The sequence below is a fragment of the Aurantibacter sp. UH7 genome (assembly GCF_056839165.1).
This window is the reverse complement of the sequence record NZ_CM166388.1, coordinates 1,268,773-1,384,115: the sequence shown is the minus strand read 5'-3', so window position 1 is coordinate 1,384,115 and position 115,343 is coordinate 1,268,773. Positions and strand designations below refer to the sequence as shown.

87 protein-coding genes (1 of these 87 running past the window's edge) are annotated in these 115,343 nt (G+C 34.6%); 56 read left to right on the top strand and 31 right to left on the bottom strand.

Annotated elements, in window-relative coordinates:
- From gdhA to UH7x_RS05950, 3 genes are all read left to right on the top strand, one after another.
- Positions 1–1,144: the 3' portion of an NADP-specific glutamate dehydrogenase gene (gene gdhA, locus UH7x_RS05960; RefSeq protein ID WP_482363584.1), read on the top strand. The gene continues 200 nt to the left of window position 1, outside the view; 1,144 of the gene's 1,344 nt are visible here — the last part of the coding sequence; its start codon lies beyond the left edge, outside the window; the stop codon is at positions 1,142–1,144.
- A 135-nt stretch (positions 1,145–1,279) separates the two neighbouring features.
- The gene (gene recO, locus UH7x_RS05955) at positions 1,280–1,999 is read left to right on the top strand and encodes a DNA repair protein RecO (RefSeq protein WP_482362805.1); all 720 of its coding nucleotides are present in this window, start codon (positions 1,280–1,282) and stop codon (positions 1,997–1,999) included.
- The gene (locus UH7x_RS05950) at positions 1,999–4,410 is read left to right on the top strand and encodes a TonB-dependent receptor (RefSeq protein WP_482362804.1); all 2,412 of its coding nucleotides are present in this window, start codon (positions 1,999–2,001) and stop codon (positions 4,408–4,410) included. The genes recO and UH7x_RS05950 overlap by 1 nt, the downstream gene beginning before the upstream one ends.
- 74 nt (positions 4,411–4,484) lie before the next feature.
- On the opposite strand, the gene UH7x_RS05945 is transcribed toward UH7x_RS05950, so the two are convergent.
- Positions 4,485–4,934 carry a hypothetical protein gene (locus UH7x_RS05945; protein ID WP_482362803.1) on the bottom strand — a complete coding sequence of 150 codons (450 nt, stop codon included), beginning with the start codon at positions 4,932–4,934 and terminating at the stop codon, positions 4,485–4,487.
- Positions 4,935–5,235: 301 nt separating this feature from the next.
- Here UH7x_RS05945 and ileS point away from each other — a divergent pair, with 301 nt between their 5' ends.
- The 4 genes from ileS to UH7x_RS05925 all read left to right on the top strand — a co-directional run bounded on the left by ileS (position 5,236) and on the right by UH7x_RS05925 (position 10,422).
- Positions 5,236–8,634 carry an isoleucine--tRNA ligase gene (gene ileS, locus UH7x_RS05940; RefSeq protein ID WP_482362802.1) on the top strand — a complete coding sequence of 1,133 codons (3,399 nt, stop codon included), beginning with the start codon at positions 5,236–5,238 and terminating at the stop codon, positions 8,632–8,634.
- Between the two features lie 4 nt (positions 8,635–8,638).
- Entirely contained in the window at positions 8,639–9,022 is a 384-nt protein-coding gene (locus UH7x_RS05935; protein ID WP_482362801.1) for a TraR/DksA family transcriptional regulator, read from the top strand.
- Between the two features lie 61 nt (positions 9,023–9,083).
- Positions 9,084–9,701, top strand: coding sequence for a hypothetical protein (locus UH7x_RS05930; RefSeq protein WP_482362800.1), 618 nt, complete (start codon positions 9,084–9,086; stop codon positions 9,699–9,701).
- A 46-nt stretch (positions 9,702–9,747) separates the two neighbouring features.
- Positions 9,748–10,422 carry a lipoprotein signal peptidase gene (locus tag UH7x_RS05925; RefSeq protein ID WP_482362799.1) on the top strand — a complete coding sequence of 225 codons (675 nt, stop codon included), beginning with the start codon at positions 9,748–9,750 and terminating at the stop codon, positions 10,420–10,422.
- On the opposite strand, the gene UH7x_RS05920 is transcribed toward UH7x_RS05925, so the two are convergent.
- On the bottom strand, positions 10,401–10,967 hold the full coding sequence (locus UH7x_RS05920; RefSeq protein ID WP_482362798.1) for a 5-formyltetrahydrofolate cyclo-ligase: 567 nt from the start codon (positions 10,965–10,967) through the stop codon (positions 10,401–10,403). The genes UH7x_RS05925 and UH7x_RS05920 overlap by 22 nt on opposite strands.
- Positions 10,968–11,445: 478 nt before the next feature.
- On the opposite strand from UH7x_RS05920, the gene uvrC reads away from it, so the two are divergent.
- The 9 genes from uvrC (at position 11,446) to UH7x_RS05875 (ending at position 24,965) form a co-directional block, all read left to right on the top strand.
- The gene (gene uvrC / locus UH7x_RS05915; RefSeq protein ID WP_482362797.1) at positions 11,446–13,236 is read left to right on the top strand and encodes an excinuclease ABC subunit UvrC; all 1,791 of its coding nucleotides are present in this window, start codon (positions 11,446–11,448) and stop codon (positions 13,234–13,236) included.
- 20 nt (positions 13,237–13,256) lie between these two features.
- Positions 13,257–15,521, top strand: a complete 2,265-nt coding sequence (locus UH7x_RS05910) for a patatin-like phospholipase family protein (RefSeq protein ID WP_482362796.1) — start codon at positions 13,257–13,259, stop codon at positions 15,519–15,521.
- Positions 15,522–16,061: 540 nt separating this feature from the next.
- Complete coding sequence (locus tag UH7x_RS05905) at positions 16,062–16,913, top strand: DUF3108 domain-containing protein (RefSeq protein WP_482362795.1); 852 nt, start codon at positions 16,062–16,064, stop codon at positions 16,911–16,913.
- Between the two features lie 54 nt (positions 16,914–16,967).
- Positions 16,968–17,936 (top strand): tryptophan 2,3-dioxygenase family protein, encoded by a 969-nt coding sequence (locus UH7x_RS05900; protein ID WP_482362794.1) that lies wholly within the window; start codon positions 16,968–16,970, stop codon positions 17,934–17,936.
- Position 17,937: 1 nt separating this feature from the next.
- Positions 17,938–19,230, top strand: a complete 1,293-nt coding sequence (locus UH7x_RS05895; RefSeq protein WP_482362793.1) for a peptidoglycan DD-metalloendopeptidase family protein — start codon at positions 17,938–17,940, stop codon at positions 19,228–19,230.
- A complete protein-coding gene (gene pgi / locus UH7x_RS05890) occupies positions 19,231–20,868 on the top strand; it encodes a glucose-6-phosphate isomerase (RefSeq protein ID WP_482362792.1) in 1,638 nt (545 codons plus the stop codon). It abuts the gene before it with no gap.
- A 173-nt stretch (positions 20,869–21,041) separates the two neighbouring features.
- Positions 21,042–23,723, top strand: coding sequence for a TonB-dependent receptor (locus UH7x_RS05885; RefSeq protein WP_482362791.1), 2,682 nt, complete (start codon positions 21,042–21,044; stop codon positions 23,721–23,723).
- Positions 23,724–23,815: 92 nt separating this feature from the next.
- Entirely contained in the window at positions 23,816–24,274 is a 459-nt protein-coding gene (locus UH7x_RS05880) for a hypothetical protein (RefSeq protein WP_482362790.1), read from the top strand.
- 70 nt (positions 24,275–24,344) lie between these two features.
- Complete coding sequence (locus tag UH7x_RS05875) at positions 24,345–24,965, top strand: 3-keto-disaccharide hydrolase (protein ID WP_482362789.1); 621 nt, start codon at positions 24,345–24,347, stop codon at positions 24,963–24,965.
- Between the two features lie 40 nt (positions 24,966–25,005).
- Here the strand turns inward: UH7x_RS05875 and UH7x_RS05870 are convergent, their stop codons facing one another.
- Entirely contained in the window at positions 25,006–25,461 is a 456-nt protein-coding gene (locus UH7x_RS05870; RefSeq protein WP_482362788.1) for a DUF4440 domain-containing protein, read from the bottom strand.
- A 69-nt stretch (positions 25,462–25,530) separates the two neighbouring features.
- Complete coding sequence (locus tag UH7x_RS05865) at positions 25,531–25,791, bottom strand: hypothetical protein (protein WP_482362787.1); 261 nt, start codon at positions 25,789–25,791, stop codon at positions 25,531–25,533.
- Positions 25,792–26,155: 364 nt separating this feature from the next.
- Between UH7x_RS05865 and UH7x_RS05860 the strand changes: the two genes are divergently transcribed.
- Positions 26,156–27,055 (top strand): hypothetical protein, encoded by a 900-nt coding sequence (locus UH7x_RS05860; RefSeq protein ID WP_482362786.1) that lies wholly within the window; start codon positions 26,156–26,158, stop codon positions 27,053–27,055.
- A gap of 415 nt (positions 27,056–27,470) precedes the next feature.
- On the opposite strand, the gene UH7x_RS05855 is transcribed toward UH7x_RS05860, so the two are convergent.
- Positions 27,471–28,508 carry an endonuclease/exonuclease/phosphatase family protein gene (locus UH7x_RS05855; protein WP_482362785.1) on the bottom strand — a complete coding sequence of 346 codons (1,038 nt, stop codon included), beginning with the start codon at positions 28,506–28,508 and terminating at the stop codon, positions 27,471–27,473.
- Between the two features lie 118 nt (positions 28,509–28,626).
- Here UH7x_RS05855 and UH7x_RS05850 point away from each other — a divergent pair, with 118 nt between their 5' ends.
- The gene (locus UH7x_RS05850) at positions 28,627–31,356 is read left to right on the top strand and encodes a TonB-dependent receptor (RefSeq protein ID WP_482362784.1); all 2,730 of its coding nucleotides are present in this window, start codon (positions 28,627–28,629) and stop codon (positions 31,354–31,356) included.
- A gap of 9 nt (positions 31,357–31,365) precedes the next feature.
- Positions 31,366–32,736, top strand: coding sequence for a DUF5689 domain-containing protein (locus UH7x_RS05845; protein WP_482362783.1), 1,371 nt, complete (start codon positions 31,366–31,368; stop codon positions 32,734–32,736).
- A gap of 53 nt (positions 32,737–32,789) precedes the next feature.
- Here the strand turns inward: UH7x_RS05845 and katG are convergent, their stop codons facing one another.
- The gene (gene katG, locus UH7x_RS05840; protein WP_482362782.1) at positions 32,790–35,036 is read right to left on the bottom strand and encodes a catalase/peroxidase HPI; all 2,247 of its coding nucleotides are present in this window, start codon (positions 35,034–35,036) and stop codon (positions 32,790–32,792) included.
- Positions 35,037–35,237: 201 nt separating this feature from the next.
- Between katG and UH7x_RS05835 the strand changes: the two genes are divergently transcribed.
- Positions 35,238–35,708: an ankyrin repeat domain-containing protein gene (locus UH7x_RS05835; protein WP_482362781.1), complete on the top strand. Its 471-nt coding sequence runs from the start codon at positions 35,238–35,240 to the stop codon at positions 35,706–35,708.
- Between the two features lies 1 nt (position 35,709).
- A complete protein-coding gene (locus tag UH7x_RS05830; RefSeq protein WP_482362780.1) occupies positions 35,710–36,483 on the top strand; it encodes an amidohydrolase in 774 nt (257 codons plus the stop codon).
- 117 nt (positions 36,484–36,600) lie between these two features.
- On the opposite strand, the gene UH7x_RS05825 is transcribed toward UH7x_RS05830, so the two are convergent.
- From UH7x_RS05825 to UH7x_RS05805, 5 genes are all read right to left on the bottom strand, one after another.
- Positions 36,601–37,005, bottom strand: a complete 405-nt coding sequence (locus tag UH7x_RS05825) for a response regulator (RefSeq protein WP_482362779.1) — start codon at positions 37,003–37,005, stop codon at positions 36,601–36,603.
- Positions 37,006–37,019: 14 nt separating this feature from the next.
- Positions 37,020–39,143, bottom strand: coding sequence for a PAS domain-containing protein (locus UH7x_RS05820; protein WP_482362778.1), 2,124 nt, complete (start codon positions 39,141–39,143; stop codon positions 37,020–37,022).
- 285 nt (positions 39,144–39,428) lie between these two features.
- Entirely contained in the window at positions 39,429–40,484 is a 1,056-nt protein-coding gene (locus UH7x_RS05815; protein ID WP_482361459.1) for an IS110 family RNA-guided transposase, read from the bottom strand.
- Positions 40,485–40,756: 272 nt separating this feature from the next.
- Entirely contained in the window at positions 40,757–42,373 is a 1,617-nt protein-coding gene (locus UH7x_RS05810) for an Ig-like domain-containing domain (protein ID WP_482362777.1), read from the bottom strand.
- Between the two features lie 72 nt (positions 42,374–42,445).
- Positions 42,446–43,159 carry a ComF family protein gene (locus tag UH7x_RS05805; RefSeq protein WP_482362776.1) on the bottom strand — a complete coding sequence of 238 codons (714 nt, stop codon included), beginning with the start codon at positions 43,157–43,159 and terminating at the stop codon, positions 42,446–42,448.
- Positions 43,160–43,205: 46 nt separating this feature from the next.
- Here UH7x_RS05805 and UH7x_RS05800 point away from each other — a divergent pair, with 46 nt between their 5' ends.
- Both UH7x_RS05800 and UH7x_RS05795 read left to right on the top strand, forming a co-directional pair.
- Positions 43,206–44,108 (top strand): hypothetical protein, encoded by a 903-nt coding sequence (locus UH7x_RS05800; RefSeq protein ID WP_482362775.1) that lies wholly within the window; start codon positions 43,206–43,208, stop codon positions 44,106–44,108.
- Between the two features lie 37 nt (positions 44,109–44,145).
- Entirely contained in the window at positions 44,146–45,690 is a 1,545-nt protein-coding gene (locus UH7x_RS05795) for a glycine--tRNA ligase (RefSeq protein WP_482362774.1), read from the top strand.
- An 8-nt stretch (positions 45,691–45,698) separates the two neighbouring features.
- Here UH7x_RS05795 and UH7x_RS05790 read toward each other — a convergent pair whose 3' ends face one another.
- Both UH7x_RS05790 and UH7x_RS05785 read right to left on the bottom strand, forming a co-directional pair.
- Positions 45,699–47,774, bottom strand: coding sequence for a TonB-dependent receptor family protein (locus UH7x_RS05790; RefSeq protein ID WP_482362773.1), 2,076 nt, complete (start codon positions 47,772–47,774; stop codon positions 45,699–45,701).
- A 29-nt stretch (positions 47,775–47,803) separates the two neighbouring features.
- Complete coding sequence (locus UH7x_RS05785; protein WP_482362772.1) at positions 47,804–48,319, bottom strand: hypothetical protein; 516 nt, start codon at positions 48,317–48,319, stop codon at positions 47,804–47,806.
- 95 nt (positions 48,320–48,414) lie between these two features.
- Here UH7x_RS05785 and UH7x_RS05780 point away from each other — a divergent pair, with 95 nt between their 5' ends.
- On the top strand, positions 48,415–49,179 hold the full coding sequence (locus tag UH7x_RS05780; RefSeq protein ID WP_482362771.1) for an exodeoxyribonuclease III: 765 nt from the start codon (positions 48,415–48,417) through the stop codon (positions 49,177–49,179).
- 70 nt (positions 49,180–49,249) lie between these two features.
- On the opposite strand, the gene UH7x_RS05775 is transcribed toward UH7x_RS05780, so the two are convergent.
- The 3 genes from UH7x_RS05775 to UH7x_RS05765 form a co-directional block, all read right to left on the bottom strand.
- Positions 49,250–49,969, bottom strand: coding sequence for a hypothetical protein (locus tag UH7x_RS05775; RefSeq protein WP_482362770.1), 720 nt, complete (start codon positions 49,967–49,969; stop codon positions 49,250–49,252).
- 163 nt (positions 49,970–50,132) lie between these two features.
- On the bottom strand, positions 50,133–58,490 hold the full coding sequence (locus UH7x_RS05770) for a T9SS type B sorting domain-containing protein (protein ID WP_482362769.1): 8,358 nt from the start codon (positions 58,488–58,490) through the stop codon (positions 50,133–50,135).
- A 128-nt stretch (positions 58,491–58,618) separates the two neighbouring features.
- Entirely contained in the window at positions 58,619–66,907 is an 8,289-nt protein-coding gene (locus UH7x_RS05765) for a T9SS type B sorting domain-containing protein (RefSeq protein ID WP_482362768.1), read from the bottom strand.
- Between the two features lie 288 nt (positions 66,908–67,195).
- Between UH7x_RS05765 and UH7x_RS05760 the strand changes: the two genes are divergently transcribed.
- Complete coding sequence (locus UH7x_RS05760; RefSeq protein WP_482362767.1) at positions 67,196–68,236, top strand: NADP(H)-dependent aldo-keto reductase; 1,041 nt, start codon at positions 67,196–67,198, stop codon at positions 68,234–68,236.
- A gap of 104 nt (positions 68,237–68,340) precedes the next feature.
- On the opposite strand, the gene radA is transcribed toward UH7x_RS05760, so the two are convergent.
- The 6 genes from radA to panC all read right to left on the bottom strand — a co-directional run bounded on the left by radA (position 68,341) and on the right by panC (position 74,420).
- The gene (gene radA, locus UH7x_RS05755) at positions 68,341–69,702 is read right to left on the bottom strand and encodes a DNA repair protein RadA (protein WP_482362766.1); all 1,362 of its coding nucleotides are present in this window, start codon (positions 69,700–69,702) and stop codon (positions 68,341–68,343) included.
- A gap of 118 nt (positions 69,703–69,820) precedes the next feature.
- On the bottom strand, positions 69,821–70,924 hold the full coding sequence (locus UH7x_RS05750; protein WP_482362765.1) for a glycoside hydrolase family 5 protein: 1,104 nt from the start codon (positions 70,922–70,924) through the stop codon (positions 69,821–69,823).
- 135 nt (positions 70,925–71,059) lie between these two features.
- Positions 71,060–72,202, bottom strand: coding sequence for an alpha/beta hydrolase (locus UH7x_RS05745; RefSeq protein ID WP_482362764.1), 1,143 nt, complete (start codon positions 72,200–72,202; stop codon positions 71,060–71,062).
- A gap of 28 nt (positions 72,203–72,230) precedes the next feature.
- Complete coding sequence (locus UH7x_RS05740; RefSeq protein ID WP_482362763.1) at positions 72,231–73,196, bottom strand: lysylphosphatidylglycerol synthase transmembrane domain-containing protein; 966 nt, start codon at positions 73,194–73,196, stop codon at positions 72,231–72,233.
- A 1-nt stretch (position 73,197) separates the two neighbouring features.
- Positions 73,198–73,548, bottom strand: coding sequence for an aspartate 1-decarboxylase (gene panD / locus UH7x_RS05735; protein ID WP_482362762.1), 351 nt, complete (start codon positions 73,546–73,548; stop codon positions 73,198–73,200).
- Between the two features lie 26 nt (positions 73,549–73,574).
- Positions 73,575–74,420, bottom strand: a complete 846-nt coding sequence (gene panC, locus UH7x_RS05730) for a pantoate--beta-alanine ligase (RefSeq protein ID WP_482362761.1) — start codon at positions 74,418–74,420, stop codon at positions 73,575–73,577.
- Between the two features lie 103 nt (positions 74,421–74,523).
- On the opposite strand from panC, the gene UH7x_RS05725 reads away from it, so the two are divergent.
- From UH7x_RS05725 to UH7x_RS05645, 17 genes are all read left to right on the top strand, one after another.
- Positions 74,524–75,333, top strand: a complete 810-nt coding sequence (locus tag UH7x_RS05725) for a glycogen/starch synthase (RefSeq protein WP_482362760.1) — start codon at positions 74,524–74,526, stop codon at positions 75,331–75,333.
- Positions 75,334–75,338: 5 nt separating this feature from the next.
- Complete coding sequence (locus UH7x_RS05720) at positions 75,339–77,123, top strand: DUF4270 domain-containing protein (protein ID WP_482362759.1); 1,785 nt, start codon at positions 75,339–75,341, stop codon at positions 77,121–77,123.
- Between the two features lie 172 nt (positions 77,124–77,295).
- Positions 77,296–79,143 (top strand): glutamine--fructose-6-phosphate transaminase (isomerizing), encoded by a 1,848-nt coding sequence (gene glmS / locus UH7x_RS05715; protein WP_482362758.1) that lies wholly within the window; start codon positions 77,296–77,298, stop codon positions 79,141–79,143.
- A 203-nt stretch (positions 79,144–79,346) separates the two neighbouring features.
- Positions 79,347–82,097: a TonB-dependent receptor gene (locus tag UH7x_RS05710; RefSeq protein WP_482362757.1), complete on the top strand. Its 2,751-nt coding sequence runs from the start codon at positions 79,347–79,349 to the stop codon at positions 82,095–82,097.
- A 42-nt stretch (positions 82,098–82,139) separates the two neighbouring features.
- A complete protein-coding gene (locus UH7x_RS05705; protein ID WP_482362756.1) occupies positions 82,140–83,759 on the top strand; it encodes an SGNH/GDSL hydrolase family protein in 1,620 nt (539 codons plus the stop codon).
- Between the two features lie 190 nt (positions 83,760–83,949).
- On the top strand, positions 83,950–85,458 hold the full coding sequence (gene atpD, locus UH7x_RS05700; protein WP_348146177.1) for a F0F1 ATP synthase subunit beta: 1,509 nt from the start codon (positions 83,950–83,952) through the stop codon (positions 85,456–85,458).
- 28 nt (positions 85,459–85,486) lie between these two features.
- Complete coding sequence (locus UH7x_RS05695; RefSeq protein WP_482362755.1) at positions 85,487–85,765, top strand: F0F1 ATP synthase subunit delta/epsilon; 279 nt, start codon at positions 85,487–85,489, stop codon at positions 85,763–85,765.
- 103 nt (positions 85,766–85,868) lie between these two features.
- On the top strand, positions 85,869–87,038 hold the full coding sequence (locus UH7x_RS05690) for an aminotransferase class I/II-fold pyridoxal phosphate-dependent enzyme (RefSeq protein WP_482362754.1): 1,170 nt from the start codon (positions 85,869–85,871) through the stop codon (positions 87,036–87,038).
- Positions 87,039–87,053: 15 nt separating this feature from the next.
- Complete coding sequence (locus UH7x_RS05685) at positions 87,054–87,434, top strand: putative signal transducing protein (protein WP_482362753.1); 381 nt, start codon at positions 87,054–87,056, stop codon at positions 87,432–87,434.
- Between the two features lie 2 nt (positions 87,435–87,436).
- Entirely contained in the window at positions 87,437–88,054 is a 618-nt protein-coding gene (gene bioD, locus UH7x_RS05680; protein ID WP_482362752.1) for a dethiobiotin synthase, read from the top strand.
- 94 nt (positions 88,055–88,148) lie between these two features.
- On the top strand, positions 88,149–89,417 hold the full coding sequence (gene bioA / locus UH7x_RS05675; protein WP_482362751.1) for an adenosylmethionine--8-amino-7-oxononanoate transaminase: 1,269 nt from the start codon (positions 88,149–88,151) through the stop codon (positions 89,415–89,417).
- A gap of 1 nt (position 89,418) precedes the next feature.
- On the top strand, positions 89,419–90,573 hold the full coding sequence (locus UH7x_RS05670; protein WP_482362750.1) for a beta-ketoacyl synthase N-terminal-like domain-containing protein: 1,155 nt from the start codon (positions 89,419–89,421) through the stop codon (positions 90,571–90,573).
- Positions 90,574–90,665: 92 nt separating this feature from the next.
- Positions 90,666–91,247, top strand: a complete 582-nt coding sequence (locus tag UH7x_RS05665; RefSeq protein ID WP_482362749.1) for a hypothetical protein — start codon at positions 90,666–90,668, stop codon at positions 91,245–91,247.
- Positions 91,248–91,251: 4 nt separating this feature from the next.
- Positions 91,252–92,691, top strand: a complete 1,440-nt coding sequence (locus UH7x_RS05660) for a flotillin family protein (RefSeq protein WP_482362748.1) — start codon at positions 91,252–91,254, stop codon at positions 92,689–92,691.
- Positions 92,692–92,824: 133 nt separating this feature from the next.
- On the top strand, positions 92,825–93,919 hold the full coding sequence (gene bioB, locus UH7x_RS05655; protein WP_482362747.1) for a biotin synthase BioB: 1,095 nt from the start codon (positions 92,825–92,827) through the stop codon (positions 93,917–93,919).
- A gap of 77 nt (positions 93,920–93,996) precedes the next feature.
- On the top strand, positions 93,997–94,863 hold the full coding sequence (locus tag UH7x_RS05650; RefSeq protein ID WP_482363583.1) for a cupin-like domain-containing protein: 867 nt from the start codon (positions 93,997–93,999) through the stop codon (positions 94,861–94,863).
- A 49-nt stretch (positions 94,864–94,912) separates the two neighbouring features.
- On the top strand, positions 94,913–95,404 hold the full coding sequence (locus tag UH7x_RS05645; protein WP_482362746.1) for a DUF6646 family protein: 492 nt from the start codon (positions 94,913–94,915) through the stop codon (positions 95,402–95,404).
- Here UH7x_RS05645 and UH7x_RS05640 read toward each other — a convergent pair.
- From UH7x_RS05640 to UH7x_RS05630, 3 genes are all read right to left on the bottom strand, one after another.
- A complete protein-coding gene (locus UH7x_RS05640; RefSeq protein WP_482362745.1) occupies positions 95,394–95,876 on the bottom strand; it encodes a regulatory protein RecX in 483 nt (160 codons plus the stop codon). The genes UH7x_RS05645 and UH7x_RS05640 overlap by 11 nt on opposite strands.
- A gap of 92 nt (positions 95,877–95,968) precedes the next feature.
- Positions 95,969–97,516 (bottom strand): Rne/Rng family ribonuclease, encoded by a 1,548-nt coding sequence (locus UH7x_RS05635; RefSeq protein ID WP_482362744.1) that lies wholly within the window; start codon positions 97,514–97,516, stop codon positions 95,969–95,971.
- Positions 97,517–97,769: 253 nt separating this feature from the next.
- Entirely contained in the window at positions 97,770–98,060 is a 291-nt protein-coding gene (locus UH7x_RS05630) for an HU family DNA-binding protein (RefSeq protein WP_153757041.1), read from the bottom strand.
- 122 nt (positions 98,061–98,182) lie between these two features.
- On the opposite strand from UH7x_RS05630, the gene mutY reads away from it, so the two are divergent.
- Genes mutY through gldD form a run of 4 tightly spaced genes read left to right on the top strand, consistent with a single transcriptional unit; the run spans position 98,183 to position 101,629 of the window.
- A complete protein-coding gene (gene mutY / locus UH7x_RS05625; protein ID WP_482362743.1) occupies positions 98,183–99,220 on the top strand; it encodes an A/G-specific adenine glycosylase in 1,038 nt (345 codons plus the stop codon).
- A 48-nt stretch (positions 99,221–99,268) separates the two neighbouring features.
- Complete coding sequence (locus UH7x_RS05620) at positions 99,269–99,718, top strand: single-stranded DNA-binding protein (protein WP_482362742.1); 450 nt, start codon at positions 99,269–99,271, stop codon at positions 99,716–99,718.
- A 23-nt stretch (positions 99,719–99,741) separates the two neighbouring features.
- Positions 99,742–101,070 (top strand): gliding motility-associated protein GldE, encoded by a 1,329-nt coding sequence (locus UH7x_RS05615; protein ID WP_482362741.1) that lies wholly within the window; start codon positions 99,742–99,744, stop codon positions 101,068–101,070.
- The gene (gene gldD, locus UH7x_RS05610; protein WP_482362740.1) at positions 101,063–101,629 is read left to right on the top strand and encodes a gliding motility lipoprotein GldD; all 567 of its coding nucleotides are present in this window, start codon (positions 101,063–101,065) and stop codon (positions 101,627–101,629) included. Before UH7x_RS05615 ends, gldD begins: the two co-directional genes overlap by 8 nt.
- 5 nt (positions 101,630–101,634) lie before the next feature.
- On the opposite strand, the gene UH7x_RS05605 is transcribed toward gldD, so the two are convergent.
- Both UH7x_RS05605 and UH7x_RS05600 read right to left on the bottom strand, forming a co-directional pair.
- Complete coding sequence (locus UH7x_RS05605) at positions 101,635–102,036, bottom strand: hypothetical protein (protein ID WP_482362739.1); 402 nt, start codon at positions 102,034–102,036, stop codon at positions 101,635–101,637.
- 128 nt (positions 102,037–102,164) lie between these two features.
- Positions 102,165–102,587, bottom strand: coding sequence for a hypothetical protein (locus tag UH7x_RS05600; RefSeq protein WP_482362738.1), 423 nt, complete (start codon positions 102,585–102,587; stop codon positions 102,165–102,167).
- 212 nt (positions 102,588–102,799) lie between these two features.
- Here UH7x_RS05600 and UH7x_RS05595 point away from each other — a divergent pair, with 212 nt between their 5' ends.
- Positions 102,800–103,552, top strand: a complete 753-nt coding sequence (locus tag UH7x_RS05595; protein WP_482362737.1) for a head GIN domain-containing protein — start codon at positions 102,800–102,802, stop codon at positions 103,550–103,552.
- 80 nt (positions 103,553–103,632) lie between these two features.
- Here the strand turns inward: UH7x_RS05595 and UH7x_RS05590 are convergent, their stop codons facing one another.
- Together UH7x_RS05590 and UH7x_RS05585 are read right to left on the bottom strand one after the other, a co-directional pair.
- Complete coding sequence (locus UH7x_RS05590; RefSeq protein WP_482362736.1) at positions 103,633–105,708, bottom strand: M16 family metallopeptidase; 2,076 nt, start codon at positions 105,706–105,708, stop codon at positions 103,633–103,635.
- A 35-nt stretch (positions 105,709–105,743) separates the two neighbouring features.
- Positions 105,744–107,066 carry a M16 family metallopeptidase gene (locus tag UH7x_RS05585; RefSeq protein ID WP_482362735.1) on the bottom strand — a complete coding sequence of 441 codons (1,323 nt, stop codon included), beginning with the start codon at positions 107,064–107,066 and terminating at the stop codon, positions 105,744–105,746.
- A 350-nt stretch (positions 107,067–107,416) separates the two neighbouring features.
- Between UH7x_RS05585 and rplU the strand changes: the two genes are divergently transcribed.
- From rplU to UH7x_RS05570, 3 genes are all read left to right on the top strand, one after another.
- Positions 107,417–108,079, top strand: coding sequence for a 50S ribosomal protein L21 (gene rplU / locus UH7x_RS05580; RefSeq protein ID WP_482362734.1), 663 nt, complete (start codon positions 107,417–107,419; stop codon positions 108,077–108,079).
- 58 nt (positions 108,080–108,137) lie between these two features.
- On the top strand, positions 108,138–108,398 hold the full coding sequence (rpmA, locus tag UH7x_RS05575; protein WP_482362733.1) for a 50S ribosomal protein L27: 261 nt from the start codon (positions 108,138–108,140) through the stop codon (positions 108,396–108,398).
- Between the two features lie 142 nt (positions 108,399–108,540).
- On the top strand, positions 108,541–108,753 hold the full coding sequence (locus UH7x_RS05570; RefSeq protein ID WP_482362732.1) for a DUF6500 family protein: 213 nt from the start codon (positions 108,541–108,543) through the stop codon (positions 108,751–108,753).
- Between the two features lie 18 nt (positions 108,754–108,771).
- Here UH7x_RS05570 and UH7x_RS05565 read toward each other — a convergent pair whose 3' ends face one another.
- Together UH7x_RS05565 and ahcY are read right to left on the bottom strand one after the other, a co-directional pair.
- Positions 108,772–109,293, bottom strand: a complete 522-nt coding sequence (locus tag UH7x_RS05565) for a 5' nucleotidase, NT5C type (protein ID WP_482362731.1) — start codon at positions 109,291–109,293, stop codon at positions 108,772–108,774.
- A gap of 73 nt (positions 109,294–109,366) precedes the next feature.
- Positions 109,367–110,683, bottom strand: coding sequence for an adenosylhomocysteinase (gene ahcY, locus UH7x_RS05560; RefSeq protein WP_482362730.1), 1,317 nt, complete (start codon positions 110,681–110,683; stop codon positions 109,367–109,369).
- Positions 110,684–110,766: 83 nt separating this feature from the next.
- Between ahcY and UH7x_RS05555 the strand changes: the two genes are divergently transcribed.
- The 6 genes from UH7x_RS05555 (at position 110,767) to UH7x_RS05530 (ending at position 115,083) form a co-directional block, all read left to right on the top strand.
- Positions 110,767–111,402 (top strand): 4'-phosphopantetheinyl transferase family protein, encoded by a 636-nt coding sequence (locus tag UH7x_RS05555; RefSeq protein ID WP_482362729.1) that lies wholly within the window; start codon positions 110,767–110,769, stop codon positions 111,400–111,402.
- A gap of 118 nt (positions 111,403–111,520) precedes the next feature.
- Positions 111,521–111,781 (top strand): hypothetical protein, encoded by a 261-nt coding sequence (locus UH7x_RS05550; protein ID WP_482362728.1) that lies wholly within the window; start codon positions 111,521–111,523, stop codon positions 111,779–111,781.
- Entirely contained in the window at positions 111,765–112,394 is a 630-nt protein-coding gene (pnuC, locus tag UH7x_RS05545) for a nicotinamide riboside transporter PnuC (protein WP_482362727.1), read from the top strand. The genes UH7x_RS05550 and pnuC overlap by 17 nt, the downstream gene beginning before the upstream one ends.
- Entirely contained in the window at positions 112,358–112,915 is a 558-nt protein-coding gene (locus UH7x_RS05540; protein WP_482362726.1) for an AAA family ATPase, read from the top strand. Before pnuC ends, UH7x_RS05540 begins: the two co-directional genes overlap by 37 nt.
- 5 nt (positions 112,916–112,920) lie before the next feature.
- The gene (locus UH7x_RS05535; protein WP_482362725.1) at positions 112,921–114,459 is read left to right on the top strand and encodes a DUF4301 family protein; all 1,539 of its coding nucleotides are present in this window, start codon (positions 112,921–112,923) and stop codon (positions 114,457–114,459) included.
- Positions 114,460–114,678: 219 nt separating this feature from the next.
- Positions 114,679–115,083: a hypothetical protein gene (locus UH7x_RS05530; RefSeq protein ID WP_482362724.1), complete on the top strand. Its 405-nt coding sequence runs from the start codon at positions 114,679–114,681 to the stop codon at positions 115,081–115,083.
- The last annotated feature ends 260 nt before the right edge of the window (positions 115,084–115,343 follow it).

The window sequence follows — 115,343 nt, the reverse complement described above, 5'->3', positions numbered from 1 at the left end:
TGATAAGGGCGAAATTCATGTAAATCGCGGATACCGTATTCAAATGAACTCGGCTATTGGTCCCTATAAAGGTGGACTTCGCTTTCATGCTTCTGTTAACGCTAGTATTCTAAAGTTTTTAGCCTTTGAGCAAGTATTTAAAAATAGTTTAACTACCCTGCCTATGGGTGGTGGTAAAGGAGGATCTGATTTTGACCCTAAAGGTAAGTCAGATGATGAGGTTATGCGGTTTTGCCATGCTTTTATGAGTGAGTTGTGCCGACATATTGGACCTAATACAGACGTGCCAGCAGGCGATATTGGTGTAGGTGCACGTGAAATAGGCTTTCTTTTTGGCATGTACAAAAAAATGAGAAATGAGTTTACCGGCGTTTTAACTGGTAAAGGTCTTTCTTGGGGTGGTTCTAAAATTAGACCGGAAGCAACTGGTTATGGCACTGTTTATTTTGCTCAAAGTATGTTGGAAACTGTAAATGATAGCTTTGATAAAAAAACAGTCGTTATTTCGGGTTCTGGTAATGTAGCACAGTATGCAGCTGAAAAAGTGCTTTATTTAGGAGGTAAAGTGGTTACGCTTTCCGATTCTGGAGGATATATTTTCGATAGTGAAGGTATCGATAAGAAAAAACTGGCTTTTGTTATGGATTTAAAAAATAACAAAAGAGGTCGTATTTCAGATTATACAAAGAAATATAAGTCAGCTAAGTTTGTTAGTGGGAAAACCCCATGGGAGGTAGACTGTGATATAGCTTTGCCATGTGCAACACAAAATGAATTGGATGGTAAAAGTGCAAAAATTTTAATTAAAAATAATTGTATTTGTGTTGCCGAAGGTGCTAACATGCCTTCTACGCCCGATGCTATTCATGAATTTCAAAAAGCACAAATATTATTTGCTCCTGGTAAAGCTTCCAATGCAGGTGGAGTAGCAACTTCTGGTCTAGAGATGTCTCAAAACTCTTTAAGAATAAGTTGGACACGTGAAGAGGTTGATGATCGACTAAAAGATATAATGGAAGAAATTCACTCCTCATGCCTTAAATATGGTAAAGATAAAGATGGTTATTGTAATTATGTAAAAGGTGCTAATATTGCTGGTTTCGTTAAAGTAGCTGATGCTATGTTGGCGCAGGGTGTTATTTAAAATGTAAATAGTTAGTATTTTTTTATAAAAATTGAACCCATAGTTGTTTTCAAACTATGGGTTTTTTTAACTTCGGTATATTAAACCAGTACTTCGTACTTTCAGGTTATCTTTGCATAGAACTCTAATAAACTCATGCAAGTAACTACAAAGGGTATTGTGCTTTCCGCTCTAAAATTTGGAGACACAAGCCTTATTTCTAGAATTTATACGGCTTCAGACGGGTTAAAATCATATTTGTTAAAAGGAGTGTTGACTGCGAAGAAAGGAAAGCTTAAAGCGGCGTATTTTCAACCCCTAATGCAATTGGAAATTAATGCTAACCATAAAAATAAAGGTACTCTAGAAAGTATAAGAGATGTAAAAGTTGAATATCATTATCAGTCGTTACATACTGAAATGAATAAGAATTCTGTGGTTTTGTTTCTAGCAGAAATGTTGAGTAATTCTATACATGAAGAAGAATCTAATAGTGAACTTTTTCAATTCTTGGAAGCTTCATTGCAATGGCTTGATAATCATGATAGAATCGCAAATTTTCATTTGTTTTTTCTTTTAAACCTTACTAAATATTTAGGTTTTTATCCAGATACAGAAAACTTTGCTTCAAATTGTTTTGATCTAGTTGATGGTGTCTTTGTTGATTTCCCTTCTGGTAGTTCTTTTATTACCGATGAAAATTTAGTGTTGTTCAAAAGGCTGTTAGGCACAAATTTTGATGCAATACATGAGATAACCATGAAGAAAACCAACAGGCAAGAATTATTGAAATCTATTGTGCTTTATTATGAATTGCATTTACAAGGATTTCGAAAACCTAAATCACTTGCTGTTTTAAATGAAGTATTTAGTTGATGCAAAAGACCTTATTCTTTTTTGTTTTCTTGTGCTTTAAAATTTCAATAGCCCAAGAGATTACTATTTTAGATAGTGATACCAATGAGCCTGTGGCCAATGTTGCTGTCTATAATCTGGACCATTCAAAAACTTCTATATCCGACATCGATGGTAAATGCAATCTCTCTCTATTTAGTAATAATGAGCGAATTACCTTTAAGCATTTAAGTTATCAGGTAAGGCGAATTACAAAAAACTCAATAATCCGCAAACGAAGTATTGTTTATTTGGTTATGAAAGCGGAACAGTTAGAGGAAGTGATAATGTCTGTTTCTAAATGGGAACAACAGAAAAAAGATATTCCGCATAAAACAACATCTATTAATTCAAGACAAATTGCATTTACCAATCCGCAAACAGCTGCAGATTTATTACAAAGTAGTGGAAAAGTATTTGTTCAGAAAAGTCAAATGGGAGGTGGAAGTCCTATGATTAGAGGTTTTGCGACTAATCGACTTTTGCTTTCTGTAGATGGAGTACGTATGAATAATGCGATATTCAGGGGTGGTAATATTCAGAATATTATTTCTATAGATCCCTTTTCTGTAAAAAATACAGAAGTTATTTTTGGCCCAGGATCTGTGATTTATGGTAGTGATGCTATTGGTGGTGTTATGAATTTTTATACAAAAAAACCACAATTTTCTACTAACGATAGTCTTTTAATACTAGGTAATGGTAATTACCGCTTCGCATCTGCAAATAGTGAAAATACGGTACATGCAGATTTTAATATCGGTAAAAAGAAATGGGCTTTTTTAACTAGTTTAACTTACAATAATTATGGAGATATGATTATGGGAGAACATGGCCCAGATTCTTATTTGAGAAATAGTTATGTAGAACGTATTGAAGGAGAGGATGTTGAAATCGCTAATGATAATCCTAAAAAACAGTTACCCACAGGTTATTCTCAGATTAACTTGATGCAGAATATTGAATATAAACCAAATAATAATTGGGATTTTAAACTCGGTACTCATTATTCCGAAACAACAAATTATTCTAGGTATGATAGATTAATTCGACCTTCCTCAGATGGAACTGGTCTTCGTTCTTCAGAATGGTATTACGGCCCGCAAAAATGGTTTATGAGTAATCTACAGGTGAAACAGATTGGAAAAGGAAAATTTTACGATGGCTTAAAAATGACAGCTGCCTACCAACACTTTGAAGAAAGTAGAAATGATAGAAATTTTCAAGAACTAGACTTGTTCAGTACACAAGAGAAAGTAGATGCTTTTTCTTTGAATATAGATTTTGAAAATAAGAAAGTTGGAAATTCTAGAATTTACTATGGCGGTGAGTATGTTTACAATAAAGTAGGGTCAACGGGTCAACAGCGGAATATTGAAACAAGTATTATTATGGATGCAGCATCGCGGTATCCAGACGGAGCAAGTTGGCAAACCTTGGCGGGGTATGTTAACGGTGAATATAAAGCAAAACCCAATTTTTCATTACTTACTGGTTTGCGATATAGCCATGTATGGTTAAATGCAGTTTTCGATAAAACTTTCTATCCTTTTCCATTCGACGATGCAAATTTGAATAATGGAGCACTAACAGGGAGTATTGGTTTTAGCTGGTTTCCGAAAGCAGATTTACAACTGACGCTAAATGGTTCTACAGGTTTTAGATCACCAAATGTTGATGATATTGGTAAAGTTTTTGATTCTGAACCTGGTTCTGTAGTTGTACCTAATTTAGATTTGGAGCCAGAATACGCCTATAATGCAGAATTTGGAGTACGAAAGAATTTTAAAGATAAGGTTGTTTTTAAAGCAGCTGCTTATTACACGTATTTAGTTGATGCTCTTGTTCGTCGGGATTTTGAATTTAACGGACAGACTGAAATTATGTATAACGGTGAGCTAAGCAACGTGCAGGCAATTCAAAATGCAGCTAAAGCTTTTGTGTATGGCGTAGAATTGGGTTTCGAAGCTTTTCTTACGGACAACCTTTCATTGTCTTCTAATTTAACTTTCACTGATGGTATTGAAGAAGAACCAGACGGTACAGAGACACCTGCAAGGCATGTTTCGCCTACTTTTGGAGATTTTCATATACTATGGAATAACCAAAAACTACGAACCGATTTATTCTTAAACTACAATGGAGAAATTTCAAATGAAGATTTAGCTTCTTCTGAGAAAAGTAAAACATATATCTATGCGCTGAATAAAGAAGGAAATCCATATTCTCCATCATGGTATACGCTAAATACCAGAGCTCAGTATAGTTTCAATAATAACTGGAAAGTATCATTGAACTTTGATAATATTACAGATCAACGCTATCGCACCTATTCTTCGGGTATTGCGGCACCTGGTAGAAGTTTGATTATAGGGCTTGGTTATAGCTTTTAATAGGTGACCCATAACCAAAAAAAACCCCGACTTATGCAATAAGTCGGGGTCTTTAAAAATTTTAGCTGTTCTAATTAGTTAACAGCATCTTTAGCGTCCTGTTTTAAATCGCTAGCAGCTCCTTTAGCTTTATCAACTGCATTTCCAGCAGCATCTTTAGCATCAGCACCTGCAGCCTTAGCTTTATCAACTACATTTCCAGCAGCATCTTTAGCAGAGTCAACAGCATTACCAGCAGCGTCTTTAGCAGAATCGACAGCATTTCCAGCAGCATCTGTAGCAGAGTCAACTGCATTTCCAGCAGCATCTACGGCGTCAGAACCAGCTTCTTTAGCAGCATCTACTGCATCTCCAGCTTTATCCATAGCGCCTTCAGCAGCATCGCCTACAGCTTCACCAGCTTCTTCTGCAGCGTCAGCAGCAGCTTCAGTTGCTTCACTAGCTTTGTCAGCAGCTTCTCTACATGATACGAATGATACGCTCATAGCTATCATTAAAATCGAACTTAAAATTACTTTTTTCATTTGTTTTGTTATTAGTGTTTTACTGTTAATGATCATAGGATATACGCAAGAGAATAAGATTTAGATGCTTTAACATGAATTTATGTTCAATTGTTAAAATTTAAAGTGAAAATTCATCAATATTTTAACTCATTAAAAGGGTGCTATTATTTTTTAGTTGTTGCTTGCTTATTGTATCAAATAATTGCAAGACTATATAATTTGTTGAAACCCATTAGAAAAGGGATGTGGATTTTAATTTGAGCAACTAACTTCCTTAAAAAATCACTAATTTTGCAGCCTTAATTTTAGTAGTAAAAACATGAAGTTCGCGGAATACAAAGGATTAGATTTACCCAATATAGCTGATGAAATATTAAGCTATTGGAAAACGAATGACATTTTTGAAAAAAGTGTTACTACTCGAGAGGGTAAAGAAAGTTATGTTTTTTATGAAGGTCCTCCTTCTGCTAATGGAATGCCAGGTATTCATCATGTAATGGCACGGACTATAAAAGATATATTCCCACGATATAAAACCATGAAAGGTTTTCAGGTTAAACGAAAAGCCGGATGGGATACACATGGTTTGCCAATAGAATTAGGTGTTGAAAAAGAACTTGGAATTACAAAAGAAGATATAGGCAAGAAAATTTCTGTTGAAGAGTATAATGCAGCATGTAAAAAGGCTGTGATGCGTTATACTGATGTTTGGAACGAGATGACAGAAAAAGTTGGGTATTGGGTAGACATGGAAGACCCATATATTACCTACAAGTCTAAATATATGGAAACTGTTTGGTGGCTGCTTAAACAGATTTATAATAAAAACCTAATTTATAAAGGGTATACCATTCAACCGTATTCACCTAAAGCAGGTACCGGTTTAAGCTCACATGAATTAAATCAACCCGGAACGTATCAAGATGTTACAGACACCACTGTTGTTGCTCAATTTAAGGCTGTGGAAGAGTCTTTACCTGATTTTCTAAAAAATGAAGGAACAATTTTCTTTTTAGCATGGACTACTACTCCATGGACACTTCCTTCGAACACAGCTTTGACGGTAGGGCCAAAAATTGATTATGTTTTAGTTGAAACTTACAATCAATATACTTTTCAACCAATGAATGTTGTATTGGCAAAAAGTCTGGTTTCAAAACAATTTGCTGGAAAATTTGTTCAGGTTGAAGAAAAATCTGATTTATTGGAATACAATTCTGGGGATAAAAAAATACCATTTTATATAGTTAAAGAATTTGTTGGTAAAGACTTAGTAGGTGCTAGATATGAACAACTACTTGATTATGCTTTGCCCTACGATGATGCAGAAAATGCATTTAGAATAATTGAAGGTGATTTTGTGACTACTGAAGATGGTACTGGTATTGTACATACTGCGCCAACCTTTGGTGCTGATGATATGTTTGTAGCTCAGAAGGCTGTACCACCTATACCACCACTTTTAGTTTTAGATGAAAACTCAAATCCTGTGCCACTTGTTGACCTAAAGGGTAAGTTTAGGCCAGAAATGGATGAATTAGCAGGAAAATATGTAAAAAATGAATATTATGAGGATGGTGAGGCTCCAGACCGTTCTGTTGATGTGGAGATAGCAATTCGACTTAAAGAAGAGAATAAGGCATTTAAAGTTGAAAAATATGTACATAGCTATCCTAACTGCTGGCGTACAGATAAGCCAATATTATATTACCCATTAGACTCTTGGTTTATTAAGATATCGGATGTGAAAGACAAAATGTTCGATTTAAATAAAACCATTAATTGGAAACCTAAAGCAACAGGTGAAGGTAGGTTTGGTAACTGGTTAGCAAATGCTAACGATTGGAATTTATCGCGATCGCGGTATTGGGGAATTCCTTTGCCTATTTGGCGTACTGAAGATGGCACTGAAGAAATGATGATTGGTTCTGTAGCGGAGCTTAAAGCTGAAATGACTAAAGCTGTTAAAGCAGGTGTTTTAGAGAAAGATATTTTTGAAGATTTTGTTGTCGGTGATATGTCTGAAGCTAATTATGATAAAATAGATTTGCATAAAAATATTGTTGACCAAATAACTTTAGTTTCTGAGTCTGGAAAGCCAATGAAACGTGAAAGTGATCTTATAGATGTTTGGTTTGATAGTGGCTCAATGCCGTATGCACAATGGCATTATCCATTCGAAAATGCCGATTTAATAAATAAAAGAGAGACTTTTCCTGCTAATTTTATTGCCGAAGGTGTTGATCAGACAAGAGGTTGGTTTTACACCCTACATGCCATTGCTACTATGGTTTTTGATTCTGTAGCCTATGAAAATGTGGTTTCGAACGGGTTAGTTTTGGATAAGGAAGGAAAGAAGATGTCTAAACGCCTTGGTAATGCTGCAGACCCTTTTGAAACAATGAATGCACATGGGCCAGATGCTACGCGTTGGTACATGATTTCTAATGCCAACCCTTGGGATAACTTAAAGTTTGATATAGATGGTATTGTTGAGGTCAAAAGAAAATTCTTTGGTACCCTTTATAATACTTATTCTTTCTTCGCGCTTTACGCTAATATTGATGAATTTAAATATGCCGAGGCCGATGTGCCATTAGAAAAACGGCCTGAAATAGATCGTTGGATCTTATCAGAACTTCATACATTAATAAAAAATGTGGATGAAGCTTACGGTGATTACGAGCCAACAAGAGCAACAAGAGCTATATCAAATTTTGTACAAGAAAATTTAAGTAATTGGTATGTGCGCCTATGTAGAAGACGTTTTTGGAAAGGTGACTATCAAGAAGATAAAATATCAGCTTATCAAACTTTATATACATGTTTGCTTACCGTTGCTAAATTATCAGCGCCTGTAGCTCCGTTTTTTATGGACCGATTGTATAAAGATTTGATTGCTACAACTGAGCAAGAAGAATTTGAAAGTGTTCACTTATCAAACTTTCCAGTATGTGACGAATCATTTATAGATGTTGCTTTGGAACGTAAAATGGAAAAAGCGCAAACTATTTCTTCATTAGTACTGTCTATCCGTCAGAAAGAACGTATAAAGGTTCGTCAACCGCTAAAAAGAATTATGATTCCTATTCTTAATCAACAACAAAAGGAAGATATAGAAGCGGTTTCTGAGTTAATTAAGTCTGAGGTGAATGTTAAAGAAATAGAGCTTTTAGACGATGCTTCTAATATTCTGGTGAAACAAATTAAGCCGAATTTTAAGGTTTTAGGCCCTAAATATGGCAAAGAAATGAAGCAAATAGCACAAAGTGTTAGTGCATTTGGTCCGGAGGATATCCAAAAAATAGAACAAGAAGGCGAAATTTCGCTCAATATTGGAAATAAAGTTATTAATTTACAGTTACAAGATGTAGAGATAACCTCTCAAGATATTGAAGGATGGTTAGTTGCTAGCTCAGGTGCGTTAACTGTTGCACTTGATGTTTCAATAGATGAAGACCTAAGAAAAGAAGGTATTGCTAGAGAATTAGTAAATAGAATTCAAAATATTAGAAAAGAGTCGGGTTATGAGGTTACTGATAAAATTGATATAAAAATATTAAAAGATGGGTTTGTAGAAAAGGCCGTTGAAAGTAATATTAACTATATCAAAACAGAAACATTAACTGCAGACCTTATTTTTGAGGAGAAATTGAAGGAAGGCACAGAAATAGCCTTCGATGAAGTAAAAACGAAATTATTTATCGAAAAACACTAAAAAAATGGCAGACGACTTAAAAGTCAGATATTCTGACAAAAACTTGGAGGAGTTCAGAGTTGTAATCGAGGAGAAGATTGAGAAAGCTAAAAGCCACCTAGAACTTTTAAAAAGTTCATATATGAATGATGGAAATAATGGCACTGACGATACTTCGCCTACGTTTAAAGCTTTTGAAGAAGGATCACAAACAATGAGTAAAGAAGCGAATACACAATTAGCTATTCGACAAGAAAAATTTATTCGAGACCTAAAAAACGCTTTGTTGCGCATAGAAAATAAAACCTATGGTGTATGTCGCGTAACGGGTAAATTAATTAATAAAGATCGCCTTTTACTTGTGCCGCATGCAACGCTGAGTATTGAAGCTAAAAATATGCAGAAGTAAAATTGTCTTTAATAATACTTAAACCTGCAAAGATGTAATCTTGCAGGTTTTTTTTTGATTTATGCGTAAATTCATCTTACTTATTTTTTTCTCTATCAATCTCTTGAGTGCTCAGAAGATTGTAAAAAAAACTATTATAAATAATGATATTGATGCCATTGAAATTGATGCGCGTAATTGTTTTAGAATTAATTTAAAGACTTCAGCCACAGATGAATTATTGCTGCAAGCTACTATAGATGGAGAATATAGTAAAGATTTAATCCTTAATGTAAAGGAAGATGGTTCTAATGTTATTGTAAGTGCGGGTTTTACCCCAAACTTTATAAACCCCAACGATAAATTAAGTGCGCATAAAGTTGTTTCTATTTCGTTAGACATTAGCGTACCAGAGAATCATAATTTACAGGTGAATGGTACGAGTTGTAATATTTTTGCTGCTGGAATTTATAAACATTTAAAAGTTACTTTAAATGATGGGGTGTGTAATCTGAACAAAGTGTCGCATAACGCTATGGTTACAACACAAAGTGGTGATATTAATGTCACAGCTGATAATGGAGAAATAATTGCAAGTAGTAAGTATGGTAATGTTCAAAAAAATGATATTCCGGTTGGAGTGAATTCTTTTATTTTGAAAACAACTACTGGGGATATTCATTTAGTGAAAAGTGAATAATTTAAAATTGTAATTAAAGGGTTATTTTTGCCGATAATATTTGAATATGGGACTAAAAAAGTCAATTTTGCTAATTATCTTGATTTTAATTATTGACCAAGTCAGTAAGTTTTATATCAAAACTAATTTTGTTTTAGGGGAGTCTGTAGATGTATTCAATTGGTTTAAAATTCTTTTTATTGAGAATGAAGGAGCAGCATGGGGTGCTAAATTAAGTGACATCTTACCTATTTCAGATAATGCAGGTAAACTTGTGCTTACTATATTTAGATTGTTTGCAATTGTCGGAATAGGATATTGGCTGTTTGATATCATTAAAAAGCAAACTTCAAAGACTTATATATTAGCAGTTTGTTTGATTTTTGCTGGTGCCTTAGGTAATATTTTGGATTCTGTCTTTTATGGAGTTTTATTCGATGCCAGTAATGGTAATGTAGCCACTCTTTTTTCAGACGAACCTTATGGGAGTATATTTTATGGCAAAGTGGTAGATATGCTTTATTTTCCTATGGTTGATACTACATGGCCAGAATGGATTCCTTATTTTGGCGGTAGTCGATTTAGATTTTTTGAACCTGTTTTTAATATTGCTGATACCGCAATTAGTACAGGTGTGGGTATCTTAATAGTGTTTAATAAAAGAGTTTTCGGAGAGCCTGAAGAAGAAATTGACAATGCCATTGCCAAAACGGAAGACGATTACTTAGCTACGAATGAATAGTTCTTTTCAGGCGTAATGCAATAATCTAGTGGAATATCCTTCTCATAAACATCACTAATAATAGTAACTGGTTCAAAGAATGAAAGACCCACCTTAATTGTATCTGGTCTACAGTTAGCTAAGAAACTATCATAATAACCTTTGCCATACCCAACACGGTTACCGAAGCTGTCAAATGCTAATAGCGGTACGAAAACCACATCAATTTTTTTTATTGCAATTTCAATTCCGTTTATGGGTTCGGGAATATTAAGTTCACTATTCTTTAATCTTGTGTTATCTGTAAGTAAAAAGTGCTTTAACTTTTGGTTATATACTTTTGGAAGTACAATATTCTTGTCTTTACCTTGTAAAACAGAAAGTAAAAATGAGGTGTCGGGTTCTTTGTGATTGGAAATAGGTAGAAAAATGTGATAGAAATCAGATTCCCAAATCGGAATTTTTAGAGCGTTATTGGCAATGCTTAGACTAGCGTTCGCCAAAAATTGTGGTGAGCTATTTTTTCTGCGTTTTTTAAAGTCTAATCTTAAATCTTCTTTATTCATGATTTTAGATTGAACTAACTTATTTCGGGGAATAAAAAATTTGCTATTCTATTTCTTTAACTGACGAAGAGAAATAAAGTTTGAAGCAAACCATTAAGACTAAATAAAGTCCTAATATAATAAAGTATTTGTCCATGCTATTTGTTATTGATATGGCTAAATGTAAATAAAATAAATCGTTAAAACCCCATTAACTGCAACTTTTTATCGATGAAATGCACACTTTTAGTTTTTTGTTAACTTTTGTGCTATTTCTATGCCAAATTTTATAGAATTTTTAACTGATATTTTTTAATTATTTCATCTTTGTTTATATGTTGGTGCATTGATTAATTGCTTGTGAAAACTGAATTATTGATAATTTTGTATTGTACAATTAGTTTGCGACAACGTTAAAAACTCGTAAACACCCTGCAGAGATTAAAAAAACGTAGTAATTTAACATTCTAGACTGTTAAAGAGATTTTGTTTATTACACATGCCTCAAAAAGACTCCCTTAAAATACAGATAAGTGTCCTGCCAAATGATCCTGGAGTTTATCAATTCTATAATAAAGATGATAAAATTTTATACGTTGGTAAAGCTAAAAATTTAAAAAAACGTGTCTCTTCATATTTTAATAAAAACCATGAGAATGGTAAGACAAGAATTTTAGTTAAACACATTAATTCAATAAAACATATTGTTGTTAATACCGAGACTGATGCATTATTGCTTGAAAACAATCTTATTAAGAAGTATCAGCCAAAATACAATGTACTTTTAAAGGATGATAAAAGCTATCCATGGATATGTATAAAAAAAGAACGCTTTCCTAGAATATTTCCTACTCGAAGATATATTAAAGATGGTTCTGAGTATTTCGGTCCGTTTACTAATATGCATACTGTTCGGGTTTTATTAGATTTGATAAAAGGGGTTTATCCCTTACGAACATGTAATTACGATCTTTCAGAGAAAAAGATTGCTGATGGTAAATATAAAGTATGCTTAGAATATCACCTAGGTAACTGTAAAGGTCCATGTGAAGGGTTGCAAACAGAAGAGGAATATCAGCAGCAGGTTAACGATATACGTGATATAATTAAAGGAAATTTTAAATCTTCTTTGCATTATTTTAAAAAGCAAATGATTTCCTTGGCCGATAGAAGACTTTATGAAGAAGCACAGCAAATAAAAGAAAAAATTGAAGTACTTGAAAACTATCAAGTTAAGTCTACAATTGTCAATCCAAAAATTAATAATGTTGATGTTTTTACCATTATTTCTGATGCAGAATTTGCTTATGTAAACTTTTTGCAAATTTCACATGGAGCGGTCATTCGATCGCATACCTTGGAAATGAAAAAGAAATTAGATGAAGCAGACAAAGAGTTATTACAAATGGCAATTATAGAAATTAGACAACGTTTTAATTCGCATTCTAAAATCTTGTATTTGCCTTTTGAAGTATCTGTAGACCCAGAATTGAAAATTCGAATCCCAAAGACGGGGGATAAAAAACGAATTTTAGAATTATCGGAACGAAATGCTAAATTTTACAGACAAGATAGATTTAAACAAATTAAAATAATTGATCCAGACCGACATACCAATCGTATAATGGCACAAATGAAAAAAGACCTTCGTCTTTCTGAAGAACCACGCCATATTGAGTGTTTTGATAATAGTAATATTCAAGGAACAAACCCTGTTGCTGCATGTGTTGTTTTTCTTAACGGGAAACCGGCTAAGAAAGAGTATCGAAAGTATAATATAAAGACTGTAGTTGGGCCAGATGATTTTGCCTCCATGGAAGAAGTAGTCTACAGGAGATATAAACGGCTAATTAATGAAGAGGCAGATTTGCCTCAATTAATAGTTATAGATGGTGGTAAAGGGCAATTATCTTCTGCCGTTAAAAGTTTAGATATACTTGGTTTGCGTGGTAAAATTGCAATAGTAGGAATAGCAAAAAGACTTGAAGAAATTTATTTTCCAGAAGATCCAATACCTCTTTATCTTGACAAAAAATCTGAAAGTTTAAAAATAATTCAGCAATTGCGGAATGAAGCCCACCGTTTTGGTATTACCTTTCACCGACAATTGAGAAGTAAAGCAGCAATAAATTCTGCTTTAGAAGCGATTGATGGTGTTGGTGAAAAAACAGCGCAGGACCTTTTGAAACAATTCAAATCTGTAAAGCGAATTAAAGAGGCTTCTTTAGAAGATTTGGCGAGTACAGTAGGTATGGCAAAAGCGAAAAATATTTATAAAACTTTTCATTAGTTTATACGTTCACTATTTATATGGCTAGATTACTATTTCTTAGTTTGCTTTTTATAATTGTTAGCCAAAGTTATGCTCAATCTGTAATTGAGAAAAAAGACCTGAAGGTTGGTGTTGTTTTAAGTGGAGGTGGTGCCAAAGGTTTGGCACATATTGGAGCTTTAAAGGTGATTGAAGCCGCGGGCATTAAAGTTGATTATATTGGTGGTACTAGTATGGGTGCAATTGTCGGTGGTTTATATGCTTCTGGTTACAATGCAAAACAATTAGATTCGTTGTTTAGGAGTTTAGATTTTCCAGATTTAATAGAAGATAATATCCCTCGTGGTGCTAAATCATTCTATGAGAAATCGGCATCGGAAAAATATGCATTAACCTTACCATTTAATAATTTCAAACTTTCTTTTCCAACGGCCTATTCTGGAGGGCAAAATATTTATAGCGAATTAGTACGCGTATTATACCATGTTAAGGATGTTGGAGATTTTAGCAAATTACCTATTCCATTTTTATGTATTGCTACTAATGTAGAAACTGGTGAAGAGGTTTTGTTAGATCGTGGTTATTTGCCTGAAGCTATTATGGCCAGTGGTACTTTTCCTTCGCTTTTTGAACCCGCGCCAATAGGGGATCAAATTTTAATTGACGGTGGAGTCGTGAATAATTACCCAATTGAAGAGGTTCGTAAAATGGGTGCTGATATTATTATTGGTGTAGATGTGCAACAAGGGCTTTTAGATCGTGATGGACTTTTATCTGCAACAGAAATCTTGCTTCAAATCAATAATTATAGGTCTGCAGTTGATATGATTGATAAGGTAGAAAAAACAGATGTTTACATTAAACCGGAAATAACGAATTATACAGTTGTAGATTTTGATTCTAGCACTAAAATTATTGATAGTGGGGTGCAAGCAGCTCAAGACCGACTAACTGAATTAGAAAAAATAGCTAATGAACAAGACTGGATTAGAAAAAGGGTGGAGTCCAAAAGCGCAACAGATAGCTTAATTATTAAGCAAGTTGTACTTAAGGGAAATGAGAGTTATACCAGTGGTTATGTGAAAGGAAAATTGCGTTTTGAGAATAATGAAAAAATTACATTTGAAAAACTCCAACAGGGTATTAATAATTTGTCTGCAACAGATAACTTTAAAACTATTAGGTATGAATTGTTAACTAATGGTGATGGTGTTGACCTTGTTATTGATTTAAGAGAAAATACAACCAAAACTTATTTGAGATTAAGTGGGCATTATGACGATTTGTATAAGACGTCTGCCTTAGTAAATATTTCGCATAAAAATTTGTTCATGAAAGATGATGTTGGGTCTTTCGATTTTATTTTTGGTGATAACATCCGTTATAATCTTCAATACTTTGTAGACAAAGGACCATATTGGAGTTTTGGCTTTAATTCGCGCTTCAACGATTTTAAACATGAAGTTAATTACGATTTGGTTCAATCTAATTTTAATGTTGGGTCAGGTCTAATTATCAATAATATAAACTTAGATTTTACTGATTTTACTAATCAAATTTATGTGCAAACAGTATTAAAAGAAGAATTTGCATTTCGATTGGGAGCGGAACATAAATATTTAAAATATAGTACAAAAACATTAGGAGAAGGAAGCGCCGATCAGTTACCGGAAGATTTAAGAATTGAAGACGGCAAAACTATTTTTGAAAAAAGTAGTTTTTATAGCATGTATGGTCAGCTAACATTAGACACTTATGATGATAAATATTTTCCTTCAAAAGGATTGTTTTTTGATGGTGATTTTCATGTGTATCTTTTTTCATCAGATTTCAATAATAATTTCAGAGAGTTTTCAGTGGCAAAAGCGAGGTTAGGTTCAGCATTTTCGCTGTTAGATAATCTCTCATTAAATATTGAAACTGAAGGCGGTTTTAAATTAGGTACTTCGCCAGTTACAGCTATGGACTTTGTTTTAGGAGGTTATGGCAATGATTTAATTAATAATCTTAGACCATTTTTTGGATATGATTTTATTGCTTTACCTGGTAATAGTTTTGTTAAAGCTTATGCTCGTTTCGATTTAGAAATAGCGCCTAAGAATCACGTAATGTTTGCTGCAAATTTTGCGAATGTTGATGATGATTTGTTTCGAACAGGCGATTGGTTTACAGCGCCAAATTACTCAGGTTATGCACTTGGTTACGGTATAGAATCTTTAATTGGGCCAATGCAAGTGTTTTATTCTTGGACCCCGGAGCAAAATGAGGGTAATTTCTTTTTTAGTATAGGGTACTGGTTTTAATTGCTTTATAAATATGCCACGCTATAGTTTTTATTGGTGTTTCTGCAAAATTGAAAGTCGTTTTGCTTGCAGATGCTTTTTTAAGTAAATATTAGTGATTCTTTCTTTTGGTCTTTAATGATTTAAAATCATTTTGAAGGCTAAAAATCCGTTAGTTATTTCGGCCCTTATACCCCTGTTTTTCTTAATTAATTCTAAAATTTGATGCTTTTGCGCCAAATTATGTTAAGGCTTTAGTTAAAGTAAGTTAAAAGCCTTTTTTGAATTAAACTTTGCTGTAAATTTGTAGGAGTAAGGGGTGGTTCCCTTACAACTTTAAGTATTGGTTTTTCATAATTTAAAGTTTGGTTGGTTATTTAGGAAAAGCCCAGTTTTAAAGACTGGGCTTTTTTTATATAAATCATTTTTTCTAATAGTAAATACCCCCGGAATCAATTTTAAATGAATAGAACAATACTTTGGAATAAATTTTGTTTTAATAACAGTGACAATACTAGAATTTAATGCACATTGTTTAATTTTAGTCTAATTTCTAAAGCTATGAAGAAGTTTATTTTACTTTTTTTATTATCTATTGGCTTAGCGGTCAATGCACAAGATAGTTATTCTGGTGGTGATTTGGCTATGAACACAACGCAGCTGAAGCCTGAAAATAAAAAGAAATTTGAAAAAAAGGACTCGGCTTTTAAACCTGGTGAATGGTTGAAATTTAGATTGCATTATGGTTTCTTAAATGCAAGTTATGCTACACTTCAAGTAAAAAATGCCGAAATTGATGGTAAATCAGTTTATCATGTAGTAGGTAAAGGACGTACTTCTGGTTTTGCCAGTATCTTTTTTAACGTAGACGATCGTTATGAAAGCTATTTTGACAAAGAAGAAGGTAAGCCTTATAAGTTTGTTCGAAAAATTGACGAAGGTGGTTATACAAAAGATGTCGAAATTGATTTTGACCATAGTAATGAAAAAGCTGTTTTAAACGATAAAAAGAATAAGTTTAAGAAAGAATTTGAGCTTCAAGACAGTATTCAAGACCTTATTTCTGCATTTTATTATCTTAGAAATTTTTACGAGCCAAAAGACTTAGTTCAAGGAGAATCGATTACATTAAAAATGCTTTATGATGATGATGGCATCTTCAATTTTAAATTAAAGTACCTTGGTGATGAGATTGTAAAAACAAAGTTTGGGAAGGTTAAATGCTTCAAATTTAGACCTTATGTTCAATCTGGTAGAGTGTTTAAAGAACAAGAAAGCCTTTCTTTATGGGTTTCTGCAGACAAGAATAAGCTGCCAATACGTATTAAAGCTGATTTAGCTGTCGGGTCTATTAAAGCTGATTTAGATCAATATAATGGACTAAAGCATCAGTTTAAAATTATAATGGATTAAACTTAAATTACTAATTGCTAAATTTGGTTTCTTATAGCAATTATAAAATTTAAGATGAAAGACAAGAATCGTATTGATTCCCAGATTTCGAAACTTGAAGAGAAGTATAAAGACTCAGGTCAAGATGTTAATTCTTATCTAGACGGCTTACTACATCAGCGCTACCTTACTTATTGGGATTATATACACTTAGACACCCTTCTTAGCCTACAGGTTCCACGAACGTATTTCCCTGATGAAGAAATTTTTATAATGTACCATCAGATTACTGAGCTTTTCTTTAAGCTTATTCTGCATGAACAAAAGCAGCTGGTAGACGATAAATCACAAAATATTGATTTTATTATCGAGAAAGCGCGTAGAATAAATAGTTATTTTGAATCATTGATTTCTTCTTTTTATATTATGATAAAAGGAATGGAGCGCGAACAGTTTTTGAAATTTAGAATGGCGCTTTTGCCTGCAAGCGGATTTCAATCTGTGCAATACCGAATGATTGAGATTTATTCGGCACCATTAGAAAACCTAGTACATCATACCATTCATGAAAAATTTACAGGTGAAGATACACTCGAAGATTTATACGAGAATATTTATTGGAAGCGTGGAGCTACAGATGTAGATACGGGTGAAAAAACTTTAACATTAAAGCAATTTGAATACCGATATACGCCTAGGCTTGTGCGTACAGCAAAACAGGTAAAAAATGCTACTATTTACGATAAATATCTGCAGTTGCCAGAGGATAAAAAGAATAATAAAGAACTAATAAAAGCGTTAAAGACATTGGATATGAACGCAAATATTAATTGGCCTTTAATGCATATGGGTTCTGCTCATAGATATCTCGGCCATGAAAGCGGCGAAATAGAAGCCACTGGAGGTACAAATTGGAAGACTTATTTACCACCTAGCTTTCAGAAAGTTGTTTTCTTTCCAAGTATTTATACAAAAGAAGAGTTAAATAATTGGGGGAAAGAGTGGGTTGACCATATCTTTAACCCTGATAAACTAAAAAAGTAAAATGCGAAAATTGTGGGGCCTGGTTTTTTTGTTTGCTGTTTTGTTGTCTTGTAAAGACGATAAATCGGTAACTACTGATACAAAAAAGGAAATAGCCGTTGTTAAGGAGCCTTTAAAACCTATAGTGATTAAAAAGGAATATGGTTTTAATCTCGATCAATTCACCGTAAAACACGATACCGTAAAACGTGGTGATAGTTTCGGAGAATTAATGATGCAAAACAAAGTGGACTACCCAAAAATTGCTAAAATATCTGAAAATTTCAAAGATACTTTTGATGTTCGTAAAATTCGCGTTGGTAGACCTTATTTGATTTTGAAGTCTAAAGACACTTCAGAAACTGCTGAGGTGTTTATTTATCAAAACGACCCGATAAACTATACTGTAATAGATTTAAGAGACAGTGTACAAGCGTATAAAGAGAAGAAAGAAGTAAAGTATGTAGAAAGAGAAGCTTCGGGTATAATTAAGACTTCTTTGTCTGAAGCAATATTAGATCAAGGTATCGATTATAATGTTACCAACGATTTGTCAGAAATATATGCATGGACAATCGATTTTTTTAGATTACAAAAAGGTGATAAGTTTAAAGTAATTTATAGAGAGAAATATATTAATGACACTATTTATGCAGGAGCAGAACCTATAGAAGCTGCTTATTTTGAGCACGAAGGTCGACCTATTTATGCTTTTGCTTACGAAAATGATTCTTTAAAAAGTTTAACTGATTATTTCGATGAAGAGGCAAATAATTTGAGAAGAACTTTTCTTAGAGCTCCCGTTAAATTTAGTAGGATATCCTCACGTTACAATCTAAAACGAAGAATTAGATATTACGGCAATAAAGTTAGACCACATCGTGGTACAGACTATGCCGCACCTATTGGTACGCCAATTATGGCCACTGCAGATGGAATTGTTACTGAATCTAGAAGAAAAGGTGGTAATGGTAAATACGTTAAAATTCGTCATAACGGTACGTATTCTACGCAATACCTTCACATGAAAAAGCAGAAAGTTAAAAGAGGAGCTCATGTAAAACAAGGCGATGTTATCGGTTGGATTGGAATGACAGGTAATACTGGCGGACCGCATGTTTGCTACCGTTTTTGGAAAAATGGTCGTCAAGTTGATCCTTTACGTGAGAAACTTCCACTTGCAGAACCATTGGCAGAGCCGTTAAGACCAGATTATTTTGAGTATATTACTCCCAAGAAAAATCAATTGGATTGTATTGAATATATCTATCCGCCTGAAGAGAACCTATTAACATCTATTGACTTCGAAGAATAAATGGCTTTAAAGAACACGAATCCTACCGCTACAGAAACCTGGAAAAAACTTAGGCTTAATTACGAAGAATCAAAAAACGAACATCTCAAGAACCTTTTCGCTACAGATGCGCAAAGAGCACAAAAATTCTCATTGAGGTGGAATGATTTTTTGGTTGATTATTCTAAAAATAGAATTTCTGATGATACCATGAATCTGTTATTTCAATTGGCAGATGATGTTAATTTGAAAGATGCAATCCAAAAATATTTTAGTGGTGATACTATAAATCAAACTGAAGGTCGTGCAGTATTACATACTGCTTTACGTGCAAAAGATACAGATGAGGTATTGGTAGGAGGAGAAAACGTAATGCCAGAAGTTTATAATGTAAAATCTCAGATTAAGAAATTTTGTAACGCGGTTATTTCTGGTGATAAAAAAGGATATACAGGTAAGCCATTTACAGATGTTGTAAACATTGGTATTGGAGGTTCAGATTTAGGACCTGCTATGGTGGTAGAAGCTTTAAAATTCTATAAAAATCATTTAAATCTTCATTTTGTTAGCAATGTTGACGGGGATCATGTAAATGAGGTTATAAAAGTATTAGATCCAGAAACTACTTTATTTGTTATTGTTTCAAAAACTTTTACTACCCAAGAAACTTTAAGCAATGCTACAACTATTAAAAAGTGGTTTTTAGAGCATGCTACACTAAATGATATAGCAAAGCATTTTGCTGCAGTATCAACAAATGAAGAAAAAATAGCTGAGTTTGGTATTTCAGAAGAAAATGTTTTCCCAATGTGGGATTGGGTTGGAGGACGATTCTCGCTGTGGAGTGCAGTGGGTTTGAGTATTGCATTATCTGTAGGTTTTGAAAACTTTGATGATTTACTTTCTGGTGCTAACGAAATGGATGTGCATTTTAAAACTGCAGATTTTGAAGATAATATTCCGGTTGTACTTGCACTTTTAAGTGTGTGGTACAATAATTTTTATGAGGCGGAGACTGAAGCTATTATACCCTACACACAATATTTAAGTCGTTTTTCTGCATACCTACAACAAGGTATTATGGAGAGTAACGGTAAAAGTGTAGATCGTGATGGTAATAAAACAGCATATGAAACAGGTACTATTATATGGGGCGAACCAGGTACAAATTCGCAACATGCGTTTTTTCAGTTAATACATCAGGGAACTAAATTAATTCCTGCGGACTTTATAGGTTTTAAAAAGTCTTTACATGGTGATACAGATCACCATAATAAATTAATGGCCAATTTCTTTGCACAGACCGAGGCTTTAATGAATGGTAAAACTTCAGCTGAAGCTAGAAGAGAATTAGAATCAAAAAAACTATCTAATACTGAAATTGATTTTCTTACACCATTTAAAGTATTTGAGGGGAATAATCCTACAAACACCATTTTAATTGATAAGCTTTCACCGATAAGTTTGGGTGCTTTAATTGCACTTTACGAGCATAAAATATTTGTGCAAGGTGTTATTTGGAACATATTTAGTTATGATCAATGGGGTGTTGAATTGGGAAAACAACTAGCTACCACCATTCTTAATGAAATAGAGTCTTCCGAAATTGGTGATCATGACGGCTCTACTTTGCAGTTATTGAAATATTTTAAGAGTTAATCATTCATTTTCCTTATTTTTAGTTAAATGGCATAAGTTATTATCTGCCAGTTCATTGTTCTTGCCAATTTTGTGTTAATATTGCAGATGCAAATTTAACGTTCGCTTAATGTAGACACGCTAAAATAACGTCACTTTTGCAGCAAATTCAAAAATTCTAAACACAAGAACAAATGAAAAAAATGTACTTCGCAATGGTTGCGTTTTTATTAACCACTGTTGCTTTCTCACAAGGAACAATTACTGGAACTGTTATAGACGGAGAGTCAAATACACCGTTACCAGGAGCTAGTGTAGTTGTTGAAGGAACCACGAATGGAACTTCAACTGATTTTGACGGAAACTTTTCTATTGAAGTTTCTAAAAACACAGGAAACTTAGTTGTTTCTTATATTGGATTTGTTACCAAGAAAATATCTTTTACTAGTCCTGGTACTATAAAGGCAATAACTTTAGAGCCAGATGCTGAAGAATTAGAAGGTGTTGTTGTTATTGGAACAGGTATTATTGACCTTGCAGATGACAGACAAACGCCTATCGCAGTTTCTTCTATTCCTGTAAGATTGATACAAGAGAAAATAGGTACTCAAGATATTACCATGACGTTGGTAAATACACCTTCTGTATATGTTTCTGGACAAGCGGGTGGATTTGGAGATACAAATATGAGAGTGCGTGGTTTTGATCAAGATAATACTGCCTTCTTATTGAATGGTCAACCGATAAATGGAATGGAAGATGGTTTAATGTACTGGTCTAACTGGTCTGGTTTAAATGATATCGCATCTGGTGTTCAAATACAACGTGGATTGGGTTCATCTAAGTTGGCAATATCTTCTGTCGGTGGAACCGTTAACTTTGTTACTAAAGCCACAGAAATGCAACAAGGTGGTTTTGCATATTCTACGATTGCAAATGATAACTACCTAAAAACATCTGCTGGATATAATACTGGTGTTTCTGAAAAAGGATGGGGCTTAAGTGCTATGCTTTCGCATTGGCAAGGAGATGGTTACAATGAAGGTAACTATGGTGAAGGGCAAACTTACTTTATTTCATTGGGTTATAGACCTAACGAAACACATGGTTTTAACTTCTTAATTACTGGTGCACCTCAATTTCATGATCAGAATTTTACAAAGTCAATCTCGGATTATCAAGAATATGGTTTGCGTTACAACAGTAACTGGGGCACGTATAATGGAGAATATATGACAGAAAGAAGAAATTTCTATCATAAACCTGTTGCTAACCTAAACTGGGATTGGAAAATGAGTGAATCTACCAACCTATCTACTGTGCTTTATGCATCTTGGGGTAATGGTGGTGGTACAGGAAACCGTGGAAATAGAATTAGAACGGAAGATGGTAGAATTGATTATGACGCTATCTATGCACAAAATTCACAAGTTACTAATGGTGCAGGTGTTTATTTTGGTGATGAAGATGCTTATGTTACTCGTGCATCCATGAACTTACATAGCTGGTATGGTCTAATTACAAATCTAGAGACAAAGCTTTCTGAAAACCTTTCATGGAACGTAGGTTTCGATTTAAGAACCTATTACGGAAAACACTTTAGAGTTGTTTCTGATTACCACGGATTAACTTCATGGTCTGAGAATATTAGATTGAGAGATCAAAATAATAATCATGAAACATATGGTGGTTTTGGTACTTATAAAATTGCTACAGCAACCGAAAGTTTTAGACCATCTGGTTGGGAGGCTGCTTTTAGTACTTATGACGAGGATCAGAAAATAGCATATAGTAATGATGAGCGTATATCTTATGGAGGCTTGTTTACACAATTGGAATATGCTACTGATAATTTATCAGCATTTTTCCAGGGATCGTTATCGAACCAATCTCACCAAAGATTTGATTTTTGGCAATATGCGGATCAAGATTTAATTAACGGTACATCATCTCAAAATACTGATGAACCTGTGCCAGCTGGAATTACTGATGGTGTAGATTCTGAAAAAGTTAATAATCTTGGATATAATGCTAAAGCTGGTTTTAGTTACAAACCTAACCAATCGCACAGTTTCTATTTTAACACAGGATACTATAACCGTCAACCATACCATGATAATATCTATTTAAATTTCACTAATCAAGTGAATCCTTTAACTGAAAATGAAAAGATATTTGGTTTAGAAGCAGGTTATGGTTTTACTAGTTCAGTATTTTCTGCGAATGTAAACTTATATAGAACTTCATGGAAAGATCGAGTAGTTACAAGTTCGGATGTTATTGATGATGTAATTACATTTGAAAGTAATTTCGGAACATCTCAATTACACTCTGGAATTGAATTAGATTTTAAATTGAGACCTATCACAGATTTTACAATTAATGGTTTTGCATCAATTGGAGATTGGATTTACCAAGGTGAAGTGGTTACGCAAGTTACCGATGAAGAACGAAATGTAATTAGCACCGAAAATGAAGATGTAGATGGTGGTAAAGTTGGTGGAGCTGCACAACTTTCAGGTGGTTTAGGGTTTGCTTATAGAATTAGCCCAAAGTTTTCAATTGATTCAGATTGGAGATATTATGATAATCTATATTCAGATGTTGGAGCTATTAAGGATAACTTAGAGTTGCCATCTTATAATCTTTTAGATGCAGGTCTTACTTTTCAAGTACCAGTAGGTGCAGATAAAACAAAAAGATTGAAAATAAGAGGAAACATTAACAATGTTTTTGATACTGAGTATTTATCAAGATTAACCACCGCTAATTTGCCAGAAGCAGGTGAAGATTTATATGAAGGTATTGCAGTTTCTAATCAAGGTTTCTTTGGTTGGGGTAGAACATGGAATGTTACACTTCGTTACGATTTTTAATATTTAAACATAATTATAGAAAAACCCGCCGTAATGCGGGTTTTTTTATGCCTAAAATTTACTACTTTTAGAGCTCTCTAATTTTGAATACTATGCAGAAATTTGAACTCGCTTACGAATGGTTTTTAGTACTACATTCTTATTTGGCTTACATTGTATTGGCTGTCTTAATTTTAGCAGTAGCAAATGCAATTATCGGTCTTGTCAGTAATAAAATGTTTACGCCAGAGAGAGATTTTAGAATAAGCCTTTTTGGCTTGATTTTAAGCCACTTAATGTTGGTTGCAGGTCTTATACTTTATTTTGTTTCTCCAAAGGGCTTTTACGCTATTAAAACACTTGGTATGGGAGGTATGAATGCCGCATCTCGTTTGTTAGCCGTAGAACACCCATTTGTAAATATTTTGGCCATTGTATTAATTACAATAGGTTGGTCTAGACATAAAAAGTTTATCGAAGGCAATAAGAAATTTCAGTCCATTGCAATTTTCTACGGATTAGGTTTAATATTCTTGTTAAGTAGAATACCATGGGGCCAATGGTTCAATTAAATCGAAAAGATATTTTTTATAATAACAGTCGAGTACATATTCCAAATTTTTAATAACATAATAATTTCTAATGAAAAAAGGTATACTTCTTTTAGCACTTACAATGGCATTTGTTTCGTGTAAATCTAAAGCGCAAACAGTAGCGAATTCAACACATCAAAAAGAACTTTTTAATGGCACTAATTTAGATGGTTGGACAATCTATGGTACAGAGAAGTGGTATGTTGAAGATGGTCTGTTAGTTTGTGAAAGTGGTCCAGATAAAGGTTATGGCTATTTTGGCACCAACGAACACTATAAGAATTTTGAATTAACATTAGACTTTAAACAAGAAGCAAATGGTAATAGTGGCGTGTTTATTCGTTCTACTGTAGATGGTACTAAAGTTAGTGGCTGGCAAGTTGAGGTTGCACCACCAGGGCACGATACAGGTGGGGTATACGAATCATATGGTCGTGGTTGGTTAATAAAACCAGCACCAGAAAAAGATAAAGCTCTAAAAATGGGTGAGTGGAACACTATGAAAATTCGTGTAGACGGAGCTACAGTAACTTCTTGGCTTAATGGCACCCAAATGATGACTATTACCGATGATAAAATTGGTGAAGGTGAGGGTGGTATTGCGCTACAAATTCATGATGGTGGTGGAATTAAAGTACGTTGGAAAAATATTAAACTTACCGAGCTATAAAAATATATAACATCTCTCTTAAATTAAGAGAGATGTTTTTTTAAGGCTTAGCCGGAAGCATGTTTCTAATTGCGGCAATCTTCCAATTTTCCTCTTTTTTTACAACTATAAAAGTGCTCCACATTTTTCGGCATGTGTCATCAGCGTTTTCTATTTGGTATTTAGCATCTACAATAGCACTTTCACTATTTAAAAGACGAATATTTTCAACTTTTAATGTTCTTGTGCCAGGCTTATTTTTACTGCTCTTCAACATGCCTTTCATAGATTCTTCAATATTTTTTCTCCAAACACCAGAAGAAACAAGCTGATCTATATCATCGGTTAATATAGTTTTAAGAAGTATCGCACCTTTGGTTTCTCGCGCATTGGCATAATCGGCTATTAAATAGGTAATTTTATTGTGCTCTTCAATGGAGGTTTTATTTTCTTGGGCACTTACATTAGCGAATGTAAATAAGAAGAAGGTCAGTATTATAAGAGATTTCGCTATCATTAATTTATTGTTTGATTTCATACAACTAAAGAAAAAAATGCCGCTTGTCTTTAATTGCTAGATAGTGGACTATGGTTTTATAACTTGATTGTCCTTGTTAACCCAAATGCCATTTGTAAAAGTAATTAGGCCATGTTCCTTATGAAAATAACTTTCGCCTGAGTTGTATTCTTTTACTTCATCTTCTACATAGGCTTCAATACACCATTCCATGCCGTCTGATCCATATTGTTTAATGAAACCTTCTTCGCAGCCTCCACCATCATAATCATCATCACAACTAGTATAAGAAAGAGCTATGAGTAAAAAAATACTAAATCTTTGAACCATATTTATTGAATTTCACCTTTGACTAAGTTACTAATAAATGTATTTAAATTTGGAAGTCTAATTTTTCACTTCTTTAATTAAATAAATATACATCGGAAAATAATCGCTGTACCCACCGACATAAATACCACCATTTATAGCGCTGGTCTAAATGTAAAACACCATTTTTCTCGAATTATTTTCGATATACACAATTAGTAATGCGAGTTATACATTATTAAGATAATAAATAAGGAAAATGTTTAAATTCTAAATAATTACGATCTCTTTGATTAATAGATTCCCTCTTATATGAACTCTTTTACCCCTATTCAAAGGGTGAAAATGTATCTCTCCCCAAAATAATAATCTTTAAAATAAAAGAATGGAAACGAATTCACAAAGTAAGAGTCCCGAATTAATTGCTCCAATAATAATTGCTTTGGATCCGATAAAACAACCGAAGCCGATTCCCCGAATAATTGATTTTTATGTCTCGACAGACAGTGTCATTGCCTGTGCGACTATTGTGGTTGATGCCCCTACACGACTTATTCGAATTGATTGGGGTGATGGACAAGCAGACACTTTACGACTGCGCCCAGGTGCATTGGTGGTCGACCGAAATGCACTGGGCGACAATCCACTTGAGCCGGGCACATATCAGTTCGAACATGAATATGCCTTACCAGAAGTGGTGGAGCCGTTTCCCAGGTTAATATTAGCCCGCGTTGATGAATATAACGGAAATGTAGATTTTCGGCAACAATGGGTGAATGTTGCGCCCAAATATAAGGTGAACCATTATGCGTCAAGAGTCATTCTGAATGATGATCTTGAGCCATTTTGGGAATCAGTTACCGAATTGCACTTCCGTATGTTTGTAGACGGTACACTTCTTGTAAAATGGGATAATGATGTCTCTTTTTTACCAGCAACCGGATTTAAATTGAATGGCAGCCAACTTGAACATATTTATGATCTCGGTGACGAAGATGCCGCAGTTAATGCCCCACGGATTTCTTACCATATATGGGATGAAGATCCAGGAGAGAATGATGACTATTATTTTAATACAACTATGACAGCACATGTTACTTCCGATTCATTGAGAACGGGTTTTTCAGAAGAAATCCGGCTACGAGAGTCGGGAACCAGTACTTATGAAGGACAAAATGTGTTTGTAAGGTTTTGGAAAGAGGTGCGGTTGTTGAAGCCAAGAAAAAATCAGGATAATGCGGTGTTTGCTCCGCCGGGCAATGCGCCAGTGGGTCCGGTTGGCTAGAGCATTATAGGGCGGCTAGGTGTTGCCGCTTCCGAGAAAAGCTTTTCAGATTCGTGAGGTTATCGTAGCTATTTAAGCTCCTTGAAGTTTGAAAAGTGCGCCCCTGTATGCCGAATAAAAATCACCAGTTGATGTTTGTCGACGATATCCTTAAGTAATTGTTTTATAAAATTAGGTAGATTCTATGATGTTAACAAATCCTCATAATCTCTAAATTGATTTGATTTATTTCTCAACTTTGAAGATGTCAATATGTTGGTTGTTGCCCTAAACATTTATCTATTCTTGGAGCTGTGATATCTAGGATGTCATACAGTGTAGCAAAAATGTCATTTATAAGTTGCAACGGAAATTGAACTTTGCTAACATGTTTAATTTTATTACAAAAGGTGATAGAAAGAATATTAATTTTTCTCTAATTGGTTCCCTTAATTAAATAGATAAATACTGGAAAATGATCGCTGTAACCACCGGCATAACTACCACCAGCGTAGGTGCGATAAGGATAGCCCTTGTATTGCCCATTTTTGGTGACTAAATAATTCGGATTAAAAATTTTGGCTTTCCAGAAACGATATTTGTTCTCTGATTCTAGTAGGTTAGCTGTGAAATAAATTTGATCAAAAAGATTCCATTTGTCTCTGTAGGCTAAAGAACCATTTCCTTTTTTATATAATTTTTCCATTGGGTTAAAAAGGGCAGTGCTATCAAGGTTTTTAGTTTTCCCATTTGTGTTTAAAATCTTCTTTAGACTATCGTCAGTTGGGTCGTCATTTAAATCGCCCATGCTTATAATTTTTGCATTTATATCTAACCTCTGAAGAGAATCTATAATTCTTTTATTCAGTTTTGCAGCTTTCATTCTGTTGGGTTTACTCCTTGCTTCCCCACCACTTCTCGACGGCCAATGATTTACTATAAAATGTATTTGTTCATCATCTAAAATACCACCAACAACTAATTGATCTCTTGTGTAATTTCGGTTGCCATCATCATCAATTAGGAGTAAACGATGACTTTCAAAAGAAGTAGGTAAGAAGGCCGATTTTTTATATAGCAAGGCAACATCAATTCCGCGTTCATCAGGCGAATCGAAATGAATTATTTCATAAGGTTTATTTTTTAGAAATTCATGATTAACTAAATCTTCTATAACCTTATTATTTTCAACTTCGCTTAAACCAATTATATCTGGAGAACTATTAGTTACATCTAACCCAATTTCAGAAAGTACCTTGGCTATATTTTTTAATTTATTGTTGTATCGATTTAAAGTCCAATTGTCTTTGCCCTCCGGTGTGCGATCATCATCAAAAATTAGCGTATCATTTTCAGTGTCAAAAAGGTTTTCAACATTGTAAAAAGCTATGGTTCTAATGCGATAATTTTTTTCTTTCTGAGGGTAAAAAAGAAACGGTATTATTAAAAAAAGAAAGGTGAGTTTTGACTTCATTTTATCTGTTGAAAAAGTAAAATAGCGAAAAAACTATATAATTTGAAGGTATTTTCTTAAAACTTATCTAGTTAATCAATATATTGTATGTCTTTGCTAACCAGAACACTAACCTGTAATGAGATTGACTCTCACCGTTCTATTGTTGGTTTTCGGCTGTTTTATGCTGAAAGCTCAGCGCACTTTTCTTGTAAAAGGAAAAGTGCTAAGCAAGCGATTGAAAAAACCTTTATTAGGAATAGATGTCAGTGTTTTTGGTACAAAAAATTTGAACCAAACTTCAATTTCTGGTGATTTTGAAATGAAAATATACGCTGTTGAAGATTTGTTACTACTAGTTTCTTCGCCGGACTATGTAAGCAAACGAATTCCAATTTTAGTCGTAAAAGATGTATTGGATTTAGGAGTGATTTATTTAGAGGATGATAGCACATCAGAACAAACAGATAACCTTATAACCTTAACTGATTCGGAGTTGTTTGATGAAGGGGAAGACTCAAATTCATCTGCTTTGCTGCAAGCAACAAGAGATGTTTTTTTGAATAGAGCTGCTTTCGATTTCGGACAGGCATTCTTTAGAGTAAAAGGGTATGACTCGAAAGAAGGACAAGTTTTGATAAATGGTATTTCAATGAATAAGCTATATGACGGTCGGCCACAATGGAATAATTGGGGCGGATTAAATGATGTTACCCGAAATCAACAATTTACCAACGGATTGCAACCTTCCGATTTTACTTTTGGCGGTATTTTAGGTAACACAAATATAGATATGCGACCTTCTGGATTAAGACCTGGAACACGACTATCTACTTCTTTTTCTAATAGAACATATGCTGGAAGATTGATGACAACGTATAGTTCTGGACTAAAGAAAAATGGATTAGCCTACACTATTTCAGGTTCTAGAAGATGGGCTAAACAAGGTTTTATTAATGGAACTTTGTATGATTCTTTTTCATTTTTTACGGGAATAGAATATCAATTTGATGAAAACAACAGTATTAATTTTACAGGTATGCTAGCGAGTAACCGAAGAGGAAGATCATCTGCAATCACCGAAGAAGTTTATGAGTTAGTGGGTAATAAGTATAATCCATACTGGGGAAATCAAAATGATAAGATTCGAAATTCTCGTGAGCGTAAAATTGCGGAGCCAATTCTAATTTTAAATCATTTTTATAAGTCAGATAAACTAAACCTTACTACTGGAGTAGCGTATCAATTTGGCAATTATGCTAAAAGTAGATTAGGGTATTACAATGCGCCAAACCCAGATCCAACCTATTATCGCTACCTGCCCAGTTATTATATAAATAGTTCTATAGGCGCTAATTTTGTTAGTGCTAATCAAGCTAAAAAAGGGTTTGTTGATAATCCCCAATTAGATTGGTCAGACTTATACACCGCAAATTCTCAAGAAAAAGCAGCCTACATACTGTACGATGATGTGGTTAAAGATCGGCAAATTTCCTTCAATTCGACTGCTAATTATAATATGAATGAGAAAGTTCAGATTGATTTTGGAATAGCGTATAAAAATTTAAAATCTAAGAACTATGCAAAAATTGAGGACTTGTTGGGGTCCAAATTTCACGAAGACATAGACCCTTTTTCGAATACTTTGAATGATTCAGATGGTAATGTGCAAAAAAAATCACATGATATTTTTAACTATAATTTCGCTTATGATGTTTCTCTATTAAATGCTTTTTGGCAGTTTAGATATAATAAACAAAAGTGGAATGCTTTTCTTTCGGCAACCATTTCTAATACTAATTATCAAAGAGATGGCTTTTTTAAAAATCAACGGTATGCTTCTAATTCGTTAGGAAAAAGTGAAAGGTTAAATTTTTTAAACCTAGGAGTTAAGGGAGGGTTCTCATATAAACTAAATGGGAGACATTGGCTTTCAACAAATATCCAATATGCTAATCGCCCTCCTGTTTTACAGAATGTATTTATAAACCCAAGAGAGAATAATCAAACTGTTTCTAATTTGAAAGAAGAAATTGTAACTGCTATCGATTTAAATTATTTTATTCGCTTGCCAAAATTAACAGGTAGGCTTACCGCTTATTATGCCCGTTTTGATAATACTACCGATGTTAATTTCTTTTTTGTCGATGCTGGAGTTGGTTCAGATTTTGTGCAAGAAGTTTTAACCGATTTAGATAAGTTACATAAGGGTGTCGAATTAGGTCTTGAATATCAATTGTCCTCTTCTGTTAAATTAACTTTTGTGTCCGCAATTGGTAAATATATCTACGCTAACAATCCATTTGTCTCAATTAACTTTGATACTGCAGGTTCCGAAGACGATTTAATTAATCTTGATGGAAACATTGATTTGGGTAGGTCTATGGTGAAAAACTATAGATTAGCTCAGGGTCCGCAAGAGGCTTTTGCATTTGGTGTAGAATATCGAGACCCTAAGTATTGGTGGGTTGGGGCTACTACGAATTATTTGGCCAATAATTATACAAATATTTCTACGATTATTAGAACTTCTAGTTTCTACATTAATCCCGAAAATGGATTGCCGTTTTCCGATGCTACCGAAGAAAATGTGAATGCCCTTTTAAAACAAAAACCATTAGAAAATTTCTACCTATTGAATATAGTAGGAGGGAAGTCTTGGTTGAAAAAAGGAAAATACATTAGTGTTTTTGCAAGTGTAAATAATCTTTTTAATCAAGTTTTTAAATCGGGTGGTTATGAGCAAAGTAGAAATGGAAATTATGGGCAGTTAAAACAGGATAACTTAAGTGGAACTCCATCTTTTGCGCCTAAATATTGGTATGGTTTCGGTCGAACATATTTTTTAAATGTGGCCTATAGTTTTTGAAAAAAATAAATGAGAAGTAAACATCTTTTGTTTAATAGTATTATCTCGATAGTCATTCTATTTGGAATATCGGCATGTGTTAAAAGTAGAAATTTTGACGTTTTGGAAAGTAATTGTACCTCGAACATTGCGGCAAATACAACATTTAGTGAAGTCAAAAAATTATATATGGATGAGACTGTTCAGATTCAAGAGGATTTAGTAATTGAAGGATATGTTATTTCTTCGGATCAAGAAGGTAATTTTTTTGGAGTTTTACACTTTCAAGATGAATTAAATAATCCCTCTGAAGGATTTCAAATTGAAATAGATTTACGAGATTCATTTTTGTTTTATCCGATAGGAAGTAAAATTAGAATAAAACTGAAAGGATTATATCTTGGTAAGAGTAAGGAAGTTTTTAAAATTGGAGGTGCTTTTACTTCATTTGGCAATGTGTCCGTTGGAAGACTTCCGGCTGCAATCGTTAATCAACATATATACACTTCTTGTGATGATAAGGGTACAATTCAACCAAAAGTATTAGAAATTTCTAATCGGGAAAATCAACCTATAAACACATTGGTGAAGTTGGAAAATGTTCAAATAATTGAAGATGAAATAGGACTTTCCTTTGCAAATGATTCTGAAGAAACTGACCGAATAATTATTGATTGTAATGGAAATGAGATTACAATGTTAAATAGTGGATATTCTAATTTTTATAAGGATAGACTTCCTGCTGAAAAGGGATCGATTATAGGTGTATTTATACGCGATAAAAATGATTATCAACTTATTGTTAGAAGTACAGATGATTTAGATTTAAGTCAAGAACGTTGTAAAGGACTGGAAGAAGAAATTTCTTCGGAACAAGTTTTTATTTCAGAATTGGCTGACCCTGATAATAATGCTGATTCCAGATTTGTGGAATTATATAATTCGAGTCTGAAATCCATTTCTTTGAATGGCTGGAAATTAAATAGATATACAAACGGGAACCAAGAAATTGGTTCGAGTGTTGATTTTTCGGGATTTGAAATATTAGCTGAAAGTACATTCATTGTTGCTGCAAATGCAGATGAATTTTTACTGGTGTATGGATTTGAACCAAATCTAGAAGCGGGAGATAACAGCCCAGCTGATTCTAATGGTGATGATAACTTTCAATTGATAGATCCATTTGATAAAGTGATAGATTCTTTTGGAGTTATAGGTGAAGATGGCACAGATACAAATCATGAATTTGAAGATGGGCGTGCAGTTCGTAATTCTAATATAGATTATGGGAATGCTAAATTTGATGCGACAGAATGGACTATATATAATGATTCTGGAGGTAATGGTACCTTAGAAATACCGCAAAATGCACCTAATGATTTTACACCTGGTGTTAGTTAATAAAAAAGCCGCCTTTTTAAATAAGGCGGCTTTCGATAAAAAGTTATTCTAAATTAGACCAAATCGAAACGGTCTAAATTCATCACTTTTGTCCAAACAGCAACAAAATCTTTTAAGAATTTTTCTTGCGAATCACTACTTGCATAAACTTCTGCATAGGCTCTTAATTCGGTATTAGATCCAAAGATTAAATCGGCACGTGTACCTGTCCATTTTACAGCACCAGTTGAACGATCACGACCGGCGAAGATTGTTTCATCGTCTGACGTGTCTTCCCACTTAACGCTTAAGTCTAAAAGGTTCACAAAGAAATCGTTAGTTAAGACTTCGCGTTGATCTGTTAATACACCATGTCGAGACTTATCAAAATTTGTATCTAGCACACGAAGACCACCGATTAAAACAGTCATTTCAGGAGCAGTTAATTTTAATAATTGAGCTCTATCTACTAACATAGCTTCTGCTGGTGATTTAAAGTCAGGGTTCTTATAATTTCTAAAACCATCAGCATTTGGCTCTAAAGCCGCAAATGCTGAGGCATCTGTTTGTTCTGCTGAGGCGTCGTTTCTACCAGGAGTGAATGGAACTTTAATTTCGTTACCTGCTTTTTTAGCAGCTTCTTCTATTCCGGCACTACCTCCCAAAACAATTAAATCTGCCAATGAAACTTTTTTGTTTCCTGATTGTGCTTCATTAAATTCTTTTTGTACTCCTTCTAAAATTTCAAGAACTTTAGCTAGTTCTGTAGGGTTGTTTACCTTCCAATCTTTTTGAGGTTCTAATCGAATACGTGCTCCGTTTGCACCACCTCTTTTATCAGAATCGCGATAGGTAGATGCTGAAGCCCAAGCAGTAGAAACCAATTGAGAAACAGATAATCCAGAGGCTAATAGTCGTTTTTTTAATTCGGCAACATCAGCATCATTAATTAGTTCAAAGTCAACTGCAGGAATAGGGTCTTGCCAAATAAATTCTTCTTGTGGTACTTCTGCACCTAAATATCTTGCAGAAGGCCCCATATCTCTATGTGTTAATTTAAACCAAGCATTTGCAAATGCTTTTTCAAAAGCAGCATGGTCTTTATGAAATCGTTTAGAGATTTCTAAGTACACAGGATCCACCTTTAAGGCCATATCAGCATCCGTCATCATTAAATCTTGTGTTTTTGTTGCATCACCTGCACGAGGTGCTTTTTTCGCAGCGGATTCAGCCGTTGGTCGATACTGATTTGCTCCACCCGGACTTTTAGTTAACTCCCAGTCATACCCCAATAGAACATCAAAATAGTCATGATCCCATTTTGTAGGATTCGGAGTCCATGCACCTTCAATTCCACTTGTTATTGCATCATCTAGAACTCCAGTACCGAATGAATTTTTCCAACCTAAACTTTGCTCTGTTATTGAAGCCCCAGCAGGTTCAGGACCTACATATTCATCTGGGTTAGCTGCGCCATGGGCTTTTCCAAATGTGTGCCCACCAGCCGCCAAAGCAACTGTTTCTTCATCATTCATCGCCATGCGACCAAAAGTTTCTTTTAATAGTTTGGCGGTTCCAAGTGGATTTGGTGATCCATTTGGTCCTTCAGGGTTTACATAAATAAGTCCCATATGTGAAGCTCCCAAATTTGCTTCTAACTTATATTCGCCTTCAGAAAAACGGTCTTCATTACCCATCCATTCCGTTTCAGAACCCCAATAGATGTCTTCTTCGGGCTGCCAGATATCTTCTCGACCTCCAGCAAATCCAATAGTTTTAAACCCCATAGATTCTAAGGCACAATTGCCTGTTAAAATCATTAAATCCGCCCATGATAACTTCTTGCCGTATTTTTTCTTAATTGGCCATAACAATAATCGAGCCTTGTCTAAATTTCCATTATCTGGCCAGCTATTTAATGGAGCAAAACGCTGTGACCCAGAACCAGCCCCACCTCTTCCATCACCAATTCTATATGTACCGGCACTATGCCATGCCATACGAATCATAAATGGGCCGTAATGACCGTAATCAGCTGGCCACCAATCTTGTGATGTAACCAATGCTTTCTTAATGTCGTTTTTTACTGTTTCTAAATTTAAAGACTTGAATTCTTCTGCGTAATTGAAATCATCATCCATAGGATTCGTCAATGAAGAATTTTGACGAAGTACATTTAGGCGTAATTGATTAGGCCACCAGTCTTGGTTGGTGGTTCCTCCACCGGCATTTTGTTTTAAGGTTCCTCCTAAATAAGGGCACTTACTTGAGTCATTAATGTCAAAAGCTTCACCGTGTGATTTGTTGTCGTTATTGTCCATGATTTGTAGTTTTTCTATTCCTGTTCTTGTAAAAATATTAAAAAAGTAAGCTAGAAGCTATAGGTGTTTTCTTGATTTGTACTATCTAGCTATTGATATAATCTATAGCTGGTTTTTTATACCGTATTAGCCTTGTTGATTTTAGCCAAACGATACGTATTTGTGCCACATAATATAATTGTTTTTTTTACTTTTATATGAATGGAAAATGAAATTTTATTTACAGAGATCCGCAATGGAAAGGCTGCTGCAGTAAAAACTATTTTGAATGCAAATTCCGAAGTGTTGAATGTACGTGACCAGCGAGGCTCGACACCATTAATTCTAGCTACTTATTACAACCACGAAGAAATTGTGGACTTACTTTTAGATAAAGGAGCCGACATAAATGCAAAAGATTCATCGGGTAATACAGCTTTAATGGGAGTATGTTTTAAAGGATTTGCAAAAATTGCAGAAAACTTAATTAACAGAGGAGCAAGAATTAATGAGCCAAATGCCATGGGTGGAACTTGTTTAATTTATGCTGCAACTTTTAACCATATAGAAATTGCTAAACTATTACTTGCAAATGGGGCTGATACTTCTTTTAAAGATGCAAGGGGTAATACAGCATTGGATCATGCTAAAATGCAAGGTGGAGCCGATATGATTTCTTTACTTGAAAAATAAAATGGCTGCACAATTAAATATTGCGTTAATACAAACTTCTATTGTATGGGAGAATCCAGAAGCGAATAGAACAATTCTTTCAAAGAAAATAGCTGTAGTTAAATCTGATGTTGATTTAATTGTACTACCAGAAATGTTTACTTCTGGTTTTACGATGACTCCTGATAAATTAGATAAATCGGAAGGTGAAAAAACTATAGCGTGGATGCGGGAAATTGCGGTGACTAAGAATTTGGCCATTGTTGGAAGCATTGCTTTTTTCAAGGATGAAAAGTTTACAAATCGACTTTTATTTATAACCGCAGACGGACAGAAGCATATTTATGATAAAAAGCACACCTTTACGCTTGCGGGTGAAGATAAAGTGTATCAGTCGGGGTCTAAGAGACTTGTTGTAGTATACAAAGGCTTTAGAATTTGTCCAATGATATGTTATGATTTACGATTTCCTGTTTGGGCTAGAAATAAAAATGATTACGACATGTTACTATATGTTGCAAATTGGCCAGAAGCACGAATTGCTGCATGGGATACCTTATTGAAAGCACGTGCTATTGAAAATTTAGCATATTGTGTTGGTGTAAATAGAATAGGAAAAGATGAAAATGGTTTAAAATATTCAGGGCATTCTGCGGTTTTTAATGCACTTGGGGAAGAACAAGTATTCTCATCAAAAGAAGAAATTATTTATAGTACTATTGAAAAAGATCAGATAATAAATACCAGAAAAAAACTGATGTTTTTAGAAGATAGAGATAATTTTAAATTGGTTTAAGTTCGTCTAAGATTTTACAATTAATTTATAATAACATCATGCCATTCTGTAAGCTCAATTACGCTATTCTATAATCCTAACTTGCTTTTTTTGTTGCTAAATCGAAAGAAGTTTTACTTATGCCTCAATATTTACTAATATGCTTTGTAGGTCTTTAGCAGAAAATGGTTTTAGTATATAATTGTGTATAATTTCATAATTACCAACGCGCTCAAGGTCTCTAGGGTCAACAGAAGAGCTAATTATATAAACAATAACCTTTTCTTTGTTGTTGTTTTCTATTTTGGTGAATTCCTCTAAGAATTCCCAACCATTCATAATAGGCATATTTAAATCCAAAAAGATAATAGAAGGTAATTCTTTACCCGATTCAGTAAGATCTATAAAGGCTGTTAGTGCTTCTTGACCATTGTTATAAACAAGTATTTCTTCACAGAAATCGACTTCTTGTATTATTCTTTTAGTGCCATAAATGAAAATGTCATCATCATCTATTATGCACGAGGTTTTAATTTTTTTCATAATACTGTTTTTATTTAGGCTTTTTTAAATTTTAGGGTAAATGTTGTTCCTTTGTCAATTTCGCTTTTTAAATCTATTTTACCGTTCATTGCATCAATCTGGTTTTTAGTAATAAAAAGACCAATTCCCTTCGCGTCTTTGTTATTGTGGAATGTTTTATACATTCCAAAAATTTTCTTGCTATGGCGTTGTAAATTAATTCCTTGTCCGTTATCAGCAAAATCAATTTCAATAAATTCTCCATTTATTTTTGATGAAATGGTAATTTCTGGCTTTCTATTTGGAGATGAGTATTTTAATGAATTTGAAAAAAGATTTAGGAAAATACTGTCTAAATATGCTGGTACAACATTTACAAAATGTGATTTACATATATTAAAATGGTAGGAGGCATTTTTTTCTTGAATTAAACCGGCAAGCGTGTCTTTTACACGATTGGCTGCATTTAATAAACTCTCACTCTTCATAGATTCAAGATCACCTGTTTTAATTAAGACCACTTCATTTAAATGATGTACAGTCTCATTTAGGCTTTCTGCCGCATTACCTAACATTTTTTCAATATTGTCTTTTTCATCGCGGTTACTTTCTTGATTTAGGAATTTGGTCAACATTAACATGTTGCTCGAATGTGATCTAAGATTATGCGAAACAATATGAGCAAAGTTCATTAAACTAGCATTCTGTCCTTTCGTAACTTCAACCAGCGTTTTTAATCTTTTTTCGGCTTCTATACGAGAGGTCATATCTACAACCTGTCCAATAAAATAGGAAAGTTTACCATTGATGTCATTTACAGCTGTCATTGTAATCATTACATGAACAATTCTTCCAGATTTATGATAAAACCTTTTTACTAATTGACCACTTCCTGTATTGCCAGCAATAAAGTCTTTTTTTGCTGAATGAGAATTTTCAATATCATCTTTGTGTGTTATCTCAAAGGCGGTTTTACCTACCAACTCTGAACTTGAATACCCAAGACTTTGGCAGAGACTTAGGTTTGCTTCTAATATTACATCGTCTACACTTAAGATAGCCATGCCAATACCAGAATTCGTGAAAACAGAAGTGAAGGATTCATTATTTCGAATAAGTTCTAATTTCGTGTTTTTGAATTCTGTAACATCCCAATTGGCACCAATCATTTTTATAGGTTGGTTGTCAGCATCATATAAAATAACCCCTCTGCCCTTAATATGTCTTATACTTCCATCGGGCCATATAATTCGAAATTCTGTATCAAATTTTTTGTCTCCATCTAGGGCTATTTTTAATGCTTTAACGCTTTTGTCTAAATCATCGGGATGAACGACTGAACGTAAGGTGTTGTAACCATCAAAAATGCTTTTTTCAGATTTGTAAATTTCAAATGTAATATCATCCCAATGCAGTTCGTTTTCCTCAAAGTTGTAATTCCAAATACCAATTTTAGCCGCATTAGTAGCCATGGTCAAACGGTCTGAGACCGTGCGATACTCAACTTCAATTCTCTTTTTCTCATCAATATCTTGAAATGTACCATAAATGCGAATGCACTTTCCATCAAATATTTCTGTCTCACCCTTAGCGCGCACCCATATTTCATTTCCCTTCGCAGTAATGATTTGGAGTTCAACATCCCAAGTTGTACCGTGTGCAATTGCATCACTAACTACTTGTGTGATTTCGTCGCGAGATTGTCCTTTTTTATAAAAATTTATAGAATCTTCTAAGTTTGGTTCAAAGTCTTTTGGTACTTCATGTATTTCTTTAGTAACATCAGTCCAATGAACCTGGCCACTGCGCATATCAACTTCCCAACTACCAATTCTAGCTACATTTTGTGCTTTTAATAGCAATTGTTCGCGATGCTTATCTATGGTTATGTCTTCTTCAACAATTTTTAAACCTAGTATATTGCCTTTCTCGTCTACCCAAGAATTAATGTCTCTTTTTAACCATTTTATATTCCCTTTAGAGTTAATGGTTTTAGTCGTTTTTGATGCTATTTTACTTCCTTGAAGACAATTTCTGTGTACTTCTTTTAAATCCTCAGAAGTATTGGGCAAAATCTCATAATACGATCTACCTAATACGGAATTCTTTCTTTGAGCGATATCGTCTAACCAAACATCTGAATACCCAATTAGGCGCATATCAGTGTCAACAACGGCTCCTATGAAAAGCCCTAGTCCAGTTCTCTAAAGTTAATTAATATTTTCTTTTTGCTTTAAACCACCTTTTTTTCTTTTAATATAACTTGCTCCGCATCCTATTTGTGATACACCTATTTTCAGGGTTCACCAGCATCTGTATGATTATAAATTATAATAAACTCGGCCACTTGCTATAAAGATGTGATTCCAATTTCTTGGATCACCCACGTTGTTTTGTGGTACGAGTTTCACTACTATTTTGTGAGCTTTGTTATGGTTATTTTTTTATTCTAGTACTCCTATGCAATAAGGAGTCTCTGTTTTAATAACAGCTAATGTTCTACTAAGTAGTTTTCTCGCTACTTTGATAATGATACTCTTTACATTTCTACCTTGGTGCTTACGATAGTATGCTTGCATCACTGGATCAGCTCGTATCGCCTGCCAAGATGCCTCTACAAAATAACTCCGTATTAAACGATGTGCACGTGGAGTTATACCAAGGGTTTTATAGTTACTTCCACTTTGGTGAACTCCAGGTGCCAGACCAACATAACCAGCCAAATGTTTGACACTATTAAAACGTCGTAAATCTCCCAATTCACATAAAATACCACAAGCAACAATTCCTCCAATGCCAGGTATGCTGCGAAGCAACATATAATCCTTCTTATGGTACGTTTTGCAATACCTACGAAGCTGAGTAGAAACATCTCGAAGCTCTTGGTCTACAAAACGAAAGAAACGCATACGGCTCTCTAAAGTTGCTTTTGCTGTTGGGTTTTTAAACACAATATCATCTAACCATTTCCTATACTTATGACTCCAATGGTCGTTGTCAAATTCTTCTGGCTCTTTAATACCGAAATATAAAAGCTGCATTTTTATATAACTCTTTATCCTCCGAAAATCCTTTACCAAATCATTGCGACGACGAAAAAGACTTCGAAGTTCTTCACGGTCAACATCAGGAATATGAATACCTTCTAATCTACCATCTTTAAGTTCTCTGGATATAAGCTGGGCATCTATCTTATCGGTCTTGGTATGTTTCTCCTTACCCTTTCTATGAATATCAGCAGGATTAACTACTAACGAAAACCAACCATAAGATTCGAAACAACGATGCGCTGAATATCCACAGCAACCCGCCTCGTATGCGGTCGATACTTCATAATTAGCGAAATGTTTATCAACATAATCTTTAAGTTGTTCCGGGTTCGGATTCATTGAAAAAGACTTGCCTGAAAACAAATCTGTAGCACAATGTACTTTCCAACTTCTCTTGTGAATGTCAATGCCAATGTATAACTTCGGTACAGCAGTAATTTGAGTAATCATATCTTTAATCTTTAGTTCATTTTAAAGATACTCGACTTACTGCTTTTTCATCGATGCTATTGCTTTTGGTGAACTCTTAACGAATAAAGAAATAGAAGATGTTACTATGTCGGTCATTTAATACTAAAAAACATTCTGGTTTATTACTACTTAACGTAAGAAAACACTTAAAAAGTATGTAGTACACTACAAAAGAATGAATATGAGTAATACCTATTGAAATCAGTAGTTTTAGAACTTGATTTATAGCTAATTAACGAAGTGGAGCATCTTTAATTATTTATGAGAAATGTCTCTTCTATTTCCCAATTTGCTCTTATTTCTAAAGTGTCTGGATGATAGCTGACTCTTTCTGGTTGTATTTTTTTAAGAAAGTTACCAGTATCCCATGTTTTATTACCATTTTCATCGAAAATGACACGTAAAAAATATTTAGAGGGTTCAACATTATTAAATTCAAGAACTTTAGGCTTTTCCGCATAAATTTCTTGCTTAATTGCACCTTGTTGATCTGTGAGTTGAATAACTAGTGGATATGCTGTAGAATCAATTTGTATTTTTAATCTCAAATTTCCATAATCAGCAGGACTATTTGTAGATAGATTATAATTTAACGTATCGTTAGATTCTTCAAAAAAATCTGTTACCGCACCAGGCATGATGTTTAGGGAATAGCTTTGATTGGGTTCCTTTATAAAATCGAAATCTATTTCATTTTCAATGCTATCTATCATTACATTAAAATTCACTTTAACAGAATCTTTGTCAATCATACTAAACTTGGTACTATCAATTTTAGAAATAGGGGTATTTAACATGATAGTGAAATCTTTATTGAAATCTAAGCCCCCAGATTGATTGGGACTTAATTGCAAAGAATCTGTACCTACTTTTCGCTTTTTTACAGTAAATGTGTCAATTAGTGAGAGCTTATCGTTTATAGCGAGAAAAACAATAGAATCTAAATTAGTAGGCGTAAACCAAAAATTAAGCGTGTCTTTACCCCGAAGTTTTAAATATTTGTATTCAACAGTGTCTGGTAATACTGTTAAATGCTCTATTCTAAAGTCTTCTTTTAAACCATAGTATCCAAATGCTATTTTATTGGTAGCCTCATAACTAGGTACTTGAATGCTATAATTTTGTATTTCCTTAAATAAAGTTAATAGGTAGGTGCTATCTGTAGGTAAATTAACAGTATCCCTAGAAAACGCTATTTTATCTGCATTCTGATCAAAAATATTGTTCTTAGCTTCATCTTTGAGTGCAAATAATTTGTATTTACCGGCCTTTATGTTTTTTAGTGTAAATATGACGGTGCTGTCTAAGGTATTTGTGATATAATTAGGTGGTTTTTTAAAAATTGTTGAATCGTTATAAGCGGTGTCAATTTCATAAAGCATTACACTAATAAATTCTTCAGCTTTTCTCTTGAAAGCATCTTTTACAACACCAGATACTGTTAACGAGTCGATATAGGTGCCAGTCGAAAAAACATAACTTAAAAAACTACTCGGGTTACCTTCGTTATGGTCTACAATGCTTTGTCCAAAATTAAAGGTGTAAGTAGTGTTTTCTTTAAGAGTATCTTTGATTTTAATCTCAACATATTTGCTCGCACCCCCTTGTGGTGTTATTGTTGGTGTGTATTTTAGCGGTGGCGAAACAATTAATTGATCTTGAATATCTTTTAAGGTGATATACTCATCGAAATAAAGCCTAATTCTTTTGGCTTTAAATTCAGTGGTCATATTCGGTGGTTCTGACTTAAGTAATATTGGGGGCTCTAAATCTTTCGGTCCGCCAGTAGGACTTCCGCGACGAGCACATTGTACCAACGCTGCAACGATTAAAAAAAGAAAAATACAAGCAATAAAGCGTCTTGTCATGACATTAATTCAAACCAATTCGATAACAAAGAAACGACTAATATTAAATAAATGGAAGAATTTAGCATTTGATCAATTTTGTAAGAAGGGAACAACTGCCATACTCGCTACATAGATATTTATATTTTTTGATTCTTGTAAGGCCTTAGCGCACAATTCTATGGTTGCGCCCGTAGTTATAATATCATCTACTAGTAATACATTTTTAGATGCCAGTTCCATTGTATTTGATAGTGTATACAGTGATTTGTTCTCAAACCAACGACCAAGCCTTCCTTTTTTAGTCTGTGTTCTTGAATTGGAAGTTTTTAATAATATATCCTCGCGATACTCGGCATTTAAACATCTTGCTAGGTGTTGGCTAAAACGCGAAACTTGATTATAACCTCTTTTGCGTAGTTTTTTAGAATGTAATGGAACTGGTATTACGTAATCAATAACATCGATAAAACCATTGGTTTTTATAGTATTTCCAAACCATTCGCCTATAAAATCGCCGACAACTTCTTGATTTTTATATTTTAAATGATGTAAAAGCTGTTGTACAATGCCGTTTTCAGTGAAAAAAAGAAAAGAATTTGCCTTTTTAACGTTAATTCGACCATAAAAAATACGGTCAACGGTGTTTTCTACGTTAAAAGTATAATCGGTAAGCGGTAAATCATTTCTACAAGTTGTGCATATAAGGTGTTCTCCACCCAATAAATGTGTATTACAGCCAAAACACACCTTTGGGACTAGGATACTGCTTATATCATTTACTATATTTGATAGTTTTGCACACATTATTTATTAAACTAATTAAAAAGTTGCCTACTTATAATTTTGCTGAATGAACGCCCAAGATAAAAAATTCAACAATAAAATAATTTTTGCTGCCCTGATAGCTGTAATCCTAGCAATTTTAATTGCTTACTACTACAGTTATACTCAGTCTCAGAGTGAAATTTCGTTTCTAGAGAATGAAAAGGAAATTCTAGTTAAGGACCTTACTCTAATGAAAGCTGATTTAGACAGACTCGCTTCTAGAAATGAAGTTGATGAAATAGAACTTGAAAGATCTAGGTATCAGGTTCAGCAGTTACAAGATTCAGTAGGTAGATTGAACTTCACTGTTGAAAAGCTACGCGAGTATAAATCAGAACTTAGAAGATTAGAGGCACAAAATGATAGTCTTAAGCTTAAAAACAATTTTCTTAAGTACAATAGTTCATTATTGGCGGATAAGTACGAGAACAGTCAAAAAGAAATTGCATCGCTACAAGATGCCCGAAATCAAATGACCAAGGTGGAATCTTTGCAGCGTAAAAAGCAGAAGGAGCTTAACGAAGAATTAAAGAAGAAGAAATACTTGGAGCTTGATAAAGAGCAGACAGAAGGCGCAGGTTTAAGAGTAAGAGACGCAAGTGCCATAATTACAACCAAAGCTTCTATTGTTGAAAAACTAAGAGGTTGTATCACAATTTCATCCGATATTGCTGCTAAAAAACAGGAAAAAATAGTTTATTTCCAATTTTTAGATCCTAATATGCGCATTGTTGAAGATAATGCGAACACTATTACTGTAAATGGTAATGTATATAGTAAAAGAGTACAACTTTTGTATAGCGGTGAAGAAACAAGAGTTTGTGACTTTATTACACTACCAAAAGGCTCTTTAGAAGGTGGTATTTATACCTTAAATGTGTTTGAAAACGATAAACTTCTTGCTACAACCGAATTTCGTTTAAAATAATTTATTTCCTTAGTTTGTAAAATTCTATTTTTGTCAAATGGCAAAACAGGAAGACGATTTCAAAAAAGTAATTTCACACGCAAAAGAATACGGATATGTATTTCAATCTAGTGAAATATATGATGGATTAAGTGCTGTGTATGACTATGCACAAAATGGTGCTGAACTCAAGAAAAACATACGAGAGTATTGGTGGAAAGCAATGGTGCAACTCAATGACAATATTGTTGGAATTGATTCGGCGATATTTATGCATCCTACAATTTGGAAAGCTTCTGGCCATGTGGATGCTTTTAATGATCCACTTATAGATAATAAAGATTCAAAAAAAAGATATAGAGCAGATGTCTTAGTGGAAGATTATGTAGCTAAACTTGAGGCCAAAATAGAAAGAGATGTCAAAAAAGCTGCCAAACGTTTTGGTGATAAATTTGATAAAGAGCAATTTTTGGCAACCAACCCAAGGGTCGTTGAATATCAAGAACAAGCTACAACTATTTTGAAGCGATTGGGTAAGTCTTTGGAAAATGAAGATTTAGCTGATGTTAAAAAACTTATTGAAGAACTTGAAATAGCATGCCCTATGTCTGGGTCTAAAAATTGGACTGATGTAAAACAATTCAATTTAATGTTCGGTACAAAACTTGGTGCTACTGCTGAAAGTGCTATGGATTTGTACTTAAGACCAGAAACTGCACAAGGTATTTTTGTTAATTTCTTAAATGTTCAAAAAACTGGACGGATGAAGATTCCGTTTGGAATCGCTCAAACTGGTAAAGCTTTTAGAAATGAAATTGTTGCACGACAATTTATTTTTAGAATGCGTGAATTTGAACAAATGGAAATGCAGTTTTTCATTAAGCCAGGTACACAGCAAGAATGGTACGAGAAATGGAAAGTAAATAGAATGAAGTGGCATCTTTCTTTAAACTTAGGAGAAGAAAATTATCGTTTTCATGATCATGAGAAGTTAGCACATTATGCGGATGCAGCTTCGGATATTGAATTTCGTTTTCCATTTGGATTTAAAGAGTTAGAAGGAATCCATTCTCGAACTGATTTTGATTTATCCCAACATGAAAAATTTTCAAGCAAAAAGTTGCAATATTTTGACCCTGAAACTAGAGAAAGTTATGTGCCTTATGTTTTAGAAACCTCAATTGGCTTAGATAGAATGTTCTTAGCAGTTTTCTCAAACTCGCTTAAAGAAGAAGAATTAGAGAACGGTTCTACAAGAACTGTTTTAAAACTACCAGCTGTTTTAGCTCCAACAAAGGCTGCGGTTTTTCCATTAGTGAAAAAAGATGGATTGCCAGAACTAGCTAAAGAAATTATTGAAGATCTTAAATGGGATTTTAATGTTTTATATGATGAAAAAGATGCAGTAGGGCGCCGTTATAGAAGGCAAGACGCTAATGGTACGCCGTTTTGTATTACTGTAGATCATCAATCTTTAGAAGATAAAACAGTGACTATACGTCATCGCGACTCAATGGAACAAGAACGTGTTGAAATAGCTGCACTAAAACAAATTATTCATACTGCGGTAGATATGAAATCTTGGTTAATGAAGATGGGTTAATTTTTTATTTAAAGTCGATAACCTAGACGTATGCCAGCATAATAATTTATACCATTTCCGGGGTAGTAGTATCGTGGTTCATTGCCACCAAAACCTTGTGTGTTAATAAGAACAGATTGGGCATAAGCAGCATTAAAAAGGTTGTTTATGCCCATGTCTATGCCTAATGTGAAATTACTAGTAATCTTCTTTTGGTATCCGATTTTAGTATGTAATATACTATAGGAGTCACTCGATAGAGAATTGGAATCTGTAAGTGGAATTGAACTTACATATTGGTGTGTGGTATTCCAATAGAAATTATTGAAAAATTGCATTTGGAGCCCCGAAGTAACACTATTTTTGGGTACACCGGTTAATGGATTTCCTGAAAAATCTTCATCTTCGTCGATAAACTCAATAAATTTATGATTGTTATAGGTATAGTTTAAAAATGGAGTTATTTGAAACTTAGTTCCCATATTTAAATGGTAACTAAGTGCTAGTTCAACTCCCTGATGCCTTGTTTTACCTGCATTTTTCCCAATATATTGGTCGTCAATAACCCTTTCAGCAACCAACAAATTGTTAATGTTCATTTGGTATAATGCAATGTTTATAGAAAGTTTTTTATTGTCAAAAAATAATTGTGAACCTATTTCATAATTGGTGCCAGTTTCTTGAGAAATATTAGGATTAATGACTCCATCCGGTGTTAAGGTCTCTTCTAAACTGGGGTTTGAAAATCCTCTGCTTACATTACCATATAAGCTATTAGCATCTGAAAATGCATATTTTAAATCAAGACTCGGAAGTAGTATTGCTTTAAAGCTGCGTTTAGCACTTTTGTTTTCTGCTCCAGAATTAAACTGGTCACGATAGTCATAATTTGTTTTATTGATATTTAACCCTAATTGTGCAGAAAAAGCTTCGGAAAAAGGTACTAATACAGTGCTAAAACCATTGAATTGTCTTCTGAATTCTTTGTTTGCGGCATATTGTTCGCCTTGTAAACTGCCATTGCCATTATTATCCTGATATAAATTTTCGAATTGATTCCAATTGTATTCATCCTTGAGTAATTCTACTCCAAAGGTGTATTCAGCTGAAATATTAGAAAAATTTAAGGTGCCCATAAATCGACTTCTAAGTCCATAACCATTAGTGAATTCATCTAAAATTCCAAAAGGGGCAGGTTCGTAATGATCTAAATAATTATAAAAAACACTCGTTGAATTTTTTAATTTGTCACTAAATTTATGTTCATAATTAAGTCCTAATAAGCTATAGTTGTTTGCTTCATAACCTTGCGATACACGCCAAGTAAAAGTTACTTGTTTTGGGTTTTCAGCAAAAGCTGTAGCACCTAACGAACTCGGTATTTGTGCCGAATAATCTATGTGATTAATAAGTAAGCTTATTTTATTATTTTCATTTATTAGATATGATGTGTTTAAAAGTAAACCGTCGCGTTCAAAATTATTATTATCTCGATAACCATCTGTTTCTGTATGGCCATATTGTAAGCCAAGTCTGAGTTTGCCATCAAAATGATTGAATGATAAATTATTTTTAATTAAGCCAAATGAGCCAACAGTAAAATTATTGAAGAAACTCGTAGATTTTCCTATCGCTTGTTTTGGATTTAAAATTATTGCTCCTCCTAAATTACTGCCGAAAGCTGTTCCTTTAGGTCCTTTTACTACTTCAATCTGACTTAGATTTTCTAAATCATAAGCTTCGATTTCGGACGATCCAGAACCATTCGTAATTGGAATGTCATTGTAATACAATCGTAACTTATTAGTGCCGAAAAGTGTTCTTGCGCCTATTCCACGTATTGTAATTCTATTAGTATTTAGGGCACCTGAATGAATGTAAACACCTGTTATTTGATTAATGGCGGATACCATATCAATTGGGCTATAATTTTGAAAAATTTTGGCACCTAAAATATCAGATTGAGTTATGCCAGTTGTATTTTTAGTTTTTAAGGCATCTAGTAAAATAACTTCATCTAGTTGCGTTATACTGTCTTTTTGGGTGGTTTCTTGTGCTTGAATAGAATATAGGCCTAAAAGAAATAGGAGATAAATGTGTTTCATGTAAATTTTGTGAAACGTAAAAATAAAACTTAAAATCTAAAACCTAGCGACAATCCTGCTCGATATATAAAGTTATTCTGAAAATCTTCGACATAAATGTTTCGTCCTAAACCAGCAGAAATTTCAAAAGTTAATTTCTGCCCGAAAGTAGACCATTTTCGCCCTAAGCCGAGTCCTAATGCCGTGGAGTTATAATCATTATTTCGAGCGCCTAAGTTGTTAGTGTTATCTATGTCACCCGTATAATATAGCGCAAAGGCTTCTGCAAATACCCCGCTTTTTGGGTTATAACCAAAATATGCTCTTAGGTTTGGACCAATACCAAAATTACCAGTACGGCTATATAAATCACTATTAAAATAAATAGTACCACCAATACTTGTATCTGGTGTAAAGTAGTATTCATAAGAACCTTCTATAGCGGTAGTAGCCAAAAATCGACCCATATTAAAACGTACCTCATGATTATTATAGTTATCTCGATAACCTTGAGCATTAACTAACAAAGTACTTGAAATGAAAATAAAAAATAATAACTTTTTCATCTTAAAAGGGATTTGTAGTAATGTTAAATCAATTTGCGTTCCAAACTTTTTTAATCCCTAAAACATTCTTTATTTTCGAATTAAATTAAAACTTAATGAAAATAGTATCCTATAACGTAAATGGAATTCGTGCTGCATTAAAAAAAGGCTTTATAGATTGGTTGCAATCTGTAGATCCTGATGTAATTTGTTTACAAGAGATTAAGGCGCAAGAAGATCAACTAGATTTGTCTGTTTTTGAAGCTGCTGGGTATGCATATAATTATTGGTATAGTGCACAGAAAAAAGGATATAGTGGAGTGGCTATTTTATCCAAAACTAAACCTGACCATATAGAATTTGGTACAGGTATTGAAACTATGGATTTTGAAGGAAGAAATCTAAGAGCGGATTTTGGCGATATTTCTATTATGTGCATGTATTTACCATCAGGTACTAATATTGCGCGTTTGGATTTTAAGTTGAATTACATGGATGAAATTCAAGAGTACGTAAATGAATTGCGAAAAGAAAGACCAAATTTAATTGTGCTTGGAGACTATAATATATGTCATGAGGCCATTGATATCCACAATCCTGTAGGATTAAAGAATGTATCAGGATTTTTACCTGTAGAACGTGAGTGGATAGGTAATTTCATCAAAAGTGGATTTATTGATAGTTTCAGATACTTTAATGATGAGCCAGATAATTATACTTGGTGGAGCTACAGGGCGAATGCCAGAAATAATAATAAAGGTTGGCGTTTAGATTATGGGATGGTTTCAGAACCTCTTGAAAGCAGATTGAAACGATCTGTGATTTTATCTGAGGCAAGGCATAGTGACCATTGTCCGATTTTAGTGGAAGTGGAAAAATAAAAACAGTACTAAATTAAAACTAAAAACCACAGTTTATTTTAACCGTGGTTTTTAGTTTTTAGAATATTTATTAGAAGGTTAACCTACCTCTACCGGCATTTCCAGTATTGTAAAAATCCCACCCACTATTAGTTGTATTATCCAACCAAACTTCTGGATTATCATAGATATCGGTTCTACCAGAAGCTCTTGAATATCTACTATCATCTTGTAAATGAACGTCAAACCATTTGACATTCCATCCATCAGTACCTTGTAGGGCTAAGGTGGCATTTTTCACCTCAATCCAATCTGATCTTGGTATATGAACTCTTAAATAGAAAAAGTCCCAAGAACCATTTTCAAAGTCATTTCTTGAGGGATCATTTAATCTGAACCAAGGTACTTGATAATCTCCATTGTTAGTTAAAAAATTAATCCTACCCCAGACATTTCCATCAGTTTGACTGTAAGGATCGGTATCAGTTCTGATAGCAACCTTAAAATATATGAAAGCTTCTGATTTGCTGGTACTTTTTTCTTCTATCATGAAGTTATGTACGTCCTCTAGAAAGGAGGTTTCTGCATCCTCTCTACTTAAAGACCCACTATATTGTTTATATAATACGGGAGTTAATGTTTCTAGACTTGACACGAGTTCCGAATCATTGTAACCCGTTTTACTGGTAAAACCTTCTTCTAAGGATTCTTCTACACTTATATCATTATCATGTTCTTCTTTTTGACAAGAGGTCATCATCAAAGACATTAGAAGTAGTCCGCTTGTAATAAATTTTATAACAGTTTTCATAATTAAAAGCTTTAAAGATTAATATGCTTTTCTTTATGAAAACTATTGCAAAAGGTTAACTTCTTTTGACAAAAAATATTAAAAATTTAGTATTAGCCAGATTATTTATTAGGAAATGTTTCGGATTAAAAGAAAATAAAAAAGCGCCAATTGGCGCTTTTTTTTATCTATATACTGTCATATGTCCGACAAATTCTCTTTCATCATTCGGTCCATTTAGTTTTATTATGTACCAATAATCACCGGTTGGTAGGTCTTCTTTTTTATAAGTTCCATCCCACTCACCAATACCAATGTATTGTTTAATCTGTCTACCGTACCTATCGAAAATAGTTACCATCATATTCGGGAATCCTTCTGAGTTGCCAATTACCCAAGTGTCACGAATACCATCACCATCGGGTGTAAAGAAGTTTGGAATTTCTATATCTATAAATTCTAAGTATACGTCTATTGAAGTTTCACAACCTTTACCATCTACTACTCTTACGACATATGTGTCGGTATGATTAATAAAGTATGATCCTTCACTATTAGATTGATCATTAAAATAATAGGTATAACTACCATCACCGCCTGTTGCTTCAACTTTAATTTCGTTGATGCCCCCTTGCTCGCTGGTTAATACTAATGGGTTTGGAGCATCAATTTCAATATTATCAAGTCGCTCAATACAACCACCAGAATGTAAAATGCTGATATAGTTTGTACCCGGAGTGATATTTTCGAATATGGGACTATCCTGTGCTGCATTAATATCTTCAGAATTTAAAGCATACATGACATCTCCGGCAATAGTATCGTCTTGTACAGTAACTGTTGTAATGCTTACTGGTTGCCCATCTCTACATTCATAGATTGTTTCATAAGTAGCTGTTAAATCAGCCCCTACTTCTATTTCTTGTAAGATGTTTTCTGTACAACTATTGGCATCTCTAATATACACGATGTATGCACCACCATCTAAGTTGTCGATTACCAAAGAATTTGGATTCCCAACTGGACTAAATGAACCGCTAGTGTTTTGCAAGCTGTATTCATATGGAGCTGTTCCACCAGTTATTTGTAATTCTATTAGCCCATTATCATCACTAGAACATAATTCATCTTCTACTCTATTGATTGCTACTGCTAGAGCTTCAGTCGGACCATCTATTACGATAGGTACTTCAACATCACAACCATTAGCATCTTGTACAATTACAGTGTAATTGCCTACATCTAGATTTTCAAAGAAATTGGTATCCAATGTTTTTTGAGGTTCTGAAGATATGGTGTAGCTATATGGGCTAACACCACCAGTAACTGTTATAGTTGCATTACCATCAGCTTCACCAAAACATTGCACATCGCGTTGGTCAGATAAAGTAGCTCTAAGTAATGGAGGTTCGATTATACTGATATTATCAGAGATGTCTACACAATCAATTCCACTTAAGGCTCTAATTCTATATGTGCCAGCACCCAAGTTTTCAAAAATACCTGATGCTTGAGCGGGTACTAAAACAGTACCAGAACCATCTTGTAGTTCGTAGGTGTAATCACCTAGACCACCTGTAGCTTCTGCAATAAGTACAGCATCCATTTCACTGAAACAGTTGATAACTGTGTTTGTTGCATCAACAGTAACTTCTAGAGGGTCAACCACATTTATAGTTCGAATCACAGAAATTGGAGACTCACAAAGATTTAAAGGGTCAGCATCACGCGCTAAGAACTCATATGTGCCAGGTCCTAAATTAGAGAAAACATTATTAGAGGTCCATGTGCCCGAGGCAGGATCAATCATGCTATATTCATACACTCCTGATCCACCTGTTGCGGACAATGTTATTTCACCTTGATTCGGTGTACAACTAGGCTCTTGTGTTATAGCAGCATCAACAGTTACTTCTGCTGGGTCTATTAAATCGATAACAACAGTGGTAACATCACAACCTCTTCCATCCGTTACAGTAACAGAATATTGTCCTTCAATTAAATTATTGAAAACATTACCACTTTGTGGAACTCGGCTTACACCATCTGTTATATTATTTAAAACATAAGAGAAGTTTGTATGTCCGTTACCAAATTCTCGTGTTGCGTTTACAGTAATATTTCCGTTTACGGCACCAGGACAAGTTGGATTCGTACTCGTTTCGGTTAAAATAATCGCATCAATTGTAGGTATGGTAATAACTTGCATAACATTGTCGCAACCACCAGAATCTCTTAAGGTAAGCTCATAGTTAATGCCTGAAGTTAAACCGCTAAATACATTATTAGGATCAAATGATTGAATTGGAGTTCCAGGATTAGCTGGGTCTATTAATTCAAATTCATATCCAGACCATCCACCAATAGGTGTTGCAGTTATTTGAGCATCACTACCAGGTACACAACTTAATTGTTGGGTAGTCTGATACGTGAAGTCAAGTACTTCAGCAGGAGATTGTATTGTGATGTAATTCGATTCTGCCTCACATTTTGGAGCATCAGTGGCATCTACAACTACAAAATACGTGTCAGCACCTAAAGTGTTTATACTTACTGCACCCATAGATGTATTACTAGAGCCATTCAAAATAGAAGTACTTGGTGCATTTGTATTATAAACATCATAATCGTAAGCACCTGTGTAACCTGAAACTGAAAACTCCAAACCACCATTTGTTGATGTAAAACACGTAATGTCATCTAATTTGGTAGCAGTTACTTCTATTGTTTCAAAAGGAGCAACAGTATAACTTACTTTTGCTGAACAACCAGTAACTGTGTCGGTAAGTTCATACACATAAGTTCCAGGGCTGCCTGCAGGAATAGTTATAGTACCGTGACCAGTACCATTAATTAAATTACCTGAAGGAAGTTCTCTTGTTTCATAATTAGGAATACCACTACCATCGGCTCCAACTACATTAAAAATAGCATCGTCATCACAGTCCATTGGTTGTGTTTCCACAATAGTAGCTGTTACTTTAGTAGCTGCAGGTATTGTTACTGAAGTTTGATCTGTACAACCATTTGTATCAATTACATCAATAGTAATTGTTTGTGCTACATTAGTATAAGCGATGTCAAATGTATTGGTAGTACTAAAACTACTGCCACCAAAACTATAATTATGAGGAGCTGTACCTGTCGGTGTTCCGGTTCCATTATCAACGGTTGCAGTAATAGTTGCCATTCCTAGTCCATTATCTGTTGTACACGTAAATGGTGAAACAGTAGGAGGGTCTAAAACTAATGCCGAAGGTTCTGTAATGGTTTGTGTAGGTAATATTTGAATACAGTTCTTTGAAGAACGTACGCTAACATTTGTATAAACACCAGGTGCTAAACCATCAAACACATTGGATGCTTGATAGGTAATACCATCTAAACTATAATCATAGGTTACATCTAAATTTTCTGAAGATGGAGCTTGAGATACAACTATTTTTCCATCATCGGCGCCATTACACGTAACATGCTCAATAGAGTCAATAACAAAATCTGGTTGTACAGGAGCATCTATTGTAACACCTGTAATATTTTGTACTGGGCAACCTGATTGATTATCTGTAATTCTAAAATCATAAGATGTAGAATGTGTAAGCCCTGTAAATATTCCAGTATTATTTGTTTCACCATTATCTAATCGTTCAAAAGTATAATCTAAAGATCCACCATAAACGGTAATTGTAACTTCTCCACTATTTGGAGGACTACAAGGTTCTAATTCTGTTACCTTAGCAGAAGTTACCATTTGAGGGTAAATGAAGATGTTTTCTGTAACGGAACATCCTTTTTCATCTTTTACTTCTAAAGTATGATTACCAGGGCCTAACCTTCTTGTAGAAGAAGTTGTCACTTCACCATCCCAAATATATGAAGGAGCTCCATTAATTGGATTGGTACCTTGATTTGAAAGTGTAACTACAATATCATATAGTTCGTTTGTAGACGTACATCTGTTGGTAACATCTACTGTGTCAATTACTGGCTCGTCATCATAAGTAATTGTAATTGGTGTGTCTAATTCAGCTATACAACCACCACCATCTCTAACAAAAACTTGGTATACATTGCGGTCACCGTCATATGCCGTTGGATTTACTGTTGCAAAAGTATTAGCACCCCAAGATGTAGCAGGAATTAGAGTTGGATCTGGATAATCACTAGCTACTACATAAGCATACTCATATTCATGCCAACCAGTTTGATCTAGTTTATTACGTACGTTAAAATAGTTTTGGTCATCCCAACCGCCTTTAGCAGTAACTGCAATTTGGGCTCCATAATTACAACTGGCTGAAACATATTGATCTAGTTCTAAGGTAAGTCTGGATTTAGGCCTGTATATTAAAAATCTATTTCCTGATTTACAACCAGATTCTGTCTCAATTTCAACAACATACCATGCGACCCTTAGATTAGAGACATCAATGTCTATGCTGCCCGCAGATGCATTAGGTACAGTATGTGTTCCATCTTGTCTGTAGCTCGTAATCGAACCTCCTTGACCATAATCACTTGTATGTTTAATAGACCATTGAATGGTTGTGTTTCCATCGCCATCAAAATCATCTGCGCCCTGTACGTTAAATCTTACTCTTCCATCAGTACCAGAATAACAAGATAAACTTTGTGGTGTAGAAACAACATCAATAGCATTATTAGGTGCTTCAGGTGCGTGAACAACACCTAAGCTACGCCAACGTTGACAGCCTGTGTTTTCGTCATACAATACGATAGAATAGCTAACACCAAAAAGTAAACCGCTAACTCTTAAATCTCTTTCATATAAACCAATGTCTGTATCTTCACCATAAGCTTCGTTTTCACCAACAGTTCCAGAAATTGGAGAATTAGGTACTTCAAAACTACGCCAAGAAGGTGGGTTATCTACATCATATGGCCAGATGCGGTATTGAAATGGACCTATTAGATTTGTTGGATCTCCTACTTCAATTTCAAAAGTGGCTCCATTAGCACAAGATTGATCTAAATCGGCCTCCGCTTTTTGTGCCCATGGTAAAGGAGGTTGTTCAATTTCGAAAACATCAGATTCAAAAATACATCCCTTTTCATCTATAATTCGTACATAAAATGGAAGCGGCCAATACATTCTAATATTATATCCACTTGGACGGGTGCTCATATCTACATTTTCGTAGTTTCTATAAGTCCATTCTCTACCTGTTCCTGCTGCATGATCAGCAGCGCTACTAACCCGTATAAGTTGAATGTTAATTAAACCAGTCGCATTTTGCACATTGTTAACATTGGTATTACCCCATTGTGTACCACCGTTTAATGGATCACATGTAATATCAGTTTTGACAATGTCAGCAGTAATAGCAGCTTCAGCACCAACAATGGCAACTTGATTTAGAATTTCGCAGCCTAGTGCATCTCTAACAGAATAAGTGTAGGTAGTTGCATCTAAGCCATTATATAATGTTTGAGGTGTAAAAGCACTACCATCAAAGCTATAAGCAAATGGTGGGGTGCCACCATGTGCAGCTAATTCAACTGAACCTGTTCCTTCTTTGCCGCAGGCAGTATTTGAAATATTTGTTGAAACTGTCATTGCAGGTGATGCTGTAACCTCTATTGGGTCAGTAATAAACATACACCCTTTTGCATCGGTAACTTCAAAAGTGAAAGTGCCTGCAACAGAAGTTGTGAATGGCATTGTTGTGGCGCTGTAACCAGCACCTGAATCTACGCGATATGTATATGGTGGATAACCTTCTTCTGGTACAACAGTAATATTAGCATCTGGGTCAGAGCCACAACCCAAAGGTTTTGTAATACTGCCTAGTGCAAATAATTGCCCAGAAATATTGGTGTCAGCAACAATCGTTTCACAACCATTATTTCCAATAACTTTTACTTCATAAGTGTCTGGGGTTAAGTTTGATAATGTAAAGGTGCCCAAAACAACAGGTTGTGGTGTTCCATTATTAACTACATAAAAGTATGGAGCATAGCCATTATCTGTTACATCAATTTTTAATTCTCCTTGTGTTGATGTGCTATAGCAGTAATTAGAATTAGCTTGATCTACTACTGAAACTGGACCGCCTTGATCTTCTAAATCAAAAGTTGTAGTGTCAACTAAACATCCATTAACATCACGTACATTCACAATGTGTGTACCAACTTGGGTAAGACCGGTAATTGTCTTGCTCGACTGAAAAGGTGTAAAAGTGTTATCGGGCTGTTCAACAGTATATGTATAATTGCCCCAACCACCTGAAGCTTCAATAGTCACAGATCCTGGTGTTCCACAATTTAAATGTGCAACATTGATAGAATCTACAGTTAATGCAGATGCAGGAGCAGCAACGGTAACCACTATAGGTTTTGGACAAACACTAGAGGCGTCTGAAATATAAATGGTAAAAGTGTCTGCAGGTAGACCAGTAATTGAATAATTAGTTGTGGTAATGTTATTGGCATCATGTGACCCAGTAGAATTGCCAGCACTGTCTTCGACAGTTATACTATATTCTGTATCAAAATTGTTTACAGTTAAATCTACAACACCGTCAGCTGTACCTGAAGTAAAACAACTTACATTGTTTTTTACAGATGCAGTAACTTGAATAACATTTGGTTCTGGTACAATATAATTTCGTACTATTTTACAACCATCATCACCAGTTATTTCAAAAGTGTAAGTGTTTGGAGTAAGACCGTTAAATGTGTCGCCAGGTGCTGTTACAGCGCTTGGAGCAGTAGTTTTGTATATAAATGGTGCTGTACCGCCTTGAACTATTATTTGTACATCAGTTGCACCTGTTGTGCAATCTATATTGCTAGTTAAAAATGTAAGATCTGATAGGTTAGAACCAGAAGTTACGGTCTGATCAACAGTTGAAGTACACCCATTTACGTCTTTAACGGTAATTGTATAATCTCCAGCTCCTAATCCTGTAAAATCAGTAGAAGTTTGAAAATTAACACCATTTGTACTGTATTCAAATGGAGCAGTTCCGCCTGAAGTTACACTTGCTGCGATTGTAGCTGATCCGTTTGTACAGTCTATCTGTTGAGTAACAGATGCAGAAACATTAAATGCAGGACTAGTATTTATGGTAATATCTCCATGGACTAAATCACATGAACTTCCTGCTTTTTGTTTTCTAATAACAATATTGTAAGTGCCGCTTGCTAGATTACTAAAGACATTAGAAGTCTGAAAAGTGCTTCCTCCATCGTTACTAAAAGTTGTAGAATAACCTTGAGAATCGGTAACATCTATTGAAATATTCCCATCATCGTTACCACTACATGTAATATTATTGGAATTTGCACTATAAGTAATTTCAGATTCTACAACTACATCTACAGGTGCTGAATCAACTTCACAACCATTAGTGTCTCTGACCGTTATTATATAATTACCAGCAGCTGTAATTGGAATTGTTGTTTGATTGCCTGATATAAAAGAGGTGAAAGTTGGACTACCATTTATGCTATATTCATAGGGAGCAGTACCACCTGTTTGTGTTACAGCAATTATAGCATCTGTACAATCTATATTCTTCGTGACAACTGCACTGGGTTGAACAGCGTTAAAAGGAGATAATGTTTGAGTTCCTGTCCAAGTACAAGTTGAATTACTAGAAATTCTTATTTCAATATCATAAGTACCAGAATCTAAATTGTTAAAAGTATAAGAACTACTTGAAACAGGTCCAGATGAATTTACTAAACTCCCTCCTTGACTAATTTCATAAATATAGGTTGATGAAGCATCATTTATGTCAACTTGTATTCCTCCCTTAGAATTGTTGCAAGTAATTGGAAGTATTGTAGCACTAGCATCAATGCTATTGTTGTTTACATCAATATCATTAAGCTCAAATAGACATCCACTTGTATTGTTTTTTCTTCTAAGTTGTATGTTGTAAGAGTTAACGCTTGTGATGGAGAAAACATTTGAGTCTTGCCAAGTTGCTCCATTATTTATACTGTACTCGTAAGTTGAAGGAGCATTATTAATTGAAATACTTCCTGGTCCACTACAATCAATATCAGTAACCACTGCGTTTGGGTTTAAGCCATTGGCGTAAACGTTAAAATAGTACCTTTCGATACTATTGTCATTATATTGAACGTAAATTCTATATTCACCACTCTCTGTTGCGGTATATTGTGTATTAGTACTTAATTGATCCCAGGTACAAGTTGGTGATGTATTTGGGCAGTTTGGTTGTGAGGCTGTACAACTTCCATCTTGTAATTTCGACCAAATTATTTGATTGAAGTTAGAGATGTTTGTTGCGAGTAAGCGTTCGTCACTAGCACCACACAAAAAGATTTCATGTACTTCACTACCATCATCACCACAAATCACTACATTATCTGATAGTCCTGATAACGGGTGGGGCGGAAGAACTATATCTTCCTCAATATTGGTATTTTCTAATACAATAGTTGAAGTTTTTGGCAGTACATATGCAAATAATGATGATACTGCTAAAGCAAGAACTATGAATACTTTCAGTCTATTACTGCCGGCAAAAAATTTTGGCGTAGTCATAAGTAGGTCGTTATTTTAGTTTGTTTAAAGTGGTGGTCGTTTGGCATTTACACACACTTTAGGCTCTGAAATAACGGTATTTGGGTAGATTTATTATAAAAAGTAGTTTTAGAGTGTTATTAATCGATTTATCTATATACTGTCATATGTCCGACAAATTCTCTTTCATCATTCGGTCCATTTAGTTTTATTATGTACCAATAATCACCAGTCGGTAGGTCTTCTTTTTTGTATGATCCATCCCACTCACCAATACCAATGTATTGTTTAATCTGTCTACCGTACCTATCGAAAATAGTTACCATCATATTCGGGAATCCTTCTGAGTTGCCAATTACCCAAGTGTCACGAATACCATCACCATCGGGTGTAAAGAAGTTTGGAATTTCTATATCTATAAATTCTAAGTATACGTCTATTGAAGTTTCACAACCTTTACCATCTACTACTCTTACGACATATGTGTCGGTATGATTAATAAAGTATGATCCTTCACTATTAGATTGATCATTAAAATAATAGGTATAACTACCATCACCGCCTGTTGCTTCAACTTTAATTTCGTTGATGCCCCCTTGCTCGCTGGTTAATACTAATGGGTTTGGAGCATCAATTTCAATATTATCAAGTCGCTCAATACAACCACCAGAATGTAAAATGCTGATATAGTTTGTACCCGGAGTGATATTTTCGAATATGGGACTATCCTGTGCTGCATTAATATCTTCAGAATTTAAAGCATACATGACATCTCCGGCAATAGTATCGTCTTGTACAGTAACTGTTGTAATGCTTACTGGTTGCCCATCTCTACATTCATAGATTGTTTCATAAGTAGCTGTTAAATCAGCCCCTACTTCTATTTCTTGTAAGATGTTTTCTGTACAACTATTGGCATCTCTAATATACACGATGTATGCACCACCATCTAAGTTGTCGATTACCAAAGAATTTGGATTCCCAACTGGACTAAATGAACCGCTAGTGTTTTGCAAGCTGTATTCATATGGAGCTGTTCCACCAGTTATTTGTAATTCTATTAGCCCATTATCATCACTAGAACATAATTCATCTTCTACTCTATTGATTGCTACTGCTAGAGCTTCAGTCGGACCATCTATTACGATAGGTACTTCAACATCACAACCATTAGCATCTTGTACAATTACAGTGTAATTGCCTACATCTAGATTTTCAAAGAAATTGGTATCCAATGTTTTTTGAGGTTCTGAAGATATGGTGTAGCTATATGGGCTAACACCACCAGTAACTGTTATAGTTGCATTACCATCAGCTTCACCAAAACATTGCACATCGCGTTGGTCAGATAAAGTAGCTCTAAGTAATGGAGGTTCGATTATACTGATATTATCAGAGATGTCTACACAATCAATTCCACTTAAGGCTCTAATTCTATATGTGCCAGCACCCAAGTTTTCAAAAATACCTGATGCTTGAGCGGGTACTAAAACAGTACCAGAACCATCTTGTAGTTCGTAGGTGTAATCACCTAGACCACCTGTAGCTTCTGCAATAAGTACAGCATCCATTTCACTGAAACAGTTGATAACTGTGTTTGTTGCATCAACAGTAACTTCTAGAGGGTCAACCACATTTATAGTTCGAATCACAGAAATTGGAGACTCACAAAGATTTAAAGGGTCAGCATCACGCGCTAAGAACTCATATGTGCCAGGTCCTAAATTAGAGAAAACATTATTAGAGGTCCATGTGCCCGAGGCAGGATCAATCATGCTATATTCATACACTCCTGACCCACCTGTTGCGGACAATGTTATTTCACCTTGATTCGGTGTACAACTAGGCTCTTGTGTTATAGCAGCATCAACAGTTACTTCTGATGGGTCTATTATATCTATTGATGCAGAAACTACATCACAACCTCTACCATCGATAACTGTTACATTATAATGGCCTTCATTTAAATTGTTGAATACATTACCATCTTGGGGGGCACTACTTACGCCATCTGTAACGTTGTTTAAAATATATTGAAAATCTGTATGTCCGTTCCCAAATTCTCTTGCAGCGGTTACAGTTATAGAACCATTAACAGCACCAGGACAAGTTGGATTCGTACTCGTTTCGGTTAATATAATCGCATCAATTGTAGGTATGGTAATTACCTGCATTACATTATCACATCCACCTGAATCTCTTAAGGTAAGTTCGTAATTAATACCAGAAGTTAAACCGCTAAATACATTATTAGGATCAAATGATTGAATTGGAGTTCCAGGATTAGCTGGGTCTATTAATTCAAATTCATATCCAGACCATCCACCAACTGGGGTTGCAGTGACTTCTGAATCATTGCCAGGCACACAACTTAAAAGATTAGTGATTTCGTAACTAAAATCTAAAGCAGATTCTGGTGATTGAATGGTAATATGATTAGACTCCGATTCGCACAATGGAATTTCTGTTGCTTTTACCTTCACATAATATGTGCCAACAGGTAATGTATTAACCGTAGAAACTGGAGTGGAAGTATTTCCAGAACCAATGATGAAAGGTGTGCTAGGATTCGCGGTATCTATAATTTCAAAATCATAAGCACCTGAATATCCGGATAACGTAAATTCAAGGGCACCGTCAGCATCACCAAAACAATGTACATCTTCAAGTTTTGTTGCTGAAATTCCAATAAAGTCAAAAGGAGCAATGCTATAGGTTATTATTGAAGCACAACCCGTAGTTGTATCCAATAGTTCGTATATGTAATATCCTGGGTTTCCTGCGGGTATTGTAATTTGCCCCTGTCCTGTTCCATTTATTAAGTTGCCAGAAATTAATTCGCGTACCTCATAATCAGTCGGATTGACTGCAGCTGGGGTTCCTACAATTTCAATGATTGCATCATCATCGCAATTCATAGCCTGAATTTCATTTATACTTGCTGTTACTTTTTCTGCAGCAGGTATTATTATTGTAGTTTGATCGGTACATCCATTTGTATCCACAACGTCAATAATTATTGTTTGAGGGCTCGATGTGTATAAGAATTCAAATGTATCACTAGAACTATAACCTGATCCATTATAACTGAAATTGTATGGACTGGTTCCAGTTCCATTTACAGTTACACTTAGTACGCCAGTACCATATGAATTGTCGGCTGTACAAGCGAAAGGAGTAACAGTAGGAGTGTCTAGAACTAATGGAGTTGGTTCAGTTATTGTCACCGGTGGAAGTGTTTGAATACAATTTTTCGCAGAATGTACAGAAATTGTATAGGTTCCGGGAGCAAGGTTTTCAAATACATTTGATGCCTGATATGGGGCTCCATTAATACTATAGTCGTATAAAACGTCTAAATTAGTTTGTCCTGGCTCTGGTTCGACTATAATTTTACCATTGTCATCTCCATTACAAGTTACTTGTTGTACCGGAGTAACCGTTCTAAATTTTGGGATTAATGGCTCATCAATATAGGCTGTTACCGTTTGATCTGCGCATCCTGATAAGTTATCATGAATTCTGAATTCATAATTAATCGAATGTGTTAACCCTGTAAATACCCCAGTTGTATTCGTAGGTCCAGCTGGAGAAATTTGTTCTATAGAATAATCTCCAGAACCACCATATACCTCTACAAGTACTTCCCCACTATTCGGTGGGTCACATGGTTCAATTTGTGTAACTGAGGCAGAGGTTTGCATCTGAGGATAAATTAGTAAATCTTCAGACAATGTTGCACAACCGTTTTCATCGGTGACTTGAACTGTGTGCTCACCAGGTGTTAGGTCTTTGGTGTTTGAGGTAGTAACTTCACCATCCCAAGTATAATAGATTGTGCCAGTTCCACCAGAAATATTTATGGTAGTATTGTACAATTCATCAGGAGTGCTACAACGATTATTTACAACTACACTATCAAGCACTGGATCTAAATCTCTGATAATGGTAATTGGAGTGTCAAGTTCGTCCATACAACCTGCAGCATCTCGTACCCAAACTTGATAAACGTTGTTTATACCATCATATGCCGTAGGCGTAATTTCTCTATAATCATCTGTTGTCCATTCCGATGCTGGTATTGTAGTTGGGTCAATAATACTAGCTAAAACATAAGCATATTCATATTCTCTCCATGTAGGGTCTATAGTATTACTTGCTTGATAAGAATCTATATCATTCCATCCACCTTTGGCTTCTACAGCAATTTGAGCACCTATATTACAGTTAGGTGGTGAATAATCTTGTAATCGATTCTTCAATTCCACAGGTGGCGCATATATATTGAATCTATTACCAACAGTACAACCAGATTCATTTTGTACTTCCACAACATACCAACCGGTAATTACATTAGGAATATCAAAAATGATATCACCTCCTGAACCACTATCGTTAGCTGTGCCAGAATGAACATAAGCAGGGTTACTACTACCACTGGCGTTATAAGTTTTCCATGTAACAGACTGAATTCCATCTGGTCCACCCATGCCAAATGTATTAGCATCTCCTGCCGCTTCTACTCGTATTCTGGCTGTACCACCCGTACTATTGGCGCAAACGTAAGACTGAACTGTAGAAAACGCTTTGAATTTGTCGTCTGGTGGATCTGGCGCTATGACCATTCCCAAATCTGCAACATAAGTACATTGGGTATTCATATCTAAAACGATAATATCATAGTTTACCCCAAATAGTAGTCCAGAAACTCGGTAATCACGTTCATTAGTTGGATCTAATGCGTCGTACGACGGATTAGTTGCTGTATCGAAATCACGCCATGCTCCACCAAAAGGGTCATCAGGACTACCTGGCCACATACGCATTTTGAATGGACCAACAAGACCTGGGTCTGGGTTAACAGTAAAATCAAATGTGGCTCCATTTGCACATGTTTGCATTCCCACAGGTTGCGTTACTCCATGTGGAATCGGAGGTCTCGTAATGGTTATAGGGTCTGATTTCCAAATACAACCACGTTCATCTTCTACCGTCACATGGTAGGTGCCATGATTATTAATATTAATAGTATGGACTGTTGAAGGATTGCTCATATCTAATCCCCCTACATTTTGATATACCCAAGGTGGTGTGCCTGGTGTGGTACCGTCACCACCATTAAGTCGTACACGAACTAAGCCGACAGCATCTTGTACGTTAGATACTTCAATTATCCCAGGAGAATCACCAGTGCCTGGGTTACAGCTAATATCTGCTGTTTTTGTGGCAGTAGCTGAAATACTTGGAAGTGCCCCTATTGTTACAGTCTCAGAAAATTCACAATTAAGTTTATCACGAATAACTAATACATAATCAATAGCATCTAATTTATTATAAAGTGTTTTAGTAGAAAATGGGCTTCCGTTAAAACTGTATAGAAAAGGAGGTGTGCCACCAGTTCCTTTTACAACAATACTACCATTATTGTTTGACCCACAAGCCGTAGGTGTAATTTTATTATTGCTGCCTATTGCTGGTGGGACCACCACATTAATAGGCTGTGAAATTGCTGTACAACCTTTTGCATCTGTCGCTCTAAATTCATAACTACCTACATTTGCTGTAGGGTAGGGAAATGTTACAGGTGACCATGAACCACTATCCATGCGTACTTCAAAAGTACTTGTTCCATATCCGCCGCTAGATTTTGCGTTAAGAATTGCTCTATCGGCAGGTGCTGATCCGCATCCTAAGGGTTTTGTAACAGTACCGACAGAAAAAAGCTGTGGCTTAATTTCAGTGTCAGCAACAATAGCTGAACATAGGTTAGAATCTATAATCTTTACTACATATTTCTTTGGAGTTAGGTTGCTCAAAGTAAATGAGGTTCCAGTGATTGTCTGTTTTGGTCCGTTATTTATTGTATATACATACGGAGGGTATCCAGATAGGATATCAATTTTCAAGCTGCTTTTTGTTGCAGTTGTATAACAATACTCAGATGCTGCTTGGTCAACTTCAGCAACAGGGCCTTGTCGGTCTTCAATTGTAAAGGTTTGTGTATCCTCAATACAACCGTTTATATCTGTCACGATAATTGTGTAAAGCCCAAATTGAGTTAGTCCGGTAATGGTCTTATTTGTTTGTGCGGTAGCAGGATATAATGTGTTATCTGGTCGTCTTACCTGATATTTATATGATCCCCATCCACCTGTAGCGTTTATTTTTACGGATCCAGGTTTGCTACATAAAACGTGCACTACATCGTATGAAGCAATTGATAAGGGTGAAGCTGGCTGTTTTACAGTTGCAGTTTGAATTTTAGGGCATGGGCCCGATTCATCGGCGACTTTAATTGTATACGTGTCTGCAGGAAGGTTTGAAATTGTAATTGGTGAACTAGTTATATTGGATACTCCAAAGGGGGTAATGTTACCAGAACTATCTTCGATTACTACGTCATACGATGTTTGAAAATCGTTAACTGCTACTTCTATTACACCATCAGTTGCAGTAGAACAACTAACGTTTTCTTTGACGGTAGTAAATGTGCTGAATTGCATGGGTTGCGGAACTGCAAAATCGCGTATAATGGTACAGTTGTCGGCGGTTATTACCTCAAATCTGTAGACTAAATTTGGAATTAGTCCAGTAAAAACATTGTTCGAGCTTGCGGTAGTTGGTATTGGCGAAACTATGCGGTAGGTGAATGGACCAGTACCGTTTTCTACTGTAACGGCTACATCAGTAGCTTTAGTAGTACAGTTTACATTGTCGATGCCAAATAGTAAGTTAGATGGATGTGCACTTGTATCTACGGTTAATGGAATGGTAACCTTACAATTGTTTTGATCTGCAATAGTAACTGTGTAATCACCAAAACCAAGTCCAGGAAAGGTAGTGTTGGTTTGAAAAGTAGTTCCATTAAGGCTGTATTTGTAAGGGGCTGTTCCTCCAGAGGTGCCAGTAACTCCAATAGTTGCTGTTGTGTTGTCACAATCAATAGGTATAGTTACCGCAGCAGTAGCCAGTAATGAAATAGGCTCTGCAATTGTTTCGGTAGCAGTTGTTAAAGTACAAGTACTACCAGGTTTTGTTTTACGAATGGTAATAGTGTAATTGCCAGAATTTAGATTGCTGAATACATTTGATGTTTGAAAACTTCCACCATTTAAACTGTACGAAAGATTATACCCTTGATCATTTGATACATTTACTTTTAAACTACCATCATTAGCACCATTACAAGAAATATCTTTTGATATTAATGAATAAGCAATTTCAGATTCGGCGACAATATTTATAGGTGCAGAATCTATTTCACAACCATTAGCATCTTTTACTGTAATTGTATAACTGCCAGCTGTGGTTACTGGTATAGTTGTTTGATTACCTGAGGTAAATGTTGAAAAATTAACATTGCCATTAACACTATATGAATAAGGTGCAGTACCTCCGGAATGTGTTACTGTAATTATTCCATCGGTACAATCAATATTCTTAGTTGCAACGGCATTAGGTGGTGCCGAATTAAATGGATTTAAAGTTTCAGTAGTTGTCCAAGTACAACCGATGCTATTTGAAAACCTTACTTCTATACCGTAGGTTCCTTCATCTAAGTTGTTAAAAGTATACGTGGTACTCGAAACTGGACCAGAAGAATTTACTAAGTTACCACCTTTACTTATTTCATAGATGTATGTTAATGAAGTCGCATTAATATCAATTTTAATTCCACCTTTTTCACCTGTACATGTAATCGGTATTAGAGTAGCAGTAGCATCTATACTGATGTTATCTATTGTAATGTCATCTAATTCAAATAAACATCCGCCAATACTATTTTTTCTTCTAAGTTGAACATCATAATTATTAGCACTAGTTATAGAGAAGACATTTGAATCTTGCCAAGAAGCTCCGTTGTTAATGCTGAATTCATAAGTAGATGGAACGTTATTTATAGTGATGCTACCAGGTCCATTACAATCTATATCTGTAGCCACTGCATTTGGGTCAAGACCATTGGAATATACATTAAAATAGTATCGTACAACACTATTGTCATTATATTGAACGTAAATACGATAATCACCACTATCGGTTACTGTATATTGTGCATTTGAACTTACTTGATTCCAAGTGCAACTTGGAGAGGTATTAGGGCAGTTAGGTTGCGCCGCGGCACAACTACCATCTTGAAATTTGGACCATATAATTTGTTTGTAATTTGATATGTTCGCATTAAGTACGCGCTCATCAGTGGCGCCACATAAATATATTTCATGTACTTCGGATCCATCGTCACTACAAATTACAACGTTGTCTGATAGACCAGTCAACGGATGCGAAGCGAAAATAGCCTCTTCCTCAATAATTGGAATAGAAGTTATATTAACTGTTTTCGGAATTATATATGCGAATAATGAGGATACAACTAAAGCAAAAAATAAAAAAAGATTCAATCTATTTTTGCCGAATAGAAATCGTGGCGTAGTCATAAGTAGGTGTAGTTTTGGTTGGTGTTAAGTGATAGTCATTCGGGGGCAAAACACACACTCTTTATAATATTTCAACTAACGGCATTGGGTATGTTTTAGTACCCGTTATTTGCATTTTAACAGTAAGAAATCGGTATATTTTTAATGTTTTAACTTTTTATTTACATCGTTGTAGTAAAAGGCTTACATAAACTATATATTTAGGAAAAGTTAAATGCGTGTGTTCAATGAACAAGGGGAGCAGTAAAATTGTTAAATTTGCGCCTTTATTGCAGTAAAAACAAGTAAATGAAATACACCAAACTACAACATACCGATATTGAAGTGAGTAAAATTTGTTTGGGAACAATGACTTGGGGTCGACAAAATTCGGAAGCAGAAGGTCATGAGCAAATGGATTACGCACTTGAAAAAGGTGTTAATTTTTTTGATACCGCTGAGTTATATCCTGTGCCCGCACACCCAGATAGATATGCCCATACTGAAAAAATAATTGGTACTTGGTTTAAGAAGAATAACAATAGAGATAAAGTTGTTTTAGCAAGTAAAATTGCTGGTAAAGCAGATTTTACAAAATTTATTCGCGAAACTGGTTTTACTAGAGAATCAATAACCAATGCTGTTGAATTAAGTTTAAAACGTTTACAGACAGATTATATAGACCTTTATCAATTACATTGGCCTGATCGTATTACTAATTATTTTGGTAAGCGTGGTTTTAAGTATGATAAAACGGATTATTGGCAAGACAATATTCATCAAATATTGGAGACTTTTAGAGACCTCATTCTTGAAGGTAAAATTAGGCAAGTTGGCGTTTCTAATGAAACTCCTTGGGGTTTGATGCGGTTTTTAGAAGAAAGTAAAGTACATGCTTCATTGCCTAGAACAATAACCATTCAAAATCCATATAGTCTTTTAAATCGCCTTTTTGAAGTTGGACTATCTGAAATTGCTATTCGAGAAAAAGTTGGTCTTTTAGCGTATTCACCATTAGGTTTTGGTACGCTTTCCGGAAAATATTTGGGAGGTATGTCGCCTGCGGCTTCAAGATTGTCGTTATTCCCGCATTATTCTAGGTATAGTAGTGAAACTGCTGTGAAAGCAACTGAAAAGTATCATCAATTAGCTAAAAAGCATGAATTGTCTACAGCGCAAATGGCTTTAGCTTATGTAAATAGTAGACCATTTGTAACTAGTACTATTATAGGTGCAACAAATTTGACGCAACTTGAAGAAAATGTAGCTAGTATAGATTTAAAACTTACTGATGAAATTCTTGACGGTATAGAAGCAATACATAATGAATTCCCTAACCCAGCACCTTAAAATTATAGTATGATATTTCTTAAAATTGGCTTTTGGCAATTAGTAATAATTATTGCGGTAATTGTCATTATTATGGTTTTTGCTCGAATTATGCGCGACAAACGTTAATCAAATAACGCACTTGCAACATCTTCTATTTTTGTTGCCATAAGTACTTCTATTTTTGACGATTTAAGGCTTATTTTATTGTTTTTTGAGACATAAATTGTCTTAAATCCAAGTTTTTCTGCTTCAATTATACGTTGGTCAATTCGCTGCACTGGTCTAATTTCTCCTGCTAAACCAACCTCAGCAGCAAAACAAATACCTTTTTCAATTGGTATATCAGAATTGCTCGATAGTATTGCAGCAATAACAGCCAAATCTATTGCTGGATCGTCAACAGAAATACCTCCTGTAATATTTAGAAATACGTCTTTTGCGCCTAATTTAAATCCTGCGCGTTTTTCCAGAACAGCTAAAAGCATATTTAGTCGCTTAGCATTGTAACCGGTGGTAGAACGTTGTGGAGTACCATAAACAGCCGTACTTACTAATGCTTGTATTTCTATCATTAATGGTCTAAGACCTTCTACGGTAGACGCTATTGCCGTGCCACTTAAACCAGCATCATTTTTAGAAATTAATATTTCTGAAGGATTGTTCACTTGTCTTAAGCCACCGCCTTGCATTTCGTATATGCCTAGTTCTGAAGTGGAGCCAAAACGATTTTTCAAAGCCCTTAATATGCGGTAAACATAGTTGCGATCACCCTCAAATTGAAGAACGGTATCTACCATATGTTCTAAAATTTTAGGTCCAGCTATTGAGCCATCTTTTGTAATATGGCCAATTAGTATAACCGGCGTATTTGTTTCTTTTGCAAATTTTATGAGTTCAGCTGTGCATTCTCGTATTTGAGAAATACTACCTGCCGCCGATTCAATATAATCGGTGTGTAATGTTTGTATGGAGTCTATTACAACTATATCTGGTTCAGTTGCCTCTATCTGCTGAAAAATATTTTGAGTTTTAGTCTCGGTAAGAATTAGGCAGTTTTCACTTTCTGGATGTATGCGATCGGCACGCATCTTAATCTGTTTCTGACTTTCTTCACCTGAAACATACAATGTTTTATAAGGTAGTTTTAAGGCAATTTGTAATAAAAGTGTACTCTTACCTACTCCAGGTTCACCACCTAATAGAACTAAAGCTCCAGGAACAAGTCCACCACCTAAAACGCGATTAAATTCTAAATCAAACGTATTTAATCGTACTTCTTTTTCTGTGCTGATTTCATTGACTCGAAGTGGTTTTGCAGTTTTTTTTAATGGACTAGTTTCTGATTTCCAACTAGATTTTTCCGACTTTTGTATAACCTCTTCTACAACTGTATTCCATTCTTTACAAGCCGCACACTGCCCAACCCATTTTGCATATTGAGTGCCACAATTTTGACAGAAAAAGGCTGTTTTAGTTTTAGCCATTACTTTTTTTGAGATTTATGGCGAAGATAAAATAAAGTTTAAAAGTTATTGGTAATATTTAAGGGTCTAATACCATTAGACCCTTAAATAAAAAGTATGTAATTCACCTATCTTTAATTTACTCTTTACCTATAATTATTTGGATAAGATTTTCATTACTTCCTTTAGAATCGATAAGTCCAAAATTATCACTACGATAGTTCCAATTAGCGTAACCAATTCCATGTTCATTAAATAATGCCACCATATCTTTATACCACTCTAACCTATCTTTTGAGGGCGCTGTTGCTACAATTCCGAATTCACCGCAATATAGGGGTAGTCCAAGTTTCTTGGCTTTCAGCATAGGTTTCTTCCACTTTTTGAAAATAAATTCTTTATTCCATTCTTGATTAATATATTTTTCTGCTCCAGCCTTTTGGATTTCGGGTAATGCATCATATTCGGATTGTGAAATTAATTTTCCTGGGTAATGAACAGGACCAGCATAATCTTTTAAATCTGTCCAACTAGCTCCAAAATGACTTAAAAGAAAAGGAGAGTAAAAATGAAAACTCAATATTATATTCTTGTCATTTTCAGGGACCTTTAAAGCATCAAAAGTTTCAGTTGATTGCCATCGATTTGATCCAATTACTATAGTTCTCTTGTCCTCTAGTTTACGAATGGCCGAAAAGGCTTTGGCAACAAGGTTGTTCCAAAGTTCGTGGTCATCGGCAACTGCTTCATTCATTAATTCATAAGCAACCAGATTATTTGGATATTTTTTTAGTGCTTTTGAAATATCGCGCCATAAATCAAAGAATTTATCTTGTTCCTTTGGATCTGTCCATAAGGGTTTTTCTTTATTATTAAAATGATGTGATCTTAAGATGTGTAAATCGATAATTACTCGTAAGCCGTTTTCTGCACACCAATTGATACAATTTTCCATATGCAGGAAAGCATCATTATGGCGATTGCCATTTTCGTCCCACATCTGTTCCTCATCTATGGGTAATCTAATATGGTCAAAACCCATTTTGGCAATTGAGACAATATCTTTTTTGGTAAACTTTTCTTGACGATCAATTCCGCGATCTTTACTTTGGGACAACCAATGTGCAATATTGGTTCCACGAAATATTTCAAATTTCTCGTTAATCGCTGTTGTTTTTTGTCCTTGAGAAAATATTGAGGTTAAAATAAATGTCAGTGTAATAACTCTACCAATAAATTTCATAATATCTGGTTTTTGGAAAAACAAGATAGTGATTTAGTAGCATTATTGTAAACTGATAAGAACTAGTATTAAGCTTCTTAATTTTAAAGTAGCTTAATACTAGTTCTTATTAATAATTTTATTTTTTATTTTGAATTAGTAACCGAAATCTGCTTTTAATGCATCAATTTTTTCCAAAGCCATTTCTTTAGTTAGAAAATCTATTTCTTCCATGCCAAATGCCTTTTCAAATGTTCGTAGCGCTTTTTTCGGTTCACCCATTTGCTCAAAGTATTCTCCTTCAAAATAAAAACCGAGCATTGTCGATGGAAACTCTTTTTTGCAAAGTTCAGCCAATGGCTTTAGAGAATCATAATCTTCTTTTTTACGAATACCAGCATAAACAGCCATAAGGTCATTTAGATTTACATCCTTTTTAAATCCAAATAAATCCTCAATATTTTTATACTTAGTAGCTAAATAGTCATAAACTGGCTCATCAGAAGTTAATAATTGGGTTTTATATTCTTTAGGACTAATTGGTTTAAACATGCCAAAAATGTTGTCAAAAGCTTCACCAATACCATAAGTTGCTACTGACGTGTGGTCTGCACCATCGTATTGGTAGAAGTTGTAGTGTAAAGATTCTTTTTCTATTGCCTTAATAGCTTTATCCATAGCTAAAATACGGGCGGTATTTTTATTTTTTTCTCCTTCCAGAATTAATTGGTAGAATATTTGTTTATCAAATGCACCAAGTCTAGCTGGTACTCTTGTTTCCATTTCTGGTGCCAAATCTGGACTAATATTAATATAAGCATTGAATAAAGAATGTTCTTTAAAAAGCCAATAGTTACTGAAGTTGGCTGTAATGTCATAACCAACAACCATTTTAAATGGCGCTGTACTATAGTTTAAGTCTAAGTACGGTATTATTTCCATACCTAAAAATTCAAAAAATTTCTTTGCTTTTTCTGAAGGTAATCCACTATCAGGCTCGTAAGCACAATCGTCTAAACGAATTTCATTTTGACTTTGTTCAATACCAACAATAATACTTTGTGGCATACCATGAAATCTACTGTAGAATTTTGCATTAGCAACAACTTGATCAAAAAGGTATTCGCCATCTAAAACTACAATTAGCGGATATTTTTTAGCTTCATCATAATCTTCAGGAAAGTAGTATTTAACATCTCGTCTTTCTTGTAATTTAAAAGATTCAAAAATTTCTACTTTTACTTGAGCACTCATGCCAAAGCATAAAAGAAATGCGAAAGGTATTAGTAAACGTTTCATGTGCAGATTTTTGGCAGGTTGGAATTACCTAGCGGTTTCTGTTCAATAACGGTAATATTAGAAAAGATATTGCCCCAAAAACTACGATCATTAAGGTTTGGGCAATCCACATTATCCATCCAAAGGCATCACCAGAAACATCACTTATTCCGAAAATTGCCAAGGCCTTACTTACCGCTATTGGATATAGACCTATTCCACCGTTGGTAAACATCATTGCTAAGGCACCAGCTACAAAAGCAACCATTAGTTGGCTTAAGGTTAAAGTCATAGTTTCGGCAACGGTAAATTTGATAACCCAAAGCATGCCAATATAACAACCCCAAATAAATAACGTGTGGAATATAAACGGCCATTTATTCTTCATTTTAAAGATGCTTAAAACGCCTTCCATTAAACCATTTATGAAATTCTTGATTTTAATGGCAATATTATTTTTTGATTTTTTAATATAGAAAGTGAAAAATGCCAGTCCTACTAAACCTGATAAAAACAAAATAAGTAATTTATTTAACGGAAATCCAATTTCTTGTAAGTAGCTTAAAATTATATCGGTGTGCATGAAAAATGTCACTGCGATTATAGTAAAAAGCATTAATACGTCAATAACTCTCTCTGTAACAATTGTGCCAAACCCTTTTTCAACAGGTACATTTTCATAAGTAGCTAATGCTGGAGCTCGTAGTAAATCTCCCATTCTCGGAACACCCAAATTAGCAAAATAAGACATTAATATAATTAAAACATTGTTGCTTAATTTAGGTTTGTATCCCATTGGTTTTAAGAGATAATTCCATCGTATTGCTCTAGATACATGACCTAAAATGCCTAAAACCATAGAGAAGCCTACCCAAAAAAGGTCTGCCTGTTTAATGTAGTACAAGATTTGCTGTCTATCTGACGGTGAAGTTGAGTTGTACCAATACCAAACAAAAAAAACTCCCAATGCAATTGGGAGTATAGTTTTTAATATCTTTTTCAATTGTTTATTCAAACTACTCTAAAAGGTTTGTTTCTTCATTCGGAAAAACTAAAGAAGGATTAAATTTTTTCGCTTCTTCGATATCCATGCGTGCATAGGTAAATAATATTAATACATCACCTTTTGCTACTTTTCTAGCTGCGGCACCATTAAGCGTAATTTCTCCACTTTTACGCGGACCTGGTATGGCGTATGTCTCAAGTCGCTCTCCATTTGTATTGTTAACAACCTGTACTTTTTCGCCTTTAATTATGTTTGCAGCATCCATTAAGTCTTCGTCAATAGTTATGCTTCCTATATAATTTAGGTCTGCACCTGTAACTTTTACTCTATGTATTTTTGATTTTACGACTTCAATTAGCATTGTAAAGTTAATTAATTTGATTTAATTTAATTCAAAGCTATATTGTCAATTAGCCGAATTTCTTCTGCATAAACGGCAATAAACAGTATATATTTTGTGTTTGGTTTTTTTTGATTGATTACTTCAAGGGTTGTAGCATCTGCAATACAAAGATATTCTAAATTAAAACTTGGATGCTCATCAAATTGTTTCTTGCCCCAATTTAAAACCTTGTCAGTACTTGTTTTTTCAAACTTCTTTTTTATAGCTAAAAGTGTCTCATAAATAAATGAAGCCTCTTTTCGCATTTCTTTTGAGAGTCTCTCATTTCTAGAACTACGAGCTAGACCATTAGGTTCTCTAACAATTGGGCAGCCAATTACTTCGACAGGAATATGTTGTATGTTGACTAAATTTCGAATAATTAGTAATTGTTGAAAATCTTTTTCGCCAAAATATGCTTTGTCGGGTTTAACAATTCGGAGTAATTTTTCTACAATGGTAGCAACGCCATTGTAGTGACCTTCCCTAAATGCTCCTTCCATTACTAAATCTAATCCATTAAACTCATAAGTATTGGAATATTGACCTTCGGGATAAATTTCACTAACATTTGGTGCAAAAATTACTATTTCATTTGAAATTTGCTCCAAAAGTTTAGTATCAGCCTCTAAAGTTCTGGGGTATTTATCTAAATCTTCACTATTGTTAAACTGCGTAGGGTTCACAAAAATACTAACAACGGTAAGGTCGTTTTCATTTATTGCTTTTTTAACTAAAGACATATGACCATCATGTAACGCCCCCATAGTGGGTACTAAGCCCAATTTAAAGGGTTTATTTTTGTTAGAAAGCAGAGATTTAAGCTCGGATGTGGTATTTGTTATTTGCACTTTTTGAATTTAAACGGTCGCAAACTTACTACAATTAAGGCTAATCGGCATAATTTTTGTAATTTTGCAATTCTGTTTGAACGAATCTCAAAATACAATTTTTATGAATGGCAAAAAGATATTGTTCGTATCTTCTGAATTAGTACCTTATCTTCCGCAGAACGAAGTTTCCCTTATGTCTTATGAAACTCCTCGTATGGTTAACAGCAATGGTGGCCAAATTAGAATTTTCATGCCTCGTTATGGTAACATCAATGAAAGAAGACACCAACTACATGAAGTTATTCGACTGTCTGGAATGAATTTAGTTATCAATGACATGGATATGCCGTTGATAATTAAGGTTGCTTCTATTCCTAGAGAGCGTATTCAGGTATATTTTATTGATAATGATGAGTACTTTAAAAGAAAAGCTACTTTCTTAGATTCTGATGGAAATTTGTTCAAGGATAACGATCAGCGCGCAATATTCTTTGCAAAAGGTGTTGTAGAAACTGTGAAAAAACTGAATTGGACTCCAGATATTATACATGTTCATGGCTGGATGGCTTCTCTTCTTCCATTATATCTTAGAAAATTTTATGCTGATGAACCGCTTTTTGCTGATAGTAAAATAGTTACCTCTGTATATGGTAAAGGTTTCGATGGTGAATTAGATTCTGATATGATTAAGAAAATATCATTTGACGGTATTCCAGAAGAAAGTATTGAGCCTCTCGCTCATCCTGACTATAATAATTTGTTAAAAGTAGCTGTAGATTTTTCAGATGCTATTATTTTAGCATCGGAAGAAATTCCGGAAGATTTGCAAAAGCATATTTCCAACCTTCAAAAACCAGTGTTACCTTATGTTACTTTACAAGAATTCGAAGAAGCATATGCGAATTTTTATAACACCGAAGTTTTAAAATAATATAAATGACCTTTTTGAAGAGATTTAAATATTCCGTTTTTACGGGATTTTTACTAGCTGCGATATTATTTTCTTGTACTGAAGACCCAACAACTATAGGTGCTACCATAGTAGGAAGTACTCCCTTTACAACTAGTAAGGCAACTTTTAATGTAAAAGCATTTAATAAAAAAGTGGCAGCGGTACAAACTAATCAGCTTCCAATTTATCAATTGGGTGTTTATAGCGATCCAGTTTATGGTAAAACTGTTGCTACAATAAATAGCCAAGTTCAACTTCCATCAAGTAACCCTAGTTTTGGTATTTATACTCAGGAAACTGAATTAACTAATAGTGATGCAATCCCGGAGAATGAGACTATAGACAGTGTTGTAGTTTATTTGCCTTATCAGCTAAACGAATTGGATTCGGATGCCGATGGTGTTCCAGATTCAGCAGAGGTAGGTTTTGAGCTAGATGCTACTAATGATAGTGATGGTGATACAGTTTCAAATATTACGGAGTCTGCGAATGGTACGAACCCACAAAACCCAGATACTGATGGTGATGGCACCCGTGATGATGTAGATGACTCTATAGATATTGTGAGTTATGCTGAAACTTTTGAGTTGGATAGTATTTATGGGAATAGAAATCAAGAATTTACTTTTAAAGTAGAACGGTCAACCTATTATTTGCGTGATCTTGATCCTAATTCTAACTTTCAAGAGGCACAAGAATACTATTCAAATCAAGAATTTTCACCGACTTTTACTGGGGAAGTGTTTTTCGAGGGTGTTTACTCGATTGATAATAAGGAATTTATTCTTCCGGGTGAAGAAGATGATCCGGATACGGATGAAGATGAAACTACAAAAACTAAGGTTGCGCCAGGTATAAGAGTGCAGTTGGATGCCGTAGGTATTGATTTTTTTCAACAAAACATTTTAGATAAAGAAGGCGATACGGAATTACTTAGTGCAGCTAATTTCAAAGAATTTTTTAGAGGAATTAATATGTCTATTACTCCTTCGGAAGAAGAACTATTATTTCTCTTAGATATTTCAAATGCTCGTATTGAGGTCTATTATCACTATGACCACATTGTAGATGATTCCACTACCGAAGAATTGACTTCATCATTTAATTTAGCGTTAGTAACAACAACGGGTAACGCGGTTAATACTTTTGTAAATGATGATTATCCGACAGAAATAGCAGATGCAATGATTTCTGAAGATAATGCTTCAAGAATTTATTTAAAAGGTGGTGCGGGTACTTTTGCTGAAGTACAATTATTTGATGATGAGTCTGAAATTAATGAGATTAAGGCCAATAATTGGATTATTAATGAAGCGAATCTAACTTTTTATGTAGATCAAGATGCGATGTCCAATACTGACGAAGAACCACCAAGACTTTATTTGTTTAATGCTGAGACTAACCAGCCTTTGTATAATGTTGTCACTGAATATAGCCTTTCAGATACGGCGCTTGAGGCTTACTTAAATTATGATGGTTTAATTGAAAAATCTAATAATAGAGGTGTAAAATATACGGTGAATATTACAGATCATTTAAATAATATTATTGTGCGCGACTCTGTTAATGCAACTTTGGGTCTTCAAGTATCTGCTGATATTCGAATTACTGGTGCTCGTAATGCTATGTTGGCTAATGACGAAGAAATGGAATTGCCAGCGTCGGCTATTTTAACACCTTTAAGTACTGTTCTTTATGGTAGTAATATATCTGCTGCAGAAGAAGTTAAAAAATTGAAACTTGAAATTTATTATACTGAAACAAATTAGATAGTACACTTTTTAAGTAATTATTCCTAAGAAACATCATACGCAAACTATTTTATTGTTCGCAGTATACCACTTACCGATAAAATCCGTTCTATTTCTATAATAGGGTGTTAATACTTCATTCTTATTATAAATTTGTAATAAAAATTTTACAACAAAGAAATAAAATCATATGTGTGGAATAGTAGGATATATCGGTCATAGAGATGCTTATCCGATAATTATTAAAGGCCTTGAACGATTAGAGTATAGAGGATATGATAGTGCTGGTATTGCATTATATGATGGCGAAACTGTAAATCTTTGTAAAACCAAAGGTAAGGTTGAAGATTTAAAGAAAAAGTCTAAAAGTGAAATTTCACTCAATGGAAATTTAGGTATTGGTCATACGCGTTGGGCGACTCATGGAGTTCCGAACGATGTAAATTCTCATCCACATTATTCGAATTCAGGTGATTTGGTTATCATACATAATGGAATCATTGAGAATTATGAGTCTATTAAAAAAGAACTTATAAAAAGAGGTTATACTTTTCAGTCGGATACGGACACAGAAGTGTTGGTAAATTTGATTGAGGAAGTGAAATCTAAGGAAAATGTAATGTTAGGCCAGGCTGTTCAAATAGCATTAAATGAAGTTGTAGGTGCATATGCTATTGCAGTGTTTGATAAAAATAAGCCTGATGAGATTGTAGTTGCTAAATTAGGTAGTCCTTTAGCTATTGGTATTGGTGATAACGAATTTTTTATCGCCTCAGATGCCTCTCCTTTTATTGAATTTACAAATAATGCGGTTTATCTCGAAGATGAAGAGATGGCGATTGTGCGTTTAGGAAAAGAGATAAAGCTTCGTAAAATCAAGAATGATGCTGTTGCGTACCCAAATATTCTTGAATTGCAAATGAATATTGAGGAAATAGAAAAGGGTGGTTTTGATCACTTTATGTTAAAGGAGATATATGAGCAACCTAGAGCAATTTTGGACACGTATAGAGGTCGATTACTCGCAGATCAAGGTCTTGTGAAAATGGCGGGTATTGATCAGCACTTAGATAAATTTTTAAATGCCAATAGAATTATTATCGTGGCATGTGGTACTTCATGGCATGCTGGTTTAGTTGCAGAATATATTTTTGAAAACTTAACTCGTATTCCGGTAGAAGTTGAATATGCATCTGAGTTTAGATACAGAAATCCTATAATTACTGAAAATGATGTAGTAATTGCAATTTCGCAATCTGGTGAAACTGCAGATACTTTAGCTGCAATAAAATTAGCTAAAGAAAAAGGTGCCTTTGTTTTTGGAGTTTGTAATGTTGTTGGTTCTTCAATTGCGAGAGAAACGCATGCGGGTGCATATACACATGCAGGACCTGAAATAGGTGTTGCTTCGACAAAAGCATTTACTACACAAATTACAGTACTTACATTGTTAGCTCTTAATTTAGCTAAAGAAAAAGAATTATTTACTGATGCTCAATTTCATGAGTATTTAACAGAGCTAGAAACTATTCCATCTAAAGTTGAAAAAGCATTAGAGTCGAATCCTTTAATTGAAATTATAGCAGATGTCTATAAAGACTCTACGAATTGTCTTTATTTAGGGCGAGGATATAATTTCCCAGTGGCACTCGAGGGAGCGTTGAAGCTAAAGGAAATTAGTTACATTCATGCCGAGGGATATCCCGCAGCTGAGATGAAACACGGTCCGATTGCACTTATTGATGAGCAAATGCCAGTTTTTGTAATCGCTACTAATAAGGGTCATTACGAAAAAGTGGTTAGTAATATACAAGAAATAAAATCAAGAAAAGGTAAAATAATTGCAATAGTAACTGAAGGTGATGAGCAAGTTAAAGAATTAGCTGATCATTGTATTGAAATCCCGGAAACTTTTGAGTCTTTAACCCCATTGTTAACTACTATTCCTCTACAATTATTATCCTATCATATTGCGGTTATGAGAAACTGTAATGTTGATCAGCCAAGAAATTTAGCAAAATCTGTTACTGTAGAATAGATACCGTAACTTCATAGAATCTTTAAGACCTTGTTATTTTACAAGGTCTTTTTTTGTGCATTATTGTCAAATTCGCTTTTTAAGATGTTAAAAAATGAGAAATAAATACTATGCATGCATAATTTTTTTCATTTTAGTACTTGCGAATACGAAAATTAGGTATCTTGCAGTATACTTAGTAACTAACATAACTTAAACATAATATGCGGACAGTTTTTTTAATTCCCCTGCTGTTGCTGGGGTCCTTTGCAATAGCGCAAACATCTATTTCAGGTACCGTTGTTGACGATAACGCACAACCTGTTCCCGGAGCTAATATTGTAATTAGCGGTAAAGCCATAGGGACAACTACAGATTTCGATGGTAATTTTACATTGCAAACGGATGAAGTGCCACCATTTCAATTACAGATTACTAGTATCGGTTATTCCGAAGCTACAGCTGAGGTGACAACTTCTACGCAAACTTTATCTATTACATTGAATGAGGCGCAGACCTTTTTAGATGAGGTAGTAATTTCAGCCTCGAGAACACCCGAACGTATTTTTGAATCTCCAGTAACCGTTGAGCGTTTTGGTCTTAGAGAAATAAAGAATACCGCTTCAGCGGATTTCTATGATGGACTCGAAAATTTAAAAGGTGTTGATGTTAATACAAATAGTTTAACATTTAAATCGGTAAATACTCGTGGTTTCGCAACTTTCGCGAACAATAGATTTATGCAATTAGTAGACGGAATGGATAATTCTACTCCTGCATTAAATTTCCCTATCGGAAATTTAGTTGGTATGGTTGAGACCGATGTGCAGAGCGTTGAAATTCTGCCAGGTGCATCATCTGCATTATATGGTGCGAACGCCTTTAATGGTGTGTTATTTATGCGTAGTAAAAATCCATTTGATTATCAGGGATTAAGTGCTAGTGTTAAAAGAGGAATAACCTCTCAAGATGCTGCTGGGAATAATGCTTATACCGATATCGGTATAAGAGCAGCATATAAATTTAGTGAAAAATTTGCCGGAAAAGTAAACTTTGGTTATTTAAAGGGTACCGATTGGGCTGCAACTAGCGAAGTAGACAAAACTACTGAGGGCGGCACTCGTGCAGATTTAAATTATGATGGTATTAATGTGTATGGTGATGAGGTTTCTACAAACATTCGAGCTGCTTCAGGTTTAGGAATTATTCCTGACGTGGTAGTGAGTAGAACAGGGTATAATGAGCGTGATTTAACTAATTATAATGCTGAAAGCGTTAAGGCAGATTGGGGGCTATATTATCGTCCTTGGGAAACTGATTTTGAAATATCTTATGTTGGTAAGGTTGGTACTGGTAATACTATTTACCAGGGTACCAATAGATATAATATCAAAGACTTTTTTCAGCAACAACACAAAATTGAATTCCGAAACGATAATTTCTTTGTTCGTGGTTATGTTGTAGCAGACAAAGCAGGGAATTCATACGATATGGTTTTTACAGGTATTAATATTAACAGGGCTTGGAAATCGGATGCAGATTGGTTTGGTGATTATATAGGAACTTATGCAGGGTTATCCCTTTCTGGTGCAAACCTAACTGAAGCTCAGAAGCATGCACAAGCACGTGCAGTAGCCGATACGGGTCGTTATGAGCCAGGAACGCCAGAATTTGAAGCTGCTTTTAATAGAAGTGTTAATGACCCGGATTTAACAACAGGGTCAAAGTTTCAAGATGCCTCTAAGTATTATCATTCAGATGCTAATTATAACTTTAGTCATTTAATTGATATAGCTGATATTCAAGTGGGTGGCTCTTATAGACAGTATGCTTTGAATTCTTCAGGAAGTATTTATACAGATTATGATGGAACAATTGATTATTCCGAATATGGAATATATACTCAAGTTCAAAAAACAATTCCTTTGAAGAATGAAAAATCTTTAAAGTTAACGGGTTCTGCACGGTATGATAAATCTGAATTTTTTGATGGCTTTGTTTCGCCTCGACTATCTGCTGGTTTTACACTAAATAGAAACCATAACATTAGAGCTTCTATTCAAACAGGTTTTCGTAACCCTACCACTCAAGATTTATTTATCGGTCTTGATGCCGGTCGAGCAATTTTGGTTGGGTCAGCACCTGATAACTTAGATAGGTATTCACGTACCTATCAGATTAGTGAAGAAGGACAAGATTTAGGTGTTCCTGCGTCAGTAGTTCAAACAGGTAGAGCGGCTTATGAAAATTCGTATTCTCTTTCTTCTGTTACTTCTTTGGGTCAAACAGGAAATCCAGCTGATTTACAGATTTCAAACCCAAGTTTAATCAAGCCAGAACAAGTTACTTCTTCAGAAATAGGCTATAGAGGGAAAGTGAATAAGTTGACAATTGATTTTAGTGCTTATTATAATAAGTTTAAAGATTTTATTTCTCAAGAAGTCGTGGTTTCTCCTTTATATGGTACTGTTGGTGACGGAGCATTATCTGTGGCAGCTATTGCAAATGGTGATTATCAAGCGTATAGCTCCTATACAAATTCTAAAGCTGATGTAAATTCATACGGTGCATCCATAGAATTAGGAATGAAAGTTTTAGGTAATTTCGATTTATCGGGTAGTTATACCTACTCGAAATTAGATTTTGATAGAGAATTGTATCCTGATTTTACGACTAATTTTAATACCCCGGAGCACAAGTTTAAAGCTTCATTCGGTAATACTGAAGTCATTAAAAATGTAGGTTTTAATGTTGCATACAGATTTAGTGATGATTACTATTGGGAAGCTACTTTTGGTAACGGTTTAGTGCCAGAATTCCATACAGTTGATGCTCAAATCAACTTTAATGTGCCTAAGATTAAATCAACCTTTAAAATTGGTGGCACTAATTTAGGAGGTAAAGAATACTTTACTGCTTTCGGAACAGGGTTTATCGGTTCTATGTATTATGCCTCATGGATAATTAATAATTAATATTTCTTTCCAATGAGATTCAAAAACATAAAAAATAAAACAATGAAATTAAAATATATAGGTTTATTAGGTCTTTTTGTGGGTTTCAATGCCTGTAATGAACCTGAGGAAGTAATAATAGATGTTGAAGGACCTGAGGAGGTAGAAGTACAAGCTCCTACATTAACTGCTGGTTCTGCAGATTTTTCTAACTATGTTGCTGTTGGTAACTCACTAACAGCTGGATATACAGATGGTGCATTGTTTAAAGCAAGTCAGGAAAATTCTATGACTAATATGCTTGCTACTAAATTTGCACTTGTTGGTGGTGGAGCCTTTAGCCAACCATTAATGAATGATAATTTTGGCGGATTATTAGCTGGTGGGGGTCAAATTCAAGAAACACGCTTTGTTTTTAACGGAACTGGACCACAGCGTTTAATAGAACTAAATCCTGGTGCATCGCCTACTACTGACATTTTTGTAAATAACCCAACCGGGCCATTTAACAATATGGGAGTGCCAGGCGCAAAAGCCATTCATATGGTATTTTCTGGATATGGTAATCCAGCTAACCTACCTAATGCTAGTCCTTATTTTATTCGAATGACTGGGACTACTCCAAATGCATCTGTTTTGGAAATGGCAATGGCTCAAAACCCAACCTTTTTTACTTTATGGGCAGGAAATAATGATGTATTGGGTTATGCGACCACAGGTGGTGATGGAACCAACCCAATTACACCTAAAGATCAGTTTGATGGCGCAATAGGAGCGTTAGTTGGTGGATTAACTTCTGGTGGTGCTCAAGGAGTTATAGCCAATATACCTTATGTGTCAACTATACCGCATTTTACAACAGTACCTTTTAATCCATTAGATCCAGCGAATCCTGAATTTGCGCCTCAGATTCCTACACTTAATTCAGTTTTTGGAGCTATAAATCAGGTTTTTACAGCTTTAGGCGAAACAAATAGAATTATAGAATTTTCTGAAACTGAAGCCAGTGGTGTTGTTATTTTAGATGAAAATCTTGATGATTTGACAGTTCAAATTGCTGGTGCTTTAGGTGGCAGTGCTGCATTTAAGGCTTTTGTAGTGTCATTAGGCTTGCCTGAGCAAGCTGCGCCTTTGGTTGCTGGATTGCTAGGCCAGACGTACGGGCAAGCAAGACAAGCAACTGCAACCGATTTGTTGGTTTTACCGAGTAGTACTTTTATTGCTACAATTGATAACGATAATATAACAACATTAATGGGGCAAGGATTACCTGCAAATTTAGCAGGTCAGTTTTCTGCAAATGGAATAACCTTGCCACTAGGAGATAAATGGGTTTTAACTCCAGAAGAACAAGCTGAACTTAAAACCGCGACTGATGAATTTAATGCTACAATTAAAGCAGCTGCAGATGGAGCTGGTTTAGCATTCGTTGATGCTAATGCATTAATGCAAGAAATTGCTAGTAGTGGATATGCTGATGGGGATTTTATTTTAACATCAGATTTAGTAACCGGAGGAGCATTTAGTTTGGATGGCGTTCATCCAACTGCTAAAGGATATGCAGTATTAGCTAATCAATTCTTAATGGCAATTGATGCAACTTATGGATCAAATTTTGAAAGCTCAGAATCTTTATTGAATGCTATTGACTATCCAACGAACTATTCAGCTAGTTTACAATAAAATAAAATTTAAATCATACATATTATAAAGCCTTCAGACGAAGGCTTTTTTAATGCGTAAAAAAATTAAGATGGAGTTTCTTATATGAGATTGAAATCTTATATTTGCAGCCTGAAAAAAGGATGCTTCTTTTGTTTATAGAAGTTCTTACATCAGAAGCCTTTAATCCTAAATAAAAAATAAGTAGACAATGGCTAAAGTTACAGGTAAAGTTGCACAAATCATCGGCCCGGTAATCGATGTTGAATTTGGTTCAGGTGATGAGCTGCCAAAAATCTATGATTCATTGGAAATTAATAATGCCGATGGTTCAAAATTGGTCCTTGAAGTTCAGTCTCACGTTGGTGAAAATACTGTTCGTTCAATTTCAATGGACTCTACCGATGGTTTAAGCCGTGGTACAGAAGTAATTGCTACTGGTAGCGCTATTCAAATGCCAGTTGGCGATGACGTATATGGAAGACTTTTTAATGTAATTGGGGATGCTATTGACGGTTTAGGTGATTTGCCTAAAGCTGGTTCAGCTGGTCTGCCAATACACAGAGAGGCGCCAAAATTTGAAGATTTAACTACTACTACTGAAGTATTATTCACCGGTATTAAAGTTATCGATTTAATTGAGCCTTATGCAAAAGGTGGTAAAATTGGACTTTTCGGAGGTGCAGGAGTTGGTAAAACAGTACTGATTCAAGAACTAATTAACAACATTGCAAAAGGTCACGGTGGTCTTTCAGTATTTGCAGGTGTTGGAGAAAGAACAAGAGAAGGAAACGATTTACTTCGTGAGATGCTTGAATCTGGTATTATTAAATACGGAGATGATTTCTTGCATTCTATGGAAGAAGGTGGTTGGGACCTTTCAAAAGTAGATAAGTCTGCTATGAAAGATTCAAAAGCAACTTTTGTTTTCGGTCAAATGAATGAACCACCTGGTGCACGTGCTCGTGTGGCATTATCAGGTTTAACTATAGCAGAATATTTCCGTGATGGAGCAGGTGAAGGACAAGGTAAAGATGTACTTTTCTTTGTTGATAATATCTTCCGTTTTACACAAGCTGGTTCTGAAGTATCTGCATTATTAGGTCGTATGCCATCAGCGGTAGGATATCAACCTACATTAGCAACTGAGATGGGTGCAATGCAAGAGAGAATTACATCAACAAAAAGAGGTTCTATTACTTCTGTTCAAGCGGTATACGTTCCTGCAGATGATTTAACGGATCCAGCGCCAGCAACAACTTTTGCTCACTTAGATGCAACAACAGTACTTTCTCGTAAAATTGCTGAATTAGGTATATATCCTGCAGTGGATCCTTTGGATTCTACTTCACGTATATTAACTGCCGAAATTCTAGGTGATGAGCATTACGATTGTGCGCAACGTGTTAAGGAGTTATTACAACGTTATAAAGAATTGCAAGATATTATTGCTATCCTAGGTATGGAAGAATTGTCTGAAGAAGATAAATTGGCTGTAGGTAGAGCAAGACGTGTTCAACGTTTCTTATCACAACCTTTCCATGTTGCTGAGCAATTTACTGGCATACCTGGTGTATTGGTTGATATTAAAGAAACTATTAAAGGGTTTAATATGATTATGGATGGGGAATTAGATCATCTTCCTGAATCAGCATTTAACCTTAAAGGAACTATTGAAGAAGCTGTAGAAGCAGGTGAAAAAATGCTTGCTGAAGCTTAATTAATATTACCAATTAATACTATATAGAATGTATTTAGAAATCGTTTCACCAGAAGCTACTTTATTCTCAGGCGAAGTTACTTCAGTAACTGTTCCGGGTGTTGAAGGTGAGTTTCAAATGCTCAACAATCATGCTGCTATTGTTTCTTTATTACAAGAAGGCAATGTGTCTTTTCAAGGAGATGTATCACTTGATGAAGAGCATGAAACTAAATTTACAAAAGGTGCTAAAGGTGAAATTATATTATCCATTTCTAGTGGTACAGTAGAAATGAGCGATAATAAAGTTATCGTTTTAGCTGATTAATAAATATAACTTTTATAATATTTCTAGCCATCTGCACTAAGCAGATGGCTTTTTTCGTTTTAGACACTTATATAAATTTTAATAAAGGTGGTAAATTTGACTTATGCCTAAGCTGCCAAAAAAGTTACAATTAAAACTTGCGAATCGAACGGAGGAAAGTTCATTTCGCAAACTCCCGGAAGATTCAAATTTGATTGATTTCTCTTCTAATGATTATTTGGGCTTTGCCAAAGAACAATCAATTTCACAATGTATTTCTAAGCTTCTTTCCGAGTATGCTATTGTGGAAAATGGTGCTACAGGATCCCGTTTACTCACAGGTAATCATTCACTTTATAATCGGTTAGAATTAAAGCTGAGTCAATTTTTTAAATCTCAATCGGCTTTGGTTTTTAATTCAGGTTATGACGCTAACATTGGCTTTTTCTCTTGTGTACCACAGCGTAATGATATAATCTTCTATGATGAATTTATTCATGCAAGTATAAGAGACGGTATTAAGTTAGGGAATGCTAAAAGCTACAAATTCAAGCATAATAATCTTGAAGATTTAATATTAAAAAGTCATTCTATTCTTCAAGATTTGAATGGGATTAATTTAAACCAGCCCGATATCTATATCGTAACAGAGGCTATTTTCTCTATGGATGGCGATTCTCCTGATCTTAATAGTTTTGCAGAGTTTTGTACAAATAATAAATTTCATTTAGTTGTTGACGAGGCGCATTCTGTTGGTGTTATGGGTGAGAATGGAGACGGCCTTATTTGTCGCTTAGGTATAGAAGATAAAGTATTCGCACGTATTGTCACCTTCGGAAAAGCGCTTGGTTGTCATGGAGCAGCAATAATTGGTAATGCTGACTTAAAGGATTATTTGATAAATTTTGCCCGTAGCCTTATTTATACGACTGCATTACCGCCGCATACAATAGCCAGTATAATAGTTGCAATTGATTTTTTAAATTCGGCTGATGGCGCTGACAGACGTCAAGATTTAATGCGTAGAACAGATTTTTTTAGAAGGGAGTTAATGAGAATGAATCTTATTGAAAATTTTACGCTAAGTAATTCTGCAATACAAAGTATGTATGTTCCTGGAAATGAAAAAGCCCGATTTTTAGCTCGTAAATTAAATGAAAATGGTTTTGATATTAAACCTATTTTATCGCCAACAGTGTCAAAAGGAAAAGAACGACTACGGTTTTGTATCCATACTTTTAATTCTATAGAAGAAATGACTGAAAGCTTGAGTATTTTAGCTAAATTTAGGTGATACGAGTTTAATAAAATGGGCGATAAATTTTATACGTTAGGTGCTTTTTCTTATCCAGCAGATGTGCAGATTATTAAAGGAAAATTAGAATCTGAAGGTATTTCAGTATTTCTTAAAGACGAGTATACCTTAAATTCTGATCCGCTTATAAGTGATGCCATAGGAGGAGTGAAAGTTCAGGTTGCAGAGAAAGATAAAGCTCGTGCGATTGAAATTTACGACGAGATAAGAAACTATGCGATTGATGATAATGGTATCCCAATTACCTGTCCGAATTGCAAAGCACAAAAATCTGAGGCTTATTATACCCGTAAAGGAATTTTGAATAAATTATTTCCATTTTTTGAAAAAAGAAAGTATCGCTGTACGCAGTGTAATATTATAACGAAACCTTGAAAATGAAGCGAATTTTTATCACCGGAATATCAACAGATGTAGGTAAAACTCTTGCATCTGCAATTATTGTTGAAGCTCTAAAAGCAGATTATTGGAAACCTGTTCAGGCAGGTGATTTAGATGCTACTGATAGTGATAAGGTGCGCGATTTAATATCCAATGATAAATCAGTAATTCATAAGAGTAGTTATGAGTTAACTACGGCTATGAGTCCACATGCAGCAGCTGAAATTGATGGTATTCGAATTGAACATTCAGATATAATCGAGCCGCAAACAGAAAATACTTTGGTTATTGAAGGGGCTGGTGGTTTATTAGTGCCTTTAAATGAAGAAGAGACTGTATTGGATATAATTATGCCAAATTATAAGGTTATTGTTGTTTCTCGTCATTATTTAGGAAGTATTAATCATTCTTTAATGACGATTAATTGGTTGGTTGAAAGGGGGTATGAGGTGTCAGTTTTGTTCAGTGGAAATGAGCATCCAACTACTGAAAGTATCATCGCTAATAAAACGGGTGTGCTTGTTTTAGGTAGAATTGATGAAGAAGCCACTATAGATAAAACTACAATTGGAAAGTATGCTAATCAATTTAGACCTGTATTAGAAGCATTGTAATTTTGTTTAATAGTAAATTGGATTGCAGGAGCAAGAATCATCTTTAATTCTCATCTTTGCTAGGTTTTAGAACTCAATTTAAATTTTCAATTAATTGAAAAATCTTTCAGAAAGAGATCAGCAATATTTGTGGCATCCGCTTACCCAGCATCAAATCGCAGCTCCGCGTTTAGGTATTGTAAAGGCAAAAGATGCCTTAATTTGGGATGAGGAAGGTATTTGTTATATAGACGGAATTGCATCTTGGTATACGGCTATGTATGGCCATTGTAATGAATATATTACTGAGGCTATTACGGAACAAATGAAACTGTTAGACTTTGTAATGTTCAGTGGTTTTACACATGAGCCAGCCGTAAAATTGTCAGAGGAACTTATAAAGATTTTACCAAATAATCAACAGAAAATATTCTTTAATGATAATGGATCAACGGCCATAGAGGCGGGTATAAAAATGGCTTTGCAATATCATCATAATTTAGGCGATAAAAGAGATACACTTATAGCTTTTGAAAATGGATTTCATGGTGATACTTTCGGGGCAATGAGTGCATCTGGATTATCTTCTTACAATGGGCCATTTGAAGATTTTTTACTAAAAGTAGAGCGTTTACCAGTTCCTCAAGATGATACAATAGATGTTATACTTGAACAATTGGAAACTATATTAAAAAATAATTCTTGTGCAGCTTTTGTCTTCGAACCATTGGTGCAAGGCGCTGCTGGCATGAAATTTCACTCTGCTAAGGGACTTGATGCATTAATTAAAAAATGCCATGAAAATAATGTAGTTACCATTGCTGATGAGGTAATGACTGGATTTGGAAAAACAGGAAGAAATTTTGCTTCTGATTATTTAGAGCATAAACCTGAAATTATTTGCTTGAGCAAAGCCTTAACAGCGGGTATGTTTCCGTTAAGCATTACAAGTTGTTCTCAAAAAATATATGATGTTTTTTTAAGTGAAAATGTTGCCAAAGGTTTTTTTCATGCGCATACTTTTAGTGCGCACCCATTAGGATGCGTGGCTGCCTTAGCGGGTCTGGAACTATTAAATTCAGAGGTAATTCTTGAACGCCGAAAGTATATCGAAAATTCACATCGTGATAGTATTGCTAAATTTAAAAATCACCAAAAAGTAAAAGAAGTGCGTTGTTTTGGTGTTATTTTTGCAATTGATTTGGCGGTAGAAACCAATAGATATGGTTCTTTTAGAGATAAGTTGTATGATTTTTATATGAGTGAAGGTGTCAATCTTAGACCATTGGGAAATACTATTTATGTGCTTCCACCATACGTTATAACTAATGAACAATTAGAGAAGGTCTACGCTGTTATCGAGGCTTCTTTAGAAATACTTTAATTTGAACGATTCAATTTATATTACCGCACTAGCAGGAATCTCTCCACTTGGAAATTCTTTAGAAGAATCATGGTCTTCTTATAAGACTAATGCCCATTGTTTAGTGCAAAGAACAATGAATGGTGCTATAGAATGGATGGCTCCATTGAGTGAATCATCGAAAAAAGAAATAGATTCACTTCGAAATTCTGACCTAAAGTATAAAAACCTAGATGATACTGTGCTATTTTCAATATTTACAGCTCGAAATGCGATTGCGCAGGCGGGTTGGTCAGTAGATGCTAATTTTGGTATTAACATTGGATCATCAAGAGGTGCTACTGCTCTTTTTGAAAAATACCATGAAGAATTTCTTGATTCTAATAGCACATCTACATTGTCATCACCTACTACCACATTAGGAAATATTTCATCATGGGTAGCGCACGATTTACAATCAAAAGGGCCTGAAATCTCCCATTCTATTACTTGTTCTACTGCATTGCACTCTATGTTGAATGGGGTAGCTTGGATTAAAAGTGGAATGGCAGATAAATTCTTGGTAGGAGGTAGTGAGGCACCGTTGACTCCTTTTACTATTGCGCAAATGAAAGCTTTAAAAATATATTCACGCGAAACTGATTCCAATCCGTGTAAGGCATTAGATTTGTCAAAAAAATTCAACAGTATGGTGCTGGGTGAAGGTGCAGCTGTTGTTTGTCTAGAAAAAGGTAATCCTGAAAATGCTCTCGCAAAAATTGAGGGAATTGGCTATGCTACAGAGATTTTGGAGCATAATATTTCAATTTCTTCAGATGCAAATTGTTTTCAAAGTTCTATGCAGATGGCATTGGGTCAAATAAATGCTGATGATATTGATGTGATAGTTACCCATACGCCAGGTACTGTTAAAGGTGATTTAGCTGAATATAGGGCTATTGAAAAAGTTTTCTGTAACAAAATGCCTTACTTAACTACCAATAAGTGGAAGGTTGGTCACACTTTTGGAACATCAGGTATGTTAAGTGTAGAATTAGCGATTTTAATGCTGAAACATCAAGAGATAATTAAAGTACCTTATTTAGATGTTGTAAACTCTCCTTCTAATATTAAAAGAGTTATGGTTAATGCTGTTGGTTTTGGAGGTAATGCGGTAAGTGTGTTGCTCGCTGTATAGCAAAACCAGTTATTTCGAAAAAGGTGGTATCTTACATATATTAATGAATTTGTCTACAACAGTGGCGAATTTTGAACCAAAAAATAAATTCGATGGAAGAATGGTTTGTTGCATTGGCAATGTTTGAGAAAGTTTATTGGACAGTATCACTTATTGCTTCAGTTATACTTATCATTTTATTAGTATTAACACTAATTGGTGGGGATGCTGATGATTTTGATGGTGGAGATGTAGATGCTGAAATTGATGGCGATACAGGAATTGGATTTCAATTTCTATCTTTTAAAAATCTAATGGGTTTTTTAACAATATTTGGATGGTCTGGTATTGCTTGTTTGGATGCCGGAATGTCTAAATCACTAACTGTATTAATTTCTATTGTTTGTGGATTATTAATGATGTTAGCTATGGCTACACTTTTCTATTATTTAGGTAAGATGCAAAGCAGTGGTACTTTAAAACTTAAAAATGCTTTGAATCAAGTGGGAGAAGTATATTTAACTATTGGTGGAAATCGCTCAAAAATAGGAAAAGTGAGTGTGACTGTGCAAGGCACACTGAGAGAGTTAGAAGCGCTAACTGATGAAGAAAATGACTTAGTTTTAGGTAATGTAGTACGCGTAAAAAATGTTACCGATAACGGAATATTGATTGTTGAACTTTTAAACAAATAACCATATGATTATAGTTCCTTTACAATTGGGCGGTAGTGCCTCTCTGTTAGCAATAGGCTTTGCTATACTCTTCTTTTTTATAATCATAATCTCATTTATCAGAAGGTATAAGCGTTGTCCTTCTGATAGGATTTTAGTAGTATACGGTAAAGTTGGATCTGGTAATTCTGCACGATGTATTCATGGAGGTGCTGCATTTATTTGGCCTGTTATTCAAGATTATGAGTTTTTAGACTTAACTCCTATATCAATTGAGGTCGATTTAGCAAATGCTTTAAGTAGACAAAATATTAGAGTTAATGTTCCTTCTCGTTTTACAATCGGTATTTCTACTGAACCCGGTGTAATGCAAAATGCTGCCGAACGCTTATTAGGTTTAGGTATGCAGGAAGTTCAAGATTTGGCCAAGGAAATTATATTCGGACAACTTCGATTGGTTGTAGCTTCAATGGATATTGAGGAGATTAATTCAGATAGAGATAAATTTTTAACCAATATATCGCAAAGTGTAGAGTCTGAATTAAAGAAAGTAGGCTTAAAGCTTATCAATGTTAATATTACTGATATTGTAGATGAGTCAGGTTATATTGAAGCATTAGGTAAAGAAGCTGCTGCTCATGCAATAAATGCTGCAAGAAAATCTGTTGCAGAAAAAAACAGAGATGGTTCTATTGGTGAGGCAAATGCTTTACAAGACGAACGGACACAAGTTGCTGCTGCCAATGCGCAAGCAGTGGAAGGTGAAAATATAGCTAAAATTAATGTGGCTAATTCAGATTCATTGCGAAGACAACGTGAAGCAGAAGCTGAACGAACAGCAATCGCATCTGAAAAAGTACAATCAGCAAAAGCCTTGGAAGAATCGTATGCTGCAGAAAAAGATGCCGAGATTGCAAGAGCAGAACGGGTAAGGAGTTCGCAAGTAGCGGATATTGTTGTGCCTGCTGAAATTGATAAGCGAAAAGTGGAGATTGATGCAGAAGCAGAAGCAGAAAGAATACGTAGAAGAGCGAAAGGTGAGGCGGATGCTATTTTATTTAAAGCACAAGCAGAAGCACAAGGTCTTTTCGAGGTCTTAACAAAACAGGCTCAAGGTCTAGATGAAATTGTAAAAGCTGCGGGCAATGACCCTAAGGATGCCGTATTATTATTGATTGCAGATAAACTACCAGAATTAGTAAAAACTCAAGCTGAGGCTATTAAAAATATTAAAATTGATAAAGTTACTGTTTGGGATTCCGGTGCTAAAGGTGAGGACGGCAAAAACTCTACAGCGAACTTTATTTCTGGAATGTATAAATCTGTACCGCCATTACAAGAGATGTTTAATATGGCAGGTATGCAATTACCGGAATATTTGAAAGGCAAAAATGTTGAAGATCAAGAAGCGGAAATTGTTTCTAAAAAAACGAATAAACCTAAAAAGAACACCGAAGAAGAATAGCTCGTCTATTAAATAAAGAAGCCCCGTATAGCAATTGTGATACGGGACTTTTTCTTGCCCTTGATTTCTTAATTCATGTTAATTGGGAATTCAATCGCAATTAACCTATTTTTGAGCCCGAATTATCCATCTTATGAGTGAAACAAGAAACGATTGGTCAAAGCAGGAAATACTTGATATTTATAACAAGCCTTTAATGGAACTGCTTTATGAGGCGGCTACTATTCATAGAAAAAACCACGACCCAAACACAGTACAGGTTTCTACACTACTTTCTATAAAAACTGGAGGATGCCCTGAAGATTGTGGATATTGTCCGCAAGCGGCACGTTATCATACCGAAATAGAAGGAAATGATTTAATGACGGTCTCACATGTGAAAGCACAGGCCCTTCGCGCTAAATCATCAGGAAGCTCACGAGTTTGTATGGGAGCAGCATGGCGTAATGTTAAAGATGGGCCAGAATTTGATCAAGTTCTTGAAATGGTAAGAACTATTAATAAGTTAGACATGGAAGTTTGTTGTACGCTAGGTATGCTAACTGAGAATCAAGCGAAGCGTTTAGCAGAAGCCGGATTATACGCTTACAACCATAATTTGGATACGTCAGAAGATTATTATAAAGATGTTATTTCTACGAGAGCTTTTGAAGATCGTTTGGAAACTATAGATAACGTTCGTAAAAGTAATGTAACTGTTTGTAGTGGTGGTATTATTGGAATGGGTGAGGAGTTAGAAGATAGGGCAGGAATGTTAGTGGCACTATCGTCTTTAAATCCACAACCAGAATCTGTACCTATTAATGCATTAGTTGCTGTTGAAGGTACTCCAATGGCTGAAATGGAATCAATATCTATTTGGGATATGGTTCGTATGGTAGCGACTACTAGAATTGTTTTGCCAGACACACAGGTTCGTCTTTCAGCAGGTAGAACCGAAATGAGTAGAGAAGGGCAGGCTATGTGTTTCTTTGCTGGAGCGAATTCAATTTTTGCAGGAGATAAATTATTGACAACTCCGAACCCTGATGTAAATGAAGATATGGAAATGTTCAAACTTTTAGGCTTGAATCCGCAGAAACCATTTACTAAGATATCTCAACCTAAAACTGTTGAAGCTGAAGATTCTGAACTTCAGCCCTTAGGTGAAAAGCCAAAATGGACAAGACCAGGCCATTCCATTGATCGTAATGAAGCTGCTAAAACTGCAGCAAAAATGACTGAATAATACTACATTTGTATTTATTTTGGTTCAAAAAAGTTTAACAAGCTTTCTCAAGGATTGTTGAATTTTGCAATAATTTAATACCATTGAAACTACAAGAGATACAACGCGTAGCGACAATAACTAAGGAAGAATTCTTAACCGATTTTTTCAAACCGCAGATTCCTGTGGTTATTGAAAATTTTAATGGTGGTTGGGATGCATATTCTAAGTGGAATTTAGATTACATGAAGAAAATGGCTGGCGATAAAATTGTGCCTCTTTATGATGATCGCCCAGTACATCATGATGATGGGTTTAATGAGCCGCATGCCGAAATGAAAATGTCGAAATATATAGAGCTCTTAAAAAGTGAACCTACAAAATATAGAATTTTCCTATGGAACATTCTAAAAGAGGTTCCTGCTTTGCAAAAAGATTTTTCGATTCCGGATTTTGGAATTCGAATTTTAAAAAAAGTTCCGATGCTTTTTTTTGGAGGTGAAAATTCACACACTTTTATGCATCATGATATTGATTTTGCTAATATCTTTCATTTTCATTTTGAAGGTGAAAAAGAATGTGTGTTATTTCCTCAGTCGGAAAATAAATACCTTTATAGAGTGCCCTTTTCAATTATAACACATGAAGGGATAGACTTTTCTAATCCAGATTATGAAAAATGGCCTGCTTTGAAAAAGGCAAAAGGCTTTAAAACTAAATTAAAGCACGGTGAGGTGCTTTATATGCCAGAAGGATATTGGCATTACATGAAGTATTTGAGCCCTGGATTTTCAATGAGCCTGAGAACTTTAGCTCATAATCCATTTAACTTTTTAGAAGCGGCTTATAACATATTTTTAATGCGACATGTTGATGTCTTAATGCGAAAAATTAAAGGCCAAAAATGGATAGACGCGAAAAATAAACGTGCTATTACACGTACAAACCGCTTAATCTCAGTATAAGTTTCTTTTGAATTAAATACATTTGTAGTAAACACTAACGCTTATAATTATGAAAAGAATATTACTTTTTATTGCAACTATTTTATGCACTACAATAGGTTTTGCTCAAGCATATGATGGGGCAGGGGATTTAAAATTTCAGATAGGAATTAATGCTCAATCTAATGGTACAGGTATCATAGGTACATTGGATTACGGAATTGGTCAGAATTTTTCGGTCGGTGCTTCTAGTGCTTATATGTTGGGTGTAAATGAATTAATAAATGTGCCTTTTGTTGATAAATTTGATATTAAAATAAGAGCAAATGCCAATATCGGCGATGTTTTTCAACTTGCGGAGAACGCTGATATTTACCCCGGTTTAAATTTAAGTTTGAAGAATTTTGGCGGGCATCTTGGTGGTCGTTACTTCTTTACAGATGGCTTTGGTGTCTTTGTTGAGTTCTATACACCAATTGCTAAGTATAATGATGACCTTTCACCATCTGAAGAATTTCACAATCAGTTTGCGATTAATTTAGGAGCTTCTTTTAATTTTTAATTAGTTCATTAGCTTTCTCATAAACTAAATTACTCTCCCATCCTCTATAAAAAAGAAAGTCGACAAGTTTTTTCTTCTTCTTCTGAGGATGTTTCTCATTAATGTCCAATAAGCGTTTGACAGCTAAGGTATTAAAAGTTATAATATATTCTTCTGGGTCAATTTCAGAAAGCGCCGCTTTTATATTGTATTTGGAGATATTACGTTGTTTGAGTTCTGCTGTAATTCGCATTCTACCCCATTTTTTGATTCTAAACTTCCCCCTAGCAAAGGCACGTGAAAAACGTTCTTCGTTTAAGTAATTCTCTTGAATAAGATGCGTGATTATTTGGTCAATTGCCTCTGGAATCATGCGCATTTCTTTCAATTTAGAAACAACCTCTTTGTGGCATCGCTCTTGATAAGCACAATAATGCTCTAGTTTCTTGGTGGCCTCGTTAAGCGTATATGATTTTGTTTTTTGAAATTGCATGCCTCAAAAGTAATCAAATAAGTAGATTTTTGTTCTGGCGAGATATAATATATAAACAAAAAAAGCGACCCCATTGCTGAGGTCGCTTATTCTTAATATATCGTTTTGCCATCTTTATCTTTGAATCTATATTCTAGATAAGTATAGGCGTCACGTGGTTGAATTTTAATCCATTTCTTATGTTCCATAAACCATTTAGAACGTAATGATGGAAATCCTTTAGTAATATATGCGGCAATAAAAGGATGTAGATTTAATGTAATACTACTATCTTTCTTAGGGCCTTTTAACAACTTTTCTAGGTCGGCATTAATTTTGTCTACTAAAACAATTGGAGCTTCTATCTCTTGACCTACTTTATTGGGGTCTTCCTCGGTTGTTTTAATATTCATTTCCGGCCTTACCCGTTGTCGCGTTATTTGTATCAAACCGAATTTACTGGGAGGTAAAATCTTGTGTTTGGCACGATCATCTTTCATCTCATCTCTAAGATGTTCGAACAACTTTTTTCTGTTGCCGGCTTTTACCATATCAATGAAATCTACAACGATTATTCCTCCCATATCTCGAAGGCGTAATTGTCTGGCGATTTCAGATGCAGAAAGCATATTTACCTCAAGAGCAGTTTCTTCTTGGTTTTTAGCCTTATTAGAACGGTTGCCACTATTCACGTCTATAACGTGCATGGCTTCTGTATGTTCAATAATTAGGTACGCGCCTTTACTCATAGAGGCAGTACGACCAAATGAAGTTTTTATCTGTCGGTCTATTCCATATTTTTCAAATATAGGAACGTTTGAGTTGTATAACTTTACAATTGATTCTTTTCCTGGTGCAATTTCAGCGACGTAGTCTTGAATTTGTCCAAAAAGAGTTTCATCGTCAACATGTATTCCCGTAAAGGAATCATTGAAGACATCGCGAAGTATAGAGGATGCTCTGTTGAGTTCTACTAATACTTTCGCAGGAGGTCTAGCTCCTTGTAATTTTTTACACATTGCTGACCATTTATTCAGCAAGTTTTCTAAATCTTTGTCTAGTTCCGCTACTTTTTTGCCTTGGGCTACAGTACGTATGATTACACCAAATCCTTTGGGTTTGATACTCCGAACGAGTCTTTTCAAACGCTCTTTTTCTTCTTTGCTTTCAATCTTCTGTGAGACTGAAACTCTATCTGAAAATGGAACCATAACTAAAAATCGACCAGCCAAAGAAAGCTCAGAGCTTATTCTTGGACCTTTTGTAGATATGGGTTCTTTAACTATTTGTACCAATAGCGATTGATTGGCTTTTATGACATCATTTATGGTGCCATGCTTGTCAATATCTTTTTCGGAAGGAAAATCTTTCAGGGAATACTCCTTAAGTTTACCTGAACTAACTTGCTTTATAAATTTTAGCATTGTAGATAGTTGCGGCCCAAGATCATGATAGTGTAAAAAAGCATCTTTTTCATACCCTACATTCACAAAAGCTGCATTAAGTCCAGTTACGGGCTTACGTATTTTAGCTAAAAAAACATCACCGACAGAAAAGTCGTTGTTGTTCTCTTCTTTATGCAATTCTGTTAGTTTTCCATCCTTTAATAAGGCAAAATCCACGGCGCCTGAACCAGATCTTACGATTAATTCTCTATTCACCTGAATTTATATTTATATCCGTCTATGACGGATTAATTAAACAATGGTTGAAACAGACATAATTGCCTGCCGAAATTCTCTTGAAATGGAATTCCTATGTCAATGAACGTACTAAAATGAAAAAGCAGTGTTTAATTACTGCTTTTTCTTGTGTCGGTTAGCTCTTCTACGCTTCTTGCGCTTGTGTGTAGCTACCTTATGTCTCTTTCTTTTCTTACCACTCGGCATAAAATTGTTTTTTAATCGTTATTTTTTATTTTACAAGCACATTGCTCTTAACTCCTTCAACAAAAACCTTTGCAGGTTTAAATGCAGGAATATTATGTGCAGGAATCTTAATAGTTGTATTTTTAGAAATGTTTCTACCAGTTTTTTCTGCTCTGGTCTTTACAATGAAACTTCCAAATCCTCGAAGGTACACATTGTCACCACTCTCAAGAGATGATTTCACTTCTTCCATGAAAGATTCTACAGTTGCCTGTACATCACCTTTCTCTATCCCTAATTTTTCCGAGATCTTCGTTACAATTTCAGCTTTCGTCATTATTTCAATTAGTTTTACTAAGTTTTTTTGGCTTGCAAATATATAAATTTAATTCATCTTTTACTCTAAAGGGCTAATTTTAAGTATATAAACTGTTACTTTGGTCTACTATTGTTCAGCCCATGTCTTTTTCACATAAAATACTTCTTTGGTATCGCTTGAATATGCGCCATTTACCCTGGCGTGAGACTCGTGATCCATATTTAATTTGGTTGTCTGAAATTATGCTACAGCAGACAAGAGTTGCTCAAGGAACACCATATTATTTAAAATTCGCAGCGAAATATCCTACAGTTAAAGATTTAGCTGAAGCTTCTGAAGAAGAAGTTTTAAAATTATGGCAAGGTTTGGGATACTATTCCCGTGCTAGAAATTTACATACTACTGCGAAGAAGGTGGCTTTTGAAATGAACGGAGTGTTTCCTAAGACATATAAGGAGTTATTAAAATTGAAAGGGGTAGGAGATTATACTGCAAGTGCTGTTGCTTCAATTTGTTTTAATGAAGCCAAAGCGGTTGTTGATGGTAATGTATATAGAGTTTTATCTCGTTATTTTGGAATAGAAACTCCTATTAATAGCACAGAAGGTATCAAATATTTTAAAAATTTGGCTTCAGAAGTAATGAATACAGAACATGTTCGCGACTATAATCAAGGGATTATGGAATTTGGAGCTTTACAATGTGCGCCGAAAAATCCTGATTGTGATACTTGTCCATTAAATAGTAGTTGCGTGGCCTTACAGAAAAATCTAGTTGCTATTTTACCTATTAAAATAAATAAGACAAAGGTTAGAAAGCGTTATTTTAATTACTTGGTTATCATCAACGAAAATGATGAAATATGTTTTCAACAACGTTTAGGTAAGGGGATTTGGCAAAATTTATGGGAATTTCCATTGATAGAATCAAAGGAAAACATTGGAAAAACAGAGATTTTGGAGGAAGTTGATAAACTTACGGAATTAGCGCTAATTACAGAGCTATACTTACACAATGATAAAAAAATTATACATAAGCTTTCACATCAGCATCTTTATACTAGCTTTTGGGTTATAAAAACCAAAGAAGTACTCAAAGATACAATCCCAATTGCCGCTATAGAAGATTATCCGGTACCCGTATTATTAGCCGATTTTATAAAAGGAATAAAAACTTAAGCAGTTTCTTAGTATTTTTGTGGTTACACAATTGAGTATAAAATTATTATGAGCGGAACATTAAATAAAGTAATGCTTATTGGGCATTTAGGAGATGAAGTTAAAATGCATTATTTCGAAGGAGGTAATAGTATTGGAAGATTTCCTGTGGCAACCAATGAGAGTTATACCAATAAGCAAACTGGTGAAAAAGTTACCAATACAGATTGGCACAATGTTGTTGTACGTAATAAAGCTGCGGAAATATGTGAAAAATATTTAAGTAAGGGCGATAAAATTTATGTGGAAGGAAGATTAAAAACTCGTCAATGGCAAGGTGAAGACGGTAATACGCGTTATGCCACTGAAGTTCATGTACAAGATTTTAAATTCTTGTCTACAAAACGTGAAAGCGAGAATAATGCACAACAAAGACAGCCGGTTGCTCAAAATATACAGGATAAGCCTGTAGCGCCTACAGTAAGTCAGGTACAGCCTGAAGATGATTTACCATTTTAGAAAACTTGTTTAAACTATAACTATTGGACCCTGATCCCGTTGGTTCGTTACTAGCTTTTATTGTTTATGATGGCGAAATCGCCCTCAAAATAGCAATTCTTGTTTTATTGCTAATATTTTCTGCGTTAATATCTGGTGCTGAAGTGGCCTTTTTTGGCTTGTCTACTACAGATGTTAATGAAATTGCTGAGAATAAAACAATACGTGGCGATATTGTAACGAAACTGCTTAAAAGACCTAAGAAATTGTTGGCGACAATATTGATTGCTAATAATGCTATTAATATTGGTATTGTTCTCCTCTTTAGTGCTATTGGCGATATCTTATTTGTTGATATTAATTACATGTTTTTCGGTGTAATCTCGGTACGTTTCTTACTTGAGGTTGTGGTTGCAACATTTCTAATTTTAATGTTTGGTGAAATCTTACCTAAGGTTTACGCTAACCGAAACCGAATTAGTTTTTCACATTTAATGGCACAGCCCTTAAATGCACTAGATTTTATTTTTTCTCCTTTAAGTTTACCCATGCGTTCTGCTACTATATTTATGTATAATAAATTGGGTAAAGAGAAATCTAGTTTAAGTGTTGATCATTTATCCCAAGCCTTAGAACTTACTTCTGAAGGTGATACTACTAAAGAAGAACAGAAAATTTTAGAAGGGATTGTTTCATTTGGTAATACAGATACTAAACAAGTAATGCGTCCACGTATTGATATTTTTGCCCTTGAGGATAAAATGAAATTTCCTGAAGTAGTTCAAGAAATCATCAAAAAAGGGTATTCTAGAATTCCTGTATTTTCGGAAAATATGGACAATGTTCTCGGTGTCCTTTACGTTAAAGATTTATTACCACATATTGATAAAAAATCTTTTAATTGGATGTCCCTTATTCGAGAACCTTATTTTGTTCCTGAGAATAAAAAACTAGATGATTTATTGCTTGAATTTCAAGAAAAGAAAAATCATTTAGCCGTTGTGGTTGATGAATATGGAGGTACATCGGGAATTGTTACCCTAGAAGATATTATAGAGGAAATAGTAGGTGATATTACAGATGAATTTGATGATGAAGATTTAATCTATTCAAAACTCGATGAGTTTAATTATGTTTTTGAAGGAAAAACTACGTTAAAAGATTTTTATAAAGTTACTAAAATTGAAGATCAAGAAGATTTTGAAGATCAAAAAGGAGAATCTGAAACAGTAGCTGGTTTTGTTCTAGAGATAGCCGGTAGTTTTCCAAAACGTGGGGAATCGTTAGAATTTAAGAATTATAAATTTAGAGTAGAGAGCTTAGATAAAAAAAGATTAAAACAAATTAAGGTAACCTTACCACAGAATGATTAGAAGAATATCTCTTATAATACTAGTTATTTTAGCTTTTGTTGCTTGTAAAGACGAGGTGCTGCTCCCTAAGCCAAAAGCAGAATTAAGGCTAGAATACCCTACAGGTGAATATGAAAAAGTAGAAACTAAATATTTTAGTTTTAGTAAGAACAAGTTGGCTGAAGTAGTTAAAAAAACTAAAAAACTTAAAGAAGGTGATTTAGTATTAAATTACCCCTTTATGAAAGGTTCAATTTTTATTACGCATAAAAAAATTGAGGATAATCTTCAGAAGTTAATGTTAGATGCACAAAAGCTTTCTTATGAACATGCTACACAAGCAGATGGAATAAAGCCTTCTGAATTTTATAATGCACAAGATAAGATTTTTGGTATGTACTATGAGGTTAGTGGTGATGCGGCATCACAAGCGCAATTCTTTGTGACAGATAGCACTCAAAATTTTGTAACTGGTTCGCTTTATTTTTATGTAAAACCAAATTTTGATAGTATTTATCCGGCGGCTGCTTATCTGGAAAATGATATTCGGACGATTATGGAAACCTTACGTTGGAAGTAGCAATTTTAATCTTTTAGTAGCGTTTCGACCTTTGTGAAACTGTTGTCTACATCTTTGTCAAGAGTTTTAATAACAGTCATTGCCTCATCTAACCATTCTTGTTTTTGTGGGGTTAGTTTTTTGCCCTTCATCATTTCATCTGTATCAAAACGTTTTCCAAGCCCTTCCATCCATTTTTGCATGGTTTGGTTCTCGGCTTTTAGCTCTAATATGGCTGCATTGTATTCAGTGTTATCGTCACTTCCTTGAGCTGCAGTTTGTAGTTTGTTGATTAATTTAACCAATTTGGGCATTTTCGCCATAACAACATCGTGCATTTCAATAACTTCTGTCATTTCTGCAGATTCTTGAGCCATAGCAGTTATCATGCTCATAAATAAAATAAAGACTATTACACATCTTTTCATAGCAACTGTAATTTTTGGGAATTCAATTTTTTGGTGAAAATATACCAAACATTGGGTAGTCTATCAAAAACTCTATAATCATTGATTATATTCGATGACTTACGTTAGAAGCTAATAAAATTTGAGACTTATTGGTTTGCTAATAATTTTTCAGCATTTGCAATACTTGTATTAATTTTCTCTTTTACAGCATTTACTTTCTCCTCTTCTTCATTTAGCCATTTTTGCTTTTCTTCAGTTAGAGCCTTGCCATTAAGAATTTCATCTGAATCAAAGCGGTCTCCAAAGCCCTTCATCCAATCCATCATAGATTTATGTGCGTCTTGAAGGTCTATTCTAGCTTTTTCGTATCCTTTATTAATATTCGTGCTGTCATTTTCAAGTGCTGTCAATTCACCCACCATTTTTCCTATAGTGCCCATTTTTGGCATTACCTCATCATGAATGGCCATTACTTTGCTTATTTGATTTGATTCAGCACTTTTTTCCTCTTTACAAGAAATAGTAATCATTGCGATTATTATAAGGGAATATATTATATTTTTCTTCATGATATTATAGCTTATCTTTTTCAAAGATAGCGCATTCATTGAATTTGCAGAAAAGGATTTAAAACCTTTATTATTCTAATGGTCTGTATTTTATTGGAGATAGTTTGTGATGTGCTCTTAAACCAATTGTTTTCATGTTAAATTATTGAAACTGTAACAATTAATAAATAGCATAGTCTTTAAATAAATAAATCGAATTTTAAAATTTTAAGATGAAGAAGAATATTTTTCAATTAATGGTGCTTATTTTATTTGTTGTGAGTCCGGCTATTTCGCAACAAAATGACAACAAATACAATGTAGGGCATTTCAATAAAATAATTATCAGTCCACACATAGCGGTTAATTTAATTAAGGGTGGTGAAGAGTCTGTACGTATTGATGAAGCGGGAGTTTCAGATGATAAAATTAATATTGAAGTAGAAGGTAGTACATTACGTATTTATTTGGATGGTGCTAAAATGGTTACCAAAAGTGAGAAGGTAAATGGTGAAAATTATAATTCTGGTAAGTCCATTTACAATGGTACTAAAGTTCGTGCAACTGTAACCTATAAAACTTTGAATATGCTATCGGTAAGAGGTGAAGAGCGAATTAATGTGAAAAGCAAAATTAATCAAAAAGAGTTCACCTTAAGAATTTATGGAGAATCACAAATTTACATGTCGGAAGTTGATTTGGCTAGAATGAAAGTGACAATTTATGGTGAGAGTTACTTTGAAATTGAAAAAGGTTCAGTGGCGAATCAGCGTTTTATAACATATGGTGAGAGCAAAGTAAATACTATTGCTATTGATAATGAGTTGACTAAGATTACTGCTTATGGTGAAAGTGATATTAGGGTTAATGTTACCGAAAAACTAAAAGTTACCTGTTACGGAGAGACTCATATTACATATCAAGGAAGTCCTAATGTTGATCGCGGAATTGTTATCGGTGAGGCTACAATTAGAAAAATAGGGTAATTTTCAAAACTTTTGAGTAAATAAAATAGACCTGCAATTGTGCAGGTCTATTTTGTTATTCTCAATTACTTAATATTTTATTATTCAAAATCGGCATCAGTAACGTTTTTATTGATTATTGCTTCTAATAGCTTGCTTTCTACTTCCTGCGGTCCCATCATTGTGCTTTTTGTTGATGGGAATAGTATGCCTTCAAATTCAGTATAGTCCTTCATTGTGGTCTCTTGGTTTTGAGTCTGGCCGCCAACATTTATTACTGAAGCTTCTTTTACCTTAAAACCTGTTTCAACATCGTAGTAATAAGTAGCTTGAATGCTAGTGCCGGGGACTTCAATTTTGTAAGCGCTTTTGCCATTGATTTCCTCCGTTCCTGATAATTTTGCTTTTCCTGTAGCTAGAATTCCTTGTTCAGGGAAAACCCCCATAGCGCCTTTTAAATCGGCGGCCATTTCAGGGGGCATTGGCATTTTGTTTGCACCTTGTTTCATAAATAATTCGTCACCTTTTGCTACAATTCCCATCATTGGGTTGTCATTCATGAATGTGGTTTGTGCGTATTTATCGGCTGTTCTTCTTTCTTCTGTTTTAATTTTACTGCCCATTGCTTCACCTTCATAAACTAAGAGTAGCGATTCAATTTTGTCTATTTTTTCCTTACCGCCAATAGCCTCGAAATACCTATTAATAACCGAATGAACTGTAATTCCCTCTGGTAAAGCTGAATTATAATTTGGCTTTTCTGTTGGCTCAGCATATTTATCGAAATATTTTATTGGGACTACTTTTCCATTAAAAGTTACTTTTTCTAAATTCTCTAATACATCGCTACCTTTTCCGCTCACTACAATACGAGCCTTATCTGACGAAAAGTATTTTTGTGCTGCTTTTTGAACGTCTTCAACAGTTATTGCATTAATATTTTCTAAGTAATTTTGATAAAAGTCTTTTGGTAAATTTTCAGTAGCTAAATTAATTGCGTAACGCGCCATGGTTTCAGGTCGTTCTAATGCCATAACAAATCCGCCTATATATTTAGCTTTTGCATCCTTTAATTCTTGCTCGGTAACGGGTTGTTTAATTATTTTATCAACTTCATTTAAAATTTGAGTTACTGTGCTGTCGGTTACAGCGTTACGAACACTTGCAGCTGCGCTAAAAATACTTTGTGCATACTTATCATTTCCAATGCGGGAATACGAATGGTACGTGTAGGCTTTGTCTTCTCTTAAATTTTGAAAAAGTCTTCCTTGTGAGCCGCCGCCCAAGACTTGGTTTGCCAATAATGCCGCTAAATAATCGTCGTCTGCCATTTTTAAGTTGACCAAGTTTTGAACAGACACTTCCGACTGAACGGCATTAGGTACATCAACAAAATTGATTTGAGTATAATAGGGGTCAGTAGGTTTCGAATAGGAGAAAGAAGGAGGAACTGCTTTTGTCCATGGAGTAAAATGCGTTTCGACTAGTTCTTTTGTTTCTTCAAAATTCACATCACCAATAATAACCAAATATGCATTTGCAGGAACAAAGTAGTCTCTGTAAAACCTTTGAACGTCGGTAAGTTTAATTTTGTTCACAGATTGCTCGGAAGCATATTCACCATACGGATGATCTGTTCCAAAAGCCAGTGCATTTTGCACTCTATTCGCAATTGCGTTAGCATCTTTTTCTTCACTCTTTAAAGCCGTAAGTAGTTTTTCTTTTTCTTTGTCAAATTCTACTTGATTAAAATTTGGATGTATTGCAGCATCCGCCATTAATTCTAAAATTCTTGGAAAATATTGACTCAAAGAACTAGCATATGCACTTTGCGAACCAAAATTTATGCGAGCCCCCATATAATCAACCTCTTCTTCAAAAATATCTTTCGGTATAGTTGTAGAGCCTTTGCCTAAAAGACTAGCTGTCATACTGGAAACCCCAGCTTTATCACCTTCCAAAATTGGCGGGTTATCAATTCTTAACTGAACAGAGACTCTTGGTAATTTATGATTTTCAACAACCATTACTTTAAGTCCGTTTAGAAGATCAAACCGCTGTGGTTCCTTTAAATTTATTTCTGGAGCTGGTCCTGGTTCTGGTTGTTTGCTGCGATCAACTTGGGCATGGGTGACGCTTGTAAATAGTATTATTAGTAATAAGATATAATTTTTCATTGTAAATGTGTTTTCGTGAGATTTTTAAAAGAAGATTATTTTCCTGCTTGTTCTCCAGGTAAATATTCTAATTCAACACGTTGATTTTTATTTAGATATTTCTTGGCCACTACTTGAATTTCTTCGCGAGTGATTGATCTATAAATATTAATCTCGGTATTTATCAATGCAGTGTTATCATACAGCATATAATTGCGAGCAAGTGAATTCGCAATACCAGAAATACTGCTATTAGAGTTCACAAATTGATTTTCAAACTTATTTTGTATTTTTTTATAATCTTTTTCTGAAATTAATTCGTTCTGAATTTTTAAAATTTCTTCATCAATTTCAGATAGTAAGTCGGGCAACGTGTTTTCACCAAGTGGTAAAGCACCTATTATGTAGGTGCCATAATCTTCTTGTGTAATATTAAAAGCAAATACTTGAAGTGCCTTCTTTTCTTCATCAACTAATTTCTTATATAGTTTAGAACTTTTGCCGTCACTTAAATATGTTGATATCATATCTAGAATATAGGCATCTCTATCTGTACTTTTCGGTGTTCTGTAGCCCGCAAAAACCGCCGGTATTTGAATATTGGGGTCTTTGTAACTAGCTGTTATAGTTTGTGTTATTGGGTCTTCAGTTATATGTTTTCTGTTGATTGCTGCTCCTTTTGGAATTGGCCCAAAATAATCTTTAATCATTTTCTTGGTATCCGATATATCAATATCACCTGCAACTACTAATACTGCATTATTTGGCACATAATACTTTTTATTGAAATTTTGAAAATCCTCTAAACTAGCACTAGCTAAATGTTCTAGTGATCCAATGGTTTGCCATTTATACGGGTGCTTTTTAAAAAGATGTATTCCCATTTGTTCTTGCCACCTTCCATACGGTGAATTGTCATATCGCATACGACGTTCTTCTTGAACAACTTCTTTTTGTGTATCCACACCAATCTGATTAATAACAGGATGCATTAATCGCTCAGATTCTAACCAGAGGCCTAATTCTAGTTTGTTTGAAGGAAAGACTTCGTAATAGTAGGTGCGGTCTTGCGTAGTGTTAGCATTGTTTTGGCCGCCATTGGAGGAAACTATTTTAATCCATTCACCTCTTTCTATGTTTTTTGTACCCTCAAAAAGAAGGTGTTCAAAAAAATGAGCAAAACCTGTTTTACTTGGATCTTCATCTTTGGCTCCAACATGATACATTACGGAGGTAGTTACAACAGGAGCAGCATTGTCTTGATGCAGAATTACATGCATGCCATTGTCGAGGTCGTATTCTTCGTAAGCCACTTCTTGTGCCAATAAACCTGCAGTTGTAGTAAATAACAGTGCGGCAAAGCGTAGTTTTAAGTTCATAGTGTTCTTGTGTTTAGTTCTTGTGATAATTAGTACTTCTTTTGAAGGAAATGTTACACGAATATAATTTTTTTGAATATACTTAAAGGTTTGGATGTTCGCTTTAACAAGATTTTATCGGGTTTATAAAACATTGATTTACTGAAAATTAATGGATTTCAGCATGTATTATACCGCTATAAAGTCGAATTTAAAATGAGTAGACTTCTACGGTCTTTTTTGTTCTATTTTAATTAGATAAAAAAATCATCTAAAATCTCCTGCTTTCGCTTGTACATTAACGATTTAGCAGTATATTTGCATCCGCTTATTGAAAAGGTAAGTTAAATAAATAAACTAATATATACGCTATGTATGCAATTGTAGAGATGGCAGGGCAGCAATTTAAAGTTGCGAAAGACCAAAAAGTATATGTTCACCGTTTACAAACAGAAGAAGGTCAAAAGGTAACTTTTAACAATGTTCTTCTTTTAGATGACGGTAAGAATGTAACTATTGGCGCCCCGGCTATAGACGGCGCAGCTGTAGAGGCTAAAGTCGTTCAGCACCTTAAAGGTGATAAAGTAATCGTTTTTCATAAGAAAAGACGTAAAGGTTACAAAAAGAAAAATGGCCATCGCCAGTCTTTGACTGAGATTGTTATTGAAAGTATTGTTGCTAAAGGAGCTAAAAAAGCTGCACCGGCTAAAAAAGAAGCTGCACCAAAAGCGGTTGCTAAGCCAGCTGCAACAAAAAAGGAAGCTGCTGCACCAAAGAAAACAGCTGCTAAAGCTGACGATTTGAAAAAAATCGAAGGAATTGGTCCTAAAATTGCATCTACTTTAGTAGAAGCTGGTATTGCTACTTTTGCTGATTTGGCAAAATCAACACCAGAGAAAATTTCTGAAATAATTGCTGATGTTCGTGGTAATCACGTGACTGATACTTGGCCAGCACAAGCACAATTAGCTGCTGATGGTAAGTGGGATGAGTTGAAGAAATGGCAAGACGAATTAGACGGCGGTAAAGCTTAATTATAAATCATATCGGGACTTTGATGAAACGCAAAGAACTGAACTAAAATTATTTATCATGGCACACAAAAAAGGTGTAGGTAGTTCGAAGAACGGTAGAGAATCAGAATCGAAACGTTTAGGTGTTAAGATTTTTGGTGGTCAAGCTGCAATAGCTGGTAATATTATCGTTCGCCAACGTGGTACAGTTCATAATCCAGGGGAAAATGTTTATGTAAGTAAAGATCATACTTTACACGCTAAGGTTGATGGTATTGTACAGTTTCAAAAGAAAGCTGGCGGAAAATCATTTGTTTCTATTGAGCCATTTGAAGCTTAAAAGAATCTCCTTTTTAAAATCAGAATATCCCTGCATATTTAATGATGGGATAGAAACCTCTCTGGGAACAGAGAGGTTTCTTATTTTAGTGCAATTTTATATTTACTATACCACAATTTGTTCAATATTAAAATCATAATTAGTGCTAGACAATTCAATTCGAGATAAAATCATTAAAGTTTGCGATGCTAAAATAGCTTCTAAAGGAACAAATGTTGGGTTGTCATTTTATGCTTTTTTTGCTAATAAAAATGATAATCCAGAATTATTGATGCAAGTGGCTCAATGGTGGATATTAGAGAATAAGCTAAATCATTTTGAGAAAGCGGTTAAGATAAAAGAAATGATAAGGTAATTTAAAAGGATTTTTTAATTACAATAACTTTTCGGCAACTTCTAACCAAGAATTAACACGTTCAAATCCAATTGTGTTAACATTGTGTGGTGAGGTAAATTGAAGACCGCGACCATCAAAATTTTCAAGGTTATAACTTCTATCATCAATCAATACATCGCCTCTTAATATATGCTTGTGTCCGCAGAGAATAATATTCTGCCAAGGTATAAACGGAAAGTGTTCGTTTAACCAGTCGCTTTTTTCTTCTAATGAATTTGGAAACTGCATTGCTGCTGAGGCTATGTATAATTCGTGGGCATCATTAATTTTGGTAAGTACTTCTATACTGTGTTCTATTGGTCTAAGGTTTCTAAAAAAGCCCCTTCTAGTAGCGTGTTTGCGAACATTTTCTTGATGTGCCTCTGGTACCATTTTCCATACTTCATTACCCATACAAATTTTTGTGGTTAGATTTCCATCAAATTCTTGATTGTAAATGTCTATGTGAGCACCGTATGTATCGGCAATCACTTCGTCCATGTCTACAAATATTTTCATGCCGGATAATTTTTTATAAAAATAAAAACCCTTGCTTTTAAACAAGGGTTTTCTATAGTGATTTAATGTTTAATTAATATCTGTAGTACTCAGGTTTATATGGACCTTCAACCGTAACACCAATATAAGATGCTTGGTCTGGCTTAAGTTCTGTAAGCTCGGCACCTAATCGAGATAAGTGTAAAGCAGCAACTTTTTCATCTAAATGTTTTGGCAACATATAAACTTCGTTTTTGTAATTGTCACTGTTTTTCCACAATTCAATTTGTGCTAATGTTTGGTTTGTAAAAGAGTTGCTCATTACAAAACTAGGATGCCCTGTTGCACAACCTAAATTTACCAAACGACCTTCGGCTAAGATAATAATGTCCTTACCATTAATAGTGTACTTGTCTACTTGTGGCTTAATTTCATCTTTGGTATTACCGTGTTTTCCATTTAACCAAGTCATATCTATCTCATTGTCAAAATGACCAATATTACATACGATAGCTTTGTCTTTTAGTGCCTCAAAATGTTCAGCACGGATAATATCTTTATTTCCTGTAGTAGTGATAACGATATCAGCATTGCCAATTACTGTTTCTAATTTCTTAACCTCAAAACCTTCCATACATGCTTGTAGTGCACAAATTGGGTCAATTTCAGTTACAGTTACAATAGCTCCAGCACCTGCGAAAGAAGCTGCGGTACCTTTACCAACATCTCCATATCCGCAAACAACAACACGTTTACCAGCAAGCATGGTATCAGTTGCTCTACGAATAGCATCAACTGCACTCTCGCGACAACCATATTTATTATCGAATTTCGATTTAGTAACCGAATCATTAACATTTATAGCTGGCATAGGTAATGTTCCATTTTTAACACGCTCATACAAACGGTGAACACCAGTTGTAGTTTCTTCAGACAGACCTTTTATTGCTTTTGCTAATTCAGGATAATCATCTAAAACCATATTGGTAAGATCACCACCGTCATCTAAAATCATATTTAGCGGTTCGCGTTTTTCACCAAAAAATAAGGTTTGTTCTATACACCAATTAAATTCTTCCTCATTCATACCTTTCCAAGCATAAACAGGCACGCCAGTTGCAGCAATTGCTGCCGCAGCATGATCTTGGGTAGAAAATATATTACAAGAGCTCCAAGTAACATCTGCTCCTAAAGCAACTAATGTTTCAATTAAAACAGCAGTTTGTATGGTCATATGTAAACATCCTGCTATTCGCGCTCCCTTAAGAGGTTGTTCTTCTTTATACTCCTCACGAAGTGACATTAAACCAGGCATTTCAGCTTCAGCTAAATCAATTTCTTTTCTTCCCCAATCTGCTAAGGAGATATCTTTAACCTTATAAGGTACATAACTAACTGTTTCCGTGCTCATATTCTTTTTTCTTTTTACTTTCGTTCGAAGGCTGTTTTTAGCCTGTTTACAGTCGCGAAGGTACGAATTAGATACAAATTACTATGCCTCTTTACAAAACTATAACGATCAACTCTGCTACAATTCTTCATATTTGGAAGGTTGAAGAATCGGAAGTTGATCTGGCTAAATCAATAGACCTGACGATAAAATGTCAAAATAGAATGGTAGGAATGAAATCTGAAATGCATCGAAGAGGATTTCTAAGTATACGACATTTATTAGCTATTGAAGGATATGAGGATAAAGATCTCATGTATGATCCAAATGGTAAGCCTCATTTGAAAGATGGTAAAAAAATATCTATTACCCATTCTAACAATTTTACTGGTATTATTATTAGTGATACAACAGAAGTAGGAATAGATGTTGAATTACAGCGAGATAAAATACTGCGAATTGCACATAAATTCACGCCTATTGCGGAATATAAGACTATTGCTAATTCTGATGCATTAATTCGAAAGTTAACCATAGTTTGGGGAGCTAAAGAGTCATTGTATAAGATTTATGCACAACCTGGACTCAGTTTTTTGCGACATATTGACGTTAAAGATTTTTCTATGGACGACAATGAAACTACAGGTGAGATTCTTTATTTGGGAAAATCATCTAATTATGATATTTCATTTTTAGAATTCGAAGGTTTTACCTTGGTTTATGCTATTGATAATAATTAAAGGAGAGTAAAAAGGAAAGAGAGCTAGTGATGAAAAAATATCCATTGTAGAAAAATAATAGTTTTAACGAACAACGAACAACGAACAACGAACAACGAACAACGAACAACGAACAACCATGAACATATCTGTAGAGCTTACTTTTTCACCATTACAAGATGATTTTGAAATTCATATCATAAATTTTATAAAGAAACTTCGAGAATCTGGACTTACAATTTTAGAGAATCCATTAAGTACTCAGGTATTTGGTAGCTATGATGCTGTTATGAGTGTTTTGAATTCTGAAATAAAAACCTCATTTGAATTAATGGACAAGGGATTGTTGTATATGAAAATTGTAAAATCTGACCGAAGCGAATATGAACCAAATTTTTGATTTCTTTTTAGACGCTTATCGTGGTAAGGAGACTTATATTATAATATTAGAAGCCATTGTTTTTGTTACTGGTATTATGAGTGTTTGGTATGCTAAAAAAGAAGATATTTTAGTATATCCTACAGGATTGATTGCCACAGTAATTACTGTATATCTATTCTATAGAGACAGATTACTTGGTGATATGATGATGAATTTTTACTGGTCTGCTATGAGTATCTATGGCTGGTGGAATTGGTCTCGAAAAAAGGAAGACAAGAAAATTGTTCAGATTTCGCGTACCAGTTTTAATGAAAAATTAATTGGAGTTGCTCTATTTATTGGAACGATGTGCATAAATTATGGCGTTTACAAAATATTTGGAAATGAAATAGACCCGTCTAACTATATAGATATAGTTACTTCGGGCATGTTTTTTACTGCTATGTGGTATATGGCGATCAAGAAATTGGAGAATTGGACACTTTGGATAATTGCCGACTTAATTACAATTCCCTTATATGCCTATCGCGGTTGGGGTATGCTCTCATTTCAATATATTATATTTACAATATTAGCCATTCAGGCCTATTTTGCATGGAGAAAAAGTTTAGACAAGAAGCTACAGATATAATTAAAATTGTTTTATTCGGACCAGAGTCTACCGGTAAAACAACATTATCTGAACAGTTAGCAAGACATTATCATACTGTTTGGGTACCCGAGTATGCGCGAGAATATTTACAAGACAAATGGAATAATGAACGAAAGACTTGCGAGCCCCATGATTTGTTACCAATAGCAGAAGGTCAAATGAAATTGGAGAATGAGTTAGCAAAAAAGGCAACCGATGTACTTATTTGTGATACAGATTTACTAGAAACCAAAGTGTATTCCGAGGCTTATTATATTGGAGAATGTGATCCCATTCTCGAAAAACATGCTTTAGAAAATGAATACGACTTATACTTGCTAACGTATATAGATGTGCCATGGGTTGGTGATGATCTTCGAGACAAACCTAATGAACGCGAGTATATGTTTAATTTTTTTAAAGAAACATTAGAAAAATATAATCGAAAATTCATTACTTTAAAGGGGGACAAAAAAAATCGTTTAAAAACTGCAATAGAAGAGATTGATAAATTATTATAGCACAAATGAGATTAACTGAAACAGATCAACAATTATTAGAACAAAAAGGAATTTCAAAAGATAAGGTATTAGACCAAATCGAAACTTTTAGAGACGGAATACCATTTGTGAACTTACGAAGTGCCGCAATTGTAAATGAAGGTATTTTAAAATTTACAGTTGAAGAAGAGCAAGCTCTTATTCAGAATTTTGAATCTAATAGACAGCATAAATCCCTTTTAAAATTTGTACCCGCTTCTGGCGCAGCGTCTAGAATGTTTAAGTCTTTGTTTAATTTTTTAGATAATTATAATGCTGCAGAAGAAGATTTTGATACCTATGTAAGTAGAACTGATGATAGCGCCATGCAAAAATTTGCAGACGGCTTAACAGATTTTCCATTTTATGATTTGGTAAAAAATAAAATTGGAAATCTATCAACTTCAAAAGGGGAAGAGGTGTATGCCTTTGTTAACGAGATGATGTCCGAAAATGCATTAAACTATGGTTTCTTTCCAAAAGGATTACTTCCTTTTCATAAATATGGAAGTCACGCTGCAACTCCCTTTGAAGAGCATTTGAATGAGTCTGTTGCCTATGCTAGTGCAAATGGGTTGGCTAACCTGCATTTTACTATCTCAGAGCAACATGATGCTATGTTCGCTAAGGAATATGAGCAATCTAATGGGAATATTACTAAAGCAACCGGCACAAAATTCAATGTAAGTTATTCGAATCAAAAACCTGCAACAGATACAATAGCAGTAGATTTAGATGATAAACCTTTTAGAAATGCTGATGGGTCATTATTATTTAGACCTGGCGGTCATGGAGCTTTAATAGAGAATTTGAATGATCAGGACGCTGATATAATTTTTATTAAAAATATAGATAATGTCGCTGTATCTAAATATGCAGATGACATTGCTGAAAGTAATAAAATACTAGCAGGACAATTAATTAAGGTACAAGAAAAAGCCTTTGTTTATGCCAAAGCCATTGACGAAGATTCTGTGAGTGCTGCGGATACAATTGAAATAAAAGAGTTTATTGAAAACGAATTGAACGCCTATTTTTTAGATTCTTATGAAGATTTTAGTCTTTCTGAGCAACTTCTTGTATTAAAAGATAAATTGAACAGACCAATACGAGTTTGTGGTATGGTTAAAAATGAAGGAGAGCCAGGTGGCGGACCATTTTGGATTATCGATGCTAAAAACCATGTTTCCTTACAAATTATAGAATCAGCACAAATAGATATGTCTAATTCAAGACAAGTTGATATACTTAAGAATTCAACACACTTTAATCCGGTTGATTTAATTTGTGGAGTTCGAAATTATAAAGGTGATAAATTCAACTTATTAAATTTTGTAGATCCTAAGCAAGGTTTTATTGCTCAGAAAACAAAAGATGGTAAAGATTTAAAGGCTTTAGAATTACCCGGACTTTGGAATGGTGCGATGGCTTTTTGGAATACTATATTCGTTGAGGTGCCATTAATAACTTTTAATCCCGTTAAAACCGTTAATGATTTATTGAAACCTGCTCATCAGGTTGGTTAATATTTTTATCAAATTTTTTTAAAAGAAAAGTGTGTAAACCTTACACACTTTTCTTGTTTATTACACATCAATACACATTCTTTGTTTGTTTCAAAATAAATGTATATTTCTGATATTCACACTTTTACAACAATTTTTTCACTTTAAAATCTGTTGGCATCATTTTCCCATATATGAAAGTGATTATCAAAACAAATAAAAATTTTAATAAAACAGAAAATGAAAAAATTAGTATTAGTATCAGTTATGTCTCTAGGTAGTCTAACTGCATTTGCACAAGAAGTAGTTGCTGAAGAAGTAGCAACAGAAGTTGTAGCTGAAGAAGCTACGATAGATGCAACAGAGGCTATTGAAGCTGCTGCTGAATCAGCTCAAGAGGCTACAGAAGAAGCAACTGAGGTTGTTGCTGAAGAGGCTGTTGAAGTTCAGGAAGGTTTTAACGAAGTTGCATTAGAAGAAGTTCCTGAAGCCGTTACTACTGCATTAGAAGCTGCTCACCCAGGAGCGACTATTTCAAAGGCTTTCACTAACGAAAGTTCTCAGTACAAATTAGAAGTTGCTACAGCTGATGGAGAAACTGCTGAATTATATGCAGACGCTGAAGGTAACTGGATAGAAATGTAAGCTATTAGCTTTCGTTTAACTTGTTACAATACAAAATTAGCCTCCGCAATGCGGGGGCTTTTTTTTGGTAGTTATAAGACTTAATTATTTATTGTAGCTAAATAGTCTAAGATTGGGGTTTATGCGTATATTTTATACGCTTTTGGGGCATAAGTATACACTTTTACACAGTCTTCCTTTTGTTTATTTTGCGTAAAACACTGTAAATCAGTATAATAAAATATTAGTCAACTTTGGTATTATATTTTCTATAGGTATTA

Coding starts and splice junctions, on each gene's coding strand:
- UH7x_RS05795 (WP_482362774.1), top strand. CDS start 44,146: ATGGCAAAACAGGAAGACGATTTCAAAAAAGTAATTTCACACGCAAAA.
- rpmA (WP_482362733.1), top strand. CDS start 108,138: ATGGCACACAAAAAAGGTGTAGGTAGTTCGAAGAACGGTAGAGAATCA.
- UH7x_RS05690 (WP_482362754.1), top strand. CDS start 85,869: ATGCCTAAGCTGCCAAAAAAGTTACAATTAAAACTTGCGAATCGAACG.
- bioD (WP_482362752.1), top strand. CDS start 87,437: ATGAAGCGAATTTTTATCACCGGAATATCAACAGATGTAGGTAAAACT.
- UH7x_RS05905 (WP_482362795.1), top strand. CDS start 16,062: ATGAAGAAGTTTATTTTACTTTTTTTATTATCTATTGGCTTAGCGGTC.
- UH7x_RS05925 (WP_482362799.1), top strand. CDS start 9,748: ATGGGACTAAAAAAGTCAATTTTGCTAATTATCTTGATTTTAATTATT.
- UH7x_RS05950 (WP_482362804.1), top strand. CDS start 1,999: ATGCAAAAGACCTTATTCTTTTTTGTTTTCTTGTGCTTTAAAATTTCA.
- UH7x_RS05550 (WP_482362728.1), top strand. CDS start 111,521: ATGAACATATCTGTAGAGCTTACTTTTTCACCATTACAAGATGATTTT.
- glmS (WP_482362758.1), top strand. CDS start 77,296: ATGTGTGGAATAGTAGGATATATCGGTCATAGAGATGCTTATCCGATA.
- UH7x_RS05880 (WP_482362790.1), top strand. CDS start 23,816: ATGCAGAAATTTGAACTCGCTTACGAATGGTTTTTAGTACTACATTCT.
- UH7x_RS05530 (WP_482362724.1), top strand. CDS start 114,679: ATGAAAAAATTAGTATTAGTATCAGTTATGTCTCTAGGTAGTCTAACT.
- rplU (WP_482362734.1), top strand. CDS start 107,417: ATGTATGCAATTGTAGAGATGGCAGGGCAGCAATTTAAAGTTGCGAAA.
- UH7x_RS05765 (WP_482362768.1), bottom strand. CDS start 66,907: ATGACTACGCCACGATTTCTATTCGGCAAAAATAGATTGAATCTTTTT.
- UH7x_RS05630 (WP_153757041.1), bottom strand. CDS start 98,060: ATGACGAAAGCTGAAATTGTAACGAAGATCTCGGAAAAATTAGGGATA.
- UH7x_RS05825 (WP_482362779.1), bottom strand. CDS start 37,005: ATGAAAAAAATTAAAACCTCGTGCATAATAGATGATGATGACATTTTC.
- pgi (WP_482362792.1), top strand. CDS start 19,231: ATGGCTTTAAAGAACACGAATCCTACCGCTACAGAAACCTGGAAAAAA.
- UH7x_RS05775 (WP_482362770.1), bottom strand. CDS start 49,969: ATGAAAACTGTTATAAAATTTATTACAAGCGGACTACTTCTAATGTCT.
- UH7x_RS05720 (WP_482362759.1), top strand. CDS start 75,339: ATGACCTTTTTGAAGAGATTTAAATATTCCGTTTTTACGGGATTTTTA.
- katG (WP_482362782.1), bottom strand. CDS start 35,036: ATGGACAATAACGACAACAAATCACACGGTGAAGCTTTTGACATTAAT.
- mutY (WP_482362743.1), top strand. CDS start 98,183: ATGTCTTTTTCACATAAAATACTTCTTTGGTATCGCTTGAATATGCGC.
- UH7x_RS05665 (WP_482362749.1), top strand. CDS start 90,666: ATGGAAGAATGGTTTGTTGCATTGGCAATGTTTGAGAAAGTTTATTGG.
- atpD (WP_348146177.1), top strand. CDS start 83,950: ATGGCTAAAGTTACAGGTAAAGTTGCACAAATCATCGGCCCGGTAATC.
- UH7x_RS05705 (WP_482362756.1), top strand. CDS start 82,140: ATGAAATTAAAATATATAGGTTTATTAGGTCTTTTTGTGGGTTTCAAT.
- UH7x_RS05565 (WP_482362731.1), bottom strand. CDS start 109,293: ATGAAAATATTTGTAGACATGGACGAAGTGATTGCCGATACATACGGT.
- UH7x_RS05870 (WP_482362788.1), bottom strand. CDS start 25,461: ATGATAGCGAAATCTCTTATAATACTGACCTTCTTCTTATTTACATTC.
- UH7x_RS05845 (WP_482362783.1), top strand. CDS start 31,366: ATGAGAAGTAAACATCTTTTGTTTAATAGTATTATCTCGATAGTCATT.
- UH7x_RS05810 (WP_482362777.1), bottom strand. CDS start 42,373: ATGACAAGACGCTTTATTGCTTGTATTTTTCTTTTTTTAATCGTTGCA.
- UH7x_RS05920 (WP_482362798.1), bottom strand. CDS start 10,967: ATGAATAAAGAAGATTTAAGATTAGACTTTAAAAAACGCAGAAAAAAT.
- UH7x_RS05555 (WP_482362729.1), top strand. CDS start 110,767: ATGCCTCTTTACAAAACTATAACGATCAACTCTGCTACAATTCTTCAT.
- UH7x_RS05645 (WP_482362746.1), top strand. CDS start 94,913: ATGAAAAGAATATTACTTTTTATTGCAACTATTTTATGCACTACAATA.
- UH7x_RS05855 (WP_482362785.1), bottom strand. CDS start 28,508: ATGAAGTCAAAACTCACCTTTCTTTTTTTAATAATACCGTTTCTTTTT.
- UH7x_RS05770 (WP_482362769.1), bottom strand. CDS start 58,490: ATGACTACGCCAAAATTTTTTGCCGGCAGTAATAGACTGAAAGTATTC.
- UH7x_RS05780 (WP_482362771.1), top strand. CDS start 48,415: ATGAAAATAGTATCCTATAACGTAAATGGAATTCGTGCTGCATTAAAA.
- UH7x_RS05885 (WP_482362791.1), top strand. CDS start 21,042: ATGAAAAAAATGTACTTCGCAATGGTTGCGTTTTTATTAACCACTGTT.
- UH7x_RS05750 (WP_482362765.1), bottom strand. CDS start 70,924: ATGAAATTTATTGGTAGAGTTATTACACTGACATTTATTTTAACCTCA.
- UH7x_RS05760 (WP_482362767.1), top strand. CDS start 67,196: ATGAAATACACCAAACTACAACATACCGATATTGAAGTGAGTAAAATT.
- UH7x_RS05685 (WP_482362753.1), top strand. CDS start 87,054: ATGGGCGATAAATTTTATACGTTAGGTGCTTTTTCTTATCCAGCAGAT.
- UH7x_RS05875 (WP_482362789.1), top strand. CDS start 24,345: ATGAAAAAAGGTATACTTCTTTTAGCACTTACAATGGCATTTGTTTCG.
- panD (WP_482362762.1), bottom strand. CDS start 73,548: ATGCTAATTGAAGTCGTAAAATCAAAAATACATAGAGTAAAAGTTACA.
- UH7x_RS05830 (WP_482362780.1), top strand. CDS start 35,710: ATGGCTGCACAATTAAATATTGCGTTAATACAAACTTCTATTGTATGG.
- UH7x_RS05800 (WP_482362775.1), top strand. CDS start 43,206: ATGAACGCCCAAGATAAAAAATTCAACAATAAAATAATTTTTGCTGCC.
- ahcY (WP_482362730.1), bottom strand. CDS start 110,683: ATGAGCACGGAAACAGTTAGTTATGTACCTTATAAGGTTAAAGATATC.
- UH7x_RS05790 (WP_482362773.1), bottom strand. CDS start 47,774: ATGAAACACATTTATCTCCTATTTCTTTTAGGCCTATATTCTATTCAA.
- ileS (WP_482362802.1), top strand. CDS start 5,236: ATGAAGTTCGCGGAATACAAAGGATTAGATTTACCCAATATAGCTGAT.
- UH7x_RS05805 (WP_482362776.1), bottom strand. CDS start 43,159: ATGTGTGCAAAACTATCAAATATAGTAAATGATATAAGCAGTATCCTA.
- UH7x_RS05595 (WP_482362737.1), top strand. CDS start 102,800: ATGAAGAAGAATATTTTTCAATTAATGGTGCTTATTTTATTTGTTGTG.
- UH7x_RS05600 (WP_482362738.1), bottom strand. CDS start 102,587: ATGAAGAAAAATATAATATATTCCCTTATAATAATCGCAATGATTACT.
- UH7x_RS05745 (WP_482362764.1), bottom strand. CDS start 72,202: ATGAAACGTTTACTAATACCTTTCGCATTTCTTTTATGCTTTGGCATG.
- UH7x_RS05710 (WP_482362757.1), top strand. CDS start 79,347: ATGCGGACAGTTTTTTTAATTCCCCTGCTGTTGCTGGGGTCCTTTGCA.
- UH7x_RS05850 (WP_482362784.1), top strand. CDS start 28,627: ATGAGATTGACTCTCACCGTTCTATTGTTGGTTTTCGGCTGTTTTATG.
- UH7x_RS05945 (WP_482362803.1), bottom strand. CDS start 4,934: ATGAAAAAAGTAATTTTAAGTTCGATTTTAATGATAGCTATGAGCGTA.
- UH7x_RS05620 (WP_482362742.1), top strand. CDS start 99,269: ATGAGCGGAACATTAAATAAAGTAATGCTTATTGGGCATTTAGGAGAT.
- UH7x_RS05605 (WP_482362739.1), bottom strand. CDS start 102,036: ATGAAAAGATGTGTAATAGTCTTTATTTTATTTATGAGCATGATAACT.
- UH7x_RS05540 (WP_482362726.1), top strand. CDS start 112,358: ATGGAGAAAAAGTTTAGACAAGAAGCTACAGATATAATTAAAATTGTT.
- UH7x_RS05900 (WP_482362794.1), top strand. CDS start 16,968: ATGAAAGACAAGAATCGTATTGATTCCCAGATTTCGAAACTTGAAGAG.
- UH7x_RS05820 (WP_482362778.1), bottom strand. CDS start 39,143: ATGCGCCTAATTGGGTATTCAGATGTTTGGTTAGACGATATCGCTCAA.
- gldD (WP_482362740.1), top strand. CDS start 101,063: ATGATTAGAAGAATATCTCTTATAATACTAGTTATTTTAGCTTTTGTT.
- radA (WP_482362766.1), bottom strand. CDS start 69,702: ATGGCTAAAACTAAAACAGCCTTTTTCTGTCAAAATTGTGGCACTCAA.
- UH7x_RS05785 (WP_482362772.1), bottom strand. CDS start 48,319: ATGAAAAAGTTATTATTTTTTATTTTCATTTCAAGTACTTTGTTAGTT.
- UH7x_RS05910 (WP_482362796.1), top strand. CDS start 13,257: ATGGCTAGATTACTATTTCTTAGTTTGCTTTTTATAATTGTTAGCCAA.
- UH7x_RS05930 (WP_482362800.1), top strand. CDS start 9,084: ATGCGTAAATTCATCTTACTTATTTTTTTCTCTATCAATCTCTTGAGT.
- UH7x_RS05535 (WP_482362725.1), top strand. CDS start 112,921: ATGAGATTAACTGAAACAGATCAACAATTATTAGAACAAAAAGGAATT.
- UH7x_RS05895 (WP_482362793.1), top strand. CDS start 17,938: ATGCGAAAATTGTGGGGCCTGGTTTTTTTGTTTGCTGTTTTGTTGTCT.
- UH7x_RS05590 (WP_482362736.1), bottom strand. CDS start 105,708: ATGAAAAATTATATCTTATTACTAATAATACTATTTACAAGCGTCACC.
- UH7x_RS05695 (WP_482362755.1), top strand. CDS start 85,487: ATGTATTTAGAAATCGTTTCACCAGAAGCTACTTTATTCTCAGGCGAA.
- bioB (WP_482362747.1), top strand. CDS start 92,825: ATGAGTGAAACAAGAAACGATTGGTCAAAGCAGGAAATACTTGATATT.
- UH7x_RS05725 (WP_482362760.1), top strand. CDS start 74,524: ATGAATGGCAAAAAGATATTGTTCGTATCTTCTGAATTAGTACCTTAT.
- UH7x_RS05935 (WP_482362801.1), top strand. CDS start 8,639: ATGGCAGACGACTTAAAAGTCAGATATTCTGACAAAAACTTGGAGGAG.
- UH7x_RS05865 (WP_482362787.1), bottom strand. CDS start 25,791: ATGGTTCAAAGATTTAGTATTTTTTTACTCATAGCTCTTTCTTATACT.
- UH7x_RS05585 (WP_482362735.1), bottom strand. CDS start 107,066: ATGAACTTAAAACTACGCTTTGCCGCACTGTTATTTACTACAACTGCA.
- recO (WP_482362805.1), top strand. CDS start 1,280: ATGCAAGTAACTACAAAGGGTATTGTGCTTTCCGCTCTAAAATTTGGA.
- pnuC (WP_482362727.1), top strand. CDS start 111,765: ATGAACCAAATTTTTGATTTCTTTTTAGACGCTTATCGTGGTAAGGAG.
- UH7x_RS05640 (WP_482362745.1), bottom strand. CDS start 95,876: ATGCAATTTCAAAAAACAAAATCATATACGCTTAACGAGGCCACCAAG.
- UH7x_RS05860 (WP_482362786.1), top strand. CDS start 26,156: ATGGAAACGAATTCACAAAGTAAGAGTCCCGAATTAATTGCTCCAATA.
- UH7x_RS05815 (WP_482361459.1), bottom strand. CDS start 40,484: ATGATTACTCAAATTACTGCTGTACCGAAGTTATACATTGGCATTGAC.
- UH7x_RS05660 (WP_482362748.1), top strand. CDS start 91,252: ATGATTATAGTTCCTTTACAATTGGGCGGTAGTGCCTCTCTGTTAGCA.
- uvrC (WP_482362797.1), top strand. CDS start 11,446: ATGCCTCAAAAAGACTCCCTTAAAATACAGATAAGTGTCCTGCCAAAT.
- UH7x_RS05835 (WP_482362781.1), top strand. CDS start 35,238: ATGGAAAATGAAATTTTATTTACAGAGATCCGCAATGGAAAGGCTGCT.